Annotated in this window: 105 protein-coding genes and 1 riboswitch (2 of these 106 only partly in view); of the genes, 69 read left to right on the top strand and 36 right to left on the bottom strand. The window is 63.4% G+C overall.

From position 1 onward, the window contains the following. The 7 genes from LC343_RS02685 to LC343_RS02655 all read left to right on the top strand — a co-directional run. Positions 1-790, top strand: partial view of a sugar ABC transporter ATP-binding protein gene (locus LC343_RS02685; RefSeq protein ID WP_223475547.1) — the 3' portion only. It extends 716 nt beyond the left edge of the window; 790 of the gene's 1,506 nt are visible here — the last part of the coding sequence; its start codon lies beyond the left edge, outside the window; the stop codon is at positions 788-790. Positions 791-798: 8 nt separating this feature from the next. Next, positions 799-1,740, top strand: coding sequence for an ABC transporter permease (locus LC343_RS02680; RefSeq protein WP_223475546.1), 942 nt, complete (start codon positions 799-801; stop codon positions 1,738-1,740). A gap of 10 nt (positions 1,741-1,750) precedes the next feature. After that, the gene (locus tag LC343_RS02675) at positions 1,751-2,779 is read left to right on the top strand and encodes a zinc-dependent alcohol dehydrogenase (RefSeq protein WP_223475545.1); all 1,029 of its coding nucleotides are present in this window, start codon (positions 1,751-1,753) and stop codon (positions 2,777-2,779) included. Positions 2,780-2,893: 114 nt separating this feature from the next. Further along, entirely contained in the window at positions 2,894-3,463 is a 570-nt protein-coding gene (locus LC343_RS02670) for a flavodoxin family protein (protein ID WP_223475544.1), read from the top strand. 9 nt (positions 3,464-3,472) lie between these two features. Then, positions 3,473-3,772 carry a putative quinol monooxygenase gene (locus LC343_RS02665; RefSeq protein WP_223475543.1) on the top strand — a complete coding sequence of 100 codons (300 nt, stop codon included), beginning with the start codon at positions 3,473-3,475 and terminating at the stop codon, positions 3,770-3,772. Positions 3,773-3,859: 87 nt separating this feature from the next. Beyond that, positions 3,860-5,359, top strand: a complete 1,500-nt coding sequence (locus LC343_RS02660; RefSeq protein WP_223475542.1) for an aldehyde dehydrogenase family protein — start codon at positions 3,860-3,862, stop codon at positions 5,357-5,359. Beyond that, a complete protein-coding gene (locus tag LC343_RS02655) occupies positions 5,359-6,957 on the top strand; it encodes a GMC family oxidoreductase (RefSeq protein ID WP_223475541.1) in 1,599 nt (532 codons plus the stop codon). The genes LC343_RS02660 and LC343_RS02655 overlap by 1 nt, the downstream gene beginning before the upstream one ends. A gap of 50 nt (positions 6,958-7,007) precedes the next feature. On the opposite strand, the gene LC343_RS02650 is transcribed toward LC343_RS02655, so the two are convergent. Continuing rightward, positions 7,008-7,826, bottom strand: a complete 819-nt coding sequence (locus tag LC343_RS02650) for an aldo/keto reductase (protein WP_223475540.1) — start codon at positions 7,824-7,826, stop codon at positions 7,008-7,010. A gap of 238 nt (positions 7,827-8,064) precedes the next feature. Here LC343_RS02650 and LC343_RS02645 point away from each other — a divergent pair, with 238 nt between their 5' ends. Both LC343_RS02645 and LC343_RS02640 read left to right on the top strand, forming a co-directional pair. Then, positions 8,065-9,651 carry an acyl CoA:acetate/3-ketoacid CoA transferase gene (locus tag LC343_RS02645; protein WP_223475539.1) on the top strand — a complete coding sequence of 529 codons (1,587 nt, stop codon included), beginning with the start codon at positions 8,065-8,067 and terminating at the stop codon, positions 9,649-9,651. Further along, positions 9,651-10,457 carry an enoyl-CoA hydratase/isomerase family protein gene (locus tag LC343_RS02640; protein WP_223475538.1) on the top strand — a complete coding sequence of 269 codons (807 nt, stop codon included), beginning with the start codon at positions 9,651-9,653 and terminating at the stop codon, positions 10,455-10,457. The genes LC343_RS02645 and LC343_RS02640 overlap by 1 nt, the downstream gene beginning before the upstream one ends. A 3-nt stretch (positions 10,458-10,460) precedes the next feature. Here the strand turns inward: LC343_RS02640 and LC343_RS02635 are convergent, their stop codons facing one another. Next, positions 10,461-11,462 (bottom strand): LacI family transcriptional regulator, encoded by a 1,002-nt coding sequence (locus LC343_RS02635; protein ID WP_223475537.1) that lies wholly within the window; start codon positions 11,460-11,462, stop codon positions 10,461-10,463. A gap of 233 nt (positions 11,463-11,695) precedes the next feature. On the opposite strand from LC343_RS02635, the gene LC343_RS02630 reads away from it, so the two are divergent. Genes LC343_RS02630 through LC343_RS02610 form a run of 5 tightly spaced genes read left to right on the top strand, consistent with a single transcriptional unit; the run spans position 11,696 to position 16,234 of the window. Beyond that, on the top strand, positions 11,696-12,949 hold the full coding sequence (locus LC343_RS02630) for an ABC transporter substrate-binding protein (RefSeq protein ID WP_428982491.1): 1,254 nt from the start codon (positions 11,696-11,698) through the stop codon (positions 12,947-12,949). A gap of 52 nt (positions 12,950-13,001) precedes the next feature. Then, positions 13,002-13,898 carry a carbohydrate ABC transporter permease gene (locus LC343_RS02625; RefSeq protein WP_223475536.1) on the top strand — a complete coding sequence of 299 codons (897 nt, stop codon included), beginning with the start codon at positions 13,002-13,004 and terminating at the stop codon, positions 13,896-13,898. Next, a complete protein-coding gene (locus tag LC343_RS02620) occupies positions 13,898-14,779 on the top strand; it encodes a carbohydrate ABC transporter permease (protein WP_223475535.1) in 882 nt (293 codons plus the stop codon). Before LC343_RS02625 ends, LC343_RS02620 begins: the two co-directional genes overlap by 1 nt. 4 nt (positions 14,780-14,783) lie before the next feature. Further along, positions 14,784-15,896 carry an ABC transporter ATP-binding protein gene (locus LC343_RS02615; protein WP_223475534.1) on the top strand — a complete coding sequence of 371 codons (1,113 nt, stop codon included), beginning with the start codon at positions 14,784-14,786 and terminating at the stop codon, positions 15,894-15,896. A 20-nt stretch (positions 15,897-15,916) separates the two neighbouring features. Continuing rightward, positions 15,917-16,234, top strand: a complete 318-nt coding sequence (locus LC343_RS02610; RefSeq protein WP_223475533.1) for a Dabb family protein — start codon at positions 15,917-15,919, stop codon at positions 16,232-16,234. Here the strand turns inward: LC343_RS02610 and LC343_RS02605 are convergent. Further along, positions 16,231-16,710, bottom strand: coding sequence for a MaoC family dehydratase (locus LC343_RS02605; protein WP_223475532.1), 480 nt, complete (start codon positions 16,708-16,710; stop codon positions 16,231-16,233). The genes LC343_RS02610 and LC343_RS02605 overlap by 4 nt on opposite strands. After that, positions 16,707-17,723: an aldo/keto reductase gene (locus LC343_RS02600; protein WP_223475531.1), complete on the bottom strand. Its 1,017-nt coding sequence runs from the start codon at positions 17,721-17,723 to the stop codon at positions 16,707-16,709. The genes LC343_RS02605 and LC343_RS02600 overlap by 4 nt, the downstream gene beginning before the upstream one ends. Before the next feature lie 168 nt (positions 17,724-17,891). Here LC343_RS02600 and LC343_RS02595 point away from each other — a divergent pair, with 168 nt between their 5' ends. The 6 genes from LC343_RS02595 (at position 17,892) to LC343_RS02570 (ending at position 23,441) form a co-directional block, all read left to right on the top strand. Further along, entirely contained in the window at positions 17,892-19,037 is a 1,146-nt protein-coding gene (locus tag LC343_RS02595; protein ID WP_223475530.1) for an acyl-CoA dehydrogenase family protein, read from the top strand. Then, positions 19,034-19,813 (top strand): 3-ketoacyl-ACP reductase, encoded by a 780-nt coding sequence (locus LC343_RS02590; protein ID WP_223475529.1) that lies wholly within the window; start codon positions 19,034-19,036, stop codon positions 19,811-19,813. The genes LC343_RS02595 and LC343_RS02590 overlap by 4 nt, the downstream gene beginning before the upstream one ends. 10 nt (positions 19,814-19,823) lie before the next feature. Beyond that, on the top strand, positions 19,824-20,972 hold the full coding sequence (locus LC343_RS02585) for a dihydrodipicolinate synthase family protein (RefSeq protein WP_223475528.1): 1,149 nt from the start codon (positions 19,824-19,826) through the stop codon (positions 20,970-20,972). A gap of 9 nt (positions 20,973-20,981) precedes the next feature. Then, positions 20,982-21,842 carry a sugar phosphate isomerase/epimerase family protein gene (locus LC343_RS02580; RefSeq protein ID WP_223475527.1) on the top strand — a complete coding sequence of 287 codons (861 nt, stop codon included), beginning with the start codon at positions 20,982-20,984 and terminating at the stop codon, positions 21,840-21,842. A gap of 90 nt (positions 21,843-21,932) precedes the next feature. Next, the gene (locus LC343_RS02575) at positions 21,933-22,628 is read left to right on the top strand and encodes an alpha/beta fold hydrolase (RefSeq protein WP_223475526.1); all 696 of its coding nucleotides are present in this window, start codon (positions 21,933-21,935) and stop codon (positions 22,626-22,628) included. Positions 22,629-22,691: 63 nt separating this feature from the next. Further along, positions 22,692-23,441, top strand: coding sequence for a GntR family transcriptional regulator (locus LC343_RS02570; protein WP_223475525.1), 750 nt, complete (start codon positions 22,692-22,694; stop codon positions 23,439-23,441). Positions 23,442-23,445: 4 nt separating this feature from the next. Here the strand turns inward: LC343_RS02570 and LC343_RS02565 are convergent, their stop codons facing one another. Then, the gene (locus LC343_RS02565; RefSeq protein WP_223475524.1) at positions 23,446-24,366 is read right to left on the bottom strand and encodes a DMT family transporter; all 921 of its coding nucleotides are present in this window, start codon (positions 24,364-24,366) and stop codon (positions 23,446-23,448) included. Between the two features lie 225 nt (positions 24,367-24,591). On the opposite strand from LC343_RS02565, the gene ligM reads away from it, so the two are divergent. The 16 genes from ligM to LC343_RS02485 all read left to right on the top strand — a co-directional run bounded on the left by ligM (position 24,592) and on the right by LC343_RS02485 (position 41,712). After that, on the top strand, positions 24,592-26,001 hold the full coding sequence (ligM, locus tag LC343_RS02560; protein ID WP_223475523.1) for a vanillate/3-O-methylgallate O-demethylase: 1,410 nt from the start codon (positions 24,592-24,594) through the stop codon (positions 25,999-26,001). Between the two features lie 221 nt (positions 26,002-26,222). Then, positions 26,223-27,119: a methylenetetrahydrofolate reductase gene (locus tag LC343_RS02555; RefSeq protein WP_223475522.1), complete on the top strand. Its 897-nt coding sequence runs from the start codon at positions 26,223-26,225 to the stop codon at positions 27,117-27,119. Positions 27,120-27,233: 114 nt separating this feature from the next. Continuing rightward, positions 27,234-28,130 carry a LysR family transcriptional regulator gene (locus LC343_RS02550; RefSeq protein ID WP_223475521.1) on the top strand — a complete coding sequence of 299 codons (897 nt, stop codon included), beginning with the start codon at positions 27,234-27,236 and terminating at the stop codon, positions 28,128-28,130. Between the two features lie 95 nt (positions 28,131-28,225). Continuing rightward, positions 28,226-28,705 (top strand): formate dehydrogenase subunit gamma, encoded by a 480-nt coding sequence (locus LC343_RS02545; protein ID WP_223475520.1) that lies wholly within the window; start codon positions 28,226-28,228, stop codon positions 28,703-28,705. Then, entirely contained in the window at positions 28,702-30,258 is a 1,557-nt protein-coding gene (locus LC343_RS02540; RefSeq protein WP_223475519.1) for a formate dehydrogenase beta subunit, read from the top strand. Before LC343_RS02545 ends, LC343_RS02540 begins: the two co-directional genes overlap by 4 nt. 4 nt (positions 30,259-30,262) lie before the next feature. Continuing rightward, a complete protein-coding gene (fdhF, locus tag LC343_RS02535; protein ID WP_223475518.1) occupies positions 30,263-33,139 on the top strand; it encodes a formate dehydrogenase subunit alpha in 2,877 nt (958 codons plus the stop codon). A 3-nt stretch (positions 33,140-33,142) separates the two neighbouring features. Further along, positions 33,143-33,964 (top strand): formate dehydrogenase accessory sulfurtransferase FdhD, encoded by an 822-nt coding sequence (fdhD, locus tag LC343_RS02530; protein WP_223475517.1) that lies wholly within the window; start codon positions 33,143-33,145, stop codon positions 33,962-33,964. Next, complete coding sequence (locus LC343_RS02525; protein ID WP_223475516.1) at positions 33,954-34,178, top strand: formate dehydrogenase subunit delta; 225 nt, start codon at positions 33,954-33,956, stop codon at positions 34,176-34,178. The genes fdhD and LC343_RS02525 overlap by 11 nt, the downstream gene beginning before the upstream one ends. Before the next feature lie 284 nt (positions 34,179-34,462). Beyond that, positions 34,463-36,340 carry an NAD(P)H-dependent oxidoreductase subunit E gene (locus LC343_RS02520; protein WP_223475515.1) on the top strand — a complete coding sequence of 626 codons (1,878 nt, stop codon included), beginning with the start codon at positions 34,463-34,465 and terminating at the stop codon, positions 36,338-36,340. Further along, positions 36,337-37,056, top strand: coding sequence for a 2Fe-2S iron-sulfur cluster-binding protein (locus LC343_RS02515; protein WP_223475514.1), 720 nt, complete (start codon positions 36,337-36,339; stop codon positions 37,054-37,056). Before LC343_RS02520 ends, LC343_RS02515 begins: the two co-directional genes overlap by 4 nt. Continuing rightward, positions 37,049-37,618, top strand: a complete 570-nt coding sequence (locus LC343_RS02510) for an NADH-quinone oxidoreductase subunit B family protein (protein WP_223475513.1) — start codon at positions 37,049-37,051, stop codon at positions 37,616-37,618. Before LC343_RS02515 ends, LC343_RS02510 begins: the two co-directional genes overlap by 8 nt. 15 nt (positions 37,619-37,633) lie before the next feature. Continuing rightward, positions 37,634-39,076, top strand: coding sequence for a Ni/Fe hydrogenase subunit alpha (locus tag LC343_RS02505; protein WP_223475512.1), 1,443 nt, complete (start codon positions 37,634-37,636; stop codon positions 39,074-39,076). Between the two features lie 10 nt (positions 39,077-39,086). Then, entirely contained in the window at positions 39,087-39,569 is a 483-nt protein-coding gene (locus tag LC343_RS02500; RefSeq protein WP_223475511.1) for a hydrogenase maturation protease, read from the top strand. Between the two features lie 12 nt (positions 39,570-39,581). Then, complete coding sequence (gene hypA / locus LC343_RS02495) at positions 39,582-39,923, top strand: hydrogenase maturation nickel metallochaperone HypA (protein ID WP_223475510.1); 342 nt, start codon at positions 39,582-39,584, stop codon at positions 39,921-39,923. Then, entirely contained in the window at positions 39,923-40,711 is a 789-nt protein-coding gene (gene hypB / locus LC343_RS02490; protein ID WP_223475509.1) for a hydrogenase nickel incorporation protein HypB, read from the top strand. The genes hypA and hypB overlap by 1 nt, the downstream gene beginning before the upstream one ends. Before the next feature lie 104 nt (positions 40,712-40,815). Further along, positions 40,816-41,712, top strand: a complete 897-nt coding sequence (locus tag LC343_RS02485) for a DMT family transporter (protein ID WP_223475508.1) — start codon at positions 40,816-40,818, stop codon at positions 41,710-41,712. Here the strand turns inward: LC343_RS02485 and LC343_RS02480 are convergent. Both LC343_RS02480 and LC343_RS02475 read right to left on the bottom strand, forming a co-directional pair. Beyond that, complete coding sequence (locus LC343_RS02480) at positions 41,704-42,099, bottom strand: DUF3775 domain-containing protein (RefSeq protein WP_223475507.1); 396 nt, start codon at positions 42,097-42,099, stop codon at positions 41,704-41,706. The two genes, LC343_RS02485 and LC343_RS02480, sit on opposite strands and share 9 nt — an antisense overlap. A gap of 86 nt (positions 42,100-42,185) precedes the next feature. Further along, positions 42,186-43,037: a class II glutamine amidotransferase gene (locus LC343_RS02475; protein WP_223475506.1), complete on the bottom strand. Its 852-nt coding sequence runs from the start codon at positions 43,035-43,037 to the stop codon at positions 42,186-42,188. A 161-nt stretch (positions 43,038-43,198) separates the two neighbouring features. Here LC343_RS02475 and LC343_RS02470 point away from each other — a divergent pair, with 161 nt between their 5' ends. From LC343_RS02470 to guaD, 3 genes are all read left to right on the top strand, one after another. Then, positions 43,199-43,765, top strand: a complete 567-nt coding sequence (locus LC343_RS02470) for a type 1 glutamine amidotransferase domain-containing protein (protein WP_223475505.1) — start codon at positions 43,199-43,201, stop codon at positions 43,763-43,765. A gap of 102 nt (positions 43,766-43,867) precedes the next feature. Then, positions 43,868-45,094: a urate hydroxylase PuuD gene (locus tag LC343_RS02465; RefSeq protein ID WP_223475504.1), complete on the top strand. Its 1,227-nt coding sequence runs from the start codon at positions 43,868-43,870 to the stop codon at positions 45,092-45,094. Next, positions 45,091-46,404: a guanine deaminase gene (gene guaD, locus LC343_RS02460; RefSeq protein WP_223475503.1), complete on the top strand. Its 1,314-nt coding sequence runs from the start codon at positions 45,091-45,093 to the stop codon at positions 46,402-46,404. Before LC343_RS02465 ends, guaD begins: the two co-directional genes overlap by 4 nt. Positions 46,405-46,477: 73 nt before the next feature. On the opposite strand, the gene LC343_RS02455 is transcribed toward guaD, so the two are convergent. The 4 genes from LC343_RS02455 to LC343_RS02440 are packed head-to-tail and all read right to left on the bottom strand — an operon-like array spanning position 46,478 to position 51,520. Further along, positions 46,478-47,107 carry a sarcosine oxidase subunit gamma family protein gene (locus tag LC343_RS02455; protein ID WP_223475502.1) on the bottom strand — a complete coding sequence of 210 codons (630 nt, stop codon included), beginning with the start codon at positions 47,105-47,107 and terminating at the stop codon, positions 46,478-46,480. After that, positions 47,100-49,979, bottom strand: coding sequence for a 2Fe-2S iron-sulfur cluster-binding protein (locus tag LC343_RS02450; protein WP_223475501.1), 2,880 nt, complete (start codon positions 49,977-49,979; stop codon positions 47,100-47,102). Before LC343_RS02450 ends, LC343_RS02455 begins: the two co-directional genes overlap by 8 nt. Further along, the gene (locus LC343_RS02445; RefSeq protein WP_223475500.1) at positions 49,976-50,257 is read right to left on the bottom strand and encodes a sarcosine oxidase subunit delta; all 282 of its coding nucleotides are present in this window, start codon (positions 50,255-50,257) and stop codon (positions 49,976-49,978) included. The genes LC343_RS02450 and LC343_RS02445 overlap by 4 nt, the downstream gene beginning before the upstream one ends. A gap of 3 nt (positions 50,258-50,260) precedes the next feature. Continuing rightward, positions 50,261-51,520 carry a sarcosine oxidase subunit beta family protein gene (locus LC343_RS02440; protein WP_223475499.1) on the bottom strand — a complete coding sequence of 420 codons (1,260 nt, stop codon included), beginning with the start codon at positions 51,518-51,520 and terminating at the stop codon, positions 50,261-50,263. Positions 51,521-51,838: 318 nt separating this feature from the next. Here LC343_RS02440 and LC343_RS02435 point away from each other — a divergent pair, with 318 nt between their 5' ends. The 4 genes from LC343_RS02435 to LC343_RS02420 all read left to right on the top strand — a co-directional run bounded on the left by LC343_RS02435 (position 51,839) and on the right by LC343_RS02420 (position 58,835). Continuing rightward, positions 51,839-54,232: a DUF3772 domain-containing protein gene (locus LC343_RS02435; protein WP_223475498.1), complete on the top strand. Its 2,394-nt coding sequence runs from the start codon at positions 51,839-51,841 to the stop codon at positions 54,230-54,232. An 83-nt stretch (positions 54,233-54,315) separates the two neighbouring features. Beyond that, positions 54,316-54,600 (top strand): hypothetical protein, encoded by a 285-nt coding sequence (locus LC343_RS02430; protein WP_223475497.1) that lies wholly within the window; start codon positions 54,316-54,318, stop codon positions 54,598-54,600. A 299-nt stretch (positions 54,601-54,899) separates the two neighbouring features. Further along, positions 54,900-56,099 (top strand): hypothetical protein, encoded by a 1,200-nt coding sequence (locus LC343_RS02425; RefSeq protein ID WP_223475496.1) that lies wholly within the window; start codon positions 54,900-54,902, stop codon positions 56,097-56,099. A 174-nt stretch (positions 56,100-56,273) separates the two neighbouring features. Further along, positions 56,274-58,835, top strand: coding sequence for a GcvT family protein (locus tag LC343_RS02420; protein ID WP_223475495.1), 2,562 nt, complete (start codon positions 56,274-56,276; stop codon positions 58,833-58,835). Positions 58,836-58,853: 18 nt separating this feature from the next. Here LC343_RS02420 and LC343_RS02415 read toward each other — a convergent pair whose 3' ends face one another. Then, positions 58,854-60,098, bottom strand: coding sequence for a folylpolyglutamate synthase/dihydrofolate synthase family protein (locus LC343_RS02415; RefSeq protein WP_223475494.1), 1,245 nt, complete (start codon positions 60,096-60,098; stop codon positions 58,854-58,856). 179 nt (positions 60,099-60,277) lie between these two features. On the opposite strand from LC343_RS02415, the gene LC343_RS02410 reads away from it, so the two are divergent. Further along, positions 60,278-61,099 carry a DUF1194 domain-containing protein gene (locus tag LC343_RS02410; protein ID WP_223475493.1) on the top strand — a complete coding sequence of 274 codons (822 nt, stop codon included), beginning with the start codon at positions 60,278-60,280 and terminating at the stop codon, positions 61,097-61,099. A gap of 6 nt (positions 61,100-61,105) precedes the next feature. Here LC343_RS02410 and LC343_RS02405 read toward each other — a convergent pair whose 3' ends face one another. The 7 genes from LC343_RS02405 to LC343_RS02375 all read right to left on the bottom strand — a co-directional run bounded on the left by LC343_RS02405 (position 61,106) and on the right by LC343_RS02375 (position 68,292). Next, positions 61,106-62,104, bottom strand: coding sequence for a GlxA family transcriptional regulator (locus tag LC343_RS02405; protein WP_223475492.1), 999 nt, complete (start codon positions 62,102-62,104; stop codon positions 61,106-61,108). Between the two features lie 500 nt (positions 62,105-62,604). Next, positions 62,605-64,647: an ASKHA domain-containing protein gene (locus LC343_RS02400; RefSeq protein ID WP_223475491.1), complete on the bottom strand. Its 2,043-nt coding sequence runs from the start codon at positions 64,645-64,647 to the stop codon at positions 62,605-62,607. A gap of 9 nt (positions 64,648-64,656) precedes the next feature. Next, positions 64,657-65,607, bottom strand: coding sequence for a methyltetrahydrofolate cobalamin methyltransferase (locus tag LC343_RS02395; protein WP_223475490.1), 951 nt, complete (start codon positions 65,605-65,607; stop codon positions 64,657-64,659). 12 nt (positions 65,608-65,619) lie between these two features. Continuing rightward, a complete protein-coding gene (locus LC343_RS02390) occupies positions 65,620-66,522 on the bottom strand; it encodes a methylenetetrahydrofolate reductase (RefSeq protein ID WP_223475489.1) in 903 nt (300 codons plus the stop codon). Further along, entirely contained in the window at positions 66,519-66,830 is a 312-nt protein-coding gene (locus LC343_RS02385) for a virulence factor (protein ID WP_223475488.1), read from the bottom strand. The genes LC343_RS02390 and LC343_RS02385 overlap by 4 nt, the downstream gene beginning before the upstream one ends. A gap of 105 nt (positions 66,831-66,935) precedes the next feature. Continuing rightward, complete coding sequence (locus LC343_RS02380) at positions 66,936-67,586, bottom strand: exopolysaccharide biosynthesis protein (RefSeq protein ID WP_223475487.1); 651 nt, start codon at positions 67,584-67,586, stop codon at positions 66,936-66,938. A gap of 82 nt (positions 67,587-67,668) precedes the next feature. After that, positions 67,669-68,292, bottom strand: a complete 624-nt coding sequence (locus LC343_RS02375; protein WP_223475486.1) for a DUF1638 domain-containing protein — start codon at positions 68,290-68,292, stop codon at positions 67,669-67,671. 113 nt (positions 68,293-68,405) lie between these two features. On the opposite strand from LC343_RS02375, the gene LC343_RS02370 reads away from it, so the two are divergent. Further along, positions 68,406-69,497 (top strand): glycosyltransferase, encoded by a 1,092-nt coding sequence (locus LC343_RS02370; RefSeq protein WP_223475485.1) that lies wholly within the window; start codon positions 68,406-68,408, stop codon positions 69,495-69,497. 15 nt (positions 69,498-69,512) lie between these two features. Here LC343_RS02370 and LC343_RS02365 read toward each other — a convergent pair whose 3' ends face one another. Continuing rightward, positions 69,513-71,021 (bottom strand): glycosyltransferase family 39 protein, encoded by a 1,509-nt coding sequence (locus LC343_RS02365; protein ID WP_223475484.1) that lies wholly within the window; start codon positions 71,019-71,021, stop codon positions 69,513-69,515. Between the two features lie 90 nt (positions 71,022-71,111). Further along, positions 71,112-71,810 carry a corrinoid protein gene (locus tag LC343_RS02360; protein WP_223475483.1) on the bottom strand — a complete coding sequence of 233 codons (699 nt, stop codon included), beginning with the start codon at positions 71,808-71,810 and terminating at the stop codon, positions 71,112-71,114. 281 nt (positions 71,811-72,091) lie between these two features. Between LC343_RS02360 and LC343_RS02355 the strand changes: the two genes are divergently transcribed. The 5 genes from LC343_RS02355 to LC343_RS02335 all read left to right on the top strand — a co-directional run bounded on the left by LC343_RS02355 (position 72,092) and on the right by LC343_RS02335 (position 77,750). Next, positions 72,092-73,678: a trimethylamine methyltransferase family protein gene (locus LC343_RS02355; RefSeq protein ID WP_223475482.1), complete on the top strand. Its 1,587-nt coding sequence runs from the start codon at positions 72,092-72,094 to the stop codon at positions 73,676-73,678. Positions 73,679-73,758: 80 nt separating this feature from the next. Beyond that, positions 73,759-74,445 carry a 4Fe-4S dicluster domain-containing protein gene (locus LC343_RS02350; protein WP_223475481.1) on the top strand — a complete coding sequence of 229 codons (687 nt, stop codon included), beginning with the start codon at positions 73,759-73,761 and terminating at the stop codon, positions 74,443-74,445. 61 nt (positions 74,446-74,506) lie between these two features. Continuing rightward, on the top strand, positions 74,507-75,091 hold the full coding sequence (locus LC343_RS02345) for an RNA polymerase sigma factor (RefSeq protein ID WP_223475480.1): 585 nt from the start codon (positions 74,507-74,509) through the stop codon (positions 75,089-75,091). Further along, a complete protein-coding gene (locus LC343_RS02340; RefSeq protein ID WP_223475479.1) occupies positions 75,088-77,052 on the top strand; it encodes a vWA domain-containing protein in 1,965 nt (654 codons plus the stop codon). Before LC343_RS02345 ends, LC343_RS02340 begins: the two co-directional genes overlap by 4 nt. Before the next feature lie 236 nt (positions 77,053-77,288). Beyond that, entirely contained in the window at positions 77,289-77,750 is a 462-nt protein-coding gene (locus LC343_RS02335) for a glyoxalase superfamily protein (RefSeq protein WP_223475478.1), read from the top strand. Between the two features lie 7 nt (positions 77,751-77,757). Here the strand turns inward: LC343_RS02335 and LC343_RS02330 are convergent, their stop codons facing one another. Beyond that, positions 77,758-78,384 (bottom strand): LysE family translocator, encoded by a 627-nt coding sequence (locus LC343_RS02330; RefSeq protein WP_223475477.1) that lies wholly within the window; start codon positions 78,382-78,384, stop codon positions 77,758-77,760. 125 nt (positions 78,385-78,509) lie between these two features. On the opposite strand from LC343_RS02330, the gene eutB reads away from it, so the two are divergent. After that, entirely contained in the window at positions 78,510-79,517 is a 1,008-nt protein-coding gene (gene eutB / locus LC343_RS02325; RefSeq protein ID WP_223475476.1) for a hydroxyectoine utilization dehydratase EutB, read from the top strand. Next, positions 79,507-80,499: a cyclodeaminase gene (locus LC343_RS02320; RefSeq protein ID WP_223475475.1), complete on the top strand. Its 993-nt coding sequence runs from the start codon at positions 79,507-79,509 to the stop codon at positions 80,497-80,499. The genes eutB and LC343_RS02320 overlap by 11 nt, the downstream gene beginning before the upstream one ends. 3 nt (positions 80,500-80,502) lie before the next feature. Here the strand turns inward: LC343_RS02320 and LC343_RS02315 are convergent, their stop codons facing one another. Further along, on the bottom strand, positions 80,503-81,150 hold the full coding sequence (locus LC343_RS02315) for a GIY-YIG nuclease family protein (protein WP_223475474.1): 648 nt from the start codon (positions 81,148-81,150) through the stop codon (positions 80,503-80,505). A 394-nt stretch (positions 81,151-81,544) separates the two neighbouring features. On the opposite strand from LC343_RS02315, the gene LC343_RS02310 reads away from it, so the two are divergent. Genes LC343_RS02310 through LC343_RS02295 form a run of 4 tightly spaced genes read left to right on the top strand, consistent with a single transcriptional unit; the run spans position 81,545 to position 87,651 of the window. Then, positions 81,545-83,167 carry a trimethylamine methyltransferase family protein gene (locus LC343_RS02310; protein WP_223475473.1) on the top strand — a complete coding sequence of 541 codons (1,623 nt, stop codon included), beginning with the start codon at positions 81,545-81,547 and terminating at the stop codon, positions 83,165-83,167. 2 nt (positions 83,168-83,169) lie between these two features. Further along, on the top strand, positions 83,170-84,426 hold the full coding sequence (locus LC343_RS02305) for a M24 family metallopeptidase (protein WP_223475472.1): 1,257 nt from the start codon (positions 83,170-83,172) through the stop codon (positions 84,424-84,426). 25 nt (positions 84,427-84,451) lie between these two features. Continuing rightward, positions 84,452-87,004: a GcvT family protein gene (locus LC343_RS02300; RefSeq protein WP_223475471.1), complete on the top strand. Its 2,553-nt coding sequence runs from the start codon at positions 84,452-84,454 to the stop codon at positions 87,002-87,004. Positions 87,005-87,006: 2 nt separating this feature from the next. After that, positions 87,007-87,651, top strand: coding sequence for a glutathione S-transferase family protein (locus LC343_RS02295; RefSeq protein ID WP_223475470.1), 645 nt, complete (start codon positions 87,007-87,009; stop codon positions 87,649-87,651). Between the two features lie 46 nt (positions 87,652-87,697). Here the strand turns inward: LC343_RS02295 and LC343_RS02290 are convergent, their stop codons facing one another. The 3 genes from LC343_RS02290 to LC343_RS02280 all read right to left on the bottom strand — a co-directional run bounded on the left by LC343_RS02290 (position 87,698) and on the right by LC343_RS02280 (position 91,833). After that, entirely contained in the window at positions 87,698-88,606 is a 909-nt protein-coding gene (locus LC343_RS02290; protein WP_223475469.1) for an SGNH/GDSL hydrolase family protein, read from the bottom strand. A gap of 100 nt (positions 88,607-88,706) precedes the next feature. Then, positions 88,707-89,135 carry a DUF1801 domain-containing protein gene (locus LC343_RS02285; protein WP_223475468.1) on the bottom strand — a complete coding sequence of 143 codons (429 nt, stop codon included), beginning with the start codon at positions 89,133-89,135 and terminating at the stop codon, positions 88,707-88,709. Further along, positions 89,107-91,833, bottom strand: coding sequence for a cation-transporting P-type ATPase (locus LC343_RS02280; protein WP_223475467.1), 2,727 nt, complete (start codon positions 91,831-91,833; stop codon positions 89,107-89,109). The genes LC343_RS02285 and LC343_RS02280 overlap by 29 nt, the downstream gene beginning before the upstream one ends. Positions 91,834-92,026: 193 nt before the next feature. On the opposite strand from LC343_RS02280, the gene LC343_RS02275 reads away from it, so the two are divergent. The 5 genes from LC343_RS02275 to LC343_RS02255 all read left to right on the top strand — a co-directional run bounded on the left by LC343_RS02275 (position 92,027) and on the right by LC343_RS02255 (position 96,617). Next, a complete protein-coding gene (locus LC343_RS02275; RefSeq protein WP_428982505.1) occupies positions 92,027-92,875 on the top strand; it encodes a UDP-2,3-diacylglucosamine diphosphatase in 849 nt (282 codons plus the stop codon). Positions 92,876-92,901: 26 nt separating this feature from the next. Continuing rightward, complete coding sequence (locus LC343_RS02270; RefSeq protein WP_223475466.1) at positions 92,902-94,125, top strand: BtaA family protein; 1,224 nt, start codon at positions 92,902-92,904, stop codon at positions 94,123-94,125. Between the two features lie 16 nt (positions 94,126-94,141). Continuing rightward, positions 94,142-94,816 (top strand): class I SAM-dependent methyltransferase, encoded by a 675-nt coding sequence (locus LC343_RS02265; RefSeq protein ID WP_223475465.1) that lies wholly within the window; start codon positions 94,142-94,144, stop codon positions 94,814-94,816. A gap of 69 nt (positions 94,817-94,885) precedes the next feature. Continuing rightward, the gene (locus LC343_RS02260) at positions 94,886-95,566 is read left to right on the top strand and encodes a dienelactone hydrolase family protein (RefSeq protein ID WP_223475464.1); all 681 of its coding nucleotides are present in this window, start codon (positions 94,886-94,888) and stop codon (positions 95,564-95,566) included. A gap of 154 nt (positions 95,567-95,720) precedes the next feature. Then, on the top strand, positions 95,721-96,617 hold the full coding sequence (locus LC343_RS02255; protein WP_223475463.1) for a hypothetical protein: 897 nt from the start codon (positions 95,721-95,723) through the stop codon (positions 96,615-96,617). 7 nt (positions 96,618-96,624) lie between these two features. On the opposite strand, the gene LC343_RS02250 is transcribed toward LC343_RS02255, so the two are convergent. After that, complete coding sequence (locus LC343_RS02250) at positions 96,625-97,929, bottom strand: phenylacetate--CoA ligase family protein (protein ID WP_223475462.1); 1,305 nt, start codon at positions 97,927-97,929, stop codon at positions 96,625-96,627. 255 nt (positions 97,930-98,184) lie between these two features. On the opposite strand from LC343_RS02250, the gene LC343_RS02245 reads away from it, so the two are divergent. Both LC343_RS02245 and bmt read left to right on the top strand, forming a co-directional pair. After that, positions 98,185-98,922, top strand: a complete 738-nt coding sequence (locus LC343_RS02245; protein WP_223475461.1) for a DUF930 domain-containing protein — start codon at positions 98,185-98,187, stop codon at positions 98,920-98,922. Between the two features lie 92 nt (positions 98,923-99,014). Next, positions 99,015-100,028 carry a betaine--homocysteine S-methyltransferase gene (gene bmt / locus LC343_RS02240; RefSeq protein ID WP_238484113.1) on the top strand — a complete coding sequence of 338 codons (1,014 nt, stop codon included), beginning with the start codon at positions 99,015-99,017 and terminating at the stop codon, positions 100,026-100,028. A gap of 4 nt (positions 100,029-100,032) precedes the next feature. Here bmt and LC343_RS02235 read toward each other — a convergent pair whose 3' ends face one another. The 6 genes from LC343_RS02235 to LC343_RS02210 form a co-directional block, all read right to left on the bottom strand. Then, on the bottom strand, positions 100,033-101,067 hold the full coding sequence (locus LC343_RS02235) for an SDR family oxidoreductase (protein ID WP_223475459.1): 1,035 nt from the start codon (positions 101,065-101,067) through the stop codon (positions 100,033-100,035). A gap of 171 nt (positions 101,068-101,238) precedes the next feature. Further along, on the bottom strand, positions 101,239-102,303 hold the full coding sequence (locus LC343_RS02230) for a TRAP transporter substrate-binding protein (protein WP_223475458.1): 1,065 nt from the start codon (positions 102,301-102,303) through the stop codon (positions 101,239-101,241). A 28-nt stretch (positions 102,304-102,331) separates the two neighbouring features. Beyond that, on the bottom strand, positions 102,332-103,876 hold the full coding sequence (locus LC343_RS02225; protein WP_223475457.1) for a TRAP transporter large permease: 1,545 nt from the start codon (positions 103,874-103,876) through the stop codon (positions 102,332-102,334). Then, entirely contained in the window at positions 103,873-104,376 is a 504-nt protein-coding gene (locus tag LC343_RS02220; protein WP_223475456.1) for a TRAP transporter small permease subunit, read from the bottom strand. The genes LC343_RS02225 and LC343_RS02220 overlap by 4 nt, the downstream gene beginning before the upstream one ends. A gap of 74 nt (positions 104,377-104,450) precedes the next feature. Further along, positions 104,451-105,503, bottom strand: a complete 1,053-nt coding sequence (locus LC343_RS02215) for an AraC family transcriptional regulator (protein WP_223475455.1) — start codon at positions 105,501-105,503, stop codon at positions 104,451-104,453. A 61-nt stretch (positions 105,504-105,564) separates the two neighbouring features. Further along, entirely contained in the window at positions 105,565-105,834 is a 270-nt protein-coding gene (locus LC343_RS02210; RefSeq protein ID WP_223475454.1) for a DUF4179 domain-containing protein, read from the bottom strand. A gap of 472 nt (positions 105,835-106,306) precedes the next feature. On the opposite strand from LC343_RS02210, the gene LC343_RS02205 reads away from it, so the two are divergent. Beyond that, complete coding sequence (locus tag LC343_RS02205) at positions 106,307-107,680, top strand: aspartate aminotransferase family protein (RefSeq protein WP_223475453.1); 1,374 nt, start codon at positions 106,307-106,309, stop codon at positions 107,678-107,680. Positions 107,681-107,695: 15 nt separating this feature from the next. On the opposite strand, the gene LC343_RS02200 is transcribed toward LC343_RS02205, so the two are convergent. Beyond that, positions 107,696-108,235, bottom strand: coding sequence for a DUF922 domain-containing protein (locus LC343_RS02200; RefSeq protein ID WP_223475452.1), 540 nt, complete (start codon positions 108,233-108,235; stop codon positions 107,696-107,698). Between the two features lie 540 nt (positions 108,236-108,775). Between LC343_RS02200 and LC343_RS02195 the strand changes: the two genes are divergently transcribed. Genes LC343_RS02195 through LC343_RS02185 form a run of 3 tightly spaced genes read left to right on the top strand, consistent with a single transcriptional unit; the run spans position 108,776 to position 112,086 of the window. Further along, positions 108,776-109,771 (top strand): ATP-binding cassette domain-containing protein, encoded by a 996-nt coding sequence (locus LC343_RS02195; protein WP_223475451.1) that lies wholly within the window; start codon positions 108,776-108,778, stop codon positions 109,769-109,771. Further along, on the top strand, positions 109,768-110,571 hold the full coding sequence (locus LC343_RS02190; protein ID WP_223475450.1) for an ABC transporter permease: 804 nt from the start codon (positions 109,768-109,770) through the stop codon (positions 110,569-110,571). The genes LC343_RS02195 and LC343_RS02190 overlap by 4 nt, the downstream gene beginning before the upstream one ends. A gap of 60 nt (positions 110,572-110,631) precedes the next feature. After that, positions 110,632-112,086, top strand: coding sequence for a cobyric acid synthase (locus LC343_RS02185; protein WP_223475449.1), 1,455 nt, complete (start codon positions 110,632-110,634; stop codon positions 112,084-112,086). Between the two features lie 8 nt (positions 112,087-112,094). Here LC343_RS02185 and LC343_RS02180 read toward each other — a convergent pair whose 3' ends face one another. Then, entirely contained in the window at positions 112,095-112,910 is an 816-nt protein-coding gene (locus tag LC343_RS02180; protein ID WP_223475448.1) for a GGDEF domain-containing protein, read from the bottom strand. Positions 112,911-113,096: 186 nt separating this feature from the next. Continuing rightward, positions 113,097-113,327, top strand: a riboswitch (cobalamin riboswitch). 105 nt (positions 113,328-113,432) lie between these two features. Here LC343_RS02180 and cobU point away from each other — a divergent pair. Both cobU and cobW read left to right on the top strand, forming a co-directional pair. Next, positions 113,433-113,972: a bifunctional adenosylcobinamide kinase/adenosylcobinamide-phosphate guanylyltransferase gene (gene cobU / locus LC343_RS02175; protein WP_223475447.1), complete on the top strand. Its 540-nt coding sequence runs from the start codon at positions 113,433-113,435 to the stop codon at positions 113,970-113,972. 4 nt (positions 113,973-113,976) lie between these two features. Continuing rightward, positions 113,977-115,032, top strand: coding sequence for a cobalamin biosynthesis protein CobW (gene cobW, locus LC343_RS02170; RefSeq protein WP_223475446.1), 1,056 nt, complete (start codon positions 113,977-113,979; stop codon positions 115,030-115,032). Positions 115,033-115,051: 19 nt separating this feature from the next. Here the strand turns inward: cobW and LC343_RS02165 are convergent, their stop codons facing one another. Beyond that, positions 115,052-115,109, bottom strand: partial view of a DUF1761 domain-containing protein gene (locus LC343_RS02165; protein ID WP_223475445.1) — the 3' portion only. 329 nt of this gene lie beyond the right edge of the window; the window shows 58 of its 387 coding nt (coding positions 330-387); the start codon falls outside the window, past its right edge — the gene reads right to left on this strand; the stop codon is at positions 115,052-115,054.

Raw genomic sequence — 115,109 nt, 5'->3', positions numbered from 1 at the left:
GGTCGGCCGCGAGGTCAACAAGGAATATTACCGCGAGCAGCGCCAGAAGCCGTATCAAGCCGACAAGACGCTGGTGAAGGCGGACGGGCTCGGAGTGCCGCCGCGCTATTCCGGCCTTTCCTTCGAGCTACATCCGGGCGAGGTGCTTTGCCTCGTCGGCACGGAAGGATCGGGCCGAGAGGCGATCCTGCGCACGATCTTCGGCCTCGAAACGCCGACGGCGGGAACGCTGGCGATCAAGGGCGAGCAGATCAGGCGCTTCAGCGCGCAGGCGGGTGTCGCGCATGGCGTCGGCTATGTGCCGCGCGAACGCAAGATCGAGGGCATCGTCGGCGGCCTGAACGTCTACGAGAACATGACGCTCTCGCAGATGGGCAATTATTCGCGCTCCGGCGTGTTGCGGATCGGTGAGGAAAAGAAGCTGGCGCGCGACTGGATCTCCAAGCTGGCGATCAAGACGCCATCCGAGCACAAGGATTGCGGCGGTCTGTCGGGCGGTAACCAGCAGAAGGTCGTGCTGGCGAAATGGCGCTCCGGCGGATCCGACATCATGCTTCTCGACCATCCGACGCGCGGTCTCGACATCGGCGCCAAGGAGGATGTCTACGAGATGATCCGCGACATGTCCGAGGCTGGCGTCGGGATCGTGCTCGTCGCCGACACGCTCGAGGAAGCGATCGGCCTGTCGCACACAATCATCGTCCTGAAGGACGGCGAGGTCCAGAAACGCTTCGATTGCACTCCCGGGTCGAAGCCGTCGCTCTACGACCTCGTTCACTACATGATCTGAGGGATGTCATGAGCTTCGAACGCATCAAAACTCATCTGCCCTGGATCACGCTTGTACTGCTGGTCGCCATTGTCGGGATGGCGGATGCGAACTTCCTGCGGCCGCACAATTTGATCAACATGGCCGCCGACATCGTGCCGCTGTTCATCATGGCGCTCGGCATGACCTTCGCGATCTATATCGGCGGCATCGATCTTTCGGCGCAGTCGGTGGCCAATATGACGACGGTCATCGCGACCGTTGCGCTGCCGGTGTTCGGTGTCGGGGCGGCGCTGATATGCGTCGTCGCCGGGCTGGGGCTGGGCGCGCTTTCGGGCTTCGTGACGACCCGTCTGCTGGTTCCCTCCTTCGTCTCGACGTTGGCCGTGGGCGGCATCGCCTATTCGGCGGGCCAGTATCTTTCCGGCCAGCGTGCGCTCTACATGAACGCGGAAATGCGCGACGCGTCCTTCGGCTGGATGGTCGGCAACTCCTTCGGCATTCCCCACGAGATTTTCGTCGGCGGCGTGCTCGTGCTCGCGGCGGTGTTCCTGCAGAACCGGACGACCTTCGGGCGCGCGCTCAAGGCGGTCGGCGCCGGAGAGCCTGCGGCGGTGGCGTCCGGTATCAATGTCGCGCGGGTCAAGATCATGGCGTTCGCACTGTCCGGCATGCTCGCCGCGATCGCCGGGCTGCTGTTCTCGGTGAAACTGTCGGGCGGATCGCCGACGATCGCCAATGGCTTCCTTCTGCCGGCCATCGTGGCGGTGCTTGTCGGCGGAACGCCGCTCACCGGCGGCGTCGGCGGTGTGGTCAACACGCTGATCGGCACGCTGATCGTCGCGGTCATCCGCTCCAGCATGCTGTATTTCGAGATCGACGCCACGCAGCAGCAGATGGTGTTCGGCCTCGTGCTGATCGCCGCGATCGCGCTGACCATCGACCGCAGCAAGATGCGGATCGTCAAATAGGGAGGCTGCGATGGATACGATGAAAGCCGCTGTCCTCGCCGAGCCCGGACGATTCGAGGTGAAGGATGTGCCCCTGCCGCAAGTCGGCCCGGGCGATGCGCTGATCAAGGTCGAGCGCTGCGGGATCTGCGGAACCGACATCCATATCTTCAACGGTCACTATGCCGCCGACAAGCTGCCGCTGGTGCCCGGCCACGAGTTTGCCGGAACGGTCGCCACGGTCGGCAGCGACGTCAGCCATCTCTCGGTCGGCGCGAAGGTGATCGCGGATATCAATATCGGTTGCGGTCATTGCTATTACTGCCGGCGCAACGAGATCCTCAACTGCGCCGAGATGCAGCAGGTCGGCATCACCCGGGACGGGGCTTTCGCGGAGTATGTGTCGGTGCCCGCGCGGCTGGTCATCCCGGCGCCGGAAAGCGCCGGATTCGAATTGCTCGCCCTCGTTGAGCCGGTGGCCTGCGTCGTTCGCGCGGCGCGCAAGGCGGGCGTTTCTTTCGGGCAATCGGTCGTCATTCTCGGCGCGGGGCCGATCGGCAATCTGCATATCCAGATGATGCGGCTGGTCGGCGCGGCCCCTATCATCGTCGTCGAACTGTCGGAAGAGCGCGCCGCCATGGCGCGGGCGGCGGGTGCTGACGTTGTGATCACCGATCCGGCGGCGGTCGGGGCGACGGTGCGCGAGTGGACCGGCGGGCGCGGCGCGGATGTCGTCATCGAAAGTGTCGGCCTGCCGGCGCTCTACAAGCAGGCCTTCGAACTGATCCGGCCGGGTGGGCATGTCGCGGCGTTCGGCCTGACTGGGCCCGACGATACTGTCGCGGTCAATATCCTCGACACGATCCTTCGCGAGAACTCGATCAAGGGCTCCGTCGCGGGCATGGGCGAGGACATGCACGATGCGCTGACGTTGCTCTCGCATGGTCGTTTCAAGGTCGATGCCTTCACCAGCGCCGCCTATCCGTTGGCGTCGATCCAGGATGCCTTCGACAGCCTTGCGGCGCGGCCGGGAGACCTGAAGACACAGATTGTCATTTAGGCGCGATAGCGGGCGGGCCCGTTTCGCTTCATCGTGTGGTGCGCAACGGGATTGCGGCAGGTTGGGAATTCTGCCATAAAGTAAATAAACAGTTACTTAAAGTGGAGGGGTGCAATGGGGAAAATTCTGATCATATACGATACCGATAGCGACCGTCGTTTCACCGAAACGATGGTGCCTTTCGTTCGTGAAGGCGCGGAATCGGTGGGCGGAATGGAGTTGCGCGTTCGCTTCGTCGATGACGCGAAGGTCGAGGACGTGTTCTGGGCCGACGGTATCGCGATCGGCTGCCCGACCCATCTCGGCGGCGTCTCCTGGCGCATGAAGAAATGGTGGGACGACCGGACGCCGGATATCTGGTTCAAGACGGACGGCAAGTTCGCCGTGCCCTTCACATCGGCGGGCAGTCTCGGCGGTGGCGGCGAGTTGGCCTGCCAGGCGCTTTCCACCATGATGCTGAACATGGGGTATTTCGTGTTCGGGATCACGGATTACGTGGCGAAGAAGGAGAGCCTGCATTACGGCGCCGTCGTCGCCGGTGAGCCGCGTGAAGACCACGCCATCGAATCGTGCCGCAGAGCGGGAAGGCGGCTGGCGGAATGGGTCGGCTACTACATGGACGGCCGCAAGGAATGCCATCCGCTCAATGCGCAGTACAACCGGTTCTGGGAACTGGCGTCGTAGGAGGCGATCATGACACATGCCAGACTTCTGGTCGAACTCGACGTCAAGCCGGATGAAGCGGATTCCTTTGCGGCAATGTTCGAGCGTGAGTTCATCTCACGCTCGCGGGCCGAAGAAGGGTGCCTTCGTTACGAACTCTGGCGCGAAACCGAAAACAATAGCCGCATGACCATCATCGAAATCTGGAACTCGCAATCGGATCTCGATCGCCATCTGGCGCAGCCCTGGTTTGCGGAATGGGCGCCGAAAATGGAAGCCGCGCAGGCCACGCCGTTGAAGGTGCGGGTCATGAGCGCTGTCGGAGAATAAGGCGCCCGGCGGCGATCCGGACTGGCGCCCGCAGCATGCGAACCATACAGTTAATTAGATGCCGGTCAGGTATGCAGGAGTAGACACATGGACAAGAACGCACCCGCCCTTTCGCTTCCCGCCGAGCCGCGGGAATTCGGTTTCCTTGTCGGGGGCCAGTGGATCGCCGCGGGCGACCGCGAGGTCTTCGAACGGTCAAGCCCCGCCCATGACGTGCCGGTGAGCAAGGTCGTCAAATGCACCCCGGCCGATCTCGACATGGCGGTCGCGGCGGCGCGCGAGGCGTTCGAGGACGGGCGGTGGTCGCGCATTCCGGCGGTCGAGCGGGCCAATGTGCTGTTGCGGGTGGCGCAGATCATCCGCCGGCGCGCCGACGAGATCGCCTATTGGGAAACGCTGGAGAACGGCAAGCCGATCGCCCAGGCGCGCTCGGAAGTCGATGGCACGGCGGGCATGTTCGAATATGCGGCGGGCGCAGCCCGGGCGCTGCATGGCGATGCGTTCAACAATCTCGGCGACGGCATGTTCGGCCTCGTCACGCGCGAGCCGATCGGCGTTGTCGGGCTGATCACGCCCTGGAACTTCCCGTTCCTGATCCTGTGCGAGCGGGTGCCCTATATCCTTGCTGCCGGCTGCACCATCGTCGCCAAGCCCTCCGAGGTGACGTCGGCGACGACGCTGCTGCTCGGCGAGGTGCTGCAGGAAGCCGGCGTTCCGGACGGCGTCTTCAATGTCGTCACCGGCTCGGGCTCGACCATCGGCCAGGCGATGACCGAGCATCTCGATATCGACATGGTGTCGTTCACCGGTTCGACGGCGGTCGGACGAAGCTGCGTGCAGGCGGCGGCCGGCAACTTCAAGAAGCTCGGCCTCGAACTGGGCGGCAAGAACCCGCAGATCGTTTTCGCCGACGCCGATCTGGAAGATGCGGCCGACGGCGTCGCCTTCGGGATCGGTTTCAACACCGGCCAATGCTGCGTGTCCGGCAGCCGGCTGATCGTCGAGCGGTCCGTGGCGCAGGAGTTCGAGCAACTCGTCGCCTCGAAATTCGAGAAGATCAAGGTCGGCGATCCGCTCGATCCGGCAACGCAGGTCGGTGCGATCACCACGCCGGCGCAAAACAAGACCATCATGGATTACATCACCAAGGGACGCGAGCAGGGGGCCCGGGTCGTCTGCGGCGGCGAGCAGCTCGATTTCGGGCGCGGCCAGTATATCGCGCCGACCGTCTTCGGCGATGTGACCGGCGACATGGCGATCGCGCGCGACGAGATCTTCGGACCGGTCCTTTCGGTCATGCCGTTCGACACCGAGGAAGAGGCCATCGCCATCGCCAACGACACGGTCTACGGCCTGGCGGCGAGCGTCTGGACGAAGAATATCGACAAGGCGCTCAACGTCACCCGCCGGGTGCGCGCGGGGCGTTTCTGGGTCAACACGACGCTGTCCGGCGGGCCGGAACTGCCTATTGGCGGATTCAAGCAGTCGGGCTGGGGGCGTGAGGCCGGCGTCTACGGCGTCGAGGAGTATACGCAGATCAAGTCGGTCCATATCGAGATCGGCAAGCGCGATCCCTGGGTGTCGTGATGGCGGCAGGCGGTTATGATTACGTAATCGTCGGCGGCGGCTCGGCGGGCTGCGTGCTCGCCGCCCGCCTGAGCGAGAACGAGGCTGTTCGCGTCCTGATGCTGGAGGCCGGCGGCAAGGATTCCAATCCCTTTATCCACATGCCCGTCGGCTTCGCGAAGATGACGTCCGGGCCGTTGACATGGGGCCTGACCACGGCGCCGCAGAAACACGCCAACAACCGCGAAATCCCCTATGCGCAGGCGAAGGTGATTGGCGGGGGAAGCTCGATCAACGCCGAGATCTTCACCCGCGGCAATCCGGCGGATTACGACCGCTGGGCGAACGAGGAAGGCTGCAAGGGCTGGTCGTTCGAAGAGGTGCAGCCCTATTTCCTGCGCTCCGAAGGCAACACGATCCTGTCGGGCGACTGGCACGGCACGGACGGGCCGCTCGGGGTGTCCAACCTGCCCGATCCGCAGAAGACGGCGCGCGCTTTCGTGCAGGCCTGCCAGGAATACGGCATGCCCTACAATGCGGACTTCAACGGCAAGGTCCAGGAAGGCGCGGGTATCTACCAGACGACGATCCGCAATGCGCGGCGTTGCTCCGCGGCCGTTGGCTATTTGCGCCCGGTCCTTCATCGCAAGAACCTGACCGTCGAGACGGGTTGTCTCGTCACGCGAATTCTCTTCGAGGGCAATCGCGCTATCGGGGTGGAATATGCCCAGAACGGCCAGATCCGCACGGCGCGCGCCGACAGCGAGATCCTGGTGACGTCCGGCGCCATCGGAACGCCGAAGATCATGATGCTGTCAGGCATCGGGCCGGCCGACGACCTGCGCGCGCTCGGGATCGATGTCGTCCACGACCTGCCCGGCGTGGGCGAGAACCTGACCGACCATTTCGGCATCGACATCGTTGCGGAACTGAACGGGCCGCACAGCCTCGACAAATACAACAAGCTTCACTGGATGGCCTGGGCGGGGCTGCAATATGCGCTGTTCCGTACGGGGCCGGTGACATCGAACGTCGTCGAGGGCGGGGCGTTCTGGTATGCCGACAGCGATGCGCCCATGCCGGATCTGCAGTTCCATTTCCTGGCGGGGGCAGGGGCGGAAGAGGGCGTTGAAAGCGTTGCTTCCGGCTCGGGCATCACGCTCAATTCCTACACGCTCAGGCCGAAGAGCCGGGGCACGGTCAAGCTGCGATCGTCCGATCCGGCGGCCAATCCGATCGTCGATCCGAATTTCCTCGCCGAGCCTGACGATCTGAAGACATCGGCCGAAGGGGTCCGCATCAGCCGCGAGATCTTCCGGCAACCGTCGCTGCAGAAGTATATCAAGCGCATGCACCTGCCGGATGACGATGTGCAGAGCCAGGCGGATTTCGAGGCCTATGCCCGCCAATACGGGCGCACGTCCTATCATCCGACCTGCACCTGCAAGATGGGCGTGGACGAGATGGCCGTCGTCGATCCGGAACTGCGGGTGAGGGGGCTGGAAGGCATCCGCATCTGCGATTCCTCCGTCATGCCCAGCCTGATCGGTTCGAACACCAATGCGCCGACCATCATGATCGGCGAGAAGGCATCGGATCTGGTGCGCGGCAACCGGTAAGCCGCGATCTCACGAAAACGCCGGCCCGAAGGCCGGCGTCACGATATGACTCAATCCCAGTCCGGCGCCCATGGCACGAGGTCCTTGCCGACGATCCGGTAGTTCGTGGCGTTCAGCGCGTCGATGCGGTCCATGTCGATGCTGGACAGGGTGAAGTCCATGATGTCGAAATTGGCGCGGATGTTTTCCGGCTTGGTCGACATCGTGTTGGCGGAAACGCCCTTCTGCAGGATCCAGCGCAGCACGACCTGTCCGGCCGTCTTGCCATAGCCGCGGCCGATCTCCTCGAATTGCGGGTACTTGAAGACCTCGCCACGCGCGACGGAAGAATAGGATGCGAGCGGAATGCCTGTCTCGCTTGCCGCGCGCAGCAGGATGCTCTGGTCGAGCAGGGGGTGGAACTCGACCTGGTTGGTGACCAGCGGCGCATCGACGATGGATTTCGCATCGCGCATCATCTGCGCGGTGTAGTTCGAGATACCGATATTGCGCGTCAGGCCGCGTTCGAGCGCCTGCTGGAGCAAGCGGAGCGACGGGGCGATATCGCCGCCGACCGGGGGCCAGTGGACGAGCAACGCATCGACATAGTCCATGCGCAGGGATTTCAGGCTCTGTTCGACCGACTTCATGAAGTCCGCTTCGCCGAAATTATCCGGGTGAACCTTGGTCGTGACGCAGAGTTCGTCGCGCGCGATTCCGGTCGCTGCGAGGGCTTCGCCGGTTTCGGCTTCATTGCCGTACATTTGCGCGGTGTCGAATGCGCGGTAACCGGTTTCGGCCGCCGCGGCGATCGCGTTCATCAGCACCTCGCCTTCCAGCGGATAGGTTCCGAAGGAGCGTTGGTGGGTCTTCTGGAAATAGATATTCATGGATGTCCTCCCTTCATGTCGGCGGCCTTTCGGCATCCAACCGTAAATAACCATTCAGTTACTTATAGCGATATTGATTCCGCCTTGGCAAGCGTTTCGGCGTTGTCCATTGTGCCGCGCCAAGCCATGGCGGGAGGAGATGGCAGCATTGTGAATTCCAGATTGCGCTGTTGACCACGAAGCGCGACGGTGGCACATATATAACTAATTAGTTACTTAACGAGCCGGAGTTGAAACGGTGACGGGATCAAAAATCAGGACGGCCTCGGAGGCCGCTGCGGTAATCGCCGACGGCGCGATTGTCGCGGTCAATTCGTCGAGCGGGCTGTGCTGTCCCGATCTGGTGCTCGAGGCCATCGGTGCTCGCTATGCCGAGGAAAGTCATCCGCGGGGCCTGACCACGATCCACCCCATCGCTGCGGGCGACATGTTCGGCACGAAAGGGATCGACCACCTCGCCCAGGACGGGCTGATCGACACGATCATCGGCGGGTCCTATCCGTCCGGGCCGTCTTCCAGCGAGCCCCCGAAAATCTGGCAGATGATCCTCGACGAGAGCGTCGCGGCCTACAACGTGCCGAGCGGTATCGTTTTCGACATCATGCGCGAGGCGGCCGGCATGCGGCCGGGCGTCATCACCAAGGTCGGGCTCGGTACCTTTGTCGATCCGGATCAGGACGGTTGCGCCATGAACGAGCGTGCGCGCGAGAAGGCGATCGTGCGCCGGATGGATTTCGAGGGCGAGGAATGGCTCTATTTCCCGTCGATCAAGCCCGACGTGGCGATCATCCGTGCCTCGACCGCCGACGAGCGGGGCAATCTGACATTCGAACACGAGGGCGCCTATCTCGGCGCGATGGAACTGGCGCTTGCGGCGCATAATTGCGGCGGCAAGGTGATCGCCCAGGTCAAGCGCATCGCGCAGTCCGGATCGCTGCGCCCGCACGACGTACGGGTGCCGGGAATTCTCGTCGACTATATCGTGGAGGCGCAGGACCAGCTCCAGACCACGGCGACGTCCTACGACCCGGCGATCTCCGGTGAGTTGTTCCGGCCGCTCGACACGTTCCGTACGCCGGAATTCGACGCCGCCAAGGTCATGGCGCGCCGTGTCGCGCTGGAGCTGCAGCCCGGCTGGGCGGTCAATATCGGCTTCGGTATCTCCGCAAACGTGCCGCGCATCTTCCTCGAGGAAGGCCATCATGGCGACGTCACCTGGGTGATCGAGCAGGGCGCGGTCGGCGGCATTCCGCTGCTGGACTTCAAGTTCGGCTGCTCTTCCAACGCCGAGGCCTTCGTCGCCTCGCCGCAGCAGTTCACTTACTTCCAGGCAGGCGGTTTCGATGCGTCGCTGCTTTCGTTCCTTCAGATCGACGCCGACGGGTCGGTGAACGTCTCCAAGCTCGCCTTCAGGCCGCATGTCACGGCGGGCGCCGGCGGATTCGTGGACATCACGACACGCGCCGCTAAAATTGTCTTCTCCGGCTACTTCAATGCCGGCGCGAAGCTCGCCGTCGAGGACGGCAAGTTGAAGATCGAGAAGGAAGGCAAGGTGGTCAAGCTGGTGGAGTCGGGCGAACTGGAGCAGGTCTCGTTCTCCGGCAAGCGCGCGCGTGAACGCGGGCAGGATGTCACCTATGTGACCGAGCGATGCGTCATGAAGCTTCTGCCGGAGGGCGTCACGGTCACGGAGATCGCGCCGGGCATGGATATCCAGACCGATATCCTCGACAAGGCGGGTTTCGCGCTGAAGGTTTCGCCGAATCTCAAGACGATGCCGGAATTCCTGTTCAATCCTGAGAAGATGGGCGCCAGGTTCCGTTGATGGAAACGACGTCCGATCAGGGTGATCCGCGTATCCGGCTGGAATTCGACGCGCCGGTGGCCGTGCTGACGGTTTCGCGCGCGGACAAGCTGAACGCGCTCGACGCCGCCATGGTCGAGGCGCTGGCCGATGCCTGCCGCCGGATCGAGCGCCGCGACGATATCCGCGCCGTGATCCTGACGGGTGCCGAGGGCAAGGCTTTTTCGGCGGGTGGCGACATCGAAGCCTGGAGTGGCGAACCGCCCGAGGATTTTGGGCGTTTCTGGGTTCGGGAAGGGCACGAGGCCTTCGATCGCCTGGCGCGGTTGCGCCAGCCGGTGATCGCGGTGCTGAACGGGCACGCGCTCGGCGGTGGGCTGGAGCTTGCGGCTTGCGCCGACCTCCGGATCGCCGAGGTGCATGTGAAGATCGGCCAGCCGGAGACAGGGCTTGGCATCATTCCCGGCTGGTCCGGCACGCAGCGCGCCGTTCGCCGCTTCGGCAGCCAACTCGTTCGGCGCATGGCGCTGTTCGGCGAGGTTTTCGCGGCGGAAGAGGCGCTGCGACTGGGGCTGGTCGATCAGGTCGCCAAAAAAGGCGAGGGGCTTTCCATGGCGCGCGCCATCGCCTCCACCGTGGCCAAGCGTGGGCCGCTCGCGACCGAGACGACGAAGATGCTCGTCAACATGGCCGAAGGCGAGGAAGTCGGGCGTGTTGGCGAAGCGCTTGCCGGCATGCTGGCGGCGAATTCGGCGGAATTGCGCGAGGGCATTTCCGCCTTTCGCGAAAAGCGTCCGGCCGATTTCGGGAAGAAGTCGAAGGACTGACCTTCAGTCCCGATAACGGTGCTCGCCGTGTTCGAGCCGTTGCAGTTCCGAGACAGGCGCGCCTTCGATGCGACGAAGGAGCAGCGTGCCGAGCTGTCGCCCGGCGGCGGTCAGATCCTCATAGATCGTGTCGATTTGCGGACGGATCTGCCCGAACAGCGGGGTCGTCTGCTTGGCGACCATTCCGATATCCTCGTTAACGCGCAATCCGCAGTCGGAAACCGCCGCGATTACGGCCATGGCCGAGGATTCACCGGCGCAGACGAAGCCATCGACGCCCTGTTCGCGAATGCAGGTCATGGCGGTGTCGCGCACCGCTTCGGGCGCGCTGTCGATCGAGACGTTCTCGGGCAGAACGTGACTGACACCGCTCTCGCGCACCGCGGTCATGAAGCCGTGCATCAGATGCTGCGAGAAGGTGAAGGGCTGCCGCGCATTCAGCAGCGCCAGCTTCTTGCAGCCCTGTCGGGCGAGCCGGGTCGCGGCATCGAGAGCGAACTCGAAATTGTCGAAGTCCACGAAGGGATGCGGCGTCGCCAGTTCCGTCCGGCCGTGGCAGATGAAGGGGTAATCCGCCTCGAGCAGCATTCTGACCCGGATGTCGAGCGGGGTGGTCCTGCAGAAGATGACCCCGTCGGCGAGCCTGTTGCGAATGATGTTGTCGACCGTGCCGAGCGGATCCGATTTCTCGAATTGCGGGGTGACCACCAGATGGAATGAGGTGTTTTCCAGCGATTCCATGATCCCCGCGATCATCATCGTGCCGAAGCTGAGCATCTCGTCATGCGGTTCGAGCAGGAAGCTGATGACATTGGTGCGGCCGGTGCGCAGGCGCTGGGCGGCCCTGTCCGGCACGTAGCCGATCGCCTTTGCGGCGCGCTGGACCCGATCGCGCGTGCCCTTCGCGATTTCCGGCGCGCCCTTGAGCGCCCGCGACACGGTCGTCACCGCAAGCCCCGTTTCGAGGGCGAGGGTTTTCAGGGTCGGCTTCGGTTCGCGTTTCACGGGCGGGACATCCGGTTTTCGGTTTCACATACCATATTTGTAACGTTTCAGATTTGCAACGAGTGGTTCAATTGCTCAGATTGTTTCGCGGTGCATCAATAATAAATTCTTTAAAAACAGTGGCTTGATATAATGTTGTGCAACGCACCATCTGGTTACAAAATTCTTGCCAATGAAAACGTTGCAATCTATAGTGCCAGCGCGCAATGCGCCATATGACAAGGGAGAATGAGATGAAGTTTTCACGCAAGCTGGCTGCGGCGACCTGCCTGGCGGCCATGACGATTTCGGCGACCGCCGCGCGCGCGGGCGATGTCGAAGTCTTGCATTGGTGGACGTCGGGCGGGGAGGCCGCGGCGTTGAACGTTTTGAAGAAAGACCTCGAAGGCCAGGGTATCGGCTGGCAGGACATGCCGGTTGCCGGCGGCGGCGGCACGCAGGCTATGACCGTGCTGCGCGCACGCGTCACGGCGGGCAACGCCCCGACGGCGGTGCAGATGCTCGGTTTCGACATCACCGACTGGGCCAAGCAGGGCGCTCTCGCCAATCTGAACGACGTGGCGGCCGAGGAAGGCTGGGACGGTGTCGTGCCGGAGGCGCTGCAGAAATTCTCCAAGTATGAGGGCCAGTGGGTCGCGGCGCCGGTCAACGTCCATTCGACCAACTGGGTCTGGGCCAACAAGGGCATCCTCGACGATCTCGGCATCGCACAGCCGACGACCTGGGACGAACTCGTCGCGGCCATGCAGAAGGTCAAGGATTCCGGCAAGGTCGCGGTCGCCCATGGCGGACAGGCCTGGCAGGACGCGACCATCTTCGACGCCGTCGTCATGGCGACCGGCGGTCCGGACTTCTACAAGAGTGCCTTCATCGATCTCGACACCGAGGCGCTCGGTTCCGACACGATGAAGGAAGCCTTCGACCGGATGACCGTCATCCGCTCCTTCGTCGACGACAACTTCTCCGGGCGTGACTGGAACCTCGCATCGGCGATGGTGATCAATGACGAGGCCGCTTTCCAGTTCATGGGCGACTGGGCGAAGGGCGAGTTCCTCAATGCCGGCAAGACGCCGGGCGAGGATTTCCTGTGCTTCCGTTTCCCGGGTACGCAGGAGCAGGTGACTTTCAACTCCGACCAGTTCGCGCTGTTCAAGCAGGGCGACAAGCCATCGGCTGAACAGGCCGCCCTGGCGAAGGCGATCATGTCGCCGTCCTTCCAGTCGGCCTTCAACGTGGTCAAGGGCTCGGTGCCCGCGCGCGTCGACGTGCCGGATACGGACTTCGACGCTTGCGGCAAGCAGGGCATGAAAGACCTCGCGGCCGCCTCGTCCTCGGGCAACCTTTTTGGCTCGATGGCGCATGGTCACGCCAATCCTGCATCGGTCAAGAATGCGATGTATGATGTGATCACGGCTCACTTCAATGGCGAGTACGATTCCGAGACGGCCGTCTCCGAACTCGTCTCCGCCGTCGAACTGGCGCAGTAACCGCAATACGGGGAAGGGCGTTTCCGCGCCCTTCTCCGCCGGGAGGATTTACATGTCGTCGAATGTTACGAGCCGGCGGGCCGACGACTGGCTGCGCGACGCCCTGCCGAAGATCGTGCTGAGCCCCAGCCTCGCCATCGTGCTTGTCTTCGTCTACGGCTTCATCCTTTTCACCTTCTACCTGTCGTTCACCGACAGCCGGATTTTGCCGAGCTACGGTCTCGTCGGCTGGGAGAATTACTGGAAGCTCTTTTCGCTGCGTGCCTGGGGCATCGCGATCGACAATGTGCTGATCTTCGGATCGCTCTACATCATCATCTGCTGCGCGCTCGGCCTGGCACTGGCGATCCTGCTGGACCAGAAGATCCGCGCCGAAGGCTTCATTCGCACCGTCTATCTCTACCCGATGGCGCTGTCCTTCATCGTTACCGGTACGGCGTGGAAGTGGTTCCTCGATCCGGGTATCGGCCTGCAGGCCGTGGTCCAGTCATGGGGCTGGGAGAGCTTCACTTTCGAGTGGATCAAGGATCGCGAAATGGCGATCTATACCATCGTCATCGCCGCTGTCTGGCAGACCTCCGGCTTCGTCATGGCGATGTTCCTTGCCGGCCTGCGCGGCATCGACAACGAGGTTCTGAAGGCGGCGCAGATCGACGGCGCGTCCAACTGGGCGCTTTACCGGCGCATCGTCATCCCGCAGTTGCGGCCGGCCTTCATGTCCGCCTTCGTGGTGCTCGCGCATATGGCGATCAAGTCCTACGATCTCGTCATCGCGCTGACCGGCGGCGGACCTGGTACGGCGACAGAGCTGCCCGCGACGTTCATGTATTCCTACACGTTCACGCGCAACCAGATGGGCATCGGCGCGGCCTCGGCGACGATCATGCTGATGTCGATTGCGGCGATCATGGTGCCCTATATCTGGTCCGAACTCAGGGAGAAGAAGTGATGGCGTCGAACGCTTCCTCCCAAGTCGTGCGGACGGGCGCGGGATCACGTTTCGTGATCTACACGCTGCTCGCGATCTTCTGCCTTTACTACCTGCTGCCGCTCTACGTGATGGTGGTCAATTCGCTGAAGCCGTTGTCCGAGATCCAGGCGGGCGGCATGATGTCCCTGCCGAGCGAGTGGACGATCGCGCCATGGGCCAGCGCCTGGTCGACGGCGCAGATCGGCGTGGCCGCGACCGGCCTGAAGCCCTACTTTCTCAATTCGATCCTGATGGTCGTTCCCGCCGTCGCCATCTCGACGGTGCTTGGCGCGCTGAACGGCTACGTCCTGACCAAGTGGCGCTTCAGGGGAGACACGATCGTCTTCGGCCTGCTGCTGTTCGGCTGCTTCATTCCGTTCCAGATGGTGCTGATCCCGATGGCGCGCATGCTCGGCCTGATGGGTCTCGCCGGCACGGTGCCCGGCCTCGTTTTCGTGCACCTCGTCTACGGCATCGGCTTCTCGACGCTCTATTTCCGCAACTACTACCAGCAGTTTCCGACCGAACTGGTACGCGCCGCGATGATCGACGGGGCGGGTTTCTTCACGATCTTCCGGCGCATCATGCTGCCGTCCTCCGGGCCGATCGCGGTCGTCTGCATCATCTGGCAGTTCACCAATATCTGGAACGACTTCCTGTTCGGCGCGTCGTTCTCGGATTTCGACAGCCAGCCGATGACGGTGGCGCTCAACAACCTCGTCCAGTCCTCGACCGGGGTGAAGGAATACAATGTCCATTTCGCCGGCGCGATCATGGCGGCGCTGCCGACGCTGCTCGTCTATGTCGTCGCCGGCCGCTACTTCGTGCGCGGCCTGATGGCCGGCTCGGTAAAAGGGTAAGACCATGGGATTTCTCGAGATCAGAAACGCAACGAAGTCCTACGGCGCGGTCAAGGTCCTGCATGAGACCGACATCGCGGTGGAGGAGGGCGAGTTCCTCGTTCTCGTCGGGCCGTCGGGCTGCGGCAAGTCCACGCTTCTCAACATGATCGCAGGCCTCGAGGAGGTGACCAGCGGCGATATCGCCATCAAGGGGCGCTCGATGAACGGGGTGCGCCCCGCCGACCGCAACATCGCGATGGTGTTCCAGTCCTACGCGCTCTACCCGAACATGAATGTCGGGCAGAACATGGCCTTCGGCCTGGAGATGCACGGGATCCCGAAAGCCGAACGCGACAAGGCGGTTTCGCAGGTCGCCGACCTGCTGCAGATCAGCCATCTGCTCGACCGCAAGCCCGGACAATTGTCCGGCGGCCAGCGCCAGCGCGTCGCCATGGGCCGGGCGCTGGTGCGCGATCCGGACGTCTTCCTGTTCGACGAACCGCTGTCCAATCTCGACGCCAAGCTGCGCGTCGACATGCGCACCGAGATCAAGAAGCTGCACCAGAAGCTCGGCACGACGATCGTCTATGTGACGCATGACCAGATCGAGGCGCTGACGCTGTCGACGCGCATCGCCGTGATGTTCGGGGGCCATGTGCAGCAACTCGGCACGCCGAAGGAAATCTACGACAATCCGGCCAATATCTTCGTTGCCGGCTTCATGGGCTCTCCGTCGATGAACCTGTTTCCGGCGAAGGTCACCACGGAGAATGGCGAGGCAGTGGCCAAGGTCGCGCTTGCCGACGGCACCTCGGCCACGCTGCCATTCGCGCAGGAGCGGTCCATGGCCGGGCATGAGGGTCGCGACATCATTCTGGGCATCCGCCCCGAGGCGATTACCGACGAGGACGGCGCGGACCGCAACAGCAAGGCGATCCACCGCATCGAGGCGCGGGTGGAAGTCACCGAGCCGGCGGGCTCCGACACCTTCGTCGTCAGCCATCTTGGCGGCAAGGAGGTGACCGGACGCTTTCGGGCCGACGTGGATGTGCGCGCCGGCGAGACCTTCCCCTTTGCCATCAACATGGAGAAGGCGGTCGCCTTCGATCCCGAGACCGAACAACGTATCGGCTGAACCGAAAAGGAATTCCAGACGTGATCAGACACTTCGTGATGCTGCGCTTTCGTGCCGATGTATCGGACGACACCAAGCTGGCTCTCTTCGACGCGCTCGACGGCCTTCGGGGCCATATTGAGGGCGTGCTCGACTTTCGTGCGGTGGCGAATGTCAGCGTCGAGACGGACCTGATCCGCGGCAACCACGATGCGTTCTGGTTCGACTTCACGGACACGGCGGCGCGCGATGCCTATCTCATCGACCCGGAACACCAGGCCGTTGGGGGGCGTCTCGTGGAGCACACTGTGGATGGGATCGAGGGCGTGACCGTCTTCGATATGGAATTGCCCGACTAATCCAGGCTGACCAGCAACTGGTTTTCACCGGCCTGCACGATCAGGCCGTCCTGGTTGCGGACCTCGAAATCGAGAAACAGGATACCGCGTCCGGAACCGGACGTGGTGCGTTTCCCTGCGAGCCTGATGGTTGCCGAGATCGTGTCGCCGATATGGACCGGCCCGGTAAAGCGCCATGTCCATCCCAGCGAAGCGATGGCCTGGAACGTGACCGTGGACTGGTTCTTGAGCCCATCGACGAGCGACTGGACGAGAAGTCCATGCGCGACGCGGCCAGAAAATCCGTGCTTTCGTGCGGCATCGTCGGTCATGTGGATTTCGAAGCGGTCGCCGGTCAGCTCGGCGAATGTGTCGATGTGTGCTGCCGTGACAGCACGCGAGGGCGTCTCGTACCAGTCGCCTTCGCGGAGCGTCCCGAATGCATGGACGCCGTCGGCAAGACGGCGCCCATGCGGGGAGGAGACGGTGTCGGTCATGCGGGTGTCGGCGCGTCCTCGCGCAGAAGTCCCTTGGACTTGAGGTCGGCCCAGAACTCGGACGGGATCGGATGGCTGAACCAGTCGAGGTTTTTCCTGAGCTGTTCCTCGTTGCGGGTGCCGGCGCAGAAGGCGGGCACGGCCGGATGGGCGACGACGAATTGCAGCGCGGCGGCGGGCAGCGGGACGTTGTGCTCGGCGCAGACGGCCTCGATCTTCCTCACCTTGTCCATGATGTCGGCGGGCGCCGGCGCGTAGTTGTATTTCGCGCCTTCCACCGCTCCCGTTGCGAGGATACCGGAGTTGAAGCCGCCGCCGACGACGACTGCCGCGTTGCGTTCCTCGCAAAGCGGCAGGAAGGAATCGAGGGATTCCTGCTCCAGCAGGGTGTAGCGGCCGGCGAGCAGGAAGCAGTCGAAGTCGCGCTGCTTCAGGGCTTCGTGGCAGACTTCCCATTCGTTGACGCCGACGCCGATTGCCTTGACGACGCCTTCGTCGCGGAGCTTCTCCAGCGCCTTCCAGGCACCGTCCATCGCCTGCTTGAAGACTTCAGGCTGATCGTCGCCACGGGTAAAGCGGTCGATGTCGTGGATGAAGCACATGTCCATCCGCTCAAGGCCCAGGCGCTGCAGCGAATCCTCGAAGGCGCGCATCGTGCCGTCATAGGAATAATCGAAGATCATTTCGAAGGCGCCGGCGTTGACCCAGGGCGCGAAATCGATCTCGGAGCGCTTCTTCGGCTTGAGGATGCGGCCGACCTTCGAGGCGAGAACGTAGTCGTCGCGGTTCTTCCAGCGCAGGGAGTGGCCGAGGCGATGTTCGGACAGGCCGTGGCCGTACATCGGGGCCGTATCGTAGAAGCGGACGCCGGCATCCCATGCCTGCTGGATCATCCCGTCGGCGGTCTTGTCGTCGATTTCACGAAAGATGTTGCCGATCGGCGCGGTGCCGAAGGCGAATGTCGTCACCTCAAGGTCGACCCTTCCGAATTTGCGCTTGTCCGACGGTTTCATGTAACTCCTCCAATAAGTAACTATTTGGTTATTTATAGACGCATCGAACGGGCCGCGCAAGCCGCTCTGCGCGATTGCGCGCGAGACTGCGCCGTCGCCGCTCCACGCTTGACCAGAGTGTCCGGCGCATGTATGGGAGTAACCAGTTAGTTACATACGGATCAGCGCATGTTCATCTCGGAAACCCAGCAACAGGTACGCGACATGGCCCGGCAATTCGCCGAGGACGTGATCAGGCCGATGGCGGAAGAACTCGACCGTGAAGAGCGGTTTCCCGCCGATCTTTACGAGCAAATGGGCGAACTCGGCCTGTTCGGTATCGGCGTTCCGGAAGAGCATGGAGGGCCGGGCTTCGACACCGTGACCTATGCGCTGGTGATGGAAGAATTGTCGCGCGGATATGCATCCGTGGCCGATCAGTGCGGCCTGGTCGAACTGATTTCGACGCTGCTCGTGCGCCACGGAACGGTGGCGCAGCGCGAGCGCTGGCTTGGGCCGGCCATGCGTGCGCAGACCAAGGTCGCCTATTGCATCACCGAGCCGGAAGCAGGCACCGACGTATCGGGAATTCGGACATCCGCGGTGCGCGACGGCGAGGGCTGGGTCCTCAACGGCGGCAAGATCTGGATCCATAACGCGCCGGTTGCCGATGTCGGTTTCGTGCTGGCGCGCACCGACCGCGAGGCGGGTCATCGCGGCTTTTCCATCTTTATCGTCGATCTCAATGCGGACGGCGTGTCGCGCGGACCGAAGGAACACAAGATGGGGCAGCGGGCGAGCCAGGTCGGCGCGCTGACCTTCGACAATGTGCGGCTCGGGCCGGATGCGCTTCTCGGCGAGGAGGGGCGCGGTTTTCACATGATGATGAGCGTGCTCGACAAGGGGCGCGTGGGTATCGCGTCGCTCGCCGTGGGCATCGGACAGGCGGGCCTGGAGGCCGCCGTGGACTACGCGCGCCAGCGCAAGCAGTTCGGCAAGGCCATCTCGGAATTCCAGGGCGTGCAGTGGCTTCTCGCCGACATGGCCAAGGATATCGAGGCGGCGCGGCTGCTGGTTCTCAGCGCGGCGTCGAAGATCGATGCCGGACAGGACGCCACCAAGGCGTGCTCGATCGCCAAGTGTTTCGCGGGCGACATGGCCGTCGCGCGGACCGCCGATGCGGTGCAGGTTTTCGGCGGCAGCGGCTATATTCGCGGTTTCGAGGTCGAAAGACTGTACCGCGACGCCAAGATCACGCAAATCTACGAGGGCACGAACCAGATTCAGCGCATGATCATCGCGCGTGAACTGTTGAAGCACGGAGCCCAGGCATGACGAGCAGCCGACAAGCCGCATTTGTGACCGGATCGAGCCGGGGCATCGGCCTCGCTGCCGCGCGCGCGCTTGCCGAACGGGGCTTTGCCGTCGCGGTCAACGGGCCTTTCGACGACGACGAACTCGCGCGCGCTGCCGACAGCATCGCGGCGCTTGACGTGCCGGTCGCGAAGGTGGCGGGCGACGTCTCCGACCTTTCCGTACACGATGCGATGCTCGACAGCGCGGAAGCTGTCGTCGGGCCGTTGTCGACGCTGGTGAACAATGCCGGCGTCTCGGTCTTGAGCCGGGGCGACCCGCTCGACGTGACCGAGGAAAGCTACGACCGCTGCATGGCGATCAACGCCAAGGCCCAGTTCTTCCTGAGCCAGGCCTTTGCACGCCGCGTGGTTGCGCGAGACCGTTCCGACGGCCGTTTCTACAGCCTGATCAACGTTACCTCGTCCAATGCCAATGCGGTCGCCGAGCCGCGCGCGGAATATTGCGTTTCCAAGGCGGCGGCCGCGATGATCGCCAAGACATTCGCGGTCCGGCTCGGGCGCGAGAATATCTCGGTCTACGACATTCAGCCCGGCCTGATCGAAACCGACATGACGGGACCGGTGATCGAGGATTACAAGCGCCGGGTCGCTGAAGAAGGGATCACGCTTCTGCCGCGTGTCGGCAAACCGGAGGACATGGGCGCGATCATGGCGACGCTTGCCAGCGGCGGACTGCCCTATACGACCGGCCACGTCATTTCGGCCGATGGCGGCATGCTCGTGTCGCGTTTCTGAGGAGGACGTCATGAAAATCATGCTGCCGGACGAAACCGGCGCCACCGTCGAATATGCGATGAGCGGCAAGTCCGTTCCGACCGCGACACTCGGGCCGGACGCCGCACGCACTGTCTTTTCGGCCGCGCATGTCGTCGCGGACCCGTTCACGGCCAACGATCCGTCGGGGCCTGCGACCGTGGACTGGGAGGCGACGATGGCCTTCCGTCGTCATCTCGACTCGCTCGGTCTCGGTATCGCGGAAGCCATGGATACCGCCCAGCGCGGCATGGGGCTCGACTGGCCCGGTGCGCTGGACCTGATCCGCCGCACCAAGGCCGAACTGCCCGACGCGCTCGTCTTCAACGGCTGCGGCACCGATCAACTGGCGGCATCCGATGCACGCGATCTCGACGATGTGCGGCGCGCCTATTTCGAGCAGATCGAGGCGATCCAGGCCGTCGGCGGCCGCCTGATCCTGATGGCCAGCCGGGCGCTGGCGAAAGTCGCGACATCGCCGGAGGACTACATTTCCGTCTATCGCGACGCGCTGGCGCGGTGCGACGAGCCGGTCATCCTGCATTGGCTCGGCGACATGTTCGACCCCGCGCTGAAAGGCTATTGGGGCACCGACCGTTTCGAGAGCGCGCTCGAGACCTGCCTTTCCATCATTTCCGAGAATATCGACAAGGTGGACGGCATCAAGATTTCCCTGCTCGACAAGGACAAGGAAATCCTGATGCGCCGGAGACTGCCGGCCGGCGTCAAGATGTATACGGGCGACGATTTCAACTATCCGGAGTTGATCGAAGGCGACGCGGAGGGCTTCTCGCATGCGCTGCTCGGGATTTTCGACCCGCTCGCGCCGGCTGCCGCCCACGCGATTTCCAGATTGTCCGCTGGCGACGCCGCCGCGTTCCGCGAAACGCTCGATCCGACCGTCCCGCTCGCGCGCCTGATTTTCCGCGCGCCCACGCAATACTACAAGACCGGCGTGGTTTTCCTGGCCTGGCTCAATGGCTTCCAGGACCATTTCGTGATGCTGAACGGAGCGCAGGCGATGCGGCCATTGCCCTATTTCGTGGAGGTGTTCCGGCTGGCCGACCAGTGCGGACTGCTGGCGGACGCGGAACGCGCGGCGGATCGCATGCGCAAGCTGCTCGCCGTCTACGGCGCCTGACCCGGTCCGATGCGGGATTTCTCCAACGATCATTCCATGCTGGCGCTGAACACGGCGACGCTCGGGCACAATGTGGACGGGCAGGGCGCCGGCTGGCCGGTCGAGAAGGTGATCGACGCCTGCGCGGAACGCGGCTTCGGCGGTATCGTGTTCTGGCGCCGAGAGATCGGCGACCGGGCGGTGGAGATCGGTGAGCGCGTGCGCGCCTCCGGCATGCAGGTTGTCGGGCTTTGCCGGACGCCCTTTCTGACCGGCCCCTTGGCGTTGCCGACACGGGCGGCGATCATGGACGATTTCCGCGCGTCCATAGACATGGCGGCGGGGCTGGGCGCTCCGGTACTGACGATCGTCACCGGGGGTGTGGAGCCGGGCACGCGCGGCATGGCGGAAAGCCTGAAGCTGGTCGCCGACCATGTCGCCGAGGCCGCGTCCTATGCGGCCGAACGCAATGTTCGGCTGGCGCTGGAGCCGCTTCATCCGGTCTATGGCGGCGACAGGTCCTGTCTCGTCACGCTGCGCGATGCCGTCGATCTGTGCGACGCGATCGCGCATCCTGCCGTCGGCGTCGCCATCGATGTCTACCATGTGTGGTGGGACACCTCGCTGCCCGACGAATTGCTGCGCGCGGGCAAGAGCCGGATCTTCGGCTATCATCTCTGCGACTGGCTGGCGGAAACGCGTGACGTGCTGCTCGACCGGGGCATGATGGGCGATGGCGTCGCCGACCTGAAGGCGCTGCGGGGTGCGGTCGAGGCGGCCGGTTATGACGGGCTTTGCGAGGTCGAGATCTTCTCCGCGAACAACTGGTGGCTGCGCGATCCCGGCGACGTGCTGGATATGTGCGTGGAGCGTTTCCGCACCGTGTGTTGAGACGGAACGGACGGCGTAACGGTTTCCTCTCCGGGCGCGTCCGTGTATTGGGTCGGGCCGATTGAGCGAACCGATCCAGGAAGACCATCCATGACCACCGTTGTACTGATCCCCGGACTGCTGTCCGACGATATCGTCTGGCAGCCGGTTGCGGACGCCCTGTCGGCCGATTTCGCCATCCATAAAGCCGATCTGCGGCAGGGAACGTCAATCGACGGCATGGCGCGCGATCTGCTTGGTGCGACGGACGGCCCGCTTATCGCCGTCGGCCACTCCATGGGAGGGCGTATCGCCATGGAAATGGCGCATCAGGCGCCGGAGCGGATCGCCGGTCTCGTCCTCGCCAATACAGGACATCACCCCCGGCGCGAGGGCGAGGACGCCAAGCGCCAGGCGATGATCGATCTCGGCCATGAGAGCATGGAGAAACTGGCCGACACATGGCTTCCGCCGATGGTCGATCCCGCCCGCGTTTCGGACGAAACGGTGATGGGGGCATTGCGGGCGATGGTCCTGCGGGCGGATGCGGACATGCATGAACGCCAGATGCGCGCCCTTTTGGGCCGGCCCAACGCCAGCGCCTATCTGGGTGAAATCCGCTGCCCCGTTCTTCTGATCGCCGCGTCGCAGGATGGCTGGAGCCCGATTGCGCAGCATGAGGAAATCGCCGCGGCCGTGCCCGACAGCGAAATCGCCATCATCGAGGATGCGGGGCATTTTGCGCCGGTGGAGCGGCCGGATGAGGTCGTCGCGGCCATCTCGACGTGGATCGCGCGGTTCCGCTGACCGTTGGGAAACCCGTGGTTGCCATCGGCACCGAAATACGTGCTTAATAACGAAAATGTATACATGGGCCGCAAGATCATGAAGCAGGCAGCCAGCAAGACGCATGCGACGCGTACGGTCATCGAGTTGCGCAAGAAGATCCTCGGCGGCGAGCTGCCGGGTGGGACGCGCCTGTACGAAGTGCCCTTGGCCGAGGAGTTGGAAATCTCGCGGACTCCGCTGCGCGATGCGATGTCGCGGCTTGCCGAAGAAGGCCTGCTCGAGCGCGCCCGCAGCGGCGGTTTCGTGGTGCGGCAGTTCTCCTTCGCCGACGTTATCGACGCCATCGAGATACGCGGCGTGCTTGAGGGTACGGCGGCGCGGCTGGCGGCGGAGCGTGGGGTCAAGCCCGAGGCGATGGCCTCGATCCAGGCGGTCGTGAAGGAGCTGGACGGCGTTTTCGGCGCCAATCCGGGTGAGGTCGAGTTCGAGGCCTATTCCGAGCTGAACGCCCGTTTCCATGCGGAGCTGGCGGCGCTTTCGGGCAGCAAGATCGTCGAGAAGGAAGTCGAGCGTGCGGCGCGCCTGCCGTTTGCTTCGCCCTCCGCCTTCCTGCCCGACAAGACCGACATCGCCGCCTTCCGCCGTTCGCTCAACATCGCGCAGGAACAGCATCGCGCCATTGTCCAGGCGATCGCGGCACGCGAAGGCGCGCGCGCCGAAGCGCTCGCGCGCGAGCATGCGCGGATCGCGCGGCGCAATATCGAATATGTCCTGCTGGAAGACCGCAGCCTGATCGAGCGTGTGCCGGGGCTTGCCCTCGTCGTCGCCTGAGGGGTTAGGGTGCGGTCCGCGCCCGCTTGCCGGCAAGCAGCAGGCCGTAGAGCGCGACCCCGATCACGATCATCGCCAGAACCTGGTAGGTTTCCACGGTTCCGCCGAGCACCAGCACTGTTATCAACATCGTGACGGCTGGCGTCGGCACCGTGACGGAACTCGCCACAGAAACGTCGATGTGGCGCATGGCGTGGAACCAAAGGACCAGTTCGAGGTAATAGGCGACGCCAAGCAGCAGCGCGGCGCGCTGGAACGCGAAATCGGTCATGGACGCGACCAGTGTGCCCGGCGCGCCCACAAGCGCGTAGACGGCCAGCATGAACACGCCGGAGATGACCAGCCGCGATACGGTCACCTGGTTCGGCGTGATATCCGTCTCGGCGAGTATCTGCCGCAACAGGATATGCGCGATGCTCCAGAGCAGCGGAATGCAGAGCGCATAGGCCGACCACCAGGAAATGTCGGTGATGCGGAACGTGCCTTCGGTCGTCAGGTAGAAGAGGGCGGCGAGCAGCAGCGCCGTGAAGCCCAATTCGGTGCGTGTCTTTCGTTTTCCCAGGAAGATCGCCTCGATGAGGATGGCGAAGAGAGGGTAGGATTGCAGGGCGATGACCATGCTGACCGGCCCGGCCTGTCTCGCGGCGACCACATACATGTAGGTCGACAAGCCGAAGATCGCGCCGGTCAGAAGGGCGACGGCCGTTGTCCGTCCGCTCAACCGCCCGGTCGGAACGGCCTTTCCGCTGCGGGTCTCTGCGATGAACAGAGGCAAGCCCGCGAGCAGCTGCCAGAAGGTCAGCCAGATCGAGAATGTCAGCCCGTCGGCACCAGCTGGGCGGGAATCCGCCAGGATCGGCATCACCGCGAGGATCGCTAGGCATATGAAGGCGAAGGCGATGCCCTTGCTTGGCGATCGGGACATGGGATTATCGCTGACCGCTGATTGGTGTCGATGGTTGTCCCGCTTCTAGGCGCGAGGCCATGTGGCGGCAACGCAATCATTGTCACGATGACATTTCGCCGTTTCGGTTTCCCGACCCCTGAAGGAGAGACGAATCGGCGCAGGCAAGCGGAATTTGCTTGCAACGACGCGTCGTATCCGGCACAGAATGTATACACGACAGCTTCACAGACGGGAGGAATGCAAATGTCGAATTCGTCACTGGCCGCAGCAATGAAGGAATCCGGCAATCCGGTTCAGATGCTGCGCGACTCCAAAATCGGTATGTATGTATACCCGGTCGTTGCGCCGGAGTTTTCAAACTGGCGCGACGAACAGCGCGCATGGCGCGATTCCGCGGTTCTCTTCGACCAGTCGCACCACATGGACGAGTTAATCGTCGAAGGACCGCAGGCGACCGAGTTTCTTGCCTATCACGGCATCAACTCGTTCTCGAACTTCAACCTGAACCGCGCCAAGCACTATGTGCCCGTGACGCCGGCAGGGCATGTGATCGGCGATCACATCATTTTCCGCGAGCGTGAAGACAAATACATCCTTGTCGGCCGCGCGCCGACGTCGAACTGGCTGATGTTCTCTGCCTCCTGGGGCAAGTGGAACGTTCGTCTGCGGTACGATCCGCGTTCGCCGTCGCGCCCCGAGGGTGAGCGCGTGCTGCGCGAGCATTATCGCTTCCAGATCCAGGGTCCGGACGCGCCGAAGATCTTCGAGAAGATGAACGGCGGACCGATCCCGGAGATCAAGTTCTTCCACGTCGACTGGATCAATATCGGCTCCAAGCGCGTTCAGGCGCTGCGCCACGGCATGTCCGGCGCGCCGGGTCTCGAAGTCTGGGGTCCCTACAAGGACAAGGACTACATTCACTCGACGATTATGCAGGCGGCGAAGGATGCCGGTGTGAATCTCGTTCAGTGCGGCAGCCGCGCCTATTCGACCAACACGCTGGAGTCCGGCTGGATTCCGTCTCCGCTGCCGGGCATCTATACCGGCGACGGCATGGTGGCCGACTATCGCGAATGGCTGGGCGCTGACATGTACGAGGCAGCGGGCGCTATCGGTGGTTCGTTCGTTTCGGACAACATCGAAGACTACTACGTCAACCCGTTCGAACTGGGCTACGACTTCTACATCGGCTGGAAGAAAGACGACTTCATCGGCAAGGACGCCCTGGTGAAGATGAAAGGCTCTGCCTCCAACCGCAAGAAGGTCACCTTCGAGTGGAACAAGGAGGACGTGCTGAAGGTCATCGCGTCGGCCTTCGAGCAGGGTACGCCCTACAAGTGGATCGACTTCCCGCAGCCCAACTACGCCTCCTCCTCGGCCGACATGGTCATGCAGGGCGACAAAATGGTCGGCATGTCGATGTTCAACGGTTACTCGTTCAACGAGCGCTGCCTGCTGTCGCTGGGCGTGGTGGATCAGTCCGTCGAAGTTGGCGATGTCCTGACCATGAAATGGGGCGAACCGGAAACGACCGGCAAGACCTCGACCGAAGAACACCAGCAGACCGAGATCCGTGTTCGCGTGTCGCCGACGCCTTATGCTGCCGAAGCCCGCGAAAACTATGCGGACAGCTGGCGCACCAAGCAGTCCTGACGGCCTCGGAACAGAAATTTGCCCGGCTTCAGGCCGGGACGGGAAAGGCGGCGCTTCGGCGCCGCCTTTTTTCGTCGGTCGCGGGCTATTGCCAAGGCTATGTATACAAAAATTCTCGCATTATGAGAAAAACTGCGCTATATGGCTCTTTATAAGAGCTTCTGCATGGCGCGAAGCTCTGTGTGTACACATTCGCTGATTTGTGTGGAGGAGACACGGCCATGCTCAACATCCTGAATCGTGGAAAGTCAGAGAAGGCGGCGTCGGCTTATCCGCTTGGGAATTTTCTCGACGGCTTTTCCATCGAGGTGATGCCGCGCACGGCCGCCAAGGTTTCCGATTTCAAGGCGCTGCTGCCGGCTGGCACGCGGGTCTACATCGCGCATATCGAGGGCACGCCGATCGAGGATATGGTCGATACGGCGAAGAGGCTTGCAGGCGACGGCTTTGCCGTCATGCCGCATTTTCCCGCACGCATCATCCAGGATCGGGCGACGCTTGAGGACTGGATCGCACGCTATCGCGGCGAGGCTGGCGTCGAGCAGGCGCTGCTGCTCGCCGGCGGCGTGGAAAAGCCCTATGGCGCGTTCGACAGTTCCATCGGGCTGATCGAGACCGGTCTGTTCGACACGCATGGTTTCAAGCGTTTGCATGTCGCGGGACATCCGGAAGGCAACCGGGATATCGATCCGGACGGCTCGACCCGTGAGGTCGATGCGGCTTTGCGCTGGAAGCAGGCATGGTCCGAAAAGACCGATGCCGAGATGGCGATCGTCACGCAGTTCGCTTTTGACGCCCGTCCGGTCATTGCATGGGCAGAGCGGCTTCGCGACGAGGGCATCACCCTGCCGATCCATGTCGGGATCGCCGGACCCGCAAAGCTGCAGACCCTGCTGAAATATGCGGTCGCCTGCGGCGTCGGACCGTCGCTCAAGGTGTTGCAGAAACGGGCGATGGATGTCTCGAAGCTGTTGCTTCCCTACGAGCCGACAGAGGTCGTGTCCGATCTTGCCGCCTATGCCGCTGACCATCCCGACAGCCTGATCGCCAAGGCGCATTTCTTCCCGCTCGGCGGCATCAACGCCAATGCGACATGGATCGCCGGGAACGCCGGCTGATCGGGCAGGCGGCGCGACGACGGCACTTCGCGGGCTCTACGCCTGACAACCGTCGTTGCGGCGGGCTTTTCGATTTGCGATAGGTCGGCGTGAACCGAAAGGCGGTCCCGCGCCATGATCGACAAGCTTGAATTCTTCCTGGCGCTCGCGCGCGAGCAGCATTTCGGCAAGGCGGCCCAAGCCTGCAATGTCAGTCAGCCGACGCTGTCGGCTTCCATCAAGCAGCTGGAGGACCAGCTTGGCGTCAAGCTCGTGCAGCGCGGATCGCGCTACCAGGGGCTGACGCCGGAAGGCGAGCGTGTGCGTGACTGGGCCCGGCGGATCGTCGGCGACGCGCGCGCCATGCGCATGGAAATCCGCGCCGCGCGGCACGGGCTGCTCGGGCGCGTTCGCATCGCGGCGATCCCGACGGCTTTGCCGATGGTGCGCGAGCTGACGGCGGCGTTTCATGCGCTGCATCCCAGCGTCACCTTCATGGTGTTGTCGCGAACTTCGGCCGAAATCCTCGAACTGATCGACAATCTCGAAGTCGATGTCGGCATCACCTATCTCGCCAACGAGCCACTGGGTCGCGTTTCGGTCGTCCCCCTTTACGAAGAACGCTACATGTTCGTGACCGCCGTTCCCGAACTCTTCGCGGATCGGCCGACGGTGACGTGGAGCGAGGTCAGCCAAACGCCGCTCTGCCTGCTGACGCCCGACATGCAGAATCGCCGCATCATCAATCATTATTTCGAGGAAGTCGGCGTCGAGGCGAAGCCTGTGCTCGAGTCCGATTCCATGATCGCGCTTGTCTCGCATGTGCTCGGTGGCGTGTGGTCCTCGATCCTGCCGGCCAAAGTGGCGGCGATCTTCAACGAGGCGGGAACGATCCGGGCGATACCGCTGTCCGAGCCCGATGCGATCCAGATGATTGGCGCGGTCGCAGACGAGCGCGAGCCGCGCACGCCGGTCATCGAAGCGCTGCTGAAATGCGCCTCGACGGTCGCCGGTCGATTGAAGGACGCTTAATAGAAAACTCCTATCAAGCGACGGAAATCCATTATTGATCCCGAATGGGGATTTCTGCCATTCTGGCGTCCAGCGGCCACTATCGGAGGAACGACATGGTATCGAACCTGTCGCCCGACTTCAGCGGCGATCGCGTTGCGGCGATCGTCGACGAACTTGTTGATCTCGAAGGACCTTTGCTTCCGATCCTGCATGCGGTGCAGGAGGAGTTCGGGTGCGTCCCGCAGGACGCATTGCCGGTCATCGCGAAGAAGCTCAATCTTAGCCGTGCCGAGGTGCATGGCGTGATGAGCTTCTATCACGATTTCCGGGAGCAGCCTGCCGGCCGCCACACGGTGAAAATCTGCCGGGCGGAAGCCTGCCAATCGATGGGCGGTGACCGCATCGCGGAACACGCGAAGGGCCGCTTCAAGGTGGATTTCGGACAGACCGCGCCGGACGGCTCGGTGACGCTCGAAGCCGTCTACTGCCTCGGTCTGTGCGCCTGCGCGCCGGCGGCGATGGTTGACGGCAAGGTTGTCGGCCGGGTCGACGAAGCGCGCATCGACGCTATCTCCTCCGAGGTGAGATCATGACGGTCACGGTCTACATACCCGGCGATTCCGGCGCATTGGCGCTCGGCGCGGACGACGTCGCACAAGCCCTTGCGGATGAAGCCACCAAACGCGGCGCCGAAATCGCCATCGTGCGCAACGGGTCGCGCGGGCTTTATTGGCTTGAGCCGATGGTCGAGGTCGCGACCGACGCGGGACGCATGGCCTACGGACCGGTCGCGGCGGGTGACGTCGCATCGCTGTTCGACGCGGATTTCCTTTCCGGCGACGATCATGCCCTTTCGCTCGGCGATCCGGGCGAGATTCCGTTCCTGAAAAACCAGACGCGCCTGACCTTCGCGCGGTGCGGCATCGTCGATCCGCTTTCGCTGGAAGACTATGAAGCGCATGGCGGGCTGACGGGCCTGCACAAGGCCGTCGCCATGACCGCCTCCGACATCGTGCAGACGGTCACCGACTCCGGCCTGCGCGGACGTGGCGGGGCAGGGTTCCCGACCGGCATCAAGTGGAAGACCGTGCTCGATGCAGCCGGTCCTCAGAAATACATCGTCTGCAATGCCGACGAGGGCGACAGCGGGACCTTCGCCGACCGGATGATCATGGAGGGCGATCCTTTCGTGTTGATCGAGGGCATGGCGATTGCCGGCCTCGCGACGGCGGCGACCAAGGGCTACATCTATCTGCGCTCGGAATATCCGGATGCGATCCGCATCATGAATTCCGCGATCGGGATCGCCCGCGAAAAGGGCGTGCTCGGTGTGTCGGTACTCGGTTCCGGCAAGGCGTTCGATATCGAGGTGCGGGTCGGTGCGGGCGCTTATGTCTGCGGCGAGGAGACCTCGCTTCTCAATTCGCTGGAAGGCAAGCGCGGCGTGGTGCGCGCCAAGCCACCGCTGCCCGCCCATGAAGGGTTCATGGCGCGACCGACAGTCGTCAACAATGTCATTTCGCTCGCTTCTGTGCCGGTCATTCTCGACAAGGGCGCGGAATATTATCGCGATTTCGGCATGGGTCGGTCGCGCGGCACGATCCCGATCCAGATCGCCGGCAATGTGAAGCATGGCGGGCTCTACGAAACGGCCTTCGGCCTGACGCTTGGCGAAATCGTCGACGTGATCGGCGGCGGCACGGCGACCGGTCGTCCGGTCAAGGCGGTGCAGGTGGGCGGACCGCTCGGCGCTTATTTTCCGCGCGAGATGTTCGACACGCCGTTCGACTACGAGGCGTTCGCGGGAAAGGACGGGCTAATCGGCCATGCCGGCATCACCGTCTTCGACGACACCGCCGACATGATGAAACAGGCGCGTTTCGCCTTCGAGTTCTGCGCCATCGAGAGCTGCGGCAAGTGCACGCCATGCCGCATCGGCGCGGTGCGCGGGGCGGAGACCGTCGAAAAGATCATGCAGGGCATCGAGCCGGAGAAGAACATCGCGCTGGTCGAGGACCTCTGCAACACGATGAAGTTCGGGTCGCTCTGCGCGCTCGGCGGCTTCACGCCCTATCCGGTGATGAGCGCGCTGACGCATTTCCCGGACGATTTCCGCAAGAACCCTTTCCTGCAAGCCGCGGAGTGAGACCATGCGCCTGATCCAAGAGACCGATTTCGGCACACCCGCTTCCCGAACCGAAAAAACCGTCACGCTGACGGTCGACGGTTTCGAGGTGACGGTGCCCGAAGGCACCTCCGTCATGCGCGCCTCGATGGAGGCGGGTATCCAGATCCCGAAACTCTGCGCCACCGACATGGTCGATGCGTTCGGCTCGTGCCGCATGTGTCTTGTCGAGATCGAGGGACGGCGCGGCACGCCTTCGTCCTGCACGACGCCGGTTGCCGACGGCATGGTCGTCCATACCCAGACCGAGCAGTTGAAGGGCCTGCGGCGCGGCGTGATGGAGCTCTATATCTCAGATCACCCGCTCGACTGCCTGACCTGTGCCGCCAATGGCGACTGTGAATTGCAGGACATGGCCGGCGCGGTCGGCCTGCGCGACGTGCGCTACGGCTATGAGGGCGATAATCACGTTCAGACCCGCAATGGCGACCAGCCCAACATGCGCTGGATGCCGAAGGACGAGTCGAACCCGTATTTCACCTATGATCCGTCGAAATGCATCGTCTGCTCGCGCTGCGTGCGCGCCTGCGAGGAAGTGCAGGGCACCTTTGCTCTGACCATCGAGGGCAGGGGCTTCGACAGCCGTGTGTCGCCGGGGATGCATGAGGATTTCCTGTCGTCGGAATGCGTCTCCTGCGGCGCTTGTGTGCAGGCCTGCCCGACCGCGACGCTGACCGAGAAGTCCGTCATCGAGATCGGCCAGCCGGAGCATTCGGTCGTCACGACCTGCGCATATTGCGGCGTCGGCTGCTCGTTCAAGGCGGAAATGCGCGGCGAGGAACTGGTGCGCATGGTGCCCTACAAGGACGGAAAGGCGAACCGTGGCCACAGCTGCGTCAAGGGCCGTTTCGCCTGGGGCTACGCCAATCACAAGGACCGCATCCTCAACCCGATGATCCGCGAGACCATCGACGAGCCGTGGCGCGAGGTGTCCTGGGAAGAAGCATTGAGCTTTACGGCCAACAAGCTGAAAAGCCTGCAAAAAGACTACGGAAAGAATTCCATCGGCGTGATCACCTCGTCGCGCTGCACGAACGAGGAGACCTTTCTCGTCCAGAAGCTGACGCGTGCGGTCTTCGGCAACAACAACACCGACACCTGCGCCCGCGTCTGCCATTCGCCGACCGGCTACGGCCTCGGCCAGGCTTTCGGAACCTCGGCCGGCACGCAGGACTTCGACTCGGTCGAGCATACCGATGTCGTCATCGTCGTCGGCGCGAACCCGACGGACGGCCATCCGGTCTTCGGCAGCCGTCTGAAGAAGCGCCTGCGCGAGGGCGCGAAGCTGATCGTCATCGACCCGCGCCGTATCGACCTCGTGCGCACGCCGCATGTCGCGGCATCGCATCACCTGCCGCTTAAGCCCGGCACGAATGTCGCTGTCATGACCGCTCTGTCGCATGTGATCGTCACCGAAGGGCTGATGGACGAGGCGTTTATCCGCGAGCGCTGCGACTGGGACGAGTTCCAGGACTATGCCGAATTCGTCTCCGACGAGAAGCACTCGCCGGAAGCGACCGAAGCCTATACCGGCGTTCCGGCCGGGGAACTGCGCGCCGCAGCGCGGCTGTTCGCAACCGGCGGCAATGGCGCGATCTATTACGGCCTGGGCGTGACCGAGCACAGCCAGGGCTCGACCACGGTGATGGCGATCGCCAATCTCGCCATGCTCACCGGCAATATCGGCCGGCCGGGCGTCGGCGTGAACCCGTTGCGCGGCCAGAACAACGTGCAGGGCTCCTGCGACATGGGTTCCTTCCCGCACGAACTGCCAGGCTATCGCCATGTGAAGCTGCCGGAAGTCCGCGAAATCTTCGAGAGCCTGTGGGGCGTGGAGATCGACCCGGAGCCGGGCCTGCGCATTCCGAACATGCTCGACGCGGCCGTCGATGGCACGTTCAAGGGCATCTACATCCAGGGCGAGGACATTCTCCAGTCCGATCCGGACACACACCATGTCGCCGCCGGCCTCGCAGCGATGGAATGCGTGATCGTTCACGACCTCTTCCTCAACGAGACCGCCAACTACGCGCATGTCTTCCTGCCGGGATCGACCTTCCTGGAGAAGGACGGCACGTTCACCAATGCGGAGCGGCGCATCAACCGCGTCCGCAAGGTGATGAGCCCGAAGAACGGCTATGCCGACTGGGAGGTCACGCAGCTTCTCGCAAACGCGATGGGCGCGAACTGGACCTACACCCATCCGAGCCAGGTGATGGAAGAGATCGCGGCGACGACGCCGAGCTTCGCCAACGTCACCTACGACTTGCTGGAGGAAAAGGGCTCGGTGCAGTGGCCCTGCAACGACGCCAACCCCGAAGGCTCGCCGGTCATGCATGTCGACGGCTTCGTGCGCGGCAAGGGCAAGTTCATCGTCACCGAATATGTGGCGACGGACGAACGCACCGGCCCGCGTTTCCCGTTGTTGCTGACCACGGGCCGCATCCTGTCGCAATACAATGTCGGCGCGCAGACGCGGCGCACGCCGAACAGCGTCTGGCATGACGAGGACCGGCTCGAAATCCACCCGCATGACGCCGAACAGCGCGGCATCCGCGACGGCGACTATGTGCGGCTCGCCAGCCGGGCGGGGGAGACCTCGCTTCGCGCGCTGATCACCGATCGCGTCGCGCCGGGTGTCGTCTACACGACGTTCCACCATCCGGGCACGCAGGCCAACGTCATCACAACCGACTATTCGGATTGGGCGACCAATTGCCCGGAATACAAGGTGACTGCTGTGCAGGTGACGCCTTCCAATGGGCCAACGGAGTGGCAGGTCGAATACGAGGAGCAGGCAAAGCAGGCGCGGCGCATCGTCCATGCGGAGCCGGCCGAGTAGGCGATGCCGATTCGTTCCCTGCGATCCTTCGAACGGCAATTCCGGCGCGCGGGGCGCGCCGGGTCCGGCCCGCGCATGCTGGCGGAGGAAACGCCGGTGGCACTCAGTTACAATGGCGTGACGCAAGCCGTGATGATGGCGACCCCATCGGACCTTGAAGATTTCGCTGTCGGCTTTTCTCTCAACGAGGAGATCGTCGCGACGCCCGCCGATATCGAGACGATCGAGGCCGTTGAATCCGATGACGGCATAGACCTGCAGATCCGCGTGACCGAGGAAATCGGTGAACGCCTGGCGAAACGCCGACGCGCAATGGCGGGTCCCGTCGGATGCGGGCTGTGCGGGGTCGAAAGCATCGAGGAAGCGGTAAAGCCGCGCGGCGTCGTCACGAGCGACTTCACGCTCGCCGCAGCCGATATTGCCGGCGCGATGGCGGCATTGACGAAGGTCCAGGCCATGAACGCCGAGACCGGCGCGGTCCATGCGGCCGGTTTCTGGAGCCCGCGGACCGGTCTTGCGGTCGCACGCGAGGATGTCGGGCGGCACAATGCGTTGGACAAGCTGGCCGGCGCTCTGGCGCGCAACGGTATCGATGGCGGGCAGGGCGCGGTGCTTCTGACCAGCCGCGTCTCTGTGGAGATGATCCAGAAAACCGTCGCGATCGGGTCACCGATCGTGCTCGCGATATCCGCGCCGACGGCGCTCGCTGTGCGTACGGCCGAGCAATCGAATGTCACGCTCGTCGCCATTGTGCGCGGCGAGGACCACGAGATCTTCACGCATCCGTCGCGTATCACCAACGGAGAAATCGCCGATGTCGCCTGACAAGCTCGTCCGCATGGCCAACCAGATCGCCACCTTCTTCCGGTCGAAGCCGCATGACGAAGGCGTGGCGGGCGTCGCAGACCATATCAACAACTTTTGGGAACCGCGCATGCGCGCGCAATTGTTCGACCTTTATGCCCAGGGCGGCGAGGGACTCGACGCGCTGGTGATCGAGGCCAGGGACAAGATCCGGCCGGTCACGCAAAGCGCCTGACCAAGGCTGATGCGTCGGATTGACGCATATCAATACGTGCTTTCCATCCCCGCGATAGCATCCGCCGTGAGTCACCCGGCGGAGGCAATTGTTTCCGTCGAGGCTTGAAGTATTTCCGATAACGGTGTGAACTGTGCCCAGTACCGCACCATCGATCCAGCCATTTTCAGCGAGTAAGCCGATCATGTCAGCGAGCAAAGTGGCCAGTTTCATCTTGGATGGACCGGCACGGCTCATTGACCTGACATGTGCCGAATGCTTGCGAGCCGAGCAGCGGAGATAGCATGTCCACAGCCGCTCAATCAGGCGACCCGGCCGGCCCGACCGTTTCCGTCCCGTCGATACCGGAAGAACAGATCGTCGCGATCTGCGAAACCTACGCCAATGACCGGCATCGCATGCTCGATATCCTGCGCGAGGTGCAGGACCGGTTTCGCTGGATTTCGCCGAAGGTGATGGAGACCGTCGCCCGCCAGACCGGTCTCTCGAGGATCGAGGTCGAGGGCGTGGCGAGCTTCTATTCGTTCCTGTCGCAAACGCCGAAAGGCCGCGTGACGATCAGGCTGTGCGACGACATTGTCGACCGCTTTGCCGGGCTTGCCGAGGTCGCGGGTATTTTCGAGCAGGAACTGGGCATCGGGATGGGCGAGACCTCCGGCGACGGTGCGTTCTCGCTGGAATACACGCCCTGTATCGGCCTGTGCGACCAGGCTCCGGCCGCGATGGTCAACGACGTCGTGGTGACGAGCCTGACCCCCGAGCGCGCCCGGCAATGGGCGCAGGCGCTCAAGGCCGGCACGCCGCCGGAAGAGATCGTCTCGGAGCGTTTTTCCGAATTGACGCCGCATGCGCGGGCAACAGAGCAGGTGGAGAATAATATTCGCCATGCGGGCGCTGTTCTGCTTGGTCCCGTGCCCGACAGCGCCGGACTGAAAAAGGCGCTCGACATGGCGCCGGCGCAGATCATCGACACGATCGAGGCAAGCGGCTTGCGCGGCTGCGGCGGGGCCGGCTTCACGACGGGGCGCAAATGGCGCTTCGCGGCGAGCGAACCGGCGGAGAAGCGCTACGTCCTGTGCAATGCGGACGAGGGCGAGCCCGGAACCTTCAAGGATCGTGTCCTGCTGACCGAGCGGCCGCATCTGCTGGTCGAGGGCATGACCATCGCCGCACGGGCCGTCGGCGCGCGCGAGGGGATCATCTATCTCCGCGGCGAATATGTCTATCTGCGCGAACTGATCGAAGAGGTCCTCGCGGATCGCCGTGCGCGCGGTCTGCTGGGCGCGAATATCCTCGGCATCGACGGGTTCGATTTCGACCTGCGCGTCCAGATGGGCGCGGGGGCCTATATATGCGGCGAGGAAGGCGCGCTGATCAGTTCATGCGAGGGGCTGCCCGGCGAACCGAAGACGCGGCCGCCTTTCCCTGTCAATCGCGGCTATCTCGGCTTTCCGACCGTCGTCAACAATGTCGAGACCTTCTGCCATGCGGCCCGGATTCTCGATCGCGGCGCGCAATGGTTCTTCGACATGGGCGAGGAGGGCAGCCACGGTACCAAGCTTTTCAGCGTGTCCGGCGATTGCCTCAATCCAGGCATCTACGAATTGCCTTACGGTCTCGAGGTTCGCGAATTGCTGGAGATGGTCGGCGGCGAAGACGCGGCGGCGGTGCAGGTCGGCGGGCCGTCCGGAACCATGATCGCCCGCGACAGCTTCCATCGCCGGCTGACCTTCGACGACCTTGCGACCGGCGGGGCGGTGATCGTCTTTTCCGGCGAGCGGAACGTGCTGGAGATCGTCGAATACTACATGTCCTTTTTCGTACATGAGAGCTGCGGCTACTGCACGCCGTGCCGGGTCGGCAACGTGTTCCTGCAAAAGGCGATCGGCAAGTTCCGCAAGGGCCTCGCCAATCCGGAGGACATCGATTACCTCAAGGACCTGTCGGGCACGATCATCGAGACCAGCCGCTGTGGGCTCGGCATGACTTCGCCCAACCCGATCCTGACCACGCTCGAAAACTTTCCCCTCGTCTATTCCGCGATGGTCAAACCGTCGAAGGACCGGATCCGGGCGACATTCGATATCCAGTCGGCCATCGAAGGCGCGCGCAAACTGGCGAAGCGCCGCTCCTACATCTACGACAGGGATTTTTCGAAGTGAGCGATCAGGACATCACATTCACGATCGACGGCGTCGAAATCACGGCGAAGCCCGGCCAGACGATCATGGAGGCTGCCGACGAGGCGGGCATCTACATTCCGCGCCTGTGCGACCACGAGGGATTGCGCCATCAGGGCGGCTGCCGGGTCTGTACGGTCAAGGCGAACGGGCGCAGCGTCGCCGCCTGCACGCAGCCCGCCGCGGCCGGAATCGCGGTCGAAAACGAAAACACGCATGTGAACAAAATGCGGCGCGATCTGGTGGAGATGCTGTTTCACGAAGGCAATCATCTCTGCCCGATCTGCGAAGCCAGCGGCAATTGCGAGTTGCAGGCCATGGCCTACCGGCTGGAGATGGTCGACCCGACGCGGTTTCCCTATCTGGAACCCTGCCGCGCCGTCGATGCGTCGCACCCCGATATCGCGCTCGACACCAATCGCTGCATCAGCTGCGGACGGTGCATCCGGGCTTCGAAGGACGTCGATGGCAAGGGCGTGTTCGGCTATGTCGGGCGCGGCATTCACCGCCGCGTCGCGGTCAATGGCGAAGATCTCGCCCATACGGATGCGGATGCCGCCGATCACGCGATGTCGGACGAGGTCTGCCCGGTCGGCTGCATCATCCGCAAGCGGGTCGGCTTCGTGACGCCGATCGGTGAACGCGAATTCGACAAGGGCCTGATCGGCTACGAGATCGAGGGGAAGCGCCGTGGCTGAACCCAGAAAAGCCCGTATCGCGACGACTTCGCTCGCCGGATGCTTCGGCTGCCACATGGCGATCCTCGACATCGACGAGCGGCTCATCGAACTGATGAAGCTTGTCGAGATCGACCGGTCGCCGCTGACCGATATCAAGCGGTTCACGCAGCGCTGCGACATCGGCATCATCGAGGGTGGCTGCTGCAACGAGGAAAACGTGCATGTCCTGCGCGATTTCCGGCGCAATTGCGACGTGCTGATCGCCATCGGCCAATGCGCGATCATGGGTGGCCTGCCGGTGATGCGCAACGCCATCATGCATTCCGATGCGCCTTTGCGGGAGTGCCTCGAGGAGGCGTATATAACCGGCCGCTACATCCGCAATACGACGCACGACATCCCGAACGACCCGGCGCTGCCGCTGCTGCTCGACGAGGTTTATCCGTGCTCGGAAGTGGTCGAGATCGATTACCAGATTCCCGGTTGCGCGCCGACCGGCGATGTCATCTACGAGACGCTGACGAGCCTGCTCGCGGGCAAATTCCACGGTTTCGACCGCATGCATATCAAATTTGACTGATTGGAGCGGCGCGACATGGCCGAACCCAGACTGATCGAGATTTCGCCTGTGACCCGCGTCGAGGGGCACGGCAAGGTGACGATCCATCTCGACCGCGACAACAATGTCGACGAGGCGCGCCTGCATATCGTCGAGTTTCGCGGTTTCGAACGCTTCATTCGCGGCCGCCTGCTCTGGGAGGTGCCGGTCATCGTGCAGCGCCTGTGCGGCATCTGCCCGGTCAGCCACCATCTCGCAGCTGCCAAGGCGATGGATGTCATCTGCGGCGTCGACGAATTGCCGCCGACGGCGGAAAAGATGCGCCGGCTGATGCATTACGGCCAGGTGATGCAGAGCCACGTGCTGCATTTCTTTCACCTGTCAGCGCCCGATCTGCTGTTCGGCTTCGGCGCGCCGGCCGAAAAGCGCAACATCTTCGAGGTCATCAAGGAGAACCCGGAGCTTGGCCGCCGCGCGGTCCTTATGCGGAAATTCGGCCAGGAGATCATCGAGGCGACGGCCGGCAAGAAGATCCACGGCACAGGGGCGATCCCCGGGGGAATCAACCGGAACCTGCCGATCGAAACCCGCGACGCCTTCCTGAAGACGATCGCCGACATGGAAGAATGGGCGCTCGACGCTCTGGCGCTCGCCCGCGGCTACAGCCTCGATCATGCGGACATCGTGGACAATTTTGCGTCGTTCCCCTCGAATTTCATGTCCATCGTGCGCGAGGGCGACGGAGCGCTGGATCTCTATCACGGCAATCTGCGCGCCCTCGATCCGCAGGGCGATGTCATCTTCGACCAGCTGGAATACAGCCGCTATCACGAGAAGATCGTCGAGGATGTGCGGTCGTGGTCCTACATGAAGTTCCCCTTCATTCGCGATCTCGGCGCCGAAAAGGGCTGGTATCGTGTCGGGCCGCTGGCGCGCATGAACACAGCAAGCTTCATCGACACGCCGCTCGCCAATGAGGCGCACAAGGAATTGAAGGCGGTAACGGGCGGCGCACCGAACAATGCCGCGCTGAACAATCACTGGGCGCGGATGATCGAGGTGGTGCACTGCGTCGAGAAGATCAGGGAACTCCTGCATGATCCGGACCTTCAGGGAACCGACCTGCAGGCGAAGGGAGACCGTCGCGAGGAAGGTGTCGGCGTCATAGAGGCCCCGCGCGGCAACCTCATTCACCACTACCAGGTGGATGAGAACGACCAGGTAACCTATTGCAATCTCATCGTTTCGACGACGCACAACAACGACGCGATGAACAAGGCGGTCAAGGACGTGGCTGTCAAACACCTGTCGGGGCACGAGCAGATCACCGAGGGCATGCTGAACCATGTCGAGGTGGCGATCCGCGCCTATGACCCGTGCCTTTCCTGCGCAACCCATGCGCTCGGGCAGATGCCCTTGCAGATAGAACTGTTCGACGCCGACGGCGCGCTGGTCGATAGCCGCGCGCAGGCCGCGTGAGGAGATGGTGGTGCTGCTGATCGGCTATGGAAACAGCGGACGGGGCGATGACGGGCTGGGCCCGGCTTTCGCCGACCGCATCGAAAGCGCCGGTCTCCCGGGCCTGTCGGTGGATATAGACTACCAGTTGACCGTCGATCATGCGCTGGCGGTGTCCGAGGCGGACAAAGTCGTTTTCGTCGATGCGTCGCTGGAGGCCGAAGGCGCGTATGATTTCGCAGAAGTCCGGGCGGGTGCGGGAACGCTGACGAGCCACAGCCTCACGCCCGCCACCGTGCTCGCTTTGGCGAAGACGCTTTATGACAGCGAACCCGAAGCCTATCTGCTGGGTATTGCGGGCCGGGAGTTCGGCGAGGTGAAGGAAGGGCTGAGCGAGACGGCGCGGAGCAATCTCGATCTTGCCGAAGCTTTCTTCCTGCAATGGTATGGCGAGACGGATTCCGTCACGAGCGGATGGCAACAGCCTGTCCGGACCGTGACGGGCGCGGCTTGATCGGACAGTGCGATGCATGAGATGTCGCTTTGCGAGAACATTCTCGGCATATTGAAGGAACAGGCGCTCGCGCAGAATTTCGAGAAGGTGACGCGGGTCAGCGTCGAGATCGGATCGCTCTCCTGCGTGGAGCCGGAAGCGCTGCGTTTCGGCTTCGATGTCGTGATGCGCGGGAGCCTCGCCGAAGACGCGACGCTGGATATCATCGAGACCGAGGCTCTGGCAGAGTGTCTCGACTGCGGCGCAACCAGTGCGATCGCCGAGCGCTACGATCCGTGCCCGATGTGCGGGTCGCATCACCGCAAGGTGACGCGCGGCGAGGAATTCCGGATCAGGGAACTGGAGGTGAATTGATGTGTACCACCTGCGGATGCGGCGGCGACGGCGCCCGGATCGAGGGCGCGGCGCATGGCCACCACCACGATCATGATCACGGCCAAAGTCATGCGGAGGACAGCCGCACGATCGCGCTGGAACTCGACATCCTTGCCAAGAACAATGCCTATGCCGCTGAAAACCGTTCGTTTTTCGCCGAGCGCGGCATTCTGGCGCTGAATCTCGTTTCGAGCCCCGGATCCGGCAAGACGGCGCTGCTGGTCAAGACCATCGGGATGCTGGGCGGGCGGCTGAAAAGCTACGTCGTCGAGGGTGATCAGCAGACGTCGAACGACGCCGACCGCATCCGCGCAACGGGCGCGCCGGCCGTGCAGATCAATACGGGCAAGGGCTGCCATCTCGATGCGCATATGGTCGGTCACGCGGTGGAGCGCCTCGCGCCCTCCGAGGGCTCGGTCGTGTTTATCGAGAATGTCGGCAATCTCGTCTGCCCGGCGGCGTTCGATCTCGGCGAAGCGCACAAGGTCGCAATCCTGTCCGTGACCGAGGGCGAGGACAAGCCACTCAAGTATCCTGACATGTTCGCGGCTTCCGACCTTGTCCTGCTCAACAAGTCCGATCTGTTGCCGCATCTCGATTTCGACGTTGCCGAAACAATTGCGAATGCCCGCAAGGTCAATCCGTCGATCAAGGTCCTGCAGGTTTCCGCGCGCAGCGGCGAGGGCATGGAGGCGTGGATCGCCTGGCTGACGGCGGCGCGCGGGATGGCGCTTGCCGGCTATCCGCTCGGCACCGCCGCGGAGTAGCGGGATCGACATCCCGACGGTCGGCAAGACTTTGTTCCGGTACCGCAAGGGAACAGCGTTTTCCGCTTGGTGATCGTGGCGCGCTCGACTAATCACGAGCGACCATGAGTTCTTCTTCTTCCTCTTCACCGATGACGGCCGCCATGTGGATGGGCGGCGCGATCCTCTCATTCGCGTCAATGGCCATCTCGGGCCGCGAGATCCAGGCCGAACTCGACACGTTCGAACTGATGGCCTACCGCTCGGTGATCGGTTTCGTCCTGATCTGTGTCGTCATCTCGTTTTCGAAGCGCGGGTTCTCGCAGGTGAAGACGCAGAAGGCGGGGCTGCACATCCTGCGCAACGTCTTTCATTTTACCGGGCAGAATCTCTGGTTCTACGGCGTCGCGGTCATTCCGCTTGCCCAGCTCGTTGCCCTCGAATTCACAAACCCGATCTGGGTCGCTCTTTTGGCGCCGCTGCTGCTTGGCGAGAGGATGACGCGGGCGAGGGCGGTCGGTGCCCTGCTGGGTTTCATCGGCGTGCTGATCGTGGCGCGCCCGGGTGTCGCTCCGCTGGAGGCTGGCCATTTCGCCGGGCTTGGAGCCGCGGTCGGATTTGCGCTGAACACGCTTTTCACGAAGAAGCTGATGCGCACCGACACGACCCTGTGCGTCATCTTCTGGATGACGGCGAGCCAGACGGTGATGGGCTTCGCGCTCGCCGCGCCGGGCGGGATGACCATGTTCTCGGCCGCGCTCGTGCCATGGATCGTCGTTGTCGGCGTAGCCGGCCTGACGGCTCATTATTGCCTGACATCGGCGCTGTCGCATGCGCCGGCCTCGGTGGTCGCGCCGATGGAGTTCCTGCGCCTGCCATTCATCGCCGTGCTCGGCATGCTGATCTATGGCGAGCCGCTCGAACTGACGGTCTTCCTGGGTGGTGCGGTGATCCTTGCCGGCAACCTGCTCAACATCAATGCCGAACGCAGGGCTGCTCGCGCGGCGGCGACCTCAGTCTAGCTCGCCGGATTCGCGCATCTTCTCCCAGCCTTCCTCGATCTGGTCGGGGACCAGCGGGTGGGAAAGCAGGTATTCGGCCGTCGATCCCTCGTGCCGCTGGCGGGCGAGCGCGATCGTCGCGTCCCATTCCTGCGGCTCGGCATCGCCGCGACCGATCCAGTAGAGCGTCACCAGCGCGTCCTGCTGGTCGTCATTGAGGCTTTCGATTTCCTGGACGAGTTCGGTGCGGGTGAGGTCGCCGGACAGTTCCTGAAGGGCGGCGGGCACCTCGTCGTCGGACGGGTTGCCGCCCGGGTCGGAGACATCGGTCTCTTCGCGGGCCATGAGCACGCGCATTCGCAGGATCAAGGCTTCGAGTTCAACGCTGTCGATTGCAATTTCGGCCATGAATTCCTCCACTTGCCGCGTGTCTTGAAGCGAAACTAGCTTCCGGCCGTTTCGTTCCCTTGATTTCAGTCAAGCGCCGCGATCGTTCACGCCGCGACCGCACCCGCCCGTGCCGGCAGGGGATCGATGCGGAAATGAAGATCCTTGTCGATGGCGTAGACGACGCCATTGGCGAATGACTGCCAATTCTCGCCGCTGATCGGCTCAGAGGCAATTTCGACCGCACGGTAATCGGCGCCGGTATCGTGTTGCACATGCGTGCGGCCGCAGACGCCGCAGACGGCGACATCGGTCTTCACCAGATGCCAGAGCGTGCGATTGTAGCGCGAACCGACCAGCCGGTCGCCGTCCGTCAGGACAATGTTCAGGCCGACCTCTTCGTTGGGATCGACGGAATGGGACCAGTCGATGATCTGCCGCAGGGCGCGCCCGACGACCTCGTGCAGCGGCTGGTCAGGATGGCGCATGATCCTCGTCAGCAGGTAGTAGAAGACATGCTCGCTGTCGGTGATGCCCTTGATGTCGTTTCGCAGCAGCGGATCGATGTGGTCGATCATCAGGTCGCGCACGCGGTCGAAATTGGGCACCGTGCCGTTATGGGCGAAGACCCAGCGTCCGTTCTGAAAGGGATGGGTGTTTTCCAGCGCCGTGCCGCCGACAGTCGCCTGTCGGACGTGGGCCACGACGGTGTGCGCATAGACGCGTGCCGCCGTCTTGCGGAAGTGTTCGCCGTGATAGGCTGCCCAGGTCTGTTTCTCGATCATCGGAACGGTTTCGCGATAATCGGCGACGCCCCAGCCGTGGCCGTGCACCAAGCCTTCCGCGTCCCCCTGGCTTTGCTGCATGAGGGCGTTCTGCGCGAGCACGAGACTGCACTCGACCTTTGTCGGTTCGCTCGCGCGCATCGCATACAGGCGGCACACCGATTCGATCTCCATTCCGTTGGCTGTTTTCGATAGCCCTTCTGATTTCGTATGCGCCTTGCGCAATGTCAATCTCGGCGCGGTTTCCCTGCCTTCAGCGCCGTAGCGAAACGTGAGGGAACGGAAGTCCATCCTTCGCATTGGGTCGATGTCACCAACCGAAATGGAGACTGACAATGCCCAAGATTACCGAATCCAGAGTTCTTATCCTCGCGACCGACGGTTTCGAGAAATCGGAGCTTTTCGTGCCCTTGCAGAAGCTGAAACTCGCGGGCGCGATCGTCGATGTCGCGGCGCCCGAGAAGCGCGCCATCAAGAGCTGGGACAATGGCGACTGGGGCGAAACGGTCGATGCCGATCTGGCCGCGGCCGACGCCGACCTCTCCGAATACGATGCGCTCGTCCTTCCGGGCGGCCAGATCAACCCGGACATACTGCGCGTCGACACCGACGCCATGGCGATCGTCAAGACTTTCCTGAAGAGCGGCAAGGTCGTCGCCGCGATCTGTCACGGCCCGTGGCTTCTCGCCGAGGCGGGGGCGGTCGAGGGGCGCGACATGACCTCGTACCATTCCATCAAGACCGACCTCGTCAATGCCGGCGCGAACTGGCGGGACGCGGAGGTGGTCGCCGACGGCGGCATCGTGACGTCACGCTCGCCCAAGGACCTCGATGCCTTTGTCGCGAAGATCATCGAGGAAATCGAGGAAGGCCGCCACGAAGAGCGTCGGCTCGCGGCCTGACGAAACCGGAAAAATGCAGCGCAGCATTCATGCTGCGCTGCACTTAAGACTTGCCTTTAAGCCCCTGATCGGCATGGTAATGGCGTTACAGGGGACACTGCCTTGCTCGATTTCGCCATTGCCTGGGACTGGCTGACATTCGCCGCACGCTGGCTTCACGTCGTGACCGCGATTGCCTGGATCGGTTCGTCATTTTATTTCATCGCCCTCGATCTGGGCCTGACGCAAAGGCCGGGCCTTCCGGACGGCGTGTATGGCGAGGAATGGCAGGTCCATGGCGGCGGTTTCTACCATATCCAGAAGTACCTCGTGGCGCCCGCCGCGATGCCGGAGCACCTGACCTGGTTCAAGTGGGAATCCTATGCCACCTGGATGTCCGGCGCGTTGCTGATGGCGATGCTCTATTACGCCGGCGCGGAACTCTACCTGATCGACCGCAACGTGCTCGACGTCCCGGCCTGGGGCGCGATCGTGATCTCTCTCGCATCGCTGACGGTCGGCTGGATCGTCTACGACTTTCTCTGCAAGTCGCCGCTGGGCAAGAGCGATACCGGCCTGATGCTGCTGCTCTACGTTCTGCTGGTCTTCATGGCGTGGGGTTACACGCATCTGTTTACTGGCCGCGCGACATTCGTGCATCTGGGCGCCTTTACGGCGACGATCATGAGCGCCAATGTGTTCTTCATCATCATTCCGAACCAGACCAAGGTGGTCGCGGCGCTGAAGGCGGGCGAGACGCCCGATCCGCTGCTCGGCAAGCAGGCCAAGCAGCGCTCCCTGCACAACAACTACCTGACGCTGCCCGTCATCTTCCTGATGCTGTCGAACCACTACCCGCTGGCTTTCGCGACGCCCTATAACTGGGTGATTGCGTCGCTGGTGTTCATCATGGGCGTGCTGATCCGGCATTATTTCAACACCAAACACGCCCGCAAAGGCACGCCGAACTGGACCTGGCTTCTGACGGCGGTCATCTTCGTGTTCATCATCTGGCTGTCGACTAACCCGATGCGCCAAGTCGACGAGGACGCTGAACTGGCGACGCCGGGGGCGGAACGGATGATGGCGTCGGCGGGGTTCGACGAGGCGCGCGATGTCGTGCTGTCGCGCTGTTCGATGTGCCATGCGGCCGAACCGGTGTGGGAAGGCATTCACTGGGCACCCAAGCGGGTCATGCTCGATACCGACGCCCGGATCGCCAACCACGCCCGCGAAATCTATCTGCAGGCTGGCGTCAGCCACGCCATGCCGCCGGGCAACGTGACGGATATTCCGCCGGAAGAGCGCGCGGCGCTCGTGCGGTGGTATCGCGGGCGCGGCGATTCGTGAGCGCGACGGCCCTCTTTCGCGGCCGGCTTCTCTGGTTCGAGCGGGAACCGGCCGGCGGCGACGACACGACAGCGTTTCATTACATCGAGGATGGCGCGATCGCCGTCGCGGACGGAACGATCGCCTGGTCGGGCGACTGGAGCGAGCTGCCGGCGGACTATCGCAGCGACGACTATGTGGATCATCGCCCGCATCTGATCCTGCCGGGTTTCGTCGATTGCCATATCCATTTTCCGCAGGGTCAGGTCGTCGCCTCTTATGCGGGCAGCCTGCTTGAATGGCTGAACACCTACACATTCGTCGAGGAGCAGAAATACGCCGATCCGGCGCATGCCGGGCGCATGGCGGACCGGTTCCTCTCGATGCTGCTCGCCCACGGCACAACGACCGCGATCGCCTATGGCTCGGTGCACAAGGGCTCGGTGGACGCGCTTCTCGGTGCGGCCGTCTCGCGTGGCATGCGCATGATCGCCGGCAAGGTGATGATGGACCGCAACGCGCCGGAGCCGCTCACCGACACGCCGCAATCGGGTTATGACGACACCAATGCGCTGATCGCCCAATGGCACGGCAAGGACCGTGTCGAGGTCGCCGTGACGCCGCGTTTTGCGCTGACCTCGACCGAGGCACAGATGGAGATGGCGGGCGCGTTGGTGCGCGAGCATCCCGAATGCCTGGTGCAGACGCATTTGTCGGAGAACCACCGCGAGATCGAGACGGTCGCAGAGCTTTTTCCGTGGTCGAAGGATTACACGGACATCTACGATCATTACGGGCTGCTCGGCCCGAAGACGCTGTTCGGCCACTGTATCCATCAGGGTCCGCGCGAGATGGAGCGGATGGCGGAAAGCGGGTCTGTCGCCGTGTTCTGCCCGACATCGAACCTCTTTCTCGGTTCCGGTCTTTTCGACCTCGACAAGATGCGCGGGACCACGCCGGCGACGCGCCATGCCGTGGCGACCGATATCGGCGGCGGCACGAACTGGTCGATGCTGCGCACGCTCGACGAGGGCTACAAGGTGCTCAATCTGCAGGGGCAGCGCTATCACCCGCTGCGCTCTTTCTACCAGGCGACGCTCGGCAATGCCGCGGCGCTCGGCATGGAAGACCGGATCGGCAGGCTTGCGCCGGGCTATGAGGCCGATTTCGTCGTGCTCGACAGTGCCTCCAACCCGGCAATGGCGCTAAGGGCGGAGACGATCGAGACGCTTTCGGAGGAATTGTTCCTGCTGCAGACCCTCGGCGACGATCGCGCGGTGGCTGCGAGCATTGTGTCAGGCGTCACAGCGCACCGGCGCGGGAACGCCTAAATCTGGGTCAAGTACAGGGCCGGCCGAACAAGAAGAACAACGGGACCGGACGAGAAGGGAAGGCGCTCCCGGGTCAATCGACCCGGTAGCCGGCCTCCTCCGCGGAGCGGCACAGAAGGTGCCAGAACGACCGCGCGAAAGAGCGGAAGACATAGACGTCGAACGCATCCGCGCCGACACGCTGGATTTGCGCGAAGATGTCGTGATGGGCAGTTGCCAGGCCATTGCCCCTCGGCATCGCCGCATCGGAAAGATCCACCGCAAACAGCTTTGCCAGAACCCACCGGCTTTTCTCCCCATCCACCCGGATGACCGTGCGGCCATGGCTGAGATCGGTCACCGTGCCGTCTTCACTCACGGCGTCAGCCAGGTTGGCGACCAGTTCGGGGCTTTCGCCGGAGACCAGCCACCGCATGGGCGCGATGTTGAAGGCGCCGGCCGCGGTTTTTACAGAGCCGCTTCCCGGCGCGACCTTGAGGGCGGCGCTGGCAGTGGCCTTGATCGCCGCGCGACATTTGCTCTCGCGCCCTTTCCAGGCCGTGACTTCCGCGATCGACAGGCCGAAACGCTCACCAAGGCGCACGGACGGGCTCTGTCCGACGGCGACGCCGAATTGGCCGGTCTCGATGTGGCCGGCCAGCGGCGAAACGGCGCGTGCCCGCATGACGGGATCGGCGATGAAACCCGGACGCTGCTTAGCCATGCATTCGTCCTCCCTTGGGGTCGTAGAAGACGTGGTTCACGAACTCGACCGGGATATGCGTCTTAGACCGGGCCGGGTCGGTGGCGAAGCCACGTGTGCCGATACGGGCGACGCCGTTTTCGACCAGCGCCAGCCCGATATATTTGCCGTAGAGCGGCGAGTAGCACATTGCGGTGATGTGGCCGAGGCTTCGCCCGGGCTTTTCGGCCGGGCCGTCGACGATATGGCTGCCGCCGCGCAGTTTCTCGCCGGAAAGCGAGATCACGCCGACCAGTGTCCAGCGCCGTGGATCGGTCAGGCCCTCGCGATCCATCATCGCGGACCCGATGAAGGGCTTCTTCTTCGACAGCATCCAGTCGAGATGCAGATCGCGCGCCGTCGTTCGGCCGTCGATCTCGGCGCCGGTCACGTGGCCTTTCTCGATGCGAAGCGTGCCAAGCGCTTCGAGGCCGTAAGGCTGGATGTCGTGCGACGCACCGGCGTTCATCAAGGCGTCCCAGACATGCGGTCCGTGATGCGCGCCGCAATAGACCTCATAGGCCCGCTCGCCTGAGAAGGAGAGGCGGCAGATCATGACCGGAGCGCCGGCGATCTTGCCGTGTACGATGCCCATGAAGGGCAGCGTGTCATTGTCGACCTTGGTGAGCTTGACGCAGGCGGCCAGGACGTCGCGGCTTTTCGGGCCCGAGACGGCCGCGCCGGCCCATTGGTCGGTGACCGAGGTCAGATTGACCCGCAAATCCGGCCAGACGCATTCGAGATAGAACTCCATATGCTGCATGACGCGCCCGGCATTGGCGGTGGTGGTCGTCATCAGGAAGCGGTCTTCGGACAGCCGCCAGGTCGTTCCGTCATCGAGCGCGAAGCCGTCCTCGCGCAGCATCAGCCCGTAGCGAGCCTTGTTGACCGGCAAACTCCCGAAATTGTTGGTGTAGACGCGGTTGAGGAATTCGCCCGCATCGGGCCCCTGGATGTCGATCTTGCCGAGTGTCGAGACATCGACGATGCCGACATTGCGGCGCACGTTGCGCGCCTCGCGAACATAGGCTTCCTCGACGGTTTCGCCCGGCCGGTTATAGCTTTCGGGCCGGAACCACAGCCCGGCGGCATACATGTTCGCGCCCGCCGCGACGTGCTGATCATGCATCGGCGTCAGGCGTTCGGGGCGCAGGTCTCCGTAGCGTTCGGCGGCGAGCGCGCCGAGCGATGCGCCGGTGAAGGGCGGGCGGAACCGCGTTGTGCCGACTTCCGGTATCGGCTTGCCGAGCGCGGCGGCCATGATCGCCATGCCTGGCACATTGGCCGTCTTGCCCTGGTCCGTCGCCATGCCGAGCGTCGTGTAGCGTTTCAGGTGTTCGACCGACTGGAAGCCCTCGCGATGCGCCAGGCGGACATCGTCAGCGGTGACATCGTGCTGGAAATCGACGAAGGCCTTGCCGCCCGTCGCGGCGATCTCGAAAACCGGCTCCGGCGGTTCGATGCCTTCGCCGGCGGCGGAACCGACCGCTTCCCATGCGCCATCACTTTCCGGCGGCAGGAAGGCGTGCAGCTTGTCGCTCCATACCGGTTTCGCGCCGGCCTGCGAGGCGAGGTGGAGCACCGGCGACCAGCCTCCGGATACCAGCAGCGTGTCGCAGGCGATGCGCCGCTTCGATCCCGACAGGTTTCCGGTTTCCGCGTCGAACCCGCGTATCGTGACGCCGGTCAGGCTTTTTCCACCGGAGGTGCCAGTGACTGCGTGGGCGGGGATGGTTTCCGCGCCGGCTTCGGCCGCGAGCGATTGCGCCCAGTCGCCGACGGTTGGCCTCACATCGACAATGGCGACAATCTCGGCGCCGCGTTCCCGCAGCCGCGCGGCGGCCTGGTAGGCGCTGTCATTGTTGGCGAAGACCACCATCCGCCTGCCGGGCAGCGCGCCGTATTCGCAGGCGAAACGCTGCGCCGAATCGGCGAGCATGACGCCGGGGCGGTCATTGCCCGGAAAGACGAAGCCGCGTTCGAGCGCGCCCGTGGCGATGACGACATGGCCGGCGCGGATGACCCAATGGCGATGGCGCGGTTTCCCGGCGCGCGGGCGACCGACATGGTCCGTCACACGCTCCAGCGCGGCCAGCGTGTTGCCGTCGTAATAGCCCCAGACAGTCGTCCGGTTCAGCAACTGGACATTTGGTTCGGATTTCAGGCCGGACAGCACCGTATCGGCGAACATCTCGCCATCCTTGCCGGACCAGTTTGCGGTGCCGCCGAAGCTTGCAGCGGTTTCGCACAGGATGACGCGCTTGCCGTCTGCCGCGGCCTTGCGGGCGGCTTCCAGGCCGGAAGGGCCGGAGCCGACGACCAGCACGTCGCAAAAGGCGTTCATGCGTTCGTAGCGGGATGGGTCGGGGGTCGTTCCCGCCGCGCCGAGACCCGCCGCGCGGCGAATGAATGTCTCGCAGAACATCCAGAAGCGGGTGCCCTTCAGCGGTCCGATCACGGGTCCCATGAAGGTCTTGTAGTAAAAGCCCGCGCTGAAGACCTTTCCCGCCAGGCCGTTAACGGCCATCAGATCATAGGCAAGCGATGGAAAGCGGTTCTGGCTTTCGGCGACGAGCCCGTCGTGGATTTCCAGTTCAGTCGCGCGGATGTTCGGCTCGCGCGCGCCGTCGGTCGTCACGGTGACGAGCGCGTTCGGCTCCTCGTATCCCGCTGCCAGCAGGCCGCGCGGGCGGTGGTATTTGAACGAGCGGCCGAACAGCCTGACGCCGCTGGCAAGCAGCGCGGAGGCGAGCGTGTCGCCCTCGAAGCCGGAATAGCGTTTGCCATCGAAGGTGAAGGCGACCGGTTTGTCACGGTCGATGCGGCCGCCAGTCGAAATGCGGTGCGACGTCACGATCGCTTCCTCCGCGAGGACCCGGTCGCAGGCGCGAATTCGACGCCGGAAATGGCGTGCGTCAGCGTGTTTCGCGTGACGACGAGAAACTTGCGGCAGCCACCGGCGTGCTGCCAGTATTCGCGGTGCTCGCCGGCGGGGTTGGCCCGGTCATAGACATAGGCGTTCCAGGCCTCCTGATCGGTCGATGCGGGCTCGGGCCGGCTCAGGGTCGCGTCGCCTTGATAGGTGAATTCGGCGAGGTCGCGGGGGCCGCAATGCGGGCAAGTGATGATCATGCCTCAATGCTTCCAGGGCGTCGCGCCCTGGCCCTTCTCGTCGATGACATAGCCGCGGTGGAACCGGTCGAGCGAATAGGCGGCGTTGAGCGGATGCGGCTCGTTCTTCGCGATCGTGTGGGCGAAACACCAGCCGGACGCCGGGGTCGCCTTGAAGCCGCCATAGCACCAGCCGCAATTGAGATACATGCCGGGCAGGGGCCCTGTCGTGATGATCGGCGAGCCGTCCATGGACATGTCCATGATGCCGCCCCACGACCTCAAAAGCCGAACCTTCGCGGCGGCGGGAAACAGCGCGACGGCCTCCGACATGACGTCCTCGACGATCGGCAGGTTTCCGCGCTGGGCGTAGGTATTGTAGCCGTCGATGTCGCCGCCGAAGACGAGCCCGCCCTTGTCCGACTGCGAGAGGTAGAGATGACCGCCGCCGAAGGTGACCACCGTATCGACCATCGGCTTCAGCGCCTCGGTCACGAAAGCCTGCAGGACATGGCTCTCGATCGGCAGCGTGTCGATGCCGGCGAGCTTCATGACGGCGCCGGTCGAGCCGGCCACGCAGACGGCGACCTTCTTGGCCCGGATCTCGCCGCGTGACGTCATGACGCCGGTCACCCGGTCTCCATCGCGCAGGAAGCCGGTGACCTCGCAATTTTCCAGAATGTCGACGCCGCGCCGGTCCGCGCCGCGCGCATAGCCCCAGGCGACCGCGTCATGGCGGGCCGTGCCTGCCCGCGGTTGTTCCAGCCCGCCAAGCACAGGAAAGCGGGCATTTGCCGAGAGATCGAGCCCGGGAATGCGCCGGGCCAACTCGTCCGGCATGACCATCCGGGAGTCGGCGCCCATAAGCTGCATCGCATTGCCGCGCCGCGCCGCGTCGTCCATTTGCGCGGGCGTATGGCACAGATTGATGATGCCGCGCTGGGAGAACATCACATTGTAGTTCAGCTCATGGCTGAGATTTTCCCAGAGCTTCATCGAGTGTTCGTAAAAGGGCGTGTTGCCTTCGAGGAGGTAGTTCGAGCGCACGATCGTCGTGTTGCGGCCGATATTGCCCGATCCGAGCCAGCCCTTCTCGCAGACGGCGACATTGGTCAGGCCGTGATTGGCGGCAAGGTAGTAGGCGGTGGACAATCCGTGACCGCCGCCGCCGATGATGACGACGTCGTATTGCGGTTTCGGTTCCGGTTTGCGCCAGGCGGGTTTCCAGCCGGTGTTTCCGGTCACCGCGTTCCGGAGAACCTGCCAGGCAGAATACTCCGCCATTACCTTCGCGACCTTCTGTTTTTCATGTTCGATCCGCCATCGGGGCCGATTGCTGTGGCATGATTCGCGCCTCGACCGATCCGCCCGTACTGATGGCTTCGGTCGGTGCCGATGATCCCGTTTTCACTGTGTCCTTGCGATGTTGGACGCGACATTTCAATCATTTTCTCGGTGGTCGATCCTAACCTGCGGCGCTTCGATGTGCATGGCAATTTTTCGCCACACATTAACGATATCGCGACGAGCCGGCCGCGCCATTAAGGTTACGATGCGGAAATCTGTTCTTCGGCAGTTTCAATTCATGTTATCAGCCGCCCGATGAATACGGCCCTTAGATTTCTGCTCGTCACGTTCGCGCTGCTGGCTTCATGGCCCGCCGTTTCGCAGACGCATGAAGGCGCGGCCAGTGACGTGTCGGCCTATGAGCGCGAACTGACGCAGATTTCCGAAGAATTCCGGAATGTGCTGGAAGACGATGGCAAGCTCGTCGATCTCTCCACGCGACTGCAAACCCTTTCGGAGTCGGTGCTTGCGACCGGTGTTGAACTCTCGCCGCGTCTGTCTGAAATCCGCATCCGGCTGGAGCAACTCGGCCCCGAAATCGAGCAGGGGGCCGAACCGCAGGTGCTGCAGGAACAGCGCGCAGCGCTGCTGGAAGAGCGTGCGCTGATCAATACGCTGATCGGGCAACTGGAAGACCTGTCGGTCCGGGCGAATACGCTCAGCAACGACATCAGCGAGGCGCGCCGCGAATTGTTCACCACCACGCTGTCGCGCCGCTCGGACATTTCCGCCGCCTTCGGCCAGGAATTGATCGACGACATCCGCGACCGGTACGCGGTCTTCGCGAACAAGATCGGCTCCTGGGTCAATTTCGCATGGCGCTACAAGTCCGGATCGATGGTCGCGGCGACCGCGCTTTCGGTCATGGCGGCGCTGCTTTTCCTTGTGTTTGCGCGACGGTATCTGGGGCGGTTGCTGCGGCGCGATCCGGAGGCCGTGGAGCCCGGCTATTTTTCCCGCCTGATCGTCGGCTTCCTGGGAACGCTCATGCCGGCCGCCGGTGTCTGGCTGTTCCTGGTGCTCGTCTATGCACTCTACAACCATTTCTCGGTGCTGCGTGACGATATCGGCCAGATCCTGGTGGCCGTCTTCCTTGGCGTGGGCGTGATTTACCTGATCTGGCAGCTGTCCGAGGCGGTCCTCGCTCCGAGGCTTTCGCAATGGCGTCTTGTTGCCGTCACGGACCACGCGGCGGTGCTCCTGAAGCTGCTCGTGCTTGTAATGGCGGTGACCATCATCGCCGACGATGTGATCACGCAGATCCTGAAAATCGTTGGTGAATCCCTGCCTATTACCATCGCCAAGAGCCTGATAAGCAGTTTCGTCGTCGGGCTTGTCATGCTGGCGATCGCGTCCGTTCGCCCCTTCGCGGGCGAGGACGGTGCGCCGGACCGACCATGGCCGGGCTGGCTGCGCTTCCTGTTGTGGGTGACTGGAACTGCACTGATCATCGCGGTTTCGGCCGGCTATATCGGCTTTGCGGATTTCGTTTCCAAGCAGATCGTCATCACCGGCGCGGTCGCCGCCACGATCTATCTCGGCCATCTCGCCGCGCATGCGCTGTCGCGCGAGAAGGCGCTGGTCCATTCGCGTCTGGGCAAGCGTCTGCACGTCCAGCTGGAGATGTCCGAAACCGCGATCGACCAGCTGGGCCTCGTCCTCGGTGTCCTGCTGACCCTGACATTGCTCGTCATCGGCATCCCGGTGCTGCTGCTTCTCTGGGGCTTCAAGTGGGGCGATATCCGCAGCTGGATGCTCGGTACGGTCACGGAGTTCTCGGTCGGCTCGATCTCGATCTCGATCACGGGGATCCTTGCCGGTATCGTGGTCTTCATCGTCGGTTTCTGGCTGACCAAGCTATTCCAGCGCTGGCTCGACCGGGACGTTCTGGAACGCAGCCGCGTCGATGCGGGCGTGCGCAACTCGGTGCGTACGGGCATCGGCTATGTCGGCGTGACATTGGCGGCGCTGGTCGGGGTCGCGGCCGCCGGGATCGACCTGTCGCAACTGGCGCTCGTTGCCGGCGCGCTGTCGCTCGGCATCGGCTTCGGGCTGCAGAACATCGTCTCCAATTTCGTATCCGGACTGATCCTGCTCGCGGAACGTCCGTTCAAGGTGGGGGACTGGATCGAGGCGGGCGGCATCTCCGGCACGGTGAAGGCGATCAATGTTCGCGCCACGGAAATCGAGACGTTCCAGCGCAAGTCGGTGATCCTGCCCAATTCCGATCTCATCAACGCCTCGGTCGGCAACTGGACGCACCACAACACGCTGGGCCGCGTCGAAGTGGCCGTCGGCGTTTCCTACAATTCCGATCCGAACCAGGTGCGCGAGATCCTGATGTCGATCGCCGAGGACCATCCGCGCGTCTTGTCCAACCCGGAGCCGTATGTGGTGTTCGTCAATTTCGGCGAGTCGTCTCTCGATTTCGATTTGCGGGTCTATCTGGCCGACATCAACTTCATGTTGACGGTCGGTACGGAGATCCGTTTCGCGATCCACGAGCGGTTCAAGGCGGCCGGTATCGAGATTCCGTTCCCGCAGCGCGACGTCAATTTGCGGGTGATGGGCAAGGAGGACGTCGTCGCAGAAACCGGAGACGCGTTCGGCCCGATCGAGACCAGCCCGACCGGGTACCGCGACGAATAGGCGTTCAGTTTCGGTTCAGGCCGGAATTCGTATAAGATCGGCAAGTCGCGGCGAAAGCCGCAAGCAAGAAAGGAGGCGATGCCATGCGGCGTCGTTCTGAAAACAAGACAAGACTGCCGGTCGCTTTCGCTGCCATTCTGGCGGCATGCAGCGCCGCCGGCGCGGCTTCGCTGACCAACAAGGATGATGCGAGCCAGACGATCGTCGTCACCGAGGGTGGCGTCAAGACGGAGTTCGCCATCGCGGCCGGTGAAACGGTCAAATTGTGCGATGATGGCTGCTTCCTGACGCTGCCCAGCGGAGACCGTGCCGCGCTTGGCGGCGAGGAAGCGGTCGACATCGTCAACGGCGAGGCGGTCGTCGAATAGAACCGATTTCCGTTCGAATTTGACGAAATCCATTTACCGGCGGTCAACCAGGCCGCCGGCTTTTCGTGGTTTTCCGGTCTGTTAACCAATCCATTTCACCGATTCCTCCCATCCTGCGGCGTATTTTCGTCGCGGGGAGATAACGAATGCGTTCGCTCCCGGACCATGTGCGGAGGCGGTGACCATGTCGATACGCTCGACAGGTTGCCCGGTCGCGGGATCGTCGCGATCGTGAAGGACTTCGTCGAAAGCCAGTTCACTTGGAACCACGCCAGTCAAACGGCGCGGAGGACGGAAGCATGAACACATTGATCGCAAGGACGGATCGTCTCCTGCTCGCTTCGGGCGGACGCGCCGCGCGGATATGGTCGTCGCAATCGGCCCTGTTCGGCGCGATCCTGATCGCCACGTTCACGCTGGTCGTCGCGGCTGTCGGCATCGTCTATCCGAAGACGAACTGGGACATCTTCGCCTATCTGGCGAGCGCCCACGAGACGCCCGGCATGAGCGCGCAGGTTTTGCATGACCACGCCTACGGCACCGTTCGCGACGCGATCGCACCGGGCGAATTCACGGTGCTGACCGAGGATCGCGACTACCGGGTTCGCCAATATGCCGACCCGGATGCCTTCGTGACCATGCTCGGCTTCTACAAGGTCAAATGGCTCTATATCGAAACGATCCGCACAATGTCGGGCTTCGTGGATTCGCTGACCGCCATCCGGCTCATATCGGTTCTTTCCGCGTTGGCTGTCGGCGCGATAGCGATCGTCTGGTTGTGGTCGCGTCACGCGTTACAACTCGCGCCGCTGGCGCTGGCCGCGCTGATGCTGTCGGGATTCGGCGAGATGGCGCGCCTGGGCACGCCGGACCTCTATTCCGCCGTCTTCTTCGCTGGCGGAATGCTCGCTTTCCTGCATCGCCGCGAAGCGCTGACGGGCTTCCTCCTGTTCCTCGCTTTTCTCGTTCGTCCGGACCATCTCGCCTATATTGGCGTACTGATGGTGGTGGCGGTCTATATGCGTTCCATTTCCTGGGGCGTGGTGGCGGCGTTTGCGGGCGCGGCGGCTGTCTATGTTCCGATAACCCATGCCGCCGGACATCCCGGCTGGTGGGTGCAGATGTGGTTCACTCATGTCGAATATGTCGGCACGCTCGAGAATTTTCATCCGCCGTTTTCGGTCGCGGTCTACCTGCAGTCGGTGATCCGGGCGCTGGTGCGTTCCCTCGTCGAGAACGAGTGGCTGGGCGTGTTGATCGTCGGCACAGCGATCTGGTGGCAAATGATTCAGCACAATGTCGAAACCACGCGCCGCGAATCCGTCATCCTCGTCGCCACCTTGCTGGCCGTGGCCGCCAAATTTGCCGTGTTTCCGCTGTTCGACACCCGCTTCCACTTCGCCTATCTGCTGGTCTTCTGCCTGACTCTTGTCGGCGCTCTCGGCCAGTTGCGCTTCCGCATCCCCAATGGGCCTTTCAGCGACTTCTCGCTTCGCTGAGGCGGGCCTGGAAGCAGCCTTCTGACGGCGCGCGAGGCGTCGTCGGAACCGTTGCCGGGCACGGAGTTTCCGATGCTGGTCGCGGCGTCATCGCCGCATGTCGCAAACAGGCTGCAATCGCGCTGCGTGGCGGTCTTATAGTCTGCCCGAAATCTCATTCCGGAGTCGCGGGCAATGGCAAGTTTTCCTGAAAAGGCGAAGGTCGTAATCATCGGCCTGGGCGGTATCGTTGGCGCGTCGGTCGCCCATCACCTGATCGAGCGTGGCTGGGACGACATCGTCGGCATCGACAAGTCGTCGATCCCGACCGACATCGGTTCGACCAGCCACGCCTCCGACTTCTGCTACGCGACGAGCCACGACTTCCTGTCTTGCTGGACGACGCTCTATTCCATCGACTTCTTCATGAAGCGCGGGCGCTATTCCAAGGTCGGCGGCTTCGAGATCGCGCGTATCGGCGACGATGGTCGCATGGACGAGATCAAGCGCAAGGTAGGGTCCGCCAAGGCGTTCGGCACGGGTGCACGGCTGGTCGATGCAGCGGAGATCAAGGCGAAATTCCCGCTGGTCGAGGAAAGCATGGTGCAGGGCGGCATGTGGGACCCGGATGCCGGCCTCGTCTCTCCGCGTTCGCAGACGGTCGCGGGCGAACTGGTCGATGAGGCGGTGGCCAGCGGCAAGCTTCAGTCCTTCGCCAACACGCCGGCGCAGAGCCTCGTGATCGAGGGTGGCCGCATCAAGGGCGTGAAGACGCATCGCGGCACGATCATGGCCGACCATGTCGTCGTCTGCGCAGGCCTGTGGGGCCGCCTGATCGCGGAAATGGCGGGAGAGGACCTTCCGGTCATGCCGGTCGATCATCCGCTGACCTTCTTCGGGCCGTATGACGAGTTCGCCGGCACCGGCAAGGATATCGGTTTCCCCTTGCTGCGCGACCAGGGCAACTCCGCCTATATGCGCGACACCGGCGATCCGAAAACGCCGGAAGGCGGGCAGATCGAGTGGGGTTATTACGAGGAGAAAGATCCGCGGCTCTGCCATCCGCGCGACATCCTGGAGAAGGAACAGGCGCGCCTGTCGCCCTCGCAGCGCGATCTCGAGATGGAGCAGATCATCGAGCCGCTGGAACGCGCGATGGAATTGACGCCGATCCTCGGCGAACTCGGTTACCGGGAGAGCCATTCCTTCAACGGCCTGCTGCAGGTCACCACCGATGGCGGGCCGTCGATCGGCGAAAGCCAGAAGGTGAGGGGCCTGTGGTATGCGGTCGCCATCTGGGTCAAGGACGGCCCCGGCATGGCCAAGTTGCTTGCCGACTGGATGACCGACGGGCGCACGGAGATCGACCATCACGCGATCGACTATTCGCGCTTCTACCCGCACCAGATGGAAGAGCAGTTCATCCACGATCGCTGCTACGAGAGCGCCTTCAAGATCTACAATCCGGCGGTGCATCCGCGCGAGCCTTACTCCAAGGGGCGCAACATCCGTACCTCGCCCTTCTATGAGCGCGAGAAGGAACTGGGCGGGTATTTCATGGAGATCGGCGGCTGGGAGCGCGCGCATGGCTATGCGGCGAACGAGCATCTGCTGGAGAAATATGGCGACCGGGTGCCGGTGCGCGAGAACGAATGGGACAACCGCCATTTCTGGCGCGTCTCCAATGCCGAACACCTCGCCATGAGCGAGGATTGCGGCATGGTGAATCTGTCGCATTTCGCGATCTACGATGTTTCCGGACCGGATCATGTCGCGCTGATGGAATGGATCTGCGCGGCGCGGATCGGCGGCGACCACATGGTCGGCAAGGGCATCTATACCCATTTCCTCGACGATGAGGGCATGGTGCGCGCCGACCTGACCGTCCTTCGCATGGAGGACCGCTGCCGGGTGATCGATGGCGCGGATGCAGGGCCGCGTGATTTCCACTACATGCGCCGCGTGGCCGAGGAAAAAGGCTTCGACGTCACCATCACGGACGTCACCGAGAAGAATGTGACGATCGGTGTGTGGGGACCCAATGCGCGCGAGACGCTGAAGAAGGTCGTCGAGGACCCGGAGTCCATTTCACCGGAGAACTTCCCCTTTGCGGCGATCAAGCCGCTGCGGATCGCGGGCAAGGACGTTACGGGTTTCCGGATTTCCTATGTCGGCGAGCAGGGCTGGGAACTGCATATGGCCTATGAGGACGGCCTTGCGGTCTGGGATGCGCTTCAGGCTGCCGGCATCATGGCGTTCGGTGTCGAGACCTACGCCAATTCGCGCCGGCTGGAGAAAAGCCTGCGCCTGCAAAACGCCGATCTCCTGACCGAGTACAATCTCTACGAGGCTGATCTGGCGCGTCCGAAGGTCAAGGAAGCGGATTTCCGGGGCAAGGCCAAGCATCTGGAATATCGCGCGCGCGACCACCAGCCGGCAATGCTTTGCACGCTGGTCATGACGGACAATGTCGATTCGACGGGTGTTGCCCGTTACCCGGTCGGCGTCATGCCGGTGATGGATCCCGCAACCGGCGAGACGCTAATCGACGAACTCGGCCGCCGCTCCTTCACGACCTCGGTCGTCTACGGCCCGAGCATCGACAAGAACATCGCGCTCGCCTATCTGCCGCATGCGTGGTGCGAGGAAGGGCGCAAGCTCAGTGTGGAGTATTTCGGCGAGACCTATCCCGTCGAAGTGGCCGCTGTGGGCTACAAGCCGCTCTACGACCCGGAAAACCTGAAACCGCGCAGCTGACGATGTCTGGCCGGCGGATCAACCGCCGGCGAAGGCCATCTTGACGAGGCGGATATAGGTCTGCGTGCCGAGGCAATAGATCGTGTCGGTGCCGTGTCGCGCGCGCAGCCGGTCTGCGAGGGCTTTGAGACCTTGCGCGTCCTCGTAATGAATCTCGTCTTCCACGCGCCCCGCCGCCTTGGCGTTGTCGTAGTGGAGGTAGCCGCGCGTGCCAGAGAGGGCGACTTCGTAATAGGCGGTGCCTTTCTCACCGGCGAAGAAGTCCCTGATGGCGTCAGTGTCCTTGTCGTCGGGAAGGGATGCGAGAATTACCGGGGTCGTCTCGCCGATCAGCCGGGACGCGAATGTCTTGTCGATGGACGACGCGCTGACACAGGCGTCGAAATAACAGCGTGTCGTGCCATCACGCAGGATGCCGAACGCCGCCGATTTGTCGTCCAGCGTGATATCCCGCGACGTTTGGCGGCCGAGAAACGCATCGGCGGCGGCGCGCGCCAGCGCCTTGTCCATTTCCAGCCAAACGGGGAAGTGTCCGCCTTCCGCCGGCGCGGGAATCGCGACGACCTTCTCCGGCTCCACGATATTCAGCTGGTCGTTCCACCTTCGGGTGTCTTCGTCGCATATCAGGATGTCAGCGTTCGATCCGGCGAAGAGCTTGCTGCGGGCGACATCGGCCAGGGTGGGGCCGAGGCTCGCCGGATGCTCCAGCAGGATCGAGGTGACGACCGATACCGCGGATGGAATGTTGCCGGTCTCGTCGAACTCGGCGCCACGGCCGCATTCCAGAACGAGATAGTCCGCGCCGCGTTCGCGAAAATGGTGCAGCGCCATCAACAGGAAGATGCCGTAGGGCGACAGGTAGCTTGTGCCTTCGAGGCTTTCTTCGGCGGCTTCCAGCGCCGGCTCGATCGCCGCATATGCCGCCATGAAGTCCGCAACACTCGCGGGCACGCCGTTGATCCGTATCCGGTCGTTGTGATCGATCTCTTCGGGCGACACGAACAGGCCGATATCAGCGCCGGTCGCTTCGCGCAGGATGTGGGCGATCATGCGCGATGTCGTTCCCTTGCCCTTGCTGCCGGTAATCCGGATGACCTTCGCGGGATCGGGGAGCAGCGAGAGCTTCCCGGCAATGTCCAGAATGATCCGCGGATCGCGAATTTCGCGGTCGTGCTTTCCCTCAACCAGCGCCTTGCGGTTCATGAAGGAGGCGTAGATGCCATCCATCACGCGGTTGAATGCGGGGTCGTCGCGGCGGGACATGATGCGTGTCCTGAAGATTTTTCGATGCACGGACGGGCGTCAGCGCGGCTTTTCCTAGATTGGTTTCACCGGGTGGACCAGAGCAAATCCGGGTCCTTTGTGGCGACGCTGACGAATATGTGAACCAGCGAGGCGAAATGGCGCGTTTCGCTTTCTCGCGTTTGACGTATCATCCTCGCATGGCTTTCCGTGTCGCAGTCCCGGCGATGGTCGCCGCTCTCGTTACGCTTTTCGGCGCACCGGTCCGTGCCCAGGAGCGTGTCGATGTCGCGCTGGTGCTGGCCGTCGATGTGTCGCGCTCGATGTCCTACGAGGAACTGCGCATCCAGCGCGAAGGATACGCCGCAGCGATTTCCAGTCCACAGGTGGTTCGCGCCATCGGGCAGGGCGCTTACCGGCGCATCGCGATCACGCTTTTCGAATGGGCGGCGAACGTCCATGCCAACGAAATCATCGGCTGGACGATCATCGAGAGCCAGGCCGATGCGGATGCGGTCGCGGCCGAACTCCTCGCCACGCGCAGTTTCGGCGAACGGCGGACGTCGATTTCCGGCGCGATCCATCATGCGACGGGGCTTCTGGAAACGGCGCCGCTGCTTGCCGACCGGCGGGTGATCGACATTTCCGGCGACGGTCCGAACAATCAGGGTGTTCCGGTGACCGAGGCGCGGGACGAGGCGGTCGCGAAGGGTATCACGATCAACGGATTGCCGATGATGACGCGGGACGGCTTCGCCCAGCAGTTCCATATCGATGATCTGGACCGCTACTATACGAAATGCGTCATCGGCGGGCCGGGGGCCTTCATGGTGCCCGTCAATGACTGGGACCAGTTCGCGGAGGCCGTGCGTCGCAAGCTGGTCATGGAGATCGGACAGGTGGAAGAAGCCGCGCCGCGCGTCGTGCCGGCGCAGTTTATTCTCGAGGAACCCTATGACTGCCTGATCGGTGAGAAGATCTGGCAGCAGCGCGGCTGGCAGTTCGACGATTTCGATCGGTAATCCGGATCAGGCGACCATAAGCTGCTTGCGGTCGGCGCGTTCCTGCTGCGGCGACTTGGCGTAGACCTCGCGGTAGCATTTGGAGAAGTGCGAGGCGGACACGAAGCCGCAGGCAATCGCCACCTCGACGACCGGCATGGACGACTGGATCAGCAGATGACGGGCGCGGTCGAGCCGGATTTCGAGATAGTAGCGCGCGGGAGACCGGCCCATTTCCTGGCGGAACAGGCGCTCGATCTGCCGGCGCGACAGGCCGACATGGTCGGCGATCTCGACCAGCGACAACGGCTCCGACAGATTGGCTTCCATCAGTTCGATGATCGTCAGAACCTTGGCGTTCTGCACACCGAGACGCGCACGCAGCGGCAGGCGCTGGCGGTCGGTCGGATTGCGCACGCGGTCGGTCAGGACCAGCTCGCAGATGCGGTTCACTGTTGCGTCGTCGAAATCGTCGCTGATGATCTTCAGCATCATGTCGAGTGCTGCCGTTCCCCCGGCGCAGGTATAGATGCTGCCGTCGATCTCGAAGAGATCGGAGAAAACGCTGACCTGCGGGAAGGCTTCCTGGAAACCGGGCAGGTTTTCCCAGTGGATGGCGCAGCGCTTGTTGTTGAGCAGGCCGGCCGCGCCGAGCGTGTGGGCGGCGGTGCACAGCGCGCCGATCTTGACGCCGCGATTGTGCTCCTCGCGCAGCCATGCCGAGAGCGACTTGGAGTGGTTGCGCTCGATATTGAGACCGCCGCAAACGAAGACGATGGACGGCCTGTGCTGGCCGAGCATCAGCTTGCGCTCCTCCTCGATGGAGGTGTCGACGGCAACCTGCACGCCGTTCGATGCAGTGACGGGCTCGCCTGTCTTGCTGGCCAGACGCCAGGCATAGGCTTCGTAGCCGAGGACGCGATTGGCGCCGCGCAGAGGCTCGACCGCCGCGGAAAAGGCGATCATCGTGAATTCCGGCTGGAGGTAGAAGACGACTGTCTTCGGCAGCGTCGGTGCGTTCGTCATCGGGCCAACCTCGCTCCTGTTGCCTGCCACAACATGAAATGTCGTTTTCATGACAAAGAACCAGCCATATCGGGTGCGGTCAACAAAAACCGGCAGAGCTGCCGTCCGTTGGGCCGCGAAAAAATCGGGAGGGTTTGAAAGCAGTCGCCGCCGCCGGTCACGCCGGGATCCTGCCGTTTGCCGGCAAATCGCCGGATTGGTGGTCCGAAAAGGGGATCATTGTTCACTCCATGCAAGTTCGTGTTCACACGGAGCAGCCATTTCGCGTCCGGATCGTTCCTACGGCGGTTTGGACACACCGTTTTGCGGGAACGGGCCAGCTATTATCAGAGCGTCTTCCGGTCGTTTGGGACCAACCGGGATAACGCACCCTCATGGACGGCTCGATCATTCCCCTATGATGGTCATGCAGGTTCGACGCGCAGAAAGTTGCGACACGAAATCGCTTTTCTGCGACATTCAGCTGTGTCGCAGAAAGGATAGATCGAAATCAGGCTGATTCAGTTTCGCGCGCGCCGGCCGCCTTCGCGTCTTCGACGGCGTCCGGGGCTGCTGCCGTCCTCATTGGCGGCGAGCGTCTTGCGCTCCGGCAGCGTGACGGCCTTTGCCAGTTCGGGGAACGGATCGACCTTGTTGGGCAGTGCCATCGCGGCGACGAAATGGTCCTGGAATTTCGGCTCCAGCGCTGTCTCGATCTTCTCGATCTTGCGCACGGTCCGCTCGATTTCGCGGCGGAAATCGCGATTAACCAGCGCCATGCGCGCGCCGGTGCCGGCTGCATTGCCGACCGCCGACACATTCGAAAGGTCGCAATCGGGGATCAGGCCCAGCACCATGGCGTATTTCGGATCAATGAAGGAGCCGAACGCGCCGGCGAAACGGATGGCATCGACATGGTCGACACCCTGCTTGTCCATCAGGAGCTTGATGCCCGCATATAGCGCCGCCTTTGCAAGCTGGATGGCGCGGACGTCGTTTTGCGTGACCGAGATCAGTGGATCGCCGTCATTCAGCACGTAGGAGAAGGTGCGTCCGTTCTCGATGATGCGCGGCGATTTCGCGGCGAGGGCACCGTCGATTACCCCGTCCTCCGAAATCACGCCGGCCAGATACATCTCGGCGACGACCTCGATGATGCCGGACCCGCATATGCCGGTGACGCGCGTCTGCGCGACGGCCTCGTCGAAGCCATCCTCGTTCGACCAGAGATCGCTTCCGATCACCTTGAAGCGCGGTTCGAGCGTCTCCGGGTCGATGCGCACGCGCTCAATGGCGCCGGGCGCCGCGCGCTGACCCGATGAAATCTCCGCGCCCTCGAAGGCCGGACCTGTCGGCGAGGAGGCGGCGACGACGCGGGACGAATTGCCGAGCACGATCTCGGCATTGGTGCCGACATCGACCAGGAGCATCATGTCGTCCTGCCGGTGCGGGCCTTCGGCGAGGGTCGCGGCGGCTGCGTCCGCGCCGACATGGCCGGCGATGCACGGGATAACATAGACGCGGCAACCCGGATTTGCATCGAGCGCCAGTTGCCCGGCCCATGTGTGGACCGCGCCGGAGACGGCGAGCGCGAAGGGCGCGCCGCCGAGCTCGGTCGGGTCGATGCCGAGGAAAAGGTGATGCATGATCGGATTGCCGACGAAGACGGCGTCGAGGATGTCGGTGCGGTTCGCGCCCGATTCGTCGCAGACCTTGCCGATCAGTCCGTCCACCGCCTCGCGCACGGCCTTCGTCATCGCTTCGCGCCCGTCCGGATTCATCATCACGTAGGAGACGCGGCTCATCAGATCCTCGCCGAAACGGATCTGCGGATTGGATGTGCCGGCCGAAGCGATCACCTGACCCGACAGCAACGAGACCAGATGCATGGCGATGGTCGTCGAGCCGATGTCGCAGGCGATACCCCACGCCTCGTTGTGCAGGCCGGGCCACAGGGCGATCAGGTTGGCCTGGGCCGTTTCCTCATCCTTGTAGATCGCGGCGGTAACGCCCCATTTCCCTTTGCGAAGAATGGCTTGCACCTGCGGGTAAAGATACTGGTCGACCAGGACATCGGAGAAACCCCAGTCGCGCTCCAACGCCGCAAGGAGGCGGTCGAGATCGCCGAGCGGGGCGTGCATGTCCGGTTCCTCGACCTCGACATAACAGAGCTGGGCGGCAGGTTTGCGCTCGAAGACACGCGTGTCGGCCGCCTTGCGGACGATCTGCGCGTTGATCTGCACATCCTGCGGGATGTCGATGACGAGATCGCCGGTGATCGTCGCGGAGCAGGAGAGGCGGCGGCCGGCCTTCAGGTCGCGTTTTTCAGCGTAGCGCTTTTCCTTCGCGCCGAAGGGGGAAAGATGGTCGTTTGCCGAGGTGATGCCATGCTTGGCGAATTGGCCTTCCTGCACCTCGATCTGGCAGCGCCCGCATATGCCGCGTCCGCCGCACACGCTCTCGACATAGACGCCGAGCTGCCGGGCAGCTTCCAGAACGGTCGTGCCCTCGGGAAAGCGTCCGCGCCTTCCCGAGGGCATGAAGAGAATGAGGGGGTCGGCCATGGGCTCCCGTCAGGCGCCGGCGCCGGTTCGCGCGGCGCGTCCGCCGCGGCGTCCGCCGGCCGCACGTGCAGGCGCCGGAGCCGCCGCACCGCTCGCGGAGGGCTGATGGTCGCGATAGGTCATGATCCAGTTTCCGCAATCCGGGTCGGTGCCGTTCAGCACGTTGGCGGCGTGGACCATCTCCATTTCCTGCGGACGGCAGGGGTTCATGATCGCCGACGTCATGCCGGACGCGATCACCATCGGGATGAAGGCGGCGTTGATGCCGTGGCGATGCGGCAGGCCGAAAGAGATGTTGGACAGGCCGCAGGTGGTGTTGACGCCGAGTTCGTTGCGCAGGCGGTAGAGCAGCTTGAAGACCTGCTGGCCGGCGGTGCCCATTGCGCCGATCGGCATGACGAGCGGATCGACCACGATGTCCTCGGCCTTGATGCCGTAATCGGCGGCGCGCTCGACGATCTTCTTGGCGACGGCGAAGCGCACGTCCGGGTCAGTCGAGATGCCGGTCTCGTCATTGGAGATGGCGACGACCGGGACATCGTATTTCTTGATCAGCGGCAGGATGGCCTCGAGCTTTTCCTCCTCACCGGTCACCGAATTGACCAGCGGGCGGCCCTTGGCGACCTTCAGCGCGGCCTCGATGGCGGAGGTGACGGAGGAGTCGATCGAGAGCGGAACGTCGACCAGTTCCTGCACCATTTCCAGCGTCTTGACGAGCAGGGCGGGCTCGGTGGCGTTCGGATCGACGGCGGTGACGCCCGCATTCACGTCAAGCATCGTCGCGCCGGCGGCGACCTGTGCCAGCGCGTCGGCCTTCACCGTTTCGAAATTGCCCTCGACCATTTCGGCCGCGAGTTTCTTGCGGCCGGTCGGGTTGATGCGTTCGCCGATGACGCAAAAGGGCTGGTCGAAACCGATGACGATTTCCCGGGTGGCCGAGGCGACGATGGTGCGAGCCATTTATGGATGTTCCTACGATTTGGAGTTCATAGAAGGATATAAAGATGTCTTTATATCCCATGTGCCGCGTTCTTCAAGCCACTGCGAGGCTTTTTTGATGCCGCCGAAGGGGAAGACGTGAATCTGCTTGATGGCCGTGCCGGGCGTGGCGAGCGCATGCTTCTCGATCGGTCCGACGACGCCTTCCGGCGAATGGCTGGTCGCCAGCATGGCGAGCGAACGGGTGTTGCGCTTGAAGAACTCGAGCGAGTTGCCGACGCCGCACATGGCCGCATATTTGACAAGCGTGGTGATCTTGGCCGGGCCGGCGACGCCGAGATGGACCGGCAGATCGATGCCGTGGTCGCGAAGGCTCTCGGCCCAGTCGACGAATTTCTGGCCGTCGAAACCGAACTGCGTGACGATGCGGATGCGCGCATCGGTGCGTTCGCCGAAGGATTTCTTGAGCCGGAGCGCTTCGACCGCGACTTCCGGCGAGAAATCCGGGCTGCCCTCGGGGTGTCCGGCGACGCCCATCTCGGTCACGCCGTATTTGTCGAAAAACCCGGTTTCCAGCACTTCCATGGTGGACGAGAAGTCTCCGGCCTGCTTTTCCAGCCCGCCGCCGATGACCAGCACGTCATGGACGCCGGCTTCCTCGGCCATCGCCTTGATGCGGTCTTCGAGGGCGGCCTTCGTGGTCAGGCGGCGCGACGCGAAATGCGGCACCGGCGTGTAGCCAAGGTCGTGAACCCGCTTCGCGGCGGAAACGAGCGTCGCATTGGTGTCGGTGCCGACATCGGTGATGTAGACGCGCACGCCGGCGGGAAACAGCCCCGGCAGGTCGGGCGATTCGGCCGCCTGTTTCGGCGAAACCTCGATGGACGCGGCGATTCTCTTCGGCGCGGCGCCCTTTTCCATGGAAACTGCATTCATTGCGCGGGTTCCTTCTCAAATCCCTCGTTGCGCACCAGCATCAACAACCGGTCCTTGTCGTAAACGGTCTCGATCTCGTTCATCGCCTTGTCGGCTTCGGCCTCGAGGTCGTCGCCGACGGCAATCGGGTCGCCCTTGCGCCATTCCGCCAGATAGGCGTCGCTGTCGCGCGCACCGACGCGCATCGCGCACATGTCGATGGCTTCGGTGAAGCGCAGCGGCAATTCGCGTTTCGCGGTCTCGCGCCGTCGGCGAATAATCACCTGAGCAGGAATGTCGCGCCAGTAGACGATGATTTTGTCAGCCACGATGGCCCTCCGTGTCGGGAACAAGCAATGCCGCAAGCGGGCATGGACGGCTTGTTACGCGACGACGCGCGGCAATTCAAAAGCGACAGCGAAGGCCGGCGGCGTCTAGAGCAACCAGGAGTGGGCGAAGGCGTGCGCGACGAGCACCACGCCGATCATGATGCAGATCGCCACAACGCCGGTGATGGTGCCGACGGCCAGCCAGAAGCCGTCGCGCTCCGACAGGGCAATTCCGCAGATGAACACGGCGAGCGCCGGCAGCCAGTTTCCGAAGGGAATCGGTATGACGACCGCGATGGCGTAGACGAGGGCGATCAGGCCGACCACCTTCTCGGCACTCTTGGCGTTCGGGAACGGCCAGTAGCGCGGTCGCACCCAGTTTTCCATGCGGCGCAGGAACGGGATCAGCCAGGTGGACATGCGATGAAACGCCTTGTGGCTGAGCGAGCGATTCAGGAAGAAGCGCGGCAGCCAGACAGTCGGATAGCCGATCACCATCTGGAAAGCGACGAGCACGATCGGCACACCGAGCAGCACGGTCGATCCGGGCGGGAACGGCAGCAGGTTGATGGCTGCGGTAAAGACCAGGAAAGTCGCAAAGGAGCGGTCGGCCAGCGCGTCGCGGATGCGGCGGACAGAAACCTCGCCATGTTCCTCTTCGGCGAGTTCGCTCAGGACCTGGGAGAGCGGGCGCGGACGGCAATAGGAATGCGGAGCTTCAACCGGTTCGAATTGTTCCGGAGTCTGCTGCAACATCTTTTCAACCGCCTTCGAGGACGCTCATGGCGCGGGTATACGTCAGGTTCATGACGATAACCGGCAATTGCGACGATTTGGTTTACGATTGTGGCGCTTTTACCAGCCGGCCGGCCTGCTGCAAAGCCGGGGCCAGATCGCCGTATCCGGTCAGTTGGCGCTCGAAGGGCAGGCCGAGGAATTCTGCGGCTGCGCGGGCCTTTTCGGTCAGGGCGGGATCGTCCGTCTGCGCGATGTAGAGCACTCTTTGATAATTGCCGAAATACATCTCGCGCAATTCGGGATGCCGGTCGAGGCCAAGCGGCTTCACCAGAAACGCCTCGAAATGGCGGGCGAGGAAATCGGTGACGAAGAAGGTCGTGAGGTAGTCCCCGTCCGCCGCCTCGAAGGTGTCGTTGCCGATATAGAAGGAGAAACAGTGCGGCCCGGCGATGCGACTGACGCCATGTTCCGCGCAGACCTTGTCGAGCATGCCGCCGGTGCCGCAATCGGCGTAGCCGACGAAGATGTGCTCGTAGCCCTCGGCCCGCGCCTTGCGTATGGCCTTGTCGGTCTCCGGCGCGATATTTTCCGGATGATTGTGGTATTCGGCCGGCAGGCAGGTGAGCGAAATGTGGTCGAGGCCGTTGATCCGGCACACTTCCAGAATCTCGCGCGCGATCATGCCGCAAGCTATCACCCTGACTTTTTGTCCGTCTGCGTCCATGAGGCGTTCAGTTTTCTTCAATACCGGCATGACATAGTGTGGATAAGCGCGGTTTTCTATCGCGCAGAACACCAACAAGCCGCACACGGGTTTCAAATTCCTTGGGGACGGGAATGAAAGCGCCGGAACTTTCAGTCATACTGCCTGCCTTCAACGAGGCGAAGAACATACCTCTGATCGTCGACAAGATCGCGGCGGTCATGGGGGACACTCCGTTTGAGGTCATCGTCGTCGATGACGACAGCCCGGACGGCACGGCTGACGTGACGCGTTCGATCGGTCGCGAGAAACCCTATGTGCGATGCGTGAAGCGGATCAACCGGCGTGGCCTGTCGGGTGCCTGTATCGAGGGCATGATGGCGGCCAACGCGCCGGTCGTCGTCGTCATGGACGCGGACATGCAGCACGACGAGACGCGTCTGCCCGTCATGCTCGCCGAAATTCGCGACGGCGCCGATCTGGTGATCGGCAGCCGATATGTCGATGGTGGCGCGGCATCCTCGGGCTTCGTCAAGAAGTCGCGGGCCAAGGGCAGCGAACTGGCCACCGCGCTCGCCAACCGGATCACCGGCGCCTACACGACCGACCCGATGAGCGGCTTCTTCATGATGACGCGCGATGTCGCCGACAGGGCCGCGCGGGTCGTGTCGCGCGACGGGTTCAAGATCCTGTTCGATATCGTCAGCCGCTTCGGACACGATCTGAAGATCCGCGAGGTGCCGTTCCAGTTTCGCGAGCGAATCGAGGGCGAGAGCAAGCTGGGCTTTCTGGTGACGGTGCAGTTTCTCGGTCTGTTGATCTCGCGCTACACAGGCGGGTTCATACCGGTAAAATTCCTACTCTACGGGCTTGTCGGTTTTACCGGCCTGTTCGTGCACATGGCGACACTGCTGCTGTTGAATGCCAGTTTTGGCGTCGGTTTCGCGACTGCTCAGATCGTCGCCACCTTCGCGGCGATGACCTCGAACTTCGCCTTCAACAATGAGGTCACCTACGCGCATCGCAAGCTCACCGGATGGCGTTTCGTGACCGGCCTTCTGACTTTCTACATCATCTGCGGTATCGGCGCGCTCGCCAATGTGTCGATCTCGGTCCGCCTGTTCGAATGGGACTGGTCGGCGGCGCTGGCGGGCTTCGCGGGCGCACTGATGAGCGCGGTGTTCAACTATGCGGTGACAAAGCTCGTTACCTGGCGCGACACCTAGAAGGCGTCGCCCGGCTCACTGTTTTTCGACGGGAATGACGAGAAGCTCGAATTGCGGACGGCTTCCGGTCATCTGGCTTATGACCGTCGGAGCTCCGGTCGGACGATAGCCGGCATTCTCCAGCAATCTTACATAGTCGCGGAGCACGCTTTCGTCATCGCCGGCACGGGCTGGCAGAACGGCAATGGCCGTGTCGTGCGCACCCGTTTCAAGATACTGGAAATGCCGCGGATCGGAGAGAGGGATCACGTCGATGGTTGGGCCGAGGGCATGGCCTGCCTTGGCGCCGAACACCCAGCTCTTGACGATAACCGCCGAAGGCGCGCCAAGTTTCGGCCACGCCTCGGCGAGCGCCGTCCAGTCCTGCAGTTCCCTGCCGATTTCCCAATTTTGCGGCAAACCGGGAATGACCCTTCCGGCAAACGAGTAACGGCTCTGGAGCGCGACTATCAGCGCGACTGCCGGAACCAGCGCGCAGGCGGCGCGAAATGTGAACAGGATCAATCCGCGGAATCGGTCGACATTGTTCGCCGTCCAGCGCCCGGCGAGAGGAAAGCCGAACATGAAGCCGCTCATCGCCCAGTGCGCCAGTGAATCGCGCGACAGAAGCGCAATGGCGAGAAAAAGGGCGGGCGGCACGATTGCAAACCAGGCGAAGAGCCGATCCGCGGTCCGTTCAGGCCGAATGAGGCCGCCTAACGATGCGGTCAGGATCACCAGCCAGGTGCCAGGCAGGAGATAGATAATCTGGCCGCCCAAAACCGACAGGAAGTTCACCGGATGGAGAATTCCTGAATCGGCAGAAGCGCGTCCCGCCTGGAATGTGATAGAGATCCAGTCATGAGACGCGTTCCAGACGAGCGTCGGAACGAGTCCCAGCATTGCGATCGCCAGTGTTGCCCAGAGGGTCGGCGATGCGAGCAAACGGCGATGCGCGGGGCTCGCGATCAGGAAGATAAGGGCCGAAAGACCGAACAGGGCTGCCTGGTATTTGGAAGCCAGCGCCAGCGCAAAAAACAGCCCGGCGGAAAGCCACCGGCCTGTCCGCAATTTCGCACCCGGCGCCAGAAGATCCGGCAGCACAAGGCGTAGCGTCGCCAGGAGGGCGAGGTTCAACGGCCCGTCGGGCACGACGAAATGGCCGGCGGAGATGAAGAAGAACGGCGCGACACTGTACCAGGCGAGCGCCCAGAAGGCGGCGGAGCGGCCATAGGCGAGACGGGTGATATCCCAGATCAGCCACCCGCTGACCGCGCCGGCGAAGATGAAGGGCAGGCGGATGACGGCCACGCTTTCCGTGCCCGTCAACCATGCCATCAGGCGGGCGAGCGTGAAGGCGACGGGCGGGTGGTCGAAATAGGAAAGCGACCAGTCACGCGATACGGTGATGGCATAGGCTTCGTCGTTGGTTGCCGGAAAAATCCAGGAGATCAGGAGTCGCAGCGCGAGGAACACGGCGATCAGGAGCAGGGCGCTCCGGACCCCGGTTTCACCGTTGGAATCGATATCCGATTGGGCTGGCATCGTTGCCTTCAACAGCGTCTCGCTATCGGCCGCAAGCAAAAAGCCCGGACTGGAAATCCGGGCTTTCGAATTCGAAAAGAAAATTCGCGATCAGGCGGTTACGTGGCTGTTGTGCTTGCGCTTCATGAACTCTTTCGCGGTCTCGACGGCGACCGCGGCGTCGCGGCAATAGGCGTCGGCGCCGACGGCTTTGCCGAACTCCTCGTTCAGCGGCGCGCCACCGACCAGGACGATCAGGTCTTCGCGAATTCCCTTTTCCTTCAGCGTGTCGATGACGACCTTCATGTAGGGCATGGTGGTCGTCAGAAGAGCGGACATGCCGACGATGTCGGGCTCTTCGCGCTCGATAGCCTCGAGATAGTTCTCGACCGGATTGTTGATGCCGAGATCGACGACATCGAAGCCGGCGCCTTCCATCATCATGCCGACGAGGTTCTTGCCGATGTCGTGAATGTCGCCCTTGACGGTTCCGATCACCATCTTGCCGAGCTTCGGGGCGCCGGTTTCGACGAGCAGCGGACGCAGGATGTTCATGCCCGCCTTCATCGCGTTGGCCGACAGCAGCACTTCCGGCACGAACAGGATACCGTCACGGAAGTCTTCACCGACGATACGCATGCCCTCGACGAGCGCTTCGGTCAGCACCTCATAGGGCGCCCAGCCACGATCCAGCAGGATCTGTGTCGCCTCGACGATTTCCTCCCTCAGACCGTCATACAGATCGTCATGCATCTGCTGGACGAGTTCGTCGTCGGACAATTCGGAGAGGATGATTTCATCGTCGGACATGTGCGATAATTTCCCGATAGCGTGAGACGCGGCAGTGCCTGCCGAGGTTTAACAGGATTTTGAATCGGAAATCATAAAAAAAGCGCTTCAAATGCGACGGCCTCAAATGCTTTTGCGACCGGATCGATTTCGTGTTCCCGCGATGCGCAAGATGGCTCATTGTCGCGGCAGCGTCAAAGCCTGCCGCGAATTGAAGGGCCTGAATCACCACTCGCCATCATTGTCGATCCTCACAAGCCGGGGCCGGCGGTTCCGGCACGCAGTGTTTTCAGGGTGAGACCATGTCAGATTCGGCAACGGAAACGGACCAGTCGGGTGCGGAAGGCGCACGCGGACGGGGCGGGCGGCGCGCATCGGGCGGAGCGGCCGCAAGGCGGGCGGCGCGCAGCGGCGGCCAGCGTTCGCCGGCGATGCCGAACATCACGCGGCGTGTGCCGGTTTACGAGGTGCTCGACGAGGAAGCGATCTCGACCATCGAGGCGAATGCCGACATGGTCCTCGAGGAAATCGGAATCGAGTTCCGCGATGACGAGGAAGCGCTGAAGCTCTGGAAGGACGCCGGCGCGGACATCAAGGGCCAGCGCATCCATTTTCCGAAGGGTTTGTGCCGGGACCTGCTCAAGACCGCGCCCTCCGTCTTCACCCAGCATGCCCGCAACCCGGAGCGGAACGTTCAGATCGGCGGAGACGCGACCGTCTTTGCGCCGGTCTACGGGCCGCCCTTCGTGCGCGACCTCGACGGCGAGCGCCGCTACGCGACCATCGAGGATTTCCGCAATTTCGTGAAGCTGGCCTACATGGCGCCGTCCATGCACCATTCGGGCGGGACGGTGTGCGAACCGGTCGACATTCCGGTCAACAAGCGCCATCTCGACATGGTCTACAGCCACATCCGCTATTCGGACAAACCCTTCATGGGGTCGGTGACCGCGCCGGAGCGCGCAGAAGACACCGTGGCGATGTGCAAGATCCTGTTCGGCGACGATTACGTCGAGAACAACACGGTCGTCACCAACCTCATCAACGCCAACTCGCCGATGGTGTTCGACGACACGATGCTGGGCGCGGCCAAGGTCTATGCGCGCCACAACCAGGCCTGCATCATCTCGCCCTTCATCCTCGCCGGCGCCATGAGCCCGGTGACCATCGCCGGCACGCTGACGCAGGTGCTGGCCGAGGTGCTCGCGGGCGCCGCGTTCACGCAGCTCGTACGGCCGGGCGCGCCGGTCCTGTTCGGCACGTTCGCCGCCTCGATCTCGATGCAGTCGGGTGCGCCGACTTTCGGCACGCCGGAACCGTCTCTCGTTTCCTACGGTGCCGCCCAGCTGGCGCGGCGTCTCGGACTGCCATTCAGAACGGGCGGTTCGCTGTGCGGCTCGAAGATCCCGGACGCGCAGGCGGCGCATGAAAGTGCGACGACCTTGAACATGACGCTGCTCGCCGGCACGAATTTCGCCCTGCACTCCGCCGGGTGGCTGGAAGGCGGCCTCGTCGCCTCCTATGAGAAGTTCATGATCGACGTCGACCAACTCGGCATGCAGCAGCGCTTTGCGGAGGGCATCGACATGAGCGCAAACGGCCAGGCGCTGGATGCGATTCGCGAAGTCGGACCCGGAAGTCACTATCTCGGCTGCGATCACACGCGGGCCAATTTCGAGAACGCCTTCTACCGCTCGCTGATCGCCGACAACAATTCCTTCGAGCAGTGGGATATCGAGGGGCGCAAATCGGCCGACCAGCGGGCCAACGCGCTGGCGCGACAGTGGCTGGACAGCTACCAGGCCCCCGATCTCGACCCGGCCATCGACGAGGCGCTGCAGGACTTCATCCGTCAGCGCAAGGAATCGATGCCCGACGCGTTCAGTTGAAAGAAGCCCGTGGACGGCCGGGCTAAAGTGGCCGACATCATCCACGACGAAGTCTGGCGCGTCGGCCGGCGCGACGCGGAATGACCGAAGACGTTCGGATCGACGAACTCGACGCCGTGCTCGCGGCGCATGGCCTTATCCGTCGCGGCGGGTTCGCATTCACCGAGGCGGACACCGCACCGCCCGCGTTGGGGGACATGCCGGCGCGCAGCGTCATTCTCGTCGGTCATGGAGGCGGCAGCATCTGGCCGCATTTCCGCGCATGGCTCGCGGCGCTGGACGTACCGCCGGATGATCCGCTCGATACGTGGTCGCGCGCGGTGATCGAACCGGTCGCCGCCCGTTTCGGCGCGCGCGCGGTATTTCCTTTCGAGAAACCCTGGCTTCCCTTTCAGCAATGGGCGATTCGGGCAGAAGGTCTGAAACCGTCGCCGCTCGGCATTCTGATGCATCCGGAGTTCGGCCTCTGGCACGCCTATCGCGGCGCGCTGCTGTTCGATGTCGATATTCCGGTTCATCCGCCTGCCAATCCGATTCATGTCTGCGCCCTATGTGACGGAAAACCTTGCATGAATGCCTGTCCGGCAGGTGCCGTCACCGAGGCCGCGTTCGACGTTGCCGCGTGCGGCGGGTATCTTTCTTCCGGCGGCGCCTGTCGCGATGCCGGTTGCCTTGCGCGGGCTGCCTGTCCGGTCGGCCGCCCATATGGCGCTGCGCAAACCGCCTTTCACATGACGGCGCGCCTGCGCGGTCTCGACGGCCAATAAAAAAGTTTTGCGCCGACCCAAGGATCGCCGATAACGCACCGTCTTAAGGGCGATGATGACGATGCAAGCGGATGTCGTTTCACATACGGGCGCGATTGCCGGCGACGGAGATCAGGCGCTTGCCGCACGCGCGAGCAATGGCGACCGCGAGGCTTTCGCCTGCCTGCTCGAACGGCACTACGCCACGATCCATCGGATTGCCTGGCGGTGGTGCGGCGACGCGGCGGATGCGGACGACATAGCGCAGGACGTTTCCATCAAGCTTGCGCGCGCGATTTCCGGATGGCGCGCCGAGGCATCGTTTCCGTCCTGGCTTTACCGCATCGTGCTCAACACGGTGCGGGATCGCCAGCGGGCCCGCGCTTCGGAGCGCCGGCGCGTCGAGGCCTACGCCGTGCAGGCCATGGTCGACGCGCAGGGGGGCGAGGGAGCCGATGGCGATCCGGCCACACGTCTCTGGTCGGCTGTCGGCTCCCTTCCCGAACGCCAGCGCGACGCCGTGCTTCTGGTGCATGGCGAAGGGCTGAGCCACGACGAGGCCGCGGGCGTGATGGGCGTCTCGGAAGGAACCGTGTCGTTTCACATTCACGAGGCGAAAAAGAAACTGAGGGCGATCATGCAAAAGCCCGAGGATGAAGTGTCATGACAGATGAATTCGATCTCGACATTCTCAAGAAGGTTCCGGCGCCTCAGCCGGATGCGGGCAAGCGCGATGCCGCCATGCGCGAGGCGCTGTCTGCCTTCGACGCCGAAAAAAAATCTGCGGGCACCCAAGGATCGACCGCCGGCTCCCGTCTAATGACCATACTGCAACGGTCATGGAGCACGACAATGACAGCAATGACGAAGGGCCGGCTGATGTCCGGCACGGCAATCGCCGGGATTCTGGCGGTTCCGCTTGCCGGTTACCTCGCCTTCGCGGTGATGAACGAGGGATACCGCCCCGGTTTCACCGACACGGCCCCGGTCGACTTCGCGCAAGGGGTCCCGCCGAGCCTGGACGACACGATGGTGCTGGGGCGCAACCAGGCGTCGGGTGCCTATCGCGAGGCCGAGGAAAGCGACGCGGCAATCGTGCTTGGAGAGGCTCTGCCGGCTCCGATGCCGACGGCGCCGTCCTTTGCCAAGCGCACGCTTGTCGGCGACGGCTCCGCCAAGATCGCGCCGGGCATGGAACGTCTGCGCCGCGACCGGTTCGAGACATACGAGACCAGCAGCGTCCGCGCCGTTCTCGAAGATCCCGTCTCGACCTTCTCGATCGATGTCGATACCGCGTCATACTCGGTGGTCCGCCGGGCCATCATGGAAGGCCGGCTGCCCGATCCGGACAGCGTTCGCGTCGAAGAGCTGATCAACTACTTCAACTATGCCTATCCGCTTCCCGAGAACCGCAGCGCGCCGTTCGGGGTCAATGTCTCGGTCTCGCCGACCCCGTGGAACCCGGACACGAAGCTGATGCATATCGGCATTCAGGGCTTCGACATCGAGCCCGAAAATCGCCCTGCGGCGAACCTCGTTTTCCTGATCGACGTTTCGGGATCGATGGACGAAGCGGACAAGCTGCCGCTTCTCAAGAGCGGGTTCCGCCTGTTGCTCGACAAGCTGGACGAGCGCGACACGATCTCCATCGTCACCTATGCGGGCAATGCCGGCACGGTTCTCGAACCGACCAGCGCGTCGGAGCGCGATAAGATCCTGCATGCCATCGATACGCTGGAGCCGGGCGGAACGACCGCCGGGGCAGCGGGAATCGAGGAAGCCTACAGGCTTGCCCGTGAGGCGCGTATCGAGGGTGGCGTCAACCGCGTCATGCTGGCGACCGACGGCGACTTCAATGTCGGCGCGACGTCCGACGAGGAATTGAAACGGATGATCGAGGACCGCCGCGACGACGGCATCTTCCTGTCGGTCTTCGGTTTCGGCAAGGGCAATTACAACGACCAGCTCATGCAGGTCCTCGCCCAGAACGGCAACGGCACGGCGGCCTATATCGATACGCTGGCCGAGGCGCAGAAGACGCTGGTGGAAGAGGCGGGCTCGACGCTTTTCCCGATCGCCAAGGACGTGAAAATCCAGGTCGAGTTCAATCCGCAGACCGTCGCCGAGTACCGGTTGATCGGCTACGAGACGAGGGCGCTGAAGCGCGAGGACTTCAACAATGATCGCGTCGACGCCGGCGATATCGGCTCGGGCCATTCCGTCACGGCGATCTACGAGATCACGCCGGTCGGCAGCCCGGCGGTGCAAAACGATCCGTTGCGCTACGGATCGGCCGAAAAGCCTGCCGCCGATACGGATGCGTCGTCCGGCGAATATGCGTTCCTGAAACTGCGCTACAAGCTGCCGGACGAAACACAGAGCCACCTGATGACGACGCCGATCGGGCATGAATTCGACCGGGCGCGGCTCGCATCGCTCTCGACGGATGCGCGCTTCTCGATCGCCGTGGCGGCCTTCGGCCAGAAGCTCCGGGATACGGACGCGGTGGCGGACTATTCATGGGACGAGATCAGGGACCTCGCGGCCGGCGCGCGCGGCGAGGATCCCTTCGGTTACCGCAGCGAGTTTCTGCGGTTGGTCGGATTGGCGGAGAGCCTTGACCGCTGATCCATACTCACGCCCGGCGTTTGCCTCCTGCGCCGGGCGTTTTTTCTTTTCGTTGACCTCGCTTGCCGGTTGCCGTATTTGACCGCGCAGGGCACGAGGCGCCCGCCGCTCACCGGTTATCCGATGGTGAAGCCTCCCGGCGCAGGCCGGTCTTCGAGCAGACCCGTTGCAACGCGGTCCTGCGGCAATGTGAGCCCCGCATTCCATGACCGCATGAGCAGAACGGAACTGCAATCATGCCAGAGACTTCTCTTGGGCGTCCCCGGACCATCGACGAGGCCAAGCAGCGCGCCAAGGCGCTTCGCAAGGCGATGAACGCGAACGGCGTCAAGATCAGCTATGGACAGGCGCTGGAACGCGTGGCCGCCGAAATCGGCTATCGCGACTGGAACACCGCCGTCGCCCGATTGTCGAATGAACCGCCATTCTCCATCCAGGTGGGCGACATCGTGAGCGGCACCTATCTCAAGCAGCCCTTCGCCGCCGAAGTGCTCGCCGTGGAACTGATCGGCGGCGGCAGCCACTACCGCGTGACGCTTCACCTCGAAGAGGCGGTGGATGTCGTGACCTTCGACAGTTTCTCGGCTTTCCGCCAACGTGTTCACGGAACGGTCGACGATACCGGCGTTTCGCCTTCGCGGACCAGTGACGGCGAGCCGCATCTGGTGATCCGGCCGCTCGTCTCCGCCTTTGCCTGACGGCCGGTCAGGCGGTGACGAGCCGAACACCGACCATGAAGAAGAAGGCGCCGAAAGCGGCCTCGATCCAGCGTGTGGCGCGGCGGTAAAGCGCCTGCGCCCCGTGCGAGGAGAACAGGACGGCGTAGAGGCCGTAGATCGTGAAGGATGACAGGCCGGCGGCAATGCAGAACTCGATGATCGTGAGAGGCGAGGCCTTCGAGGAGACGACGAAGACCGAGATCGATGCCCAGAACAGCGCCGACTTCGGGTTCATCAGGCAAATGCCGAGGCCGCGCGCATAGGAGGCGAGGGGCGAGAGCCGGCGCGTATCCGGCCGGATTGCGCCCGGCGTGTTGCGCCATGCCGCGCGCAGCGAGCGAAAGCCGAGATAGACCAGATAGGACCCGCCCGCGAGTTTCAGCGCCACGAAGGCCGGCGGAAAGACGGTGAAGACCGCCGCGACGCCGAATGCGGAGGCGAGCGACCAGATGAACGTTCCGGTCGCGACACCGGCCACCACCAGCAGTCCAGCCTTGCGGCCGTGGCCGAGCGCGGTCGATGCCGTCGCGACAAGGTTCGGGCCAGGCGCAGCGATGGCGACGACCAGCATGAGCCAGGCGGTCAGCAGGATCGAAAAGGTCTCGTTTTCCATGGCGTTGTCCTCGGTTCGGCTCTACGCCGGATTTTCTGGGCTGGCGAGAGAAAATCGGTGCTCGTCGCGCGGGAAATCGAGCCGCGGCATTGACTTGTCCCGTCCGGCCATGTGCCATTCGGCGGATGAACCTGACGCTTGCCGATATCCTTGCCGCGCAAAACACCATTGCCGGGATCGCCGCCGACACGCCGCTTGTGCCTTCGCCTTTCATGTCGGTGCGGTGCGGGCAGGAGTTCCTTCTCAAGCTGGAAATCGCCCAGCCGATCGGCGCGTTCAAGCTGCGTGGCGCGGTGAACGCGATCGCCAATCTCGCCGAGGACGTGGCCGGCGTGACCTGCTGTTCGACCGGCAATCACGGTCGCGGAGTCGCCTTTGCGGCGGCGCAGCGCGGCATGCGCGCCGTGGTGTGCATGTCGTCCATGGTGCCGAAGGCCAAGGTGGACGGTATCCGTGCGCTCGGCGCCGAGGTTCACATCGCCGGCACCAGCCAGGACGATGCGCAATCGGAAAGCCTGCGTCTGTGCGAGACGGAAGGTCTTGCCGAGATATCGCCGTTCGACGATCCGTTCGTGATCGCCGGGCAGGGGACCATCGGCCTCGAATTGCTCTCCGCGCGGCCCGATCTGGAGGCGATCCTTGTGCCGCTCTCGGGCGGCGGGCTCGCCGGCGGGATCGCGCTCGCCGCGAAGACGATCCGGCCGGACATCCGCGTGATCGGGATTTCCATGGATCGGGGCGCGGCAATGCACGAGTCGATCCGGGCCGGTCATCCGGTCGAGGTGACGGAGGTCGAGAGCCTGGCGGACTCGCTTGGCGGCGGAATCGGGATGAAAAACCGGCTCTCGTTTTCGCTTTGCCGCGATCACCTCGACGAGACGGTGCTCGTAAGCGAGGAGGAGATCTACGCAGCCATGCAAACCCTTTACTATGAAGACAGGATCGTCGCCGAGGGCGGATCGGTGGTGGGCCTTGCGGCGATGCTGGCGGGCAAGCTTCCATCATTTTCCGGGCCGGTGGCGACTGTCGTGACCGGACGCAATCTCGATATGTCGGTCTTCACGCGGATCGTGAATGGCGAGGATGTCACGCTGGGCAACACGGTGGTGCGGGGCAAGACCTATGGCGCATGAGGTGCTGATCGCCACGGAGGCGGATCTCAGACAGGCTGTGAAACTGGATCTCGCAGCAGTCGAGACGGTCGAGCGCGCATTCGCGGCCCTGGCGACTGGTGAGGTCGTGATGCCGTCGATCCTTTCGATGGAGCTTGAGGCCGCCAATGGCGAGGTCGACGTCAAGACCGCCTATATTCCGGGCTTTGACGGGTTCGCGATCAAGGTCAGCCCGGGCTTTTTCGACAATCCGAAGCTGGGGCTGTCCAGCCTGAACGGGCTTATGATGCTGTTCTCCGCGAAGACGGGGCTGGTCGATGCGCTGTTTCTCGACAATGGCTACCTGACCGATGTGCGCACGGCGGCCGCGGGCGCGGTGGCGGCGAACTACATGGCACCGGAGACAGTGGAGACGGCGGGTGTGATCGGCACCGGCGTGCAGGCGCGCTTGCAAATCGCTGCGGCCCATCTGGTTCGGCCTTTTTCCCGTGTTCTGGTCTGGGGGCGAGACGGGGAGAAGGCGAAAGCCTGCGCGGAAGACATCGCGCGGATGCTGCCCGTGACGGCGGAAGCGGTGGACGATCCGGCGCGGCTGGTCGCGGAAAGCCAACTCGTCGTTACGACGACGCCGGCGCGCGAGCCGGTTCTGAAGGCGCAGTGGCTGCATCCCGGTCTGCATGTGACCGCGATGGGCTCCGACCAGGCCGGCAAGAACGAGATCGACCCGGCGGCGCTTGGCGCAGCCGATCTCTATGTCTGCGATCGGGTGAGCCAGTGCCAAAAGCTCGGCGAGTTGCGCTCGGCTGTCGAGGCCGGAGTGTGGTCGCGCGGGACGCCGCCGGAACTGGGGGATGTCGTCGCCGGAAAAGTGGCGGGCCGCCCGTCGGCCGATGCGGTCACCATCAGCGACCTGACCGGCACGGGTGCGCAGGACACCGCGATCGCGACACATGCCTTGAAAGCGATCCGCGCCGCCGGGGCGGGGACGCCGTTTTCGACCTGAGCGTCAGATCCAGCCGGCGAGCGACACCAGGGCAAGCGTGGCGCACAACAGGGCAAGGCCGCCGGCGCCGATCGCGACGAGCCTCGTCTTGCGGCAACGGGCTTCCAGCGCCATGCCCTGCACCTGCAATTCGCCGATTAGGTCCTCCTGCCGCGCGATGGTCGCGTCCTTGTCGCCGAATTGCTGCTGGTAGCGGCGTATCTTTTTCTGCAGGTCGCCGAGTTCGCCATTCAGGATGGTGAAGCTCTTGTGACGGCTGCGGAAATCCCTCTCCATCTTCTTGAGCATGTCGACATGCTTGCGGAAGATCACGCCGGTGATCTGGGCGTTTGTGTAGTCGTACCCGATCAGTTGAACGGCGGCGGCGATTGCCTCTTCCGGGTCGATCGCGAAGCGATTGGATTCGCGTGACAGGCGCTTGGGCGCAAGCTTCAGCAGCAGGTTCTTTTCGACCTCGTGCCGGTCGGGGACATGGACGGCGAACTCCACCTTGCAGGGGATCGGCTCCGTTGAATCGAAATGCTCGTAGCGATACTTGCCGACTTCGCGACTGGTCGAGCCGACCTTCACGCTGCCGGGCGCTTCCGGGCAGCTCAGTATGTAGACGTAACCTGTGGTCAGTTCGATTCGTGCATGCGAATCCGCTGCCATTCTCCTCGCGCGCGGCCTTTTCGGCCCGCTCCCCCAGTTTGCCCGATATCCTGCTAGCAAATTCCTGCCGCCGTTCAAAACTGTATTCGCGGATCGAGCGATGAAAGATATTTCCGTGTGTCGCGTTTCGGCACAGTGGAGATTACCGGTTTACTGTCGGTGGACATCGATGCAGGAGAACAAAATTCTCCTTTCGTTGCCTCACGTGTCGGTTGTCCCGGAAAAAATAAGGGGTTCGACCGAGGAGGATGGATGGGGATGTTCCCGATAGGTGATGGCGATCTCGGTCCGTTAACTCAGGGTGATGTCGTTTAACCCGTTGTCGCGGTCGGATTTCTTGCGTCCGCGTTCTGAGAATATGCTGTGATGGCGCTTTGACCCGCCGGAGAAGCGCATGCCGAAAGATCCGCCGCCCGAGCCAGAGATGACGAGCGACATGCTCGTCACCGAGGCTGTTGCCGAGGCGGTGCCCGACGAAGCGCCGGCCCGACTGCGCAAGCGGGGCGGACGCGCCGGGAACACGCGGCGCGGCGGTGCGGCGATCCGGCAGTTGCCCTGGACCGATGTGATCAACACGGACCGGCCGACCGAGCCGCTTCCGCCCGAGGGCGTCGCCGCGATCCATGACGGGGCGATGCGGGTGCTCGAAGAGATCGGCATCGAGTTTCTCCATCCCGAAGCCATCGAACGGCTTCGAGAGGCCGGCTGCACTATCGATGGCGAGAATGTGCGCATGGACCGAGACTTCGTCGTGGAAATGCTCGGCAAGGCTCCGCGGGAATTCACGCTGACGCCGCGCAACCCGGACAGGGCGATCACCATCGGCGGCAGGCACATGGTATTCGGCAACATTTCCTCGCCGCCCAACTGCTCCGATATCGAGCGCGGCCGCCGCAGCGGCAACCGGCACGACTACCGCGAACTGCTCAAACTGCTGCAATATTTCAATTGCATCCATTTCGCAGGCGGTTACCCGGTCGAACCGATCGACATCCACCCATCCATCCGCCATCTCGACTGCCTTTTCGACAAGCTGACGCTGACCGACAAGGTGGCGCATGCCTACGCGCTGGGCACCGAACGTATGGAAGACGTCATCGAGATGGTGCGTATCGCGGGCGGGCTCTCGCATGAGGCGTTCGACGCCGCGCCGCATATGTATACCAACATCAACTCGACCTCGCCGCTGAAGCATGACTGGCCGATGCTCGACGGCGCCATGCGGCTTGCCCGGCGCGGCCAGCCGACCATCGTTACGCCGTTCACTCTGGCCGGCGCGATGGCGCCAGTGACCATGGTCGGTGCGGTGACGCAGTCCATTGCGGAGGCACTGGCTGCGATCGCGTTGCTGCAGTGGATCAAGCCCGGGGTCGGGGTCGGCATCGGGACGTTTACCTCCAATGTCGACATGAAAACCGGCGCGCCTGCCTTCGGCACGCCGGACTATGTTCGGGCGACGCAGATCACCGGCCAGATGGCGCGGTTCTACGAGCTGCCGCTGCGGTCATCCAACACCTGCGCGGCCAACACGCCGGACAATCAGGCGACATGGGAATCCATGATGTCGATGTGGGCGGCCGTCACGTCGGGCACCAACATGGTGTACCACGCGGCCGGCTGGCTGGAGGGCGGTCTTTGTGCCTCCTACGAGAAGTTCGTCATGGATTGCGAAGTCCTGCAGCAGTTCATCTCCTATTTCGAGCCGCTGACCACGGGGTCGGATGATATCGCGGTCGATGCGATCCGCGAGGTCGGGCCCGGTGGGCACTTCTTCGGAATCCAGCACACGCAGGACCGCTACGAGACGGCATTCTATTCGCCCTTCCTGTCGGACTGGTCGAACTTCGAGAACTGGGAGGATCGCGGCGCAGTGACGACCGTGGAGCGGGCCAACAAGGTCTGCAAGCAGATCCTCGCCGAATACGAGGAACCGCCGATTGATGAGGGCATTCGCGAGGAACTCGAGGCCTTCGTGGAAAAGCGCAAGCGCGAAGGCGGGGCGCCGACGGATTTTTGACCATGACAATGTTCGACTGGCATGCGGAGCGCAGCGATCTGGACGGGATCGCATTGCTCGACACGGAAACCACAGACGCGGAAATCGATCTCGTTGCCGTGCGCACCTACCGGCAGGGCCGCGTGCGTGCCAAGATGGCGGAGTTCGGTATCGCGGCGCTTGTGCTGACGGATGCCGTCAACATCCGATATGCCACCGGCACCCGCAACATGCAGGTCTTCACTTCGCGCAACCAGCCATCGCGATACCTGGTGCTGACGCAGGATCGCTCGATCCTGCACGAATTCACCGGCGCGGAGCATCTGGGCGAGGGTTTCGAAACGGTCGATGAGGTGCGCCCGTCGATGACGGCGAGTTTCGTTGCCGCCGGGGAGCACATCGCCGAGCGCGAAAAGGCATGGGCGCGCGCGATGGGGGCACTGCTCAGGGAACTGGTCGGCCCGGGCGAGAAAATCGGCATCGAGCGCATCAATGCCGGTGTCGCCATCGCGCTTGGCGGAGAGGGCTTCGAGATCGTCGATGCTCAGCAGCCAGTGGAACTGGCGCGCGCCATCAAGTCGGCGGAAGAGATGAAATGCGTGAACGCCTCGCTGCGCGCGACGGAGGTCGGCGTGGCGCGGCTGCGCGAGGCGATCCGGCCGGGCCTGACGGAAAACGCGTTGTGGTCGGTGCTGCACCAAGCGGTAATCGCCCAGGGCGGCGACTACGTGGAAACGCGGCTTCTGAACTCCGGCGGGCGAACGAATCCCTGGTTCCAGGAGTCGGGTTCGAAGGTGATCGGCGAAAATGAGCTGATCGCGCTCGATACCGACGTGGTCGGCTGCCACGGATACTATTCCGACTTCTCGCGCACGTTCCACGCCGGACCCGGCAAGCCGAGCGAGACGCAGCGCGAGCTCTACAAGACGGCCCACGAGCAGGTGCACCACAATATGGGCATCATCCGGCCCGGCATGACATTCCGGGACTATGCCGAGGCCGCCTGGGACATCCCGGAAAAATATCACGCCCACCGCTATTACCTCTCCGCGCATGGCTGCGGGATGACCGGGGAATACCCCTATCTCTACCATCGCGGCGACTTCGCCGACGCGGGCTATGACGGCGTGATCGAGCCGGGCATGACGCTCTGCGTCGAGAGTTTCATCGGCGAGGAGGGCAAGGGCGAGGGCGTCAAGCTCGAACAGCAGATCCTCGTCACCGACACCGGTATCGAATTGCTGTCACGCTTTCCCTTCGAGGAAAGCCTGTTGGCGTAGTGGATTGGAACAGCAGGGGATTGCAATGAAAACCAATACGCGTGTGGTCGTCATCGGGGGCGGTGTCGTCGGGTGTTCGGTGCTGTATCACCTCGCCAAGGCGGGATGGACCGACATCATGCTGATCGAGCGGTCGGAATTGACGTCCGGTTCATCGTGGCACGCGGCCGGCGGTTTTCACACGCTGAACGGCGATCCGAACGTCGCCAAGCTCCAGGCCTATACGGTCGGGCTCTACAAGGAACTCGAAGAGATTTCCGGCCAGCCCTGCGGGCTGCACCTGACGGGCGGCGTGATGCTGGCGGAAAGCCCGGAGCGTATGGATTTCCTGCGCACCCTGCATGCCAAGGGCCGGCATCTCGGCATGCAGACCGAACTGATCACGCCATCCGAGGCAAAGGCGATGTTCCCGCTGATGGACGAGAGCAATTTCGTCGGCGCACTGTGGGACCCGGTGGAAGGCCATCTCGACCCGTCCGGAACCACGCACGCCTATGCCCGCGCCGCGCGCGTTCTGGGCGCGGAGATCGTGCTGCGCAATCCGGTGAAGGAGCTCACCCAGGACCCCGACGGCACCTGGAATGTGGTGACCGAGCAGGGCACGGTCAGATGCGAGCATGTCGTCAATGCCGGCGGGCTTTGGGCGCGCGAGGTCGGCCGCATGGTCGGGCTCGAACTGCCGCTGCTCGCCATGGAGCACATGTATCTCCTGACCGAGGATATGCCCGAGGTCATCGAGTTCAACGAGACCTATGGGCGCGAACTGATCCACGCGATGGACTTTCGCGGCGAGATCTACACCCGGCAGGAGCGGCAGGGCATGCTGCTCGGCACCTATGAGCAGGCCTGCGTGCCGTGGTCGCCGAAGGTTACGCCGTGGGATTTCGGCCATGAATTGCTGCAGCCCGATATCGAGCGCATCGCGCCGTCGCTGGAGATCGGCTTCAAGCATTTTCCGCCCTATGAGCGGGCCGGCATCAAGCAGATCATCAATGGCCCCTTCACCTTCGCGCCCGACGGCAATCCGCTGGTCGGCCCCGTTCGCGGGCTGACGAATTTCTGGTCGGCCTGCGCGGTGATGGCCGGTTTCTCGCAGGGCGGGGGCGTCGGGCTGACGCTTGCGAACTGGATGACGACGGGCGATCCGGGCGCGGATGTCTGGGGCATGGACGTCGCGCGGTTCGGCGAGTGGGCGACGCTGCGCTACACCAATGCCAAGGTGCGCGAGAACTATTCGCGGCGTTTCCGTATTCGCTATCCCAATGAGGAACTGCCGGCAGCCCGCCCGCATCAGACCACGCCGCTCTACGACACGATGATCGAGAACAATGCCGTGATGGGCGACAGTTGGGCGCTGGAAACGCCTTTGTGGTTTGCGCCGTCGAAGGAAGAGGCGCATGACGTCATCTCCTTCCACAGGTCCAATGATTTCAAGCATGTGGGCGAAGAGGTGAAGGCGGTGCGCGAGACGGTCGGTGTCTCCGAGATCGCCAATTTCGCCAAATACGAGGTGAGCGGACCGGGGGCGGAGGATTTCCTCAACCGGCTGATGACCAATGTCATGCCGAAGACCGGTCGGCTCGTGCTCACGCCGATGCTGAACGAATTCGGCAAGCTGATCGGTGATTTCACCATCGCCAAGGCCGGCGAGGACCGGTTCATGATCTGGGGATCGTCGGCGGCGCAGATCTATCACATGCGCTGGTTCGAGCGGCACCTGCCTGAGGACCGCTCCGTCGCGATCCATCGCTTCGACCAGACGCTGGTCGGGCTGACCATCGCCGGGCCGAAATCGCGCGCGGTGCTGGAGAAGCTGACCGACGAGGACGTGTCGAACGACGCCTTCCGCTTCATGGACTACCGCGAGATGGCGGTCGGCGGCGCGCCCTGCATGGTCAACCGCATCTCCTATACCGGCGATCTCGGCTATGAAATCTGGATGTCGCCGACCTATGAGCGGCTGGTCTATGCGGCGATCAAGCAGGCCGGCGAAGAATTCGGCATCCGCGATTTCGGCATGCGGGCATTGCTGTCGATGCGGCTTGAAAAGAACTTCCCGACCTGGGGCCACGAGCTTCGTCCGATCTACGGGCCTTATGAGGGCGCCATGGACCGGTTCGTGAAACTGTCGAAGAACGATTTCATCGGCTGGGAACAGGCTGCAGCGGAAAAGGCCGACGGGCCGAAGCGTCGCCGCGTCTCCTTCGTCATCGAGGCGGGCACGGCCGACGTGATGCATGACGAGCCGGTTTGGGCGAAGGTTGGCGATACGGATTACGGGACCATCGACCCGCCGCATGCCGCCGGACCGAAGCGCTTCGACGCCGACAACAACGAATTCGAGCATCCGGGCATGAAGCAAATCGTCGATGGCGACTGGCGCGTAGTCGGCTGGGTGACGTCCGGCGGTTACGCCCATGGGGTCGGTCTGTCGATGGCGCAGGGCTACGTGCCGGCCGCGCTGGCCGATACGGCGGAGGAGGGGCTGTTCGAAATCGAGATCCTGGGCGTGCGCTGTCCGGCGCGGATCGCCGTCGAACCGCCGTTCGATCCGGGTGGCGAGCGCATGCGGGGATAGCGATGTACCGTCTCTACTGGGCAGAGGGGACGGCAAGTTTCGCCCCGCAGGCGGTGCTGGAGGAAGCCGGGCTGGCCTATGAGCTGGTGCGGATCGACACCACCAAGGGTGAGCATGGCAAGCCCGATTATCTGGCGATCAATCCGGCGGGCAGGGTGCCCGCCCTGGAATTGCCGGATGGCGCGATCCTCACGGAATCCGCGGCAATCTCGCTCTATCTCGCTGAACGTCATGGACTGGAAGAGATCGCGCCCGCCGTGATGGACCCGGATCGCGGCACATTCTTGCGCTGGCTGTTCTATCTGGCCGTGACGCTGCAGGAGGCCTACAAGCCGTTCTATTATCCCGAGCGCTGGTCTGCCGATCCCGGCGACAGGCCGCGTATCAGGGCGCGTGCGGCCGAACGGATCATCGAGTGCTGGCAGCCGGTCGAGGCGCACCTTGCTGCCAACGGCCCCTATCACCTCGGCGAGCGGTTCAGCCTCGCCGACATCTTCGTCCTGATGAACTCCACCTGGCATGTGACGCCGGAACAGCTGGTCGAGCGGTTTCCGGCGGTTGGCCGATGCATCGCTCTGGCGTCCAAAAGGCCGGTGATCGCGCGTTGCCTGGCGCAGCAGAAAAGGGTCAGCGTCGGGCGTCTTTGAATTCCGGAAAGCCATCGGCATTGACCGCGACGCGCGCCAAAAGTGATCAGCGTTTCGGAGCGGTTTCGCCATATTGGTCGTAGAGAGCCGAAAGCCACTTCCGTGCCATGATCCGGCTTCCCCAGACATTGGGATGGATACCGTCGGGCAACGCCGTTTCCGGCGCATCGCGCGTCCAGTCGAGGATCGCGGCATGCATGTCGACGAGAACGACGCGTTCGGTCCACATTCCGCCGCCGTCGGGTGCCGATCTCAGGGCGTCGATGCCCGTTTCCAGCGCCTCGTTATATGCGACCACATTGGTGTCGAAGGCCCGCGCCTCGCCGGTCATCGGAATCAGTTGCGCGAGGAGGACGGTCGCGTCTGTTGTCATCAGAATTTCGCGAACAAGCTCGATTGTGCGTTCGGCGACGCGCTGCCCGCGGATTTCCGGCGGTTCAGCATCGGGACGGAGGACCGGATCCCACAGATCGTTGGTTCCGCCATGCAGCAGCACGAAATCCGGTTCGGGTCCGGCGGCGAGGCAATAGCGGAAATTCTCGATGATGGAAGTCCGTGGGCCGTTCCAGCCGTCGAGCGTTGCGCCGCTCCAGCCGCAGTGGTCGCGCTGGTCGGCGGGCATCGCCGGCGGTTCCGGCGACGGGCTGACGGCGTGAAGGTCGTCTCCGAATGCGCCGGTGAAGCGAAAAAGCGCGGCAAAGACGTGATCGTTCGCCATCTGCCGGCGATAGCCGCCCCAGGCCGCGCGCCGGGTTCTCTGCATGTCGGTGATCGAATCCCCGAGCGGAAGGACCGTTTTTCGCGGCCCGGATTTTCCGCTTTCTACAAGGTCGCGTAGCGCCTGCGGAACTGGGGGCAGGTCGGGCGCACCGGCGGCATGCGCTGGCGGGGCGCATAAGGACAGCACCGCCAGGATGGCGGCGGTCATTCCGGTGGTGATGGGGCATGCGGGCATCGAAATCTGCCGTTTGACGCTGGGCGGTCATGAAACGGCGTACACCATGCACCGGTGTGCCTTTATCCTTCGTTGATGGCGTGGCGCCGGGGCGGCCGGTTTATGACGGGCTGACCGGCCACCGTGACGCGAGGTCGTCGAGACCGGCGCGGATCAACTCCTCGAGAACCGATTCATCGATGTCGGCCAGCTTGTTGAAATACAGGCATGATTTGCCGAGCTTGTGCTTGCCGAGGCGGGCGAGGATGTCGCCGAAATCTGCGTAACCGGGCATGATGTAGACGACGAGGCTCGTCTTGCGCGGGCTGAAGCCGGTGGCGAGGAAATCGCCCTCCCTCCCGCTGTCATAGACATAGTGATATGCGCCATATCCAATCATCGACGGTCCCCAGAGGCGGGGCTGCCAGCCGGTGACGCGCCGGAACAGACGATCGAGCGCCAACGCATCGTCGCGTTTGCGGGCCGGTTCGACCGCGGCGAGAAAATCCGCGGCGCTTGCGTCAGTCGGTTTGGTCTTGTTTTCCGTCATTGTGGGCTCGGGCCCTCCCGGCGATGCTTAGCCGAAGCTGTTTCTCCACCTCGATGATGGCGAACAATAGCACGCCGATCCCGACAACGAGGACCCCGTCGAAGAACGGCACTGCCTCCGTCGCGAAGATGCGTTGCAACGGGCCCAGATAGGTCATCGCGAACTGGGCGGCGGTGACGGTGACCACGGTGCCCCAGACGAAGCGCGTGCCTTTCACGGCCTGCCACGTGAGCGAGGTCCCGTAGATGTTGCGGATGAAGAACAGATAGGCGATTTCCATCACCACCAGCGTGTTGAGCGCCATGGTGCGGGCCAGTTCGATCGAGTGGCCCCGGTCGATCGCATAGGCATAGATGCCGAAGACGCCGGCGAAGAACAGTCCCGAGACCAGCACGATCTGCCATGCCATCTGGCCGGTCAGCAGCGGTTCGTCGCGCGGGCGCGGTGGCCGGCGCATCGTGTTCTCCTCCGTCGGCTCGAAGGCGAGCGCCATGCCGAGCGTGATCGCCGTGATAAGGTTGACCCAGAGAATTTGGACAGGCGTGATCGGCAGCGTCATGCCGAACAGCAGGGCGACGACGATGGTGATCGCTTCGCCGGCATTGGTCGGCAGGGTCCAGCTGATCACCTTCTTGATGTTGTCGTAGACAGTTCGGCCCTCGCGCACGGCGGCCACGATGGAGGCGAAATTGTCGTCGGCGAGCACCAGTTCGGCCGCTTCCTTGGCGGCTTCACTGCCCTTGCGGCCCATGGCGATGCCCGCATCGGCGCGTTTCAGTGCCGGTGCGTCGTTGACGCCATCTCCCGTCATCGCGACCGTGATGCCCTTGGATTGAAGCGCCATGACGAGTCGCAATTTGTGCTCGGGCGTGGTGCGCGCGAAGATATCCACGGAGGAAACCGCAGCGGCGAGTTCCGCATCGTCCATTTCATCCAGTTGTCGGCCGGTCAGAACATCGTCGGGGTTTTCGAGGCCGATCAGCCTTCCGATCGCCGCGGCCGTTCCTGCATGGTCGCCGGTGATCATCTTGACCCGGATTCCCGCTCGCCGGCATTCGGCCACGGCCTCGATCGATTCCGTGCGTGGCGGGTCGATCAGGCCGACCAGACCGACAAGGACGAGGCCTCCTTCGACATCGGCGAAGCCGACGGCGGTCTGTTCCCGTTCGACCTCCCGCGTCGCGATTGCGAGAACCCGCTGGCCCTGTACGGCCATGTTGTCGGCGGTTTCGGTCCAGTAAGCCTCGTCGAGTGCTTCTCCGTTCCCCGATGCGCCGCGCTGTTCGGCGCACATGGCAAGCACCTGTTCCGGCGCGCCCTTGACAAATATGTCGGCATGGCCGGGATGATCGTGGTGCAGGGTCGCCATGAATTTGTGGCGAGAATCGAAGGGTATCTGGTCGGTGCGGGTGCGTGCCGACAGCTCCCTGCGGACATCGACACCCACCTTGCCGGCGAGCGCCAGCAGGGCACCCTCCATCGGATCGCCCTCGACGGTCCAGAATCCCTCGCGGCTGTGCAGGGACGCGTCGTTGCAGGAGGCGGCGGCGCGGGCCAGTTCGGCGAGGTGCAGGTGGTCGCGCCCGTTGACGCGGTTGTCAGCGAGCCAGACTGATCCTTCAGGGTCGTAGCCGCTGCCGTCGAAGGAGAAGAAGTGGCCGGTCACCGCGACGGAGGCGACCATCATCTCGTTGCGGGTCAGCGTGCCGGTCTTGTCCGTGCAAATGACGGATACGGAGCCGAGCGTCTCGATCGCCGGAAGCCTGCGCACGATGGCATTGCGCCGGGCCATCGCCTGGACGCCGACGGCGAGCGTGATCGTCAGCACGGCAGGCAGGCCTTCCGGGATGGCTGCGACCGACAGGCCGACCACGGCCATGAACATCTCGGTGAATTCGTAATGCTCGACGAAATAGCCGAAGGCGAGCAGGACGGCGGCGATCAGCAGGATCAGGAGCGTCAGCCATTTGGCGAAGACGTTCATCTGGCGCACCAGCGGTGTCGTCAGAACCTCCACCGTGGCGAGCAGGCTGCTGATACGGCCGATCTCCGTCGCGGCGCCGGTCGAGACCACGAGGCCGCGCCCCTGACCCGCGGTCACCATCGTGCCGCTATAGGCCATCGAGGAGCGATCGCCGAGCGCCGCGTCCTGCGCGACGGGAGCGGTGGACTTGTCCGAGGGAACGGATTCGCCTGTGAGAATCGCCTCCTGGATCTGCAGGCCGCTGGCGCGTATCAGCCGCAGGTCGGCAGGCACCTTGTCGCCGGCTTCCAGCAGCACAATGTCGCCCGGCACGAGTTCTTCGGCCGGTATGCTCTTGCGCTCGCCGTCGCGCAGAACGGCGGCGTGCGGCGCGAGCATGCCGCGTATGGACTCCATCGCCTTCTCGGCCCGGCCTTCCTGGATGAAGCCGATCACCGCATTGGCGATCACGACCGCGAGGATCACCGCCATGTCCACGAAGTGCTGCATCGCCATGGTGATGACGGCAGAGCCGATCAGCACGTAGATCAGGATGTTGTGGAAGTGGGCGAGGAAACGCAGCACCACGTTCTGTCTCGGCGGTTGAGGCAGGCGATTGGGGCCGTGCGTTTCCAGGCGAGCGGCGGCCTCGGCGGACTCCAGCCCGCCTGCCGATGACTCGAGCGTCTCCAGGCAGGCATCGATGTCGGCCGCATGGCAGTCTGTCGTCGTCACGTGGCGTCTCCGCTTTGGGGTCGAAGATTACCCGCCCGGGCCGTTGCCGTCACCCGAAGCGGCGCGTCGGTCATGCTTAAAGTCATATCGTGGCGGGCGTGCGTGCGAAACAGGGCGTCTTCTGCGACCAGACAGCACAGGCTTGCGACCCGGCTGTCACATGCCTGACACGCGACTCTGGAATTGGGATTTCATGCAGACGCACGAGCCCGACGACATGGTCCAGGAAAAGCGATTCCGCACTCTCTTTCTGTCCGATATCCATCTCGGCACGCGTGGATGCCGGGCTGACATGCTGCTCGATTTCCTGCGCGAGTATGATGCCGAGCGGATCTACCTAGTCGGTGACATCTTCGACGGCTGGCGGCTGAAGCGCGGCTGGTACTGGCCGCAGGCGCATAATGACGTGGTGCAGAAGCTTCTGCGCAAGGCGCGCAAGGGCGCCGAGATCATCTATGTGCCGGGCAATCACGACGAGATCATGCGGCATTATCTCGGCACGCATTTCGGCGGCATCGAGGTCAGGGACCGCGATATTCACGAGACCGCCGACGGCAAGAAGCTGCTCATCATCCATGGCGACCAGTTCGATATGGTCGTCGTCAACGCCAGATGGCTCGCCCATGTCGGTGACGCGGCCTATACGGTCGCGCTGGCGGTGAACTTCTGGTTCAACTGGCTGCGCAGACTCTGGGGCGGGCAGTACTGGTCGCTTTCCAAATGGGCCAAGCTGCGCGTCAAGCAGGCGGTCAATTTCATCGGAGCCTATGAGTCGATCCTCGTCGCAGAGGCGGCGAAATCCGGCGTCGACGGCGTGGTTTGCGGCCACATCCACCATGCCGCGCTAACCGAGATGAATGGCATCCGCTACGTCAATACCGGCGACTGGGTCGAAAGCTGCACGGCGATCACCGAGGATTTCGACGGCACGCTGCGGCTGGTCGACTGGTCTGCGACCGTGCGCGAGCGCAGCCGGCCGAAACTGCAAACCGCATTGCCGGCACCGGCGGAAAAGGCCAAGCCGCAAAAAACCGCGGCCTAAGTGTCCCAACAGGAAAGCAAGACACGATGAGCGACGCGCTGACCGTCAAAGAACAACTCGGCGCTGCCGTTCACCAGAACGCGGCCCTGTCGAAGACGGGACTTCTGGAACGCATTTTTTCCAATGCCTTCAACGGCCTCGTCTACCCACAGATCTGGGAGGATCCGGAGGTGGATATGGCGGCGCTGGACATCCAGCCTGACCATCATCTCGTCTGCATCGCGTCGGGTGGCTGCAATTTGATGAGCTACCTGACCGCCGGGCCGGCGTCGATCACGGCGGTCGACCTGTCGCCGGCGCATGTCGCCCTCAATCGCATGAAGCTGGCCGCTGCGCGGGCGCTACCGGATCATGGCCAGTTCTACTCGCTGTTCGGCCATGCCGACCGGAAGGGCAATGCGGAATTGTTCGACCGGCTTGTGGCGCCGCTCTGCGACACGGCGACAGTCGACTACTGGAATGCGCGGCGCGGTCTTGCCGGCCGTCGCATCGACATGTTCGAGCGCGGCTTTTACCAGTATGGCATGCTCGGGCGGTTCATCGGCATGGCGCATGTGCTGGCGCGGCTCTCGGGTGTCGATCTGCGCACCTACCTGCAATGCCGGTCGATGGAAGAGCAGACGGCCTGGTTCGAGGCCAATCTGGCGCCGGTGTTCGACACGCGGGTCGTCAAGTGGCTCGCCGGGAACAAGGCGACGCTGATCGGCCTCGGCATTCCGCCGCAGCAATATGATGCGCTTGCCGGGGCTGCCGGCGGGGACATGCTGGCCGTGTTGAAGGAACGGACGCGGTCGCTGTTCTGCGACTTCCCGCTATCCGAAAACTATTTCGCCTGGCAGGCGGTCAACCGCGCCTATGGCGAGAACGGGCCGGTGCCGCCCTATCTGAAAGCCGGGAATTTCGCCGCGCTGAAGCAGCATGCCGAGCGCGCGACGATCGAGAACCGCTCGCTGATCGATCTCCTCGCAGAAATGCCGGCGGGCTCGAAACACGGCTACTCGCTGCTCGACGCGGTCGACTGGATGACGGATCGGCAGTTGAACGATCTGTGGTCGCAGATCACCCGCACGGCGGCGCCGGGCGCACGCGTGATTTTCCGTACCGCCGGTCTTCCGACCATCCTGCCGGGCCGTGTCGACGACCGGGTTCTCGGTCGCTGGACCTACCATGCGGAGCAATCCGCCGCATGGACGCGCGTAGACCGCTCCGCCATTTACGGCGGTTTCCATCTCTATACGCTCGACGGCTAGGCGGATGGCGCAAGCGATGCGGAACGTGCAAGTGGAGACTCCGTCGCAGACGCATGGCGGACTGATGGATGCGATCTATCGCCGACAACGCCATGTCTACGACTTGACGCGCAAATACTATCTGCTCGGCCGCGACCGGCTTCTCGACGATCTCGACGCGGGCGAGGGAGTGACGGTTCTGGAATCGGCCTGCGGCACGGGCCGCAACCTGATCGTCGCTGCGAAGCGATATCCGAATGCGCGATTCTACGGCTTTGATATTTCGGCGGAAATGCTCAAGCAGGCGCGCCGCAATATCGAGAAGGCGGGTCTCGTCGAGCGCATTGTTCTGGCGCAGGGCGACGCGACCGATTTCGATCCGCGAGCGATGTTCGGCATCGCCTCCTTCGACCGCGTTTTCATCTCTTATGCGCTGTCGATGATTCCGCCATGGCGGGCGGCGGTTTCGGAGGCCCTGGCGCATCTGGCGCCCGGCGGAAGCCTTCACGTGGTCGACTTCGGCGGACAAGACCGGTTGCCCCATTGGTTCCGTGCAGCGCTCGTCGCCTGGCTGTCAAAGTTCCATGTCGAACCGCGCGGCGACCTGGAGCAGGTGTTGCGCGAAGCAACCGTCGCGTGCGGCGGTACGCTCGACTTCGAATCCCTTCATCGCGACTATGCCCGCTACGGCGTGATCCGGCTGCCGGCCTGAGCTTGCTGCTGGACCGGACCGCCAGCTTGCCCTATCAGGACATCGGCGAGCCGTAAGCGAGGAAGAAACATGCCGTCCATCACCCTGACAGCGTCCGATGAATTCGAACTGGGCGCCTATCGCGCCGATCCCGCGAGCGTGCCGCTTGGCGGGATAGTCGTCATCCAGGAGATTTTCGGCGTCAATTCGCATATCCGGTCGGTTTGCGACCGCCTCGCCGAGGCGGGCTATGCGGCAATCGCCCCGGCGCTTTTCGACCGTGTCGAGCGTGATTTCGAATCCGGCTATTCGCCCGAGGAGGTCGAGCGCGCGCGCGGCTTCCTGAAATCTCCCGACTGGGACGCATTCCTTCTCGATATCGAGGCGGCGCGGGTCGCGCTTGCCGGGGCGGGCGAGACGGGCATTGTCGGTTTCTGTCTCGGCGGATCGCTGGCCTATCTTGCCGCTGCCCGGCTGGACGGTTTTTCGGCGGCTGTCGGTTTCTACGGCGGGCGGATCGCCGATTTCGCCGACGAAGCGCCGCGCTGCCCGGTGCAATTGCATTACGGCTCCGAGGACCAGGGCATCCCGATGAGCAATGTGGACACGGTCCACGAAAAACGCCCGGACTGCGAAATCTTCGTCTATGAAGGCGCGGGCCACGGCTTCAATTGCGACGAGCGAGCAAGCTACCATCCGGATGCCGCAAAGCTGGCCTGGGGCCGTACGATGGATTTCCTCGAAGAGAATATCCAGCCGCATTCGCAGTAATGGTTCCGTTGCGTCATGCGGTATGTGTGACTTTTTTGCCGAAGGCGCGGCAAAACTCGCCGGTGCCCCGGTTCGTTGCTATCCGGTTTCTTGCGGGTGACGTTACGTAGGGGTAGGATTCCGAGACGGTTCGTATCATCAGAGGGGATTTGTCATGGCATCGCGTCGCCATCTCTTAGGCAGCACGGCATTGACCGCAACACTCGCCGCTTTGGTTGGCGTTACAGGCGCAATCGCGTTTGCACCGGGCGAGGCTTCGGCCGATCCGGCGGTCTCCAAGGTGAACTGGAAACTGGATGTTTCCGGCGGTGGCGCCGAGCCCGGCTATAATCTTGGCGGGATCCCCTTTAGCAGCGGCGACATCGAGACGGTGTTCAAGGTGCGCGGCGCGGTGTCGATTCCGATCGCCTATTCCTACGGACTGCAGCTTGACGGCGCGGTTGGCAGTTATGACGGCAGCGTGTTCGGCCATGGTGCGGCTCACCTGTTCTGGCGCGACCCGGACGTCGCGTTGTTCGGCGGCTATGCAAGCTGGACGCACTGGAACGGCGTCGATGCCTATCGTGTCGGTATCGAGGGCGAATATTATGCCGGCAACGTGACCCTGTCGGGCCTGATCGGCTCCGAATTCGGCGACGTCGACAACGAACTCTTCTCCTATGCGGAATTGTCTTTCTACGCGATGGAAGACCTGAAGCTGAAGATCGGTCACCACTACGCGCCGGAAGTCGGGCACATGCTGACGACGGGTGCCGAGTATCAGTTCCGTTCGACGCCGTCGGCGGGCTACGCGGTCTATGCCGAGGCTGATTTCGGCGAGAACGGCTACCAGTCGATCTTCGGCGGCTTCAAGATGTATTTCGGCGACTCCAAGAGCCTCATCCGCCGTCACCGCGAGGATGATCCGGACTTCCGCGACGATCTGGGCAGCGTGATTTCCTGCCTGGATGATGAAGGCGACGAGATCCCCGCCTACGATGATGGAGCTTTCTACGGCTATCCCTGTAGCGGCGACTTCATGGAGAAAGGGAAGGAAGGACCAATAGAATAGCCAAGCGTCAGAGGCATTCGCTTCTGAATTGCTCGTGTTTTCGGCGGCCGGACTTGTCCGGCCGTTTTTCTTTTGAGCGGATTTTTACTTCGACTGTCTCGCCGAGGGATTCGGAGATGAGCGGAGCAAGACTCGCGTCTTCCGCCGGCGTTTGACCAGCGTCCTCGGTCTCGACATGCACCTCGATCGCCCCGATACCGGTTTGAACGACCTGCCACCGGCCCGGCCCGAACCGAGCGTCGAGTTCGCTCTCCGGCAGCTTCGGAAACAGCTTGTCACCGTTCGACCGGGTGAAGCGGTTGCGCGCGCGGCCGTCGATGGCGCTGACCGCCGGAAGCGACCGACCGCAGGCGCAGGGTTGCTCGCTCAGCGTGATATAATCGCCGGTCGCGTAACGGATCAGCGGCATGTGGAAATTGAAGAAACCCGTGGCCACGATCTGGCCGGTCTCTCCGGCGCGCGCGGGCCGTCCGTCGTCGGCAATGACCTCGATGAATGCGCTCTCGGCGGCAAGGTGATAGACCGGCGCCTCGTTGCAGGCGAAAAGCACGATGCCGATCTCGCGCGAACTGAGGAAATCCACCGGCTCGACACCGAAAACCCGCGCACAATCCGCTCTCACGCCCGGCGTGCAGCGCTCGGCGCTCGTCATGAGGCCGGTCAGCGGCAATGTCTCGCCGATCCGTTCCAGTTCCAGTGCGATCTCGCGCGCATTGGTCGCCCAGGTGAAAAGGTTACGCGGCTGGCGCCTGACCAACCACTCGACCTGGTCGGCGAGCGGCGTGTTGATGTCGAGCATCGCATAGTCGCCGGAGCCGAGCCCGTAGGACCAGTCGGGCAGCGACCTGCCTTCCGGATAGGCGGCGACGCCGAGATAGTCGATCCGCATGTCGCAGAGACGGCCGTCTGTATCCAGGCCGTGATCCTGGAACAGGCGCATCGCGTGGGCGGCATCGGCGACCTGCGTTGCCTGGCTCTTCTCGAAGAAGAACGGCGTGCCGCTGGAGCCGGTCGTTCTGTCGGGTCTGGCTGTCCCTGCATCGGCCGGCGTTTCCCTGGCCTTGAGCGCCTCGGAATTCGCCTGTGCCGTGGCGCGATCGAGAATCGGCACGTCGAGCCAACGCGAAAGATCCAGATGGTCCTCGGCGTCGAAGGCAGCATCGAAACGGTTTGCGTAGAAGGGCACGTTGCGGCGCGCGTGGCGCACCAGTTCCTCCACGCGACGAGCCTGGAACCCGACCAGTTGCCGCAACGGGCGTCTTTCAAGATCGCGCAGCCGTTGCAGGAACCGCGCGGCCTGCCGGCTGATCATGCTTGGTTGCGGCTTCGGGTCTGGCGGCGTGGGATCGGACATGTGCGGTCGGCAGTTGAGACTAACAGGGAATCGTAGCCAATCTGGCGCGCCGAAGCCAGCGCTATGCGGCCAATTGGCCGGGCGTCAAAACCTGCCTTGTTTCCGCCGTCGCGCTGTTTCAATCCTCATTTCATGGTGGATGGCTGCAGCGGTGATGGCGCGCTTCCGGCGAAGGCGAATGACGGCTTGGCGCCTGGGGCGGCCGAGTTGTCTATGCGTATCGACCAGCCTGCGCGGGCAGGGTCTCCGCGGCGCGCGATTGTGCTCTCCATTGCTTTGCATGTGGCGCTGCTCGCGGTGGCGGTTTTGCTGATGCAGCCGCAAGCGATCCGCAAGGCGCCGGAACGCCGCGTCGATGTCGAGATGATCGATGCGCGCGATTTCGAGGCCGCTCTCGCGCCGCCGGTCCCGGTCTTGCCGGAGCCCGCCATGGCCGTTCCCTCCGGTCCGCCAGACCTACCCGCGCCGGACTGGCTGCAGCCGGACAGCGCCGCGCCGCCCCCGGTTCCCGAGCGGGCTCTGCCAGCTGGGCTCGCCCTAAGGGAAGACGGCATGTATGTCGCGAAGCGGTTCCTGTCCGCGAAGGCGCTGAATGACCCGCGAAGCGCGGAGGCGAAAGCCGCGCTGCCGATGATGCAGTCCGACGAGCGCTTGCTGCAATTGTGCAATATCGAGGCGCTGGAGCAGGTCGCCGCGCTGGACGACACCTTCAGGCCGGACCTGATCGTCTCCTATGCGATGGACGATGTGCGCGTTGGCGCGGCGGCGGCCAAGGCTCCCGGCGCGGCGGTGCGCAATGGCGGCCACTGGTTCAACCTCGCCTTCGAATGCACCGTCACGCCCGATCTCGAAGAGGTTGCGGCCTTCGCCTTCCAGCTTGGCGAGGAGATTCCCGAGGAGAAATGGGAGAGCCACAATCTCGTGTCCGGCGACGACCTCGACAAGCACTGACAACATCGCGATCCCGGTCCGGCAACAATTCGGCATTGCATACATATAACGGGTTCTTTATATCGTTATGTGTTCTAGCAAAGGTGGCTTTCATGTCCAATCCGCTTTCCGATCTCATCGCCGAAAAGGGCGCGCTTCTCGCCGATGGCGCGATGGGGACCAATCTCTTCGACATGGGGCTCGCGGCGGGCGAGGCGCCGGAACTCTGGAACACGGACCAGCCGGAAAAGATCCGCGACCTGCATCAGGGCTTCGTCGATGCCGGCTCGGATATCATCCTGACCAACTCCTTTGGCGGCACGCGTTACCGGCTGAAGCTGCATGACGCGCAGGACCGGGTCTACGAACTGAACAGGAAAGCGGCGGAGCTTGCGCGTGGCGTGGCCGACAAGGCCGGACGCAAGGTCATCGTCGCCGGGTCCGTCGGACCGACGGGCGAATTGCTGGTGCCGCTCGGTTCGCTCACATTCGAGGATGCGGTGGAAGCGTTCCGCGAGCAGATCGTGGGTCTGAAGGATGGCGGCGCGGATGTCGCATGGATCGAGACCATGTCCTCGCCCGACGAAATCCGTGCGGCGGCGGAAGGCGCGATCGCGGCCGGCATGCCCTACACCTTCACCGGCTCCTTCGACACCGCCGGCAAGACCATGATGGGCCTTTCGCCGAAGGACATTTTCGGCGTCACGGCGACCGAACCGGAACAGCCGGTCGCGCTCGGTGCGAATTGCGGCGTCGGCGCGCCGGATATCCTGTCCTCGCTGCTCGACATGAGCGAAGCCAATCCGGAGGCCACGCTGATCGTGAAGGGCAATTGCGGCATCCCGCAGTTTCAGGGCGAGAAGATCGTCTATTCCGGCACGCCGGAACTGATGGCGGATTACGTGCATCTGGCCATCGATGCGGGCGCGAAGATCATCGGTGGCTGTTGCGGCACGTCATGCGACCATCTCAAGGCGATGCGCGTGGCGCTGGACCAACACCAACAAGGCGCGCGGCCGACGCTCGACGAGGTCGTGGCGAAGATCGGGCCGCTGAAGAACAAGTCGGCGAGCGAAGGCGCGGATGCGCCGCGCAGGGAGCGTCGGGGCGGCCGCCGGCGCGGCTGACGGCTCAAACCAGATCGTTTTCGACTAGGTAGGCCGCGCCCGCGCGAACCGCCTCGTCGGCGGGAATGAACTCCATACCGAGGACTTCTTTTGCCCGCGCATTGTCGACGAAGCGCTTGCGGCCGAGCAACGGCACGGCGGCTTTTATCTCATTGTCGAACAGGCCGAGCAGGCGAACCAGCCAGTTCGGCGCGCGCCGGGTGACGATCTTGCGGTCGGGGAATTGTGCCGCGACGACTTCCGCGATTTCCGGCATCCAGAGAAAGCCGGCCGAGCCGATAAATCGATGGCCGATGCTGTCCTCCTTGCCGATCGCGCGGACATGCATGGCCGCGATGTCACGGACATCGACACACAGGAGTCCGATGTTGGGGAGCGCCGGGTCCTTCGATCCGACGAGCCGCTGCAGCAGGCCGAGTGAAGACCCGAAATGCCGGTCGAGGGGCGGGCCAAGGACCATGCCGGGATTGATGACCGTCAGTTGAATCTCCGGCGCCTCGTCGCGCACGAAGTCCCAGGCGGCCCGTTCGGCAAGCGTTTTCGATTTCGAATAGGCCGAGATGGAGGGGCTCTCGACATCCGACCAGTCGCTTTCGTCGAAAAGCTTGCCGTCAGGCACGCCGTCCTGTTCCAAAACGGATACGATCGAGGATGTGAGGATCACGCGGTTCACGCCGGCGGCCTTCGCGGCGCGCAGGGCGCGCAGCGTTCCGTCGACGGCGGGGCGGATCAGGTCGTTTTCGTCGCGGGGCTGGCTGATGGGAAAGGGGGATGCGGTGTGCACCAGCGTATCGACGCCTTGCAGTGCCTCGTCCCATCCCTTGTCGGAAAGGAGATCGAGTTCGACGAAGGTCAGCCGCTCGTCCAGTCCGGCCGGGTCGGTCAGATGCGGACGGACCGCGTCCGTGACTTCACCGGCGCGGTTCATCGAGCGCAGCGAGCCGCGCACCGTGTATCCCGCCTCGAGCAATTGCAGCGCGATATGCTTGGCGATGAAACCTGAAGCTCCGGTCAGAAGGACTGTCTTCTTGTCCGGCATGTTGCTCTCCTCCTGCTTGACGTTGTCAAGATAGATAGGGTCGGTCCCTTCAATGTCCAGAGGAATGATTGCCTTTCATCGATCCGGACGGGGAGTGGAAGGCTTTGCGCGTATAAACGAAAGCGTCCTCCCGGCAGGCCGGGAGGACGTTGTTTCGCGTTGTCGGCGCGGTCAGGCGCGGCCGGCGAGCATCGGTTCGGTCATCGCCGCGCTGTAGGCGATGGCCTGGCCGAGGAAGGCGTCGTAGCTTTCCACCACGGTCGCCACGTCGGCGTTCTGGCCCTTGAGCTCTTCCTTGACTTCCTCCCATGCGCCGCGCATCGCGGTGACCACTTCTTCGGGGAAGTTCAGGAATTCGACGCCGCCGTCCTTCAATTGCTGCATCGCCTGGGCGTTGAAGTAGTCGAACTGGGCATGCATCTCGAGCGCTGCTGCGTAGGACGCCGCTTCGCAGATTGCCTGGAGATCGGCCGGCAGTTCGGCCCAGGCATCGGAGTTGAAGACGACCGCGACGCCGGCGCCCGGCTCGGCATAGGCCGGCACGTAGCAAAGGTTCGTGATCTTCTGCAGGCCGAAAGCCTGGTCGAGCATCGGGCCGACCCATTCTGCGGCGTCGATCGTGCCGGACTGCAGGGCCTGGAAGATCTCCGTCGGCGGCATCAGAACGGCGTTGACGCCGAGCTTGCGCAGCATCTCGCCACCGAGTCCTGCGATGCGCATGTTCAGCCCCTTGAGATCGTCGAGGCTTTCGATGCGATTCTTGAACCAGCCGCCGGACTGGGTGTTGGAGTTGCCGCAATAAAACGGCGTGAGGTTGCGCTGGGCGTAGATGTCGTTCCAGATTTCCTGGCCGCCGCCCCACTTGATCCAGGCGAACTGCTCGTTCGAGGTCATGCCGAATGGCACGCCGGTATACCAGTGCAGCGCGGGGTTCTTGCCGGCGGCGTAGTAGGTCGGGCCATGGCCGACCGGCACGTTGCCCTGCTGCACGGCATCTTCGACGCCGAAGGGCGGCACGAGTTCGCCGGCGCCGTAGACGGTCAGTTCCAGGCGGCCGTCGGACATCTGGCCGACGAGTTCCGCGAAGCGCGTGACGTTGGTTCCGACGCCCGGCGCCGCCTTGGGAAAGGCCGAAGCCATGTTCCACTGGACCTTGCCCTGCGCGATGGCGGGGGCCGCGAGCGTGGATGCCGCGGCGATGCCTGCGCCGCTGGTCAGGAATGTTCTGCGTTTCATGATGCCTCCCTGAGGTTGGTTGGATTTTCTAGCCAAAGATCACATGCGGCAGCCATGTGGCAAGCTCCGGAAACGCCGCAAGGATGGCGAGCGCGATCAATTGCAGGATCACGAATGGGATGACGCCACGGTAGATATCGACCGTGGTGATGCTGCGCGGCGCGGCGGAGCGGAAGTAAAACAGCGCGAAGCCGAAGGGTGGCGTCAGGAAGGATGTCTGCAGGTTCATCGCCATCAGAACGCCGAACCAGACGGGCGAAATATCGGTTCCGAGCACGGCCGGTCCGAGAAGGGGCACCACGACATAGATGATCTCGACGGCTTCCAAAATGAAGCCGAGGAAGAAGACCAGCAGCATGATGATCGCGAGCGCCGCGAAATGGCCGCCGGGCAGGTGGCCGATCAGTTCGGTAACAAGGTGATCGCCGCCGAAGCCGCGGAAGACCAGCGACAGAAGCGAAGCCGCGATGACGATGCCGAACACCATGCCGGAAATCTTGATGGTTTCCATCAGCGCCGAGCGGAGCGTGTCCTTGCGCCACAGCCGGACTGCGGCGGCCAGCGTGCCGATGGCGATCAGTCCGCCTGCGGCGACGGCGAACAGCCCCGCGAAGCCGTTACCGGTATTGCGGCCGAGCCCCGCGACCTGAAGCGCGACGAGCGCGAAGGCGGCTAGGCCCGTCGCCACAATCAGAATCCGTTCCGCGCGGTGCGGCGCGGCCTTGAAGGCGGCCAGCAGCATGGCGCCGATTGCGCCGAGGCCGGCGGCTTCGGTGGCGGTTGCGATGCCGCCGAGGATCGATCCGAGGACGGCGAGGATCAGCAGCATCGGCGGCAGGAAGGTGGTGGCGATCTCGGCGCGGGAAACGCGTTCGGCTTGCGGGCGCGGCGGCGCATCGGCGCGCGGGCGCAGCGCAAAGAAGAGATAGAGCGCGTAAAGCCCGACCAGGACGAGGCCCGGGATCAAGGCGCCCGCGAACAGGTCGCCGACGGAGACCGGCTGCGGCGCGAAATTGCCCGCTTTCTGCTGGGCTTCCAGATAGGTGTTGCCGATCTGGTCGCCAAGCAACACGAGCAGGATCGAGGGCGGTATGATCTGGCCAAGCGTGCCCGACGCGCAGATCAGCCCGCTTGCCTGGCGTTTCGAGATGCCGGCGTCGAGCATCGGCTTGAGGCCGACCAGCACCAGCATGACGACGGTCGCCCCGATGATCCCCGTCGCCGCCGCGATCATGGCCGAGAAGAACAGGACGGACAGGCCCATGCCGCGCGTGCTGCCACCCATCATGCGCGCGAGGACGCCCAGCATGTCCTCGGCGAGGCGGGCGCGTTCGAGCAGGACGCCCATCAGGACGAAAAGCGGCACCGCCATCAGCAGGTTGTTCGACATGATGCCCCAGACGCGCGCCGGGAAGAAGGACAGGAAGCCGAGATCGAACGCGCCGAAAAGGTGGCCGATCACGGCGGTCACCAGCGGGACGCCCGCGATGGCCAGCATCGCCGGAATGCCGCTAAGGATCCCCGCGAACAGGCCGAGGACCATCAGGGCGAGAAAGATCTCGTGCGCCGTCACCCGAGCAGTTCCCTGGCCGGGCGCGGGCGCAGCACGGCGGCGATGCCCTGGAGAATGGTCAGCGTCGCGGCGACCGGCAAAGCCGTCTTGACGAGGAACAGCCCGCCGAGGCCGCCGGTTTCGATCGATCCCTCGCGGATCTGCCAGCTATAAGCGAGTTCCGGCCAGTAGGCCCAGACGATCAGCCCGAATGCGGGGATCAGGAAAAGCACGAGCGCGACACGATCCGCCCAGGCGACATAGCGGTCGCCGAGCGCCTCGGAGACGATCTCGACGCGGACATGGCCGTCGCGGGCGAGGCAGACCGGCACGGAGAACACCAGCAGCACGGCGAAGGCGTAGCCCGCCAGTTCCTGAAGTTCGATGAAGCCGGTGCCAAAGCCGTAGCGCAGCACTACGATCGCCAGTACGGCGGAAACCAGCACGATCGCTGCCAGCCCGCAGACGACGCTGGCGACGGTGTCGAGTATGGAACACAAGGCGAGGAAACGCTGCCGCATCGAGAGCCCGTTGGAAAAGACCGGCGAACTCCAACCATTCCCGAGCGCGCCAGTCAATGCGCTGGGCGCGGCACTCAGGAGGTCGCGAGCGCCTTTTCCCTGTATTGCGACGGGCTCATGCCGATGCGTTCGCGGAAAGCGCGGTTGAACGGCGCGAGCGAGGAATACCCCAGATCGAAAGCCAGGCTGGTGATCTGCTCGCGCGCGGTTTCGGGCTCGGAAAGCCGGCGGCGCGCCTCCTCGATGCGGTGATCGTTGATGAAGGCGGCGAAGTTGCGGTAGCCGAGGCCCTTGTTGATCAGGCGGCGCAGGCGGTGTTCCGGCATGTTCATGCGGTTCGCCAATTCGCCGATGGTCAGGCCGGAATTGAGATAGATGCCCTCGTTCATGAGCTTTTCCAGCCGTGCCAGATCGAACCGGTCGGCTGCCGAATTCGTGCCATTCGGCTGTGGGGCCGACGCGACCGGCTGGGGGAAAAGCGATTTGCGAATGCCGGCGATACCGAAAGCGAAGGCCGCGCTCACACAGAGCAGCATCGCAGCAATGGCGGGCGACGCGAAACCGCCGCGCAGGTTGAAAAGCTCGTAGACCTCGATCACGCCGATCGCGAGGCAGACCAGCGGCACGAGAAAGACGACGATACCGGTGAACTGACGCCGCGCCGCCACGAGATCGTCACGCAGATTGCAGCGGGTCATGCGCAATATATGCACCATGAGCGCGAGCACGATGGCCACATGCGCAAGCTTCGATGCCCGTTCCGTCGCCGGAAAGGGGAAGCAGACAAGGAAGAGGGCAGCGATCGCGACTGGTGGCGCGGCCATCCATGTCCTGAACGCGAATTCGTCATCGAACAGCGCCATGATGAACAGCCAGAAAAAAGCCGGCGACAGCATCGCGAGGAGCTTGAGCGGTACGAAGGCGGGGCCGAGCATGTCCTGAAGCGGCTCGACCGACAACATGGCGTAGACGCCCGCGCCGAGTGCGAAGAGCGCACCGAAGACGGTGACCTCTCGCAGCGGCCGCGTGGCGAGGAGAAAGCCGGCCATCAGCAAGGTGATGCCGGTTGCCCCGCCGCGAAGGGCGTAGTCCGCTATCAGCGCTATGGGGATGGCTTGCTGTTCCATGAGCCCATAGATAGGCGATCCGCCGGCGCGCGAAAAGCTGCCGGCGGCGCGGATATGGAAATCAGAATCCGAAAGCCGGGTTGATCGGCGCGGACGGGAAGTGCGGCTGATTCTCCCCGTGGGTCACGCGGCAGACAATGCCGGCCTTCGGGTCGGTCGGATCGCAGTTGCGGCTGGCGACGGGAACCGAGCCGGTCGTGCGGGTGTCGATCATGACCTGTTCCGGGTTCTTAGCCTCTTCCGCGAAGGCCGGCGCAATGGCGGCGGTTGACGTTGCGAGGCCCAGAAATGCGGCTGCGGCGATTTGCATTGTGCGGGTTCCGGTGTTCATCGAACTATCCTTTCTTTCCTTGCGCCGGGAGGTCGCGGCGTCGTTGCTCACAAGTGGGGGATCGGCGGCCGGCTGGCCGCGCGGATTTCGGAATCGTCGGGCGATTTCCGGAATCGATCGGAGGTTTTCGGAATCGAGCAGCGGCCGCCGCTACCGCGCGGTCTCGACCGGCGGATCGTTGACGCCAGTGGTGGAGGATCGTGAATCAAGCCGAGGAAATCGCGAATCGGGAAGCGTCCGGACGGTGGTATCGAGGCTTATGCCCGGCGTTTCCCGTCGGTCCTCCAATCGCGGTGCTTGCAAGGCGGCAAGGGCCTGCTAATTTCCCTGCATGAACCCGAACCCGTCACCGCGCACGCTTCATGCGGAACTGCTGCTGCTTTGCGCCCGAATAGGCTATTCGCCCCATTCTGTCTCCTGACCGCGACCCAGGCGCCGGCAGGCGTGTCATCCGTCCAATCAGGAGAAATTCATGACCTATCAGAACTATTCGGTCGATCAGCTGCGGGCGATCGACAATGCGCATCACCTTCATCCCTTCACCGACCACAAGGACCTGCGCGAAGCAGGGACGCGTGTGATCACACGTGCCGACGGTCCGTTCGTCTATGATTCGGAGGGCAACGAGATCCTCGACGGCATGGCCGGCCTTTGGTGCGTCAATGCCGGTTATGGCCGCGAGGAACTGGTGGAGGCCGCCGCCGAGCAGATGCGGGAACTGCCTTATTACAATTCCTTCTTCCGCTGCACGACGCCGACGCCTTCGCTTCTCGCGCAGAAACTCGCCGAGATCGCGCCTGACCATATCAACCAGGTCTTCTATGGCTCGTCCGGTTCCGAATCCAACGACACCGCCTTGCGTCTCGTGCGCCATTACTGGGCGCTGGAAGGCAAGCCGGAAAAGAACATCGTGATCTCGCGCAACTGGGCCTATCACGGGTCGACCATTGCCGGGACTTCGCTCGGCGGCATGACGGCGATGCACGAACAGCTCCATGGCGCGGTGCCGAACATCCGCCACGTCATGTGCCCTTATGCGTACGAACTGGCGGAGCCGGGCGAGAGCGAGCACGATTTCGGCTTGCGCGCGGCGAAGGCGGTCGAGGATGCGATCATCGAGGCCGGGCCCGAGAATGTCGCCGCTTTCATCGGCGAGCCGATCCAGGGTGCCGGCGGCGTCAAGATTCCGCCGGAGAGCTACTGGCCGGAGATCCAGCGCATCTGCGAAAAATACGATGTGCTGCTGATGCTCGACGAGGTGATCACCGGCTATGGACGCACGGGCGAGTGGTTCGCGGCGCAGTCGATGGGCATCAAGCCCGATACGATGACGACCGCGAAAGGGCTCACTTCGGGCTACCAGCCGCTTTCTGCGCTTCTTGTCGGCGACCGGATCGCCTCGACATTGGTGGAAAAGGGCGGCGAGTTCAATCACGGCTACACCTATTCCGGGCACCCGGTGGCCTGCGCCGTGGCGTTGAAGAATATCGAGATCATCGCGCGCGAGGGTCTGATCGACCGCGTTCGCGACGAGACCGGCCCCTATCTGCGCGAGGCGCTCACCGCAGCCCTGGGCGACCATCCGATGGTCGGCGAGATACGCACATTCGGCCTGCTGGCAGCGATCGAGGTGGTGAAGGATCGCGACACGCGCGAGCGCTTCCAGCCGGAAGGTTCCGCGCCCGTCGTGATCCGCGACCATGCCATCGCGAACGGGCTGATGATGCGCGCCGTGATGGACACCATGATCATGTCCCCGCCGCTGATCTGGACGAAGGCCACGATCGACATGGCGGCAGAACGGGTTCGCGCCGGGTTCGATCTCGCGGCGAAGGAACTGCGCTAAGAGCCTGAAAAGGCGTCAGTCGAACAGGGCGGACAAGCGTTTCTGTTCGGCTGCGTCGAAGGCGAGCTGCGCCCGGTTGTGGGCGTTGCGGTTGCGCTTGAGAACGCGCTGGGCGGCCTTGTCCAGCGCGTCGCAACTCGATTTCGGCGACAGGGCTTCGAGTTCCTCGCCGATCTTTTGGGCGTATTCCTCCGCGATGGCGACGTGCTGTTCCTCGTGCTCGCGGGCATAGGCCGAAAGATGTCTCCAGGCGATGCGCAGTTCGGGATCCGAGCTTCGCATGTGGTCGCGCCAGCGCGGCAGTGTCAGGTTGGCTTCGATGCGGAATTTCGCCTGCCGGTAGGCGCAGCCCTTGTCGGTCTCGTCATAGGAAACTGCGACCGGTACGAACTTGATCGCCGCGGACGCCAGAGCGTGTCCCTTGAGTGGCCCCTTGGATGCAATCTCGCGATCGAGATCCGCGCCGGTGGCGCCGGCGATGCTGTAATAGGTCGTCGTGACGCGCGTCTGCGTCGATGTGCAGGCGGCCACTGCCAGAACTGCGACGGATGCCAATCCGATTTTCCTGATGAAACCCTGGTGCATGCGACTTTGGTTCCCGGACCTCTCCCTTGCCCATCAATACCCAATATATTCGCGCGAACCAGCCTTATTCGCACTTAAGATGAACGGCGCGTGTTGGCGAAAACGCCGCGATGACGGGGCGCATGCGGGCGCGGGGCCGCCCCATGGTTCGAAATGTGCGTTTGTTAATTGAGAAAAATGCCGGATTTAGATTTGCTTAAGGTCTCAATAACCTCGTGGTAACCCTGTTGCCCGTAATGTCCGGGTCGAGGCGAGCGACAAGACGCCTCGATCTCCGGAGAAGGTACTGCGTACCGGAGCCTCGTTCTTCCGCCGCGTTTTTGGCGGACTCCAGATACCGGATTTCCGGTGACCGCATGTGACGTCCGCGTTGCCTGCGGTTTTGGTGATGGCATCCCGTTCACGAAAGATTTTACGCGACCGCCTCGGCAGGGCTGCCGGGATGGACTATAGGCTCGCCCCACGAGCGGCCGGCACACGGCTTTTTTCTATGGATGCGGAAACTCCGGCATGAATTCTCCAGACACGACGGACCCCCGCGGCACCGCCGCGCTCGCGATCTCCGCGCGTGGCCTCGTCAAGACATTCGGAAAGCTGCAGGCGGTTGCCGGAATCGATCTCGACGTTCCGCGCGGCATGATTTTCGCGGTACTCGGGCCGAACGGGGCGGGAAAGACGACGTTGATCCGCATGCTTGCGACCCTGATCGCGCCGGACGAAGGCAAGGCGACGGTGATGGGTCACGATCTGCGTGACGAAGCGGACGCTGTCCGGTCTTCGATTGCCTTGACCGGCCAGTTTGCGTCACTCGACGAGGATCTGACAGGCCGGGAAAACCTGCTTCTTCTGGCGCGGCTGTGGGGATTCCGGGGCCGTCAGGCAACCGGTCGGGCGAGGGACCTGCTCGAGGCATTCAACCTGTCGGATGCCGCGAACAAGCAGGTGAAAGACTATTCCGGCGGCATGCGGAGACGGCTGGATATCGCGGCGTCCCTGATCGTAACGCCCGGCGTGCTTTTTCTCGACGAACCCACGACAGGGCTCGACCCCGTGGCCCGGCAGGGTGTTTGGCGAATGATCCGGGACCTTGCGCGTTCGGGCGTCACCATCCTTTTGACGACGCAGTATCTGGAGGAAGCGGACCAGTTGGCGGCGCGTATCGCGGTGATCGACCGCGGCCGGAAGATCGCCGAGGGGACCAGCCGCGAGCTCAAGGCGACGATCGGCTCGGGTTTCCTTCATGTGGCGCTTGGCGACGCATCGGATATCGACCGCGCGTCGGCGTTGCTGGAGGCGAAGCTCGGCCATCCGCCGAAACGAAATGTCGAGGGCGGCGCGCTGTCCATTATGGCCGATACGCCGAAGGCCGCGAACGAAGCTGTCGCCGCACTGATGGCGGACGGTATCGCCGTAACCGATTTCTCGATGGGCACTCCCAGTCTCGACGAGGTGTTCTTCGCGCTGACCGGTGATCCGGCGGAGCCGGAAAAGGAGCAGGCATCATGAATGACATCACGCCCGCGACGCTGAAACATGTCGAGCGGCCGGCGCGTCCCGGCGGCATGTCGAACGCGCTTGTCTTCGGCTGGCGCGCGATCCTGAAGTTCAAACATGTTCCCGAACAGCTTTTCGACCTGATCATGACGCCGATCATGTTCACGCTCCTCTTCACCTTCGTGTTCGGTGGAGCGCTGGCGGGATCGACGGACAATTATCTTCAGTTCTTCCTGCCGGGTATCCTCGTGCAGACGGTGGTTTTCAACTCGGTCTATTCGGGCATGGGGTTGAGCACGGATCTGGGCAAAGGGCTCTTCGAGCGATTTCGGTCGCTGCCCATCTGGCCGCTCGCGCCGTTTGCCGGCCTCATGGTCGGCGACGTGCTGCGCCATTTTATCGCCGGTTCCATCATTCTCGCGATTGGACTGATGTTGGGTTATCGGGCCGAAGCGGGCGTGTTCGGCGTGATCGGCGCCTTTTTGCTGCTTTTCGCCGTGGGCTTCGGCTTTGGTTGGGTCTTCATCCTGATGGGATTGCTGATCCGCACGCCGATGACGGTGATGACGATCGGCTTCACGCTGATCTTTCCGCTGGTCTTCGCGTCCAACATCATGGTCGAGCCGGAGACGATGCCGGACTGGCTGCGGGCCTTCGTCGATCATAATCCGATTTCCTTCATTACGACGGCATTGCGCGGCCTGATGGGCGGTGGCGTGACCTTCCAGCAGATCCTGCTGGCGCTGATCGCACCGGTCCTGCTGACAGTCGTGCTCGCGCCGGCCAGTCTCGTCGCCTATCGGCGCAAGTAGGAAGGGCCGGGCCGCAAACGTGCCTTTCCAGCGCGACCGCGTTCCGGTAGCGAGTGGCGCATGACCAGGGCCATCATGTTTCAGGGGACGGGTTCAGATGTCGGCAAGACTGTGCTGGTCGCCGGCCTGTGCCGGCTGTTGACCAATCGCGGCCTTTCCGTGCGTCCGTTCAAGCCGCAGAACATGTCCAACAATGCCGCCGTCGCCGAAGATGGCGGGGAGATCGGCCGAGCGCAGTGGCTGCAGGCGCTGGCCTGCCGGGTGCCGCCATCCGTCGACATGAACCCGGTGCTCCTCAAGCCGCAAAGCGAGACCGGCAGTCAGGTCGTGGTGCATGGCAGGGTGCGGGGCGCGGCCCGGGGCCGGGATTACCAGAAACTCAAGCCGGAGCTTCTCGGCGCGGTGCTCGAAAGCTACGAGCGCATCCGTGCCGGCGCGGATGTCGTGATCGCCGAGGGGGCTGGGTCACCCGCCGAGGTCAATCTGCGCGCGGGCGATATTGCCAATATGGGGTTCGCGACGGCGGCCGACGTTCCGGTGATCCTGGTTGGCGACATTGACCGGGGCGGGGTAATCGCGTCGCTGGTCGGCACGCATGCGATCCTGCCCGAGACCGATCGCGCCATGATCGCGGGATTCCTGATCAACAAGTTTCGCGGTGATGTCAGCCTGTTCGATGACGGGTTGACGGCAATCACGCGCCATACGGGCTGGCGGTCATTCGGTGTCCTTCCGTGGCTGAAACAGGCGGGACGGCTTCCGGCCGAAGATTCGGTGGCGCTTGAGCGGATGGCCGCGATCTCGGGAGGCGGGGCGAAGATCGCCGTACCGATACTCGACCGTGTCGCCAATTTCGATGACCTCGACCCCCTGGTTGGAGAACCGGGTGTCGATGTCGTCATGGTGCGTGCCGGAGAGCGCATCCCGGCAGATGCGGCTGCGATCGTCATTCCCGGTTCGAAATCGACGATCGCGGATCTCATCCGCTTCCGGGAAAACGGGTGGCACCGGGAGATCTCTGCCCATGTCGCGCGTGGCGGTCAGGTGGTTGGCGTGTGCGGCGGATACCAGATGCTCGGCAAGCAGGTCCGCGATCCGCTCGGTATCGAGGGCGACATCAGGGAAACGGAAGGGCTCGGCCTGCTCGATGTAGTGACGGAAATGGCGCCCGAAAAAAGGGTCGAAACCGTTTCGGCGCGCTCACCGGTTTTCGGTGTCGACCTCACGGGTTACGAGATCCATCTCGGCGTGACCGCGGGGCCGGATTGCGCGCGCCCGGCCGCGCTGATCGACGGCAAGCCGGATGGCGCGGTCTCTGCGGATGGCCGCATTTTCGGCACCTATCTGCATGGTCTGTTCGATAGCGGCGCTTTCCGGGCGGCCTGGCTTGATAGCCTTGGCGTCGTCTCCGACGGTGGCGACCATCGCAGCCGCGTCGAAGCCGCGCTCGACGAAATTGCGGGGGAGATGGAGCGCCATCTCGACGTGGAGGCGATCTTGCAGGCGGCGCGGTAGCGCTGGCCTCAGGCGGCGTCGGAATCGTCGAGGCCGGATTTTTCCTCGGGTGTGTGCCAGATCCCCGGCAAGCCGTTGAACTCGCATTGGTTGCGGCCACCGCGCTTGGCCCGGTAGAGCGCGAAATCGGCGCCCTGGAAGATCGCCCCGAAATCGGCCTCCTGCGGATACAGCGCTCCGCCGATGGAAGCGGTCACGCGAATGACCTTGCCCTCGAAGTAGGACTTGTTTTCCTCCAGTGCCGTGCGGATCCGCTCTGCCGCTTCCACGGCGCCGGTCGGGCCCGCGCCGAGCAAATAGACCGCGAATTCCTCACCACCGATGCGTGCAACGTGGTCACGCTCGAACACGTTTCCGACGATGCATACCGCGACCATGCGCAGGACATGATCGCCCGCTGCGTGACCATGCGTGTCGTTGATCGTCTTGAAGTGGTCGATGTCGATCAGGATCAGCGCATCGTCATCGGCGCCCGCCTCGCGGGGCTCCCCGGACCGGTCGCGCACGATCTTTTCCAGCGCCGTGCGATTGAGCAGCCCCGTCAGTCCGTCGCGCCGTGCAATTTCCTTGAGCTGGCTGTTCATCGTGCTCAGTCGCATCGTCATGGAAAAGAAGATCGCAATGAAAGGCATTGCGACAATCAGCGTCACGAGGAAGCCGTAGACCAGAAGGCGATGGCCGAATCTCGCATATATTTCAGGGAAATAGTGGCCATACATCACTTGGGTAACGATAGCGGCGAGGAAGGCTACGATGAGGGACCAAAGCAACGTTTTGCGCAGCGAGGCGCGGAGATCGCGGGGGATGAATATGCGGTCCAGCATCGATGCCTTGCAAAATGAAAATGAATTTGAATATGGGCCTGTTTAGACGGGATGGGCCGCCATGCGTAGTCTCGTCCTGCTTTTCCCGACAAATCGTAACAAGGCTGGTTAACGTTCGGTAAATTCGTTGCGACTTTCGGCGACCGGCCTTGTCGCAATCGCGATTGACTTGCGATGTCCGCGCGGCCTAACTGGCCGTGTCATGGTTCCCGCTCCGGTCGAGCGGCGCGGGACGAAGAGGGAATGTGACGGACGGACCCAAGCAGGGCGTCCACATCACAGCCGACCCCGCGACTGTAGAATGGCGCGGCGCCCGCTGCTCCGGTCAATCCGGAGCGCCACTGGAGACATCCGGGAAGGCAAGGGGCCGAATCAAACGCCATGAGCCAGGAGACCTGCCATGACGACGTGCCGATGGGGCGGGGAGCTCCCGAACGGACCGGGTCTCAAGCCGGATGCGGCGTCATGGGGGAGGCCTGAGGTCTGAACGGGATACCCGCGTGAGCGAACGGGAGCCGTTCCATGCCGACAGATACTGCCTTTGGAGCGCTTGCAGGCGTGACGCTGGTCCTCGGCGGCGCGCGCTCGGGCAAGTCGGCCTTTGCGGAGCGGCTGGTCGAGGCGAGTGGCCTCGCTCCCGTCTATCTGGCGACGGGGCAGGTCCATGACGACGAGATGCGAGAGCGTATCGACCACCACAGGGCGCGGCGCGGGCCGGATTGGATCACGGTCGAGGAACCGGACGATCTCGAGGGCGCGCTTGCGCGCGAGGCGCAGCCGGGCCGGGCGTTGCTGGTCGATTGCCTGACCCTTTGGGTCACAAATCTGATGATGGCCGGAGCCGATATCGCGGCGCGAAGCGCGCGGCTGTGCGCCGTGCTCGACGGCATCGAAAGCCCGGTCGTGCTGGTCTCCAACGAGGTCGGGCTCGGAATCGTGCCGGAAAACGCGATGGCGCGCGCGTTCCGCGACCATGCGGGCCGGCTGCACCAGGACATCGCCGCCTCGGCGGACACAGTTTATTTCGTCGCGGCAGGCCTGCCGCTGAAAATGAAGGGATAACACCATGCAATCGAAGATCCCCGCCACCGTGATCACCGGATTTCTCGGCGCCGGCAAGACCACGATGATCCGCAATCTGTTGGAGAATGCCGGCGGGCGAAAGATCGCGCTGATCATCAATGAATTCGGCGACCTTGGCGTCGATGGCGAGGTGCTGAAAGGGTGCGGCATCGAGACTTGCGGCGAGGACGACATCGTCGAACTCAACAATGGCTGCATCTGCTGCACGGTCGCCGATGATTTCATTCCGACCATGACGAAGCTGCTCGAGCGCGAGAACCGGCCGGACCACATCGTCATCGAGACGTCGGGCCTGGCATTGCCGCAGCCGCTTGTGGCGGCCTTCAACTGGCCGGAGATCAAGACGGCGGTGACGGTCGACGGTGTGGTGACGGTTGTCGATGCCGCGGCGGTGTCGGAGGGGCGTTTCGCCGAAGATCACGACCGGTTGGAGGCGCAGCGCGCCGCTGACGAGGCGCTCGATCACGAAAGCCCGCTGGAGGAACTGTTCGAGGACCAGATCCGCGCCGCCGACATGGTCGTGCTCAACAAGGCCGACCTGATCGACGATGCTCGCTTGGAGGCGGTAAAGGCGAGTGTCGCCGGACAGACCGACCGCGCGCTGAACATAATCCACGCCACGCATGGCCGTCTGCCCGCCGACGTGCTGCTCGGAATGGACTCTGCGACGGAAGACCAGATCGCCCTGCGCAAGTCGCATCACGAGATGGAACATGAAAACGGCGAGGATCACGACCACGATCACGACGAATTCGAGAGCTTCGTCGCCGAGACCGGGTCCATCTCGGACCCTGCCGCCTTCGTTGCGGGCCTGAAAGAAATCATCGCGCATCACGACGTGCTGCGCCTGAAGGGGTTCTGCGACGTGCCGGGCAAGCCGATGCGGCTTGTGGTGCAGGCTGTCGGCCAGCGCATTGAGACCTATTTCGACCGCCCCTGGCGGGACGATGAGACGAGATCAACCAGACTGGTGGTCATCGGCCTGCACGACATCGACCAGACGGCAATCGGCGCGGCCATCGCCGATGCGGTCGGCTAAGACGATGGCGGTCGCGGCGTCAGAATATCGCCTGGGCGATGAACATGATCACGGCGGCGACCAGCCAGTAGCCGACG

The organism is Oricola indica (genome assembly GCF_019966595.1).
GTDB lineage: Bacteria > Pseudomonadota > Alphaproteobacteria > Rhizobiales > Rhizobiaceae > Oricola > Oricola indica.
Note: the sequence above shows the minus strand (reverse complement) of the source record. Positions and strands in the feature narration are given on the sequence as shown.

Bases quoted from the DNA above. Each gene is read 5' to 3' on its own strand.
- LC343_RS02680 (WP_223475546.1), top strand. From the start codon at position 799: ATGAGCTTCGAACGCATCAAAACTCATCTGCCCTGGATCACGCTTGTA.
- LC343_RS02675 (WP_223475545.1), top strand. From the start codon at position 1,751: ATGGATACGATGAAAGCCGCTGTCCTCGCCGAGCCCGGACGATTCGAG.
- LC343_RS02670 (WP_223475544.1), top strand. From the start codon at position 2,894: ATGGGGAAAATTCTGATCATATACGATACCGATAGCGACCGTCGTTTC.
- LC343_RS02665 (WP_223475543.1), top strand. From the start codon at position 3,473: ATGACACATGCCAGACTTCTGGTCGAACTCGACGTCAAGCCGGATGAA.
- LC343_RS02660 (WP_223475542.1), top strand. From the start codon at position 3,860: ATGGACAAGAACGCACCCGCCCTTTCGCTTCCCGCCGAGCCGCGGGAA.
- LC343_RS02655 (WP_223475541.1), top strand. From the start codon at position 5,359: ATGGCGGCAGGCGGTTATGATTACGTAATCGTCGGCGGCGGCTCGGCG.
- LC343_RS02650 (WP_223475540.1), bottom strand. From the start codon at position 7,826: ATGAATATCTATTTCCAGAAGACCCACCAACGCTCCTTCGGAACCTAT.
- LC343_RS02640 (WP_223475538.1), top strand. From the start codon at position 9,651: ATGGAAACGACGTCCGATCAGGGTGATCCGCGTATCCGGCTGGAATTC.
- LC343_RS02630 (WP_428982491.1), top strand. From the start codon at position 11,696: ATGAAGTTTTCACGCAAGCTGGCTGCGGCGACCTGCCTGGCGGCCATG.
- LC343_RS02625 (WP_223475536.1), top strand. From the start codon at position 13,002: ATGTCGTCGAATGTTACGAGCCGGCGGGCCGACGACTGGCTGCGCGAC.
- LC343_RS02620 (WP_223475535.1), top strand. From the start codon at position 13,898: ATGGCGTCGAACGCTTCCTCCCAAGTCGTGCGGACGGGCGCGGGATCA.
- LC343_RS02615 (WP_223475534.1), top strand. From the start codon at position 14,784: ATGGGATTTCTCGAGATCAGAAACGCAACGAAGTCCTACGGCGCGGTC.
- LC343_RS02605 (WP_223475532.1), bottom strand. From the start codon at position 16,710: ATGACCGACACCGTCTCCTCCCCGCATGGGCGCCGTCTTGCCGACGGC.
- LC343_RS02600 (WP_223475531.1), bottom strand. From the start codon at position 17,723: ATGAAACCGTCGGACAAGCGCAAATTCGGAAGGGTCGACCTTGAGGTG.
- LC343_RS02595 (WP_223475530.1), top strand. From the start codon at position 17,892: ATGTTCATCTCGGAAACCCAGCAACAGGTACGCGACATGGCCCGGCAA.
- LC343_RS02590 (WP_223475529.1), top strand. From the start codon at position 19,034: ATGACGAGCAGCCGACAAGCCGCATTTGTGACCGGATCGAGCCGGGGC.
- LC343_RS02585 (WP_223475528.1), top strand. From the start codon at position 19,824: ATGAAAATCATGCTGCCGGACGAAACCGGCGCCACCGTCGAATATGCG.
- LC343_RS02580 (WP_223475527.1), top strand. From the start codon at position 20,982: ATGCGGGATTTCTCCAACGATCATTCCATGCTGGCGCTGAACACGGCG.
- LC343_RS02575 (WP_223475526.1), top strand. From the start codon at position 21,933: ATGACCACCGTTGTACTGATCCCCGGACTGCTGTCCGACGATATCGTC.
- LC343_RS02570 (WP_223475525.1), top strand. From the start codon at position 22,692: ATGGGCCGCAAGATCATGAAGCAGGCAGCCAGCAAGACGCATGCGACG.
- LC343_RS02565 (WP_223475524.1), bottom strand. From the start codon at position 24,366: ATGTCCCGATCGCCAAGCAAGGGCATCGCCTTCGCCTTCATATGCCTA.
- ligM (WP_223475523.1), top strand. From the start codon at position 24,592: ATGTCGAATTCGTCACTGGCCGCAGCAATGAAGGAATCCGGCAATCCG.
- LC343_RS02555 (WP_223475522.1), top strand. From the start codon at position 26,223: ATGCTCAACATCCTGAATCGTGGAAAGTCAGAGAAGGCGGCGTCGGCT.
- LC343_RS02550 (WP_223475521.1), top strand. From the start codon at position 27,234: ATGATCGACAAGCTTGAATTCTTCCTGGCGCTCGCGCGCGAGCAGCAT.
- LC343_RS02545 (WP_223475520.1), top strand. From the start codon at position 28,226: ATGGTATCGAACCTGTCGCCCGACTTCAGCGGCGATCGCGTTGCGGCG.
- LC343_RS02540 (WP_223475519.1), top strand. From the start codon at position 28,702: ATGACGGTCACGGTCTACATACCCGGCGATTCCGGCGCATTGGCGCTC.
- fdhF (WP_223475518.1), top strand. From the start codon at position 30,263: ATGCGCCTGATCCAAGAGACCGATTTCGGCACACCCGCTTCCCGAACC.
- fdhD (WP_223475517.1), top strand. From the start codon at position 33,143: ATGCCGATTCGTTCCCTGCGATCCTTCGAACGGCAATTCCGGCGCGCG.
- LC343_RS02525 (WP_223475516.1), top strand. From the start codon at position 33,954: ATGTCGCCTGACAAGCTCGTCCGCATGGCCAACCAGATCGCCACCTTC.
- LC343_RS02520 (WP_223475515.1), top strand. From the start codon at position 34,463: ATGTCCACAGCCGCTCAATCAGGCGACCCGGCCGGCCCGACCGTTTCC.
- LC343_RS02505 (WP_223475512.1), top strand. From the start codon at position 37,634: ATGGCCGAACCCAGACTGATCGAGATTTCGCCTGTGACCCGCGTCGAG.
- hypA (WP_223475510.1), top strand. From the start codon at position 39,582: ATGCATGAGATGTCGCTTTGCGAGAACATTCTCGGCATATTGAAGGAA.
- hypB (WP_223475509.1), top strand. From the start codon at position 39,923: ATGTGTACCACCTGCGGATGCGGCGGCGACGGCGCCCGGATCGAGGGC.
- LC343_RS02485 (WP_223475508.1), top strand. From the start codon at position 40,816: ATGAGTTCTTCTTCTTCCTCTTCACCGATGACGGCCGCCATGTGGATG.
- LC343_RS02480 (WP_223475507.1), bottom strand. From the start codon at position 42,099: ATGGCCGAAATTGCAATCGACAGCGTTGAACTCGAAGCCTTGATCCTG.
- LC343_RS02475 (WP_223475506.1), bottom strand. From the start codon at position 43,037: ATGGAGATCGAATCGGTGTGCCGCCTGTATGCGATGCGCGCGAGCGAA.
- LC343_RS02470 (WP_223475505.1), top strand. From the start codon at position 43,199: ATGCCCAAGATTACCGAATCCAGAGTTCTTATCCTCGCGACCGACGGT.
- LC343_RS02455 (WP_223475502.1), bottom strand. From the start codon at position 47,107: ATGGCTAAGCAGCGTCCGGGTTTCATCGCCGATCCCGTCATGCGGGCA.
- LC343_RS02445 (WP_223475500.1), bottom strand. From the start codon at position 50,257: ATGATCATCACTTGCCCGCATTGCGGCCCCCGCGACCTCGCCGAATTC.
- LC343_RS02440 (WP_223475499.1), bottom strand. From the start codon at position 51,520: ATGGCGGAGTATTCTGCCTGGCAGGTTCTCCGGAACGCGGTGACCGGA.
- LC343_RS02435 (WP_223475498.1), top strand. From the start codon at position 51,839: ATGAATACGGCCCTTAGATTTCTGCTCGTCACGTTCGCGCTGCTGGCT.
- LC343_RS02430 (WP_223475497.1), top strand. From the start codon at position 54,316: ATGCGGCGTCGTTCTGAAAACAAGACAAGACTGCCGGTCGCTTTCGCT.
- LC343_RS02425 (WP_223475496.1), top strand. From the start codon at position 54,900: ATGAACACATTGATCGCAAGGACGGATCGTCTCCTGCTCGCTTCGGGC.
- LC343_RS02420 (WP_223475495.1), top strand. From the start codon at position 56,274: ATGGCAAGTTTTCCTGAAAAGGCGAAGGTCGTAATCATCGGCCTGGGC.
- LC343_RS02415 (WP_223475494.1), bottom strand. From the start codon at position 60,098: ATGTCCCGCCGCGACGACCCCGCATTCAACCGCGTGATGGATGGCATC.
- LC343_RS02410 (WP_223475493.1), top strand. From the start codon at position 60,278: ATGGCTTTCCGTGTCGCAGTCCCGGCGATGGTCGCCGCTCTCGTTACG.
- LC343_RS02405 (WP_223475492.1), bottom strand. From the start codon at position 62,104: ATGACGAACGCACCGACGCTGCCGAAGACAGTCGTCTTCTACCTCCAG.
- LC343_RS02400 (WP_223475491.1), bottom strand. From the start codon at position 64,647: ATGGCCGACCCCCTCATTCTCTTCATGCCCTCGGGAAGGCGCGGACGC.
- LC343_RS02395 (WP_223475490.1), bottom strand. From the start codon at position 65,607: ATGGCTCGCACCATCGTCGCCTCGGCCACCCGGGAAATCGTCATCGGT.
- LC343_RS02390 (WP_223475489.1), bottom strand. From the start codon at position 66,522: ATGAATGCAGTTTCCATGGAAAAGGGCGCCGCGCCGAAGAGAATCGCC.
- LC343_RS02380 (WP_223475487.1), bottom strand. From the start codon at position 67,586: ATGTTGCAGCAGACTCCGGAACAATTCGAACCGGTTGAAGCTCCGCAT.
- LC343_RS02375 (WP_223475486.1), bottom strand. From the start codon at position 68,292: ATGGACGCAGACGGACAAAAAGTCAGGGTGATAGCTTGCGGCATGATC.
- LC343_RS02370 (WP_223475485.1), top strand. From the start codon at position 68,406: ATGAAAGCGCCGGAACTTTCAGTCATACTGCCTGCCTTCAACGAGGCG.
- LC343_RS02365 (WP_223475484.1), bottom strand. From the start codon at position 71,021: ATGCCAGCCCAATCGGATATCGATTCCAACGGTGAAACCGGGGTCCGG.
- LC343_RS02360 (WP_223475483.1), bottom strand. From the start codon at position 71,810: ATGTCCGACGATGAAATCATCCTCTCCGAATTGTCCGACGACGAACTC.
- LC343_RS02355 (WP_223475482.1), top strand. From the start codon at position 72,092: ATGTCAGATTCGGCAACGGAAACGGACCAGTCGGGTGCGGAAGGCGCA.
- LC343_RS02350 (WP_223475481.1), top strand. From the start codon at position 73,759: ATGACCGAAGACGTTCGGATCGACGAACTCGACGCCGTGCTCGCGGCG.
- LC343_RS02345 (WP_223475480.1), top strand. From the start codon at position 74,507: ATGCAAGCGGATGTCGTTTCACATACGGGCGCGATTGCCGGCGACGGA.
- LC343_RS02340 (WP_223475479.1), top strand. From the start codon at position 75,088: ATGACAGATGAATTCGATCTCGACATTCTCAAGAAGGTTCCGGCGCCT.
- LC343_RS02335 (WP_223475478.1), top strand. From the start codon at position 77,289: ATGCCAGAGACTTCTCTTGGGCGTCCCCGGACCATCGACGAGGCCAAG.
- LC343_RS02330 (WP_223475477.1), bottom strand. From the start codon at position 78,384: ATGGAAAACGAGACCTTTTCGATCCTGCTGACCGCCTGGCTCATGCTG.
- eutB (WP_223475476.1), top strand. From the start codon at position 78,510: ATGAACCTGACGCTTGCCGATATCCTTGCCGCGCAAAACACCATTGCC.
- LC343_RS02320 (WP_223475475.1), top strand. From the start codon at position 79,507: ATGGCGCATGAGGTGCTGATCGCCACGGAGGCGGATCTCAGACAGGCT.
- LC343_RS02315 (WP_223475474.1), bottom strand. From the start codon at position 81,150: ATGGCAGCGGATTCGCATGCACGAATCGAACTGACCACAGGTTACGTC.
- LC343_RS02310 (WP_223475473.1), top strand. From the start codon at position 81,545: ATGCCGAAAGATCCGCCGCCCGAGCCAGAGATGACGAGCGACATGCTC.
- LC343_RS02305 (WP_223475472.1), top strand. From the start codon at position 83,170: ATGACAATGTTCGACTGGCATGCGGAGCGCAGCGATCTGGACGGGATC.
- LC343_RS02300 (WP_223475471.1), top strand. From the start codon at position 84,452: ATGAAAACCAATACGCGTGTGGTCGTCATCGGGGGCGGTGTCGTCGGG.
- LC343_RS02295 (WP_223475470.1), top strand. From the start codon at position 87,007: ATGTACCGTCTCTACTGGGCAGAGGGGACGGCAAGTTTCGCCCCGCAG.
- LC343_RS02290 (WP_223475469.1), bottom strand. From the start codon at position 88,606: ATGCCCGCATGCCCCATCACCACCGGAATGACCGCCGCCATCCTGGCG.
- LC343_RS02285 (WP_223475468.1), bottom strand. From the start codon at position 89,135: ATGACGGAAAACAAGACCAAACCGACTGACGCAAGCGCCGCGGATTTT.
- LC343_RS02275 (WP_428982505.1), top strand. From the start codon at position 92,027: ATGCAGACGCACGAGCCCGACGACATGGTCCAGGAAAAGCGATTCCGC.
- LC343_RS02270 (WP_223475466.1), top strand. From the start codon at position 92,902: ATGAGCGACGCGCTGACCGTCAAAGAACAACTCGGCGCTGCCGTTCAC.
- LC343_RS02265 (WP_223475465.1), top strand. From the start codon at position 94,142: ATGCGGAACGTGCAAGTGGAGACTCCGTCGCAGACGCATGGCGGACTG.
- LC343_RS02260 (WP_223475464.1), top strand. From the start codon at position 94,886: ATGCCGTCCATCACCCTGACAGCGTCCGATGAATTCGAACTGGGCGCC.
- LC343_RS02255 (WP_223475463.1), top strand. From the start codon at position 95,721: ATGGCATCGCGTCGCCATCTCTTAGGCAGCACGGCATTGACCGCAACA.
- LC343_RS02250 (WP_223475462.1), bottom strand. From the start codon at position 97,929: ATGATCAGCCGGCAGGCCGCGCGGTTCCTGCAACGGCTGCGCGATCTT.
- LC343_RS02245 (WP_223475461.1), top strand. From the start codon at position 98,185: ATGCGTATCGACCAGCCTGCGCGGGCAGGGTCTCCGCGGCGCGCGATT.
- bmt (WP_238484113.1), top strand. From the start codon at position 99,015: ATGTCCAATCCGCTTTCCGATCTCATCGCCGAAAAGGGCGCGCTTCTC.
- LC343_RS02235 (WP_223475459.1), bottom strand. From the start codon at position 101,067: ATGCCGGACAAGAAGACAGTCCTTCTGACCGGAGCTTCAGGTTTCATC.
- LC343_RS02230 (WP_223475458.1), bottom strand. From the start codon at position 102,303: ATGAAACGCAGAACATTCCTGACCAGCGGCGCAGGCATCGCCGCGGCA.
- LC343_RS02220 (WP_223475456.1), bottom strand. From the start codon at position 104,376: ATGCGGCAGCGTTTCCTCGCCTTGTGTTCCATACTCGACACCGTCGCC.
- LC343_RS02215 (WP_223475455.1), bottom strand. From the start codon at position 105,503: ATGGAACAGCAAGCCATCCCCATAGCGCTGATAGCGGACTACGCCCTT.
- LC343_RS02210 (WP_223475454.1), bottom strand. From the start codon at position 105,834: ATGAACACCGGAACCCGCACAATGCAAATCGCCGCAGCCGCATTTCTG.
- LC343_RS02205 (WP_223475453.1), top strand. From the start codon at position 106,307: ATGACCTATCAGAACTATTCGGTCGATCAGCTGCGGGCGATCGACAAT.
- LC343_RS02195 (WP_223475451.1), top strand. From the start codon at position 108,776: ATGAATTCTCCAGACACGACGGACCCCCGCGGCACCGCCGCGCTCGCG.
- LC343_RS02190 (WP_223475450.1), top strand. From the start codon at position 109,768: ATGAATGACATCACGCCCGCGACGCTGAAACATGTCGAGCGGCCGGCG.
- LC343_RS02185 (WP_223475449.1), top strand. From the start codon at position 110,632: ATGACCAGGGCCATCATGTTTCAGGGGACGGGTTCAGATGTCGGCAAG.
- LC343_RS02180 (WP_223475448.1), bottom strand. From the start codon at position 112,910: ATGCTGGACCGCATATTCATCCCCCGCGATCTCCGCGCCTCGCTGCGC.
- cobU (WP_223475447.1), top strand. From the start codon at position 113,433: ATGCCGACAGATACTGCCTTTGGAGCGCTTGCAGGCGTGACGCTGGTC.
- cobW (WP_223475446.1), top strand. From the start codon at position 113,977: ATGCAATCGAAGATCCCCGCCACCGTGATCACCGGATTTCTCGGCGCC.